We start from the raw sequence: 90032 nt of genomic DNA, 5'->3' as shown, positions 1-90032 counted from the left end.
CAAATCACACCAAAACGGAATCCCATACGATTCATTCATCGCGCCTGATGCTCTAGTGAATGGCAAGCGCCTGTTCGGTTTCGAGATCAAACAGGTGCATGCGGTTGAAGTTGAAGGAAAGCGGCACGGTGGTGCCGGCCCGCAGGCTTTCCTCGGGCTCGACGCTGGCGCAGATCTCCTGACCGGCGATGCTGAAATCGGCCACCGCGCCGGCCTGGCGATGCTGCGGCTGACCCGGAACGAGCCGGTCGACAAGGGCATCATCCGGCTTCCGTGTTCGCTTGTCCGACGCAAGAGCATTGCGAAGCCTGCGTAAAGAGAGGCCGCTTCAACCTCGGGCAATACTCAGGCAGAGCTGGGCGGGGATGGTGAGATCGCGCACGATCGCGGCAACGCGTTCCGGTGTGTAGTGATCCGTCTCGTGCAGCATGTTGACTGTCGCGACGAGCTCGCCGCCGAGAATCACCGGCAGGTTGACGACCGACTGGCAGCCGAGTGAATCGATCAACGCGTAATCCGGAAACACCTTGGCGATGTCCTCGATCGTGTTGGCGACGAAGGGGCGGCGTTCGATGTGGACGATGTCGAACCAGGCATCGCGGTGGATCGGCTTTGTGCCGGTCGCCGGATAGGATTTGGGGTCGCTGGTATAGGCGCGGCGCGCAAGGCCCGCCTCCATATCCACCGTCATCACCGTGAACAGCTTGATGCCGACGGTGGCCTCGGTCAGCGCCTGAAGCGCTTCGAAAGCGGCGTCGGCCGTGGTTACGGCCGCAATGTCGGTGGCAAAGCGGGCGAGCGCCGTTTCGGTGTTCATGTCAATGTCCTTCGGTATGTCCGCCGCTCGCCGCATAGAGCTCGCGGGCGTAGGGGTGGGTCAGCGTGCCGGTCTTGAGCTTGTCGACGCCGGCGATCTCGACGATCTGTCCGCGCCGCATCACCGCCAGCCGGTCGCAGAGAAACGAGACCACGGGCAGGTTGTGGGTGACGAGCAAAAAGGTGAGGTTCTGCTCGGCGCGCAGCCGTTTGAGCAGGTTGAGGATTTCGGCCTGCACCGAAACGTCGAGCGCCGAAGTCGGCTCGTCGAGGAGCAGAATTTTCGGCTCCAGCATCAGGGCGCGGGCGATTGCCACACGCTGGCGCTGGCCGCCGGAAAGCTGGTGCGGAAAACGGAACCGGAAGCGGCGGTCGAGGCCGACGGCCGCCAGCATCGCCTCCACCCGCTCGGCGCGATTGCCGATGCCGTGGACGGCGAGCGGTTCGGAGAGCGTGGCATCGATCGTCTTGCGCGGATGGATCGAGCCATAGGGGTCCTGAAACACCATCTGGCAGATGCGGGCGAAATCCTTGTCGAGTTTCTTGCCGCGCGGTTTGCCGAGAACGGAAATTTCGCCGCTCCAGTCCGGCGCGAGACCGGCGATCGCGCGCAGGATGGTCGATTTGCCCGAGCCGCTCTCGCCGACGAGAGCGAAGCTTTCGCCCTCGGCCACGTCGAGGCCGGCGCCGAAGACGACCTTGGTGTCGCCATAGGAAATATCGACATTGTTCAGGGAAAGCGCGGTCATCACGTGTCTCCCCGTTCCAGCACCGGCAGGAAATCGCGGTCCTCGTCCATGCGCGGCATCGCCGCCAGGAGCCCGCGCGTATAGGGATGGCTTGCTTTCGACAGTTCGGAGGCCACGCATGCCTCAACGATTTCGCCGGAGCGCATCACCAGAATGCGGTCGCAATAGCGCGAAACGAGATCGAGATCGTGGCTGATCAGGATCAGGCCCATACCCTTGTCGCGCACCAGCCGGTCCATGATGTCGAGCACCTGGCCCTGCACCGAAACGTCGAGGGCGGAGGTCGGCTCATCGGCGATCAAGAGGTCCGGTTCGGGGATCAGCATCATCGCGATCATCACCCGCTGGCCCATGCCGCCGGAAATCTCGTGCGGATAAAGGCCCATCACCCGCTCGGGGTCATCGATCCGGACGGATTCCAGCATGGCGATGCTGCGTTCGCGGATATCGCGGCGCGACAGCGAGAAATGCGCGGCCAGCGCCTCGCCGATCTGGGCGCCGATGGTCAGTACCGGATTGAGCGAGAATTTCGGGTCCTGCATCACCATCGAGATGCGCGCCCCGCGGATTTTCCGCATCTGGCGCGAGGACTGCGACAGAATGTCGATGCGGTCGAAATCGAGCCGGTCGGCGGTCACGCGACCCGGCGGGGCGATCAGTTTCAGGATCGAGCGGCCGGTCATCGACTTGCCGGAGCCGGATTCGCCGACGATGCCCAGACGTTCGCGGCCGAGCGTGAAGGACAGCCCCTTCACCACCTCGACGCGGCCCTTGTGGGTCGGGAAGGACACGCGAAGGTTCTGGATATCAAGGAGCGCAGTCATCGTCCGGCCCCCTGTTTCGGGTCGAGCACGTCGCGCAACCCGTCGCCGAGGAAGCAGAAGCCGAGGCTGACGACGAGGATTGCAAAGCCCGGCATGGTCGCTACCCACCACTGGTCGAGGATGAAGGCGCGCCCGCGCGAGATCATCGCGCCCCATTCCGGCAGCGGCGGCTGCGCGCCAAGGCCGATGAAGCCGAGGCCCGCCGCCGTCAGGATGATTCCGGCCATGTCGAGCGTGACGCGGATGATCATCGAGGATGTGCAGAGCGGCAGGATGTGACGGAAGATGATCCGCGCCGGAGATGCGCCCTGCATCCGGACGGCATCAATGAATTCGGAGTTGCGGAAGGTCATGGTTTCGGCGCGGGCGATACGGGCATAGGCCGGCCAGGCGGTGATCGCGATGGCGATGATCGCGTTCTCGATGCCGGGGCCAAGGGCGGCGACGAAGGCAAGCGCAAGGATCAGCTTCGGCATCGACAGGAACACATCGGTGATGCCCATCATGATCCGGTCGGTCCAGCCGCCGAAATAGGCCGAGACAGCGCCGGCGAGAAGGCCGATGGGCGCGGAGATGACGGCCACCAAAAGCACGATCATCAGCGTGATCCGCGCGCCGTAGATGACGCGGGAGAGAATGTCGCGGCCGAGTTCATCCGTGCCCATCCAGTGCTCCATGCTCGGCGGTTGCAGCCGTTCGCCAAGCGCCTGCCCGAAGGGCGAATAGGGCGCCAGCCACGGGGCGAAGATCGCCATGACAATCAGCAGCAGCACGATCGCAAGCCCGATTGCTGCAAGCGGATTGCCGAGCAGCGCAAGACCGGCGCGATAGGATGCGCCAAGCCGCGCCTGCATGAGCGATGTCGGGGAATCGGCGAGAAGCCAGTCGCGTGTGGTCATCGGCGGGCCCTCGGGTCGATGACGCGGTAGAGCACGTCTGAGAGTTTGTTGATCAGGATGAACACCGCGCCGACAACCAGCGTCGCGCCGAGCACGGCGTTCATGTCGGCGTTCAAAAGCGCGGTCGTCAGGTAATTGCCGATGCCGGGCCAGGAAAACACCGTCTCGATCATCACCGAGCCCTCGAGCAGACCGGCGAAGGAGAGGCCGATCACGGTGATCAGCGGCACCAGGATCGGTCGGAAGGCATGACGCCAGATCACCAGCCATTCGGCGACGCCCTTGACCCGGGCGGTGGTGACGAAATCCTGGCCGAGCTGGTCGAGCATGAAGGAGCGGGTCATGCGGGCGATATAGGCAAGGCTGAAGAAGCCCAGCACCGAGGCCGGCAGGATGATGTGGGAGACGGCGTTGAAGAAGATATCGGTATCGCCGGCAATCAGGCTGTCCACCAGAATAAGCCCGGTCACCGACGGCACCAACCCGTCATAGAAGATATCGAGCCGGCCTGGCCCGCCGACGAGGCCGAAGCGGGCATAAAACAGCGCAAGGCCGACAAGGCCGAGCCAGAAGGCGGGCACCGAATAGCCGAGCATGCCGATGACGCGGATGACCTGATCGAGCGGGCGGCCGCGATGGGCGGCCGCATAGACGCCCATCGGCACGCCGAGCACGACGCCGATGATGATGCCGATCGTCGCCATTTCCAGCGTCGCCGGAAAGAAGCGGGCGAGATCGTCGGAGACCAGCCGACCGGTGGAGACCGAGCGCCCGAAATCGCCCGACAGCACATTGACGACATAACGGAAGAACTGCACCGGCAGCGGCTGGTCGAGCCCCATCTGCACGCGGGCGGCCTCATAGACCTCCGGCGTCGCGCGATCGCCGACGACCGCAAGCACCGGATCGATCGGGATCACCCGGCCGATGAAGAAGGTGATGGCGAGGAGGCCGAGAAAGGTGAACGCGATGGTGACCAGCACAGAGGCGATCGCCCCCAGCATGCGTCCGCTGCGCCTGATGCGCGACGGTCCGGCCACGGGCATGGTTTCGTCTGTCGGGCCGGCTGGCTCAAAACTCAATTCGGGTCTTTCCCTTGTCTGGCGGGAGGCTCTGCCGCCGCAAGGCGCGGCGCGATGAATATTTTCGCTTGGATAATACAAGTATTTTTGCTTAGATCAAAAAAATTTTGATCGGGATGAAATATGCGCGAAACGCTCGCCGCCATGCGGGACATGTCACAACCCCGGGTCGGATCGATTATCCGGGCCCGCCGGCAGCAAATGCAGATGACGCTGACGGCGCTCAGCCAGGCATCGGGGGTCTCCGTCGGCTATCTGAGCCAGGTCGAACGCGATCAGGCCGTGCCCTCACTCGGTACGCTGGCGCAGATTGCCCGGGCGCTCGGCGTCGGCATCGATTATTTCATCGCCGCGCCGACGCCGCGCGACGCGCTGACAAGAGAGGGCGAACGCACCAAATTCTCGGTCGACGGCTCCTCGGTGATCTATGAGCGTCTCGGGTCCGATTTTCCCGGCAATACGCTCTCCTCCTTCGTGATGACGGTGCCGCCCGGTTACCGCTCGGAACTCGTCAGCCACGAGGGCGAGGAAATCATCTACGTGCTGGAGGGATCGATCACCCAGCGCGTCGATAATGAGGAAATGATCATGTCCGCGGGCGACAGCCTGCATTTTCGCGGCAGCCAGCCGCATGCATGGTCGAACCATACGGACAGGCCGGCAAAGCTTCTCTGGGCGGGAACGCTGGCGCTATTCCGTTCCAATGCCGCCCCGAAACCAGCCGCACAGACGGCGAAACCGAACCAGAAAGAGGAGAACTGACCATGAAACTCTTCAAAGCCGCATTGCTCGCGGCCGCGCTGACCCTGCCGATGAGCGCGGGCGCCGCCTTCGCCGACACGCCCGCAAACATGCTGGTCGTGGCGCAGAATATCGACGATATCGTCGCGATCGACTCCGCCCAGGCCTACGAATTCACCTCCGGCGAGCTCGTCACCAACACCTATGACCGGCTGGTGCAGTATGATGCCGAGGACCCGACCGTGCTTTCGGCCGGTCTTGCCAGCGAATGGACGGCCGATGACGAGGCCAAGACCATCACCTTCACGATGCGCGACGACGCCACCTTCTCCTCCGGCAATCCTGTCCGTGCCGAGGATGTGGCGTTTTCACTCGGCCGCGTCATCAAGCTGAACCTGACGCCCGCCTTCATCCTCGCCCAGCTCGGCTGGACGCCGGAAAATGTCGACGACATGGTGACCGTCGACGGCAACACCGTCACCATCAAATACGACGGCGATTTCTCCTCCGCCTTCGTGCTCAACGTGCTTGCCTCCCGTCCGGCCTCGATCGTCGACGAGAAGGAAGTGATGGCGCACGAGACCGACGGCGACATGGGCAATGCCTGGCTGAACTCCAATACCGCCGGCTCCGGCCCCTTCAGCCTTGCCGATTACCGTCCGGCCGAACTGATCCGGCTGACCGCCAACCCGGATTACTTCAAGGGCGCGCCGGCGATGGAATCGGTGATCATCCGCCATGTGGCCGAATCGGCGACGCAGCAATTGCTGCTGACCTCCGGCGATGTCGACCTCGCCCGCAACTTGACGCCGGACCAGATCGCCTCCATCGAAGGCGACGGCATCAAGGTCGAGACTTTCCCGCAGGCCGCCGTCCACTTCCTGTCCTTCAACCAGAAGACCGAGGCGTTGCAGCCCGAAGCCGTCTGGGAGGCCGCGCGCTACCTCGTCAATTACGAGGGCATGACCGACAGCTTCCTGAAGGGTCAGATGGAAATTCACCAGGCGTTCTGGCCGAAGGGCTTTCCGGGCTCCTATGACGAAACGCCCTTCACCTACGATCCGGAAAAAGCCAAGCAGATCCTCGCCGATGCCGGCGTCCAAACGCCGATCGACGTGACGCTCGACGTCATCAATGCGGCGCCGTTCACCGACATGGCGCAGTCGCTGCAGGCAAGCTTCGCCGAAGCCGGCATCAATTTCGACATCATCCCGGGCACCGGCGCGCAGGTCATCACCAAATACCGCGACCGCACCCATGAGGCGATGCTGCTTTATTGGGGGCCGGACTTCATGGACCCGCATTCGAACGCCAAGGCCTTCGCCTACAATTCCGACAATTCGGACGACAATTATCAGGCCACCACCACCTGGCGGAATGCCTGGGCCGTGCCGGACGAGATGAACAAGGAAACCATGGCCGCGCTTTCGGAATCCGATCCGGAAAAGCGCCTCGACATGTATGTCGACCTGCAGAAGAAGGTGCAGGAAACCTCGCCGATCATCATCATGTTCCAGGCCGCCTACGAGGTCGCCATGCAGGATGATGTCGATGGTTACGTCAACGGCGCGACCTCGGACTTCGTCTATTACCGGCTGGTGACGAAGTAGGTTCTTGGCACAAGATCTGCGACCACAACGAAACATTGAAGGCCGCTCCCGAAAACGCGGCGGCCTTCTGTCATTCCGTCTCGATGCCGCGACGGCGGCGCGGATCAGAGGATGATGCCGTTGCGGAAGGGGTCGTCGGGGTGGAACACCAGTTCGGCCACCGACATGACATAGGCCTTTCCGGTGATCGACGGAATCACGCCGCCGCGCTCGCCCGCCTTGTAGGATAGCGTATAGGTGGAACCGATGATGCTTTCCTGCACGATTTCCTGGTCTTCGCCCAACTGACCGGCGGCCGCAAGGCAGGCGAGCCGCGCCGAACAGCCGGTCCCGCAGGGGGAGCGGTCATAGGCATCGTCCGGGCAGAGCACGAAATTGCGGCTGTGCGCCACGGCATTGCCGGCGGGGCCGTAGAAGATCACATGGTCGACCGGCTCGCCATTCTCGCCGCCGATCTTGCCGGCGTTGAGCGCGGTCCGGGTCGCGACGGCGAGATCCGTCAGCGCGCGGATATTCTCCGGGACCACCGGGATCGGGCTCGGATCGACCAGGAAAAACCAGTTGCCGCCATAGGCGACATCGCCGGTGAGGACGCCGAAATCCGGTACCTCGACCATGACGCCCGCCGCAACCCGGCGGCTTTCGATATTGGTGACGGTGACCGTGCTCTCGTCCTCAACATCGACGGTGACGATGCCGGCCGGCGTTTCGATGCGATGCCGCCCCGTGCCGATCCGGCCCATGTGGTAGAGCGTGACGGCAAGGCCGATCGTGCCATGGCCGCACATGCCTAGAACCGCGCCGACATCGAAATAGATGACGCCGGTGACGCAGGTCGGGTCCACCGGCGGCACCAGCAGCGCGCCGACCATGGCGACCTGGCCGCGCGGCTCCAGCACCACGGCGCGGTAGTCGTCGTAATAGCGCGTCGCAAGCAGCGCCGCGCGTTCGGAAAGCGGGCCCGTGCCGAGATCGGGAAAGCCGTCGAGGATGACCCGCGTCGGCTCGCCCGCGGTATGGCTGTCAATCACATGCATTCGCTGCTCCCTGGCAAGGCCCGCTCCGCCGGTTTCAGGCCGCCCAGTTGGCGTACCAGGCCTTGAACTGCTTGTACTGTTCTTCGACGAAGGCCTTCTGCGGCGCGGTCAACGCATCGGTTTCGTTGAAGTGCAGGCTATATTCTTCGTCGCCGTTCAGCATCATCAGATATTTGTAGAACAGCACGAGATCGACGCCCTCGTCGAATTTCGACAGCACCATCAGGGCTTCCTCGAGTTCGCGCGCCTTGACGCGGGCCTCGCTGTCGCCCCTGGCTGCGGCCTTGCAGAGCGAAACGAGATGCAGAACCTCCTTCGGCAGCGCGTTGCCGATGCCGGTGATCGCGCCGGTGGCGCCGCATTTGACGAAACCGTGGAAGACCTGGGTATCGACGCCGACCATCAGGGTCAGATCGTCATTGCCGGAGGTGATGTGCTCGGCGGCGTAGGAGAGGGAGGCCGCGCCGCCGAATTCCTTGAAGCCGATCAGGTTGGGATAGTCGGCGCGCAGGGCGAAGAACAGGTCGGCGCGGGTTTCAAAGCCGTAATGCGGGCTGTTGTAGATTACGGCGGGCAGACCGTTCGCGGCTTCGAGAATGGCTGCGAAATGGGCCTTCTGCGCGGCCACAGAGCTGCCGCGCGAGAGAACGCGCGGAATGACCATCAGGCCGGCTGCGCCGACGCGGGCGGCGTGGGCCGTGATCGCGGCGGCGGATTTGGTGTTGATCGCGCCAGTGCCCACGATCACCGGAACGCCGGCCTCGACCAGCGCCTCGACGCCCTGCATGCGCTGCTCGTCGGTCAGAAGCGGCCAGTCGCCCATCGAACCGCAATAGACGACGGCCGACATACCGGCATCGACAAGCTCCCGGCCCTTGCGTGCAAGGGCTGCGAAATCCGGCGTGCGGTCAGCCTTGCAGGGGGTCATCAAAGCCGGAATGCAGCCGGTGAAAATGGTGTCGCTCATCTGGGGTCCTTTCATAGGCACAAGGAATCGGTCTCGGCGGGGCAATCTGCTGGCAATCTCTGGCGCTGCGGCCCGGAGCCGGTCGGTTGCAATTTCAGTAGCACCGATAATTTGTCTTGTCGACAAATAAAATACTTAAAAGCATGGCGCGCCTTTCCATCCCTCGGCAAACACGTGAAACCTAGAGCGCGATTGAGGAAACGCTGCGGGAATCCGCGGAGATATAAGCCCGGATCTGACGCACGATCTGGTCGGCATGCGCCGCGGCAAGCAGGTCGCATGCGTCTTGGTCGCGCGCGATCATGGCGCTGACGATATGCTCGTGCTCGGCCACATACTGGCGCGGGAGGTCGTCGTCATAGGAACGGTAGTAAAGGCGAAGAATCCGGCGTCCGTCATCAAGCAGGCGCCGGAACAGGTCGGTGTAGTATTTGTTGCGCCCGGCCTCGGCGATGGCGATGTGAAAATCGCGGTTGGCGGCGATCATGCCCAGCACGTCCCGGGCTTCGACCGCTTCGGCAAAACGGCTCTGGTGGGCGCGTATCCCGGCCAGATCGGCCTCATTGTAATGGATCGCCGCAAGCCGCGTGGTGACGCGGTACATCAGTGTCAGGGCGTCGAAAAATGCGCCGAGCTGCACGAAATCGATGTTGGAAACGATGGTGGTGCGGTTGGTCAGCGCGGTGATCAACCCTTCCGCCGCAAGCCGGACGAGCGCCTCCCGGATGGGCGTGCGCGACATTGCAAAGCGCTCGGAAAGCTCGGTCTCGTCGATCGGGCTGCCGGGCGCGAGCTTCAGCTCGATGATTTCGTTGCGCAGCGTTTCATAGACATGCGCCACGCCGCCGCCGCGCCTGACCTGCTGGCTCTGGAGCCCGCTGTTCTCCAACGATGTCTTCACCATGATGCTTCGTTCTCCGGTTGTTTTTACCAATATGCAACACTCCATGCACACAATCCATCACGCGCTTTAAATTTTTTTTGTCGACATAACAAATTTTCGGCATTAGTGTGACGATCTGTTCCAAGATGATTGCCACCTGAAACGGACAGCGCCAACATGAAACCCGCCCGCATGAAAACCGCTCTGATCGCGCTTGCAGCGTTCAAGTCATCGCGCGGCGGCAGCGGACAGGAGCGCTTTGGGCCCGCCATGAAGGGAGAAAGCTGATGCCGTGCGATACGGAGGAAGTCTTTCGCCTTGCGGGGCAGCCGGACGCGGCGCGGCGGGTTTTCGCCTATCTGCTCGACGGTCTGAACGAAGATGTCGGGGAGGGTCTGACCACCGCTTCGATCTACGATCTGCCGCGCATGCGTTCGCGCCGGGTATTTTCCGAGGATGTCGAGGCTTATGAGCCCGGCGGCTTCAAGCCGCTCGAGAAAAACCGTTATTTCGAGACGGTGATTGCCGGCAACCGGCATTTCAGCACGACCAGCATCGAAGAGATCGCCGAGGTTTTCTTCGACTGGGAAAAGATCCGCGATCTCGGCTTCGAATCCAACATGAACCTTCCGGCGGTCGCCGATGGGCGCGTGATCGGAACGGTCAACATGCTGGGCCCGAAGGGCCATTTCGCGCCGGAAACCGTCGCCCGGGCCCTCGCCTGGCAGCCGGCTGTCACCATGGCATTTCTTCTTTTGCATCTTGAAGACATCGAGACGGCCACATTTCATCCGACATGACGGAAACAACCCGACCAAGGATGTCCAAGGGACCGGAGAGTCCTGCGCAATGGCCCTCAAAGGGCCGCATAATCAAAATGAAAATATCTCAACCCGGAGAAACCGATCCATGAAAACAGCACTCACAGCAGCGATCCTTTCCTCGGCGCTTGCCGCGCCGCTGGCCGCTGAGGCCGAGGACTACAACATCGCCTTCCTCGCCGCCTCGTCGCAGAACGGCTTCAACCAGGCGATCTATGATGGCATAGAAGAAGCGGCCGCCAAATACGACAACGTCAAGACACAGATCTTCGACGGCGAGTTTTCGGCCCCCGCGCAGTTCTCGCAGGTCGAGGATATCGCCGCCGGCGGCAAGTTCGATGCGATCATCATAACGCCGAACGACACAGTGGGTATCGCGACCGCCCTTGAAGAAGCCATCAAGGCCGGCGTCAAGGTCGGCACGACGTTGTTCCCGGTCGGCCCCGAACTGTCGAACATGGAGCCGCAGGTGCCCGGCCTCACCGTCACCGTCGCCTCCGATCCGGTGGTCGGCGCAACCGCGCAGGCCGATGCCGTGGTCGATTACTGCGTCGACAAGGACCCCTGCAAGGTCGTGGTCCTGATCGGCCAGCTCATCTACCCCTTCGACAATCTGCGCAACGACACCTACAAGAAAATCCTCGGCGAGCACGACAATATCGAGATCGTCGCCACCGGCGAGGGCAACTACTCGCCCCAGACCTCGATGGTCGCCATGCAGGACATTCTGCAGGCCCATCCGGACATCGACGTCGTTCTCTCCAACGCCGACCAGCACCTGATGGGCGCGGAGATCGCGATTGAGGATGCAGGCCTCGACATGTCCGAGCTCTACACCATCGGCGGCGGGCTGAACCAGATCGCCGTCGACGCCATCAAGGCCGGCACCTGGAGCGGCACACTGGCGCAGTTCCCGAAATCCGAGGGCGAAGCCGCGCTCGACGCAATCGTCAAGGCGCTGAACGGCGAAACGGTCCCGACCTGGATTGACGAATACTCCCTTCGTCAGACCCCGAAGATCGTCACCAAGGAGTGGCTCGAGGCCAATCCCGATTTCGAGCCGGAATGGCAGGGCTGATACAGCCGCCCCCGGCGCACGGGTCTGACGCGCGCCGGAACCCCGCCTTGCTCGGCGCGTCCTTGCGGCGTTTTCGTTCGACACGCCGAAGATGGAAAGGAAAGCCATGACCGATATCGCCATCCGGCTTCGGGGCGTCGCCAAGAGCTTTGGCGGCATGCGCATCCTGAACGACATCAATATCGACATCGAGAAAGGCTCGGTGCACGCGCTCGTCGGCGAAAACGGCGCCGGCAAATCGTCGGTCGGCAAGATCATCGGCGGCTATTATTCGGCGGATGAAGGCACGGTCGAGGTGTTCGGCGACGCCGTCACCCGGTTTTCGCCGCGCGATGCCCTTGGCCGCGGCATCGCCATGATCCATCAGGAGCTCCAGCTCGTGCCCGAGCTCACCGTGCTGGAAAACGTGTTCCTGGGGCTGGAACGCAATACCGCGGGCTTCCTGCGCAAAGGCGATCTCGCCCGCTTCCACGCGCTGGAGGAGACCTGCGATTTCGGCCTCGACCCGCATACCCGGATCGCCGATATGCGGATCGCCGAGCGCCAGAAGGTCGAGATCATGCGCGCGATTGCCCGTGATGCGCGGGTGATCATCATGGACGAGCCGACCTCTTCGCTCACCGAGGACGAGGCCGAGCGCCTGCACCAGTTGATCGCGCGGCTGAGGGCGCGCGACGTCACCGTCATCTATGTCAGCCATTTTCTCGATCATATCCTCGCCAATTGCGACCGCGTGACCATCATGCGCGACGGCAAGGTGATCCGCACCGACGCCATCGCCGGCGAGACCAAGAACAGTCTCGTCGATTCCATGCTGGGCGAGGCCTCGGAGATCAGCTGGCCCACCCTGCCGCCGCGTCCCACTGCACAGGCGACGCCGGTCGTCGAGATGGAGAATGTCGTTACGAGCACCGGCCTTTCCGATATCACCCTGAAGATTTTTCCCGGCGAGATCGTCGGCCTGATCGGCCTTGTCGGCTCCGGTCGCTCGGAGGTCGCGCGCGCGCTCTTCGGCGCCGATCCGATCGTCTCCGGCCGCTATGCCATTCAGGGCGTCGCGCAAAACCGCCGGCTCAAGGTGCCGCGCGCCATCGCCCAGGGGATCGCCTTCGTGCCGGAAGACCGGCGCAAGCAGGGCCTTGTGCTCACCCAGACCACCCGTCCCAACATCTCGCTCGCCTCGCTCGGCAACATCTCGCGTCATGGCTTCATCAATCACGGGCTGGAACGCAGCCGGGCGCAAAGCATGATCGTCCATTTCGGCATCGTTCCCTCCGCCATCGACGGCAAGGTCGCCTTTTACTCCGGCGGCAACCAGCAGAAGGTGCTGTTGTCGAAATGGGCGGTGGAAAAGCCGCGCCTGCTGATCCTCGATGAGCCGAGCCGCGGCGTCGATATCGGCGCCAGGCAGAGCATCCACGAATTCATCATCGAAATGGCGGAAAACGGCGTGGCCGTGCTTCTGATCTCCTCGGAACTCGAGGAGGTCATCAATCTCTCCCATCGCGGCTATCTTATGAGCGACGGCCGCATCTTCGCGGAGACCGACTGCCGGGACACCACGGTCGATGAGGCACTGCACCGCATCTTTGAAGAACAAGGCGCCGTCTCCCGCGGCAAGGAGGTCACCCAACCATGAGCGACGTTCAGACACCTGCCCGCCGTTTTTCCATCACGCCCGGCGATTTCGCCCGCGAATACGGCGTTCTCACCATCATCGTCATTCTGATGGTCGGCCTCAGCCTGATTTCCGACAGTTTCCTGACGGCTCGTAACCTGCTCAACATCGTCAACCAGTCGGCGCCGCTCGCCATCATTGCCTGCGCGCTGACGCTGGTCATCATCGGCGGCGGGTTCGACCTGTCGACCGGCGCGATCTTCGGTGTCGCCTCGGTCGCCGCCGGCTGGATCGCCGTTCATGTTGATCCCTATACCGCCATCGTCGCCGGTCCGCTGATCGGGCTTGCGCTCGGCACGGTCAATGGCGCGATCATCACCGGCTTCGGTGTGCACTCCTTCCTGGTGACGCTTGCCACCAGTCTCGTCTATCGCGGCATCGCCATCCTGATCACCGGCGGCGCGCTGATCCCGGTCCGGATCGCCGAGTTTTCCTGGATCGGTCGCGGCCGCATCGGCATGGTCAACATCGCCGTGATCGTCCTGATCATCTTCATGGTAATCTTCATGGTGCTCTTGAACCGCACCACATTCGGCCGTCGCGTCTTCGCCGTCGGCGGCAATGAGGAGGCCGCGATCCTGTCGGGCATCCGCACCAATCTGATCAAGATCGTCACCTTCTCGCTCTCGGGCATGGCCGCCGGTCTCGCCGGCGTCATCGCGGTGTCGCGCATTTCCATGGCCTCGCCCCAGGCCGGCATCGGCATGGAGTTCGAGGCGATCGCCGCGGTAATCCTTGGCGGAACCTCGATCATGGGCGGTTCGGGCGCGATCTGGCGCTCGGTCGCGGGCGTGCTGCTGGTGGCGCTGATCGGCAACGGCTTCAACATCCTCAACGTGAACCCCTTCTTCAAGGACCTCACCACCGGCGTGATCATCGTCGTCGCGGTCGCGCTTGCCGCTTCGGGCCGGCGCAGCCGCTGACATCCTTCACGCATTGCACAGAGACTTCCCATGACTGACAAAATCACGCGCATCTCGACCGATGTCGGCGGCACCTTCACCGACCTCGTCTATTTCGAGACCGACCTTGAAACCGGCGTCCAGACCGTTCGCACGGAAAAATCCGACACCACGCCGCCGGATTTCGAAAAGGGCGTTCTCAACGTTCTGGAAAAGGCCAAGGTCGATGTCGGCTCGGTCGATTTCTTCGCCCACGGCACCACCGTCGTCATCAACGCACTGACCGAACGCAAGGGCGCCAAGGTCGGGCTGATCACCACCAAGGGTTTTCGCGATTCCATCGAGATCGGACGCGGCAACCGGCCGGACTTCTTCAATCTGAGATACAAGAAGCCCGCTCCCTTCGTCGAACGTTACCTCCGCCGCGAGATCGTCGAGCGGATGGATTATCACGGCAACGAGGTCACGCCGCTGGACCTCTCCTCGCTCGACGAGACGCTGGAGCTGTTCCGCGCCGAGGGCATTGAAGCGATCGCCATCAGCCTGCTGCATGCCTATGCCAATCCGGAACACGAAATCCGCCTGAAGGCCGAGGTCGAGGCGCGCTGGCCCGAGGTGACGGTCGTCGCCTCGCATCAGATTACCCGCGAATGGCGCGAATATGAGCGCACCAACACCGCCATCCTCTCGGCCTATGTCCAGCCGAAGGCCCAGCGCTATCTCGAGAAGCTGGAAAGCGGCCTCACCGGCAAGGGCTATGCCGGACAGCTTTTTATCATGCAGTCGAATTGCGGCGTCGATTCGCTCGACGCGATCAAGGCCGTGCCGATCACAATGGTCGAAAGCGGCCCGGCCTCCGGCTTCTGGGGGGCGGCCGAGCTTGGCCGGATCATCGGCGAACCCAATATTCTGGCGCTCGACATCGGCGGCACCACCGCCAAATGCTCGCTAATCGAAAACAACCAGGTCACAATCAAGACCGATTACTGGATCGAGCGCGACGGCAAGTCGGCCGGTTACCCGATCATGGTGCCGGTGGTCGATCTGGTCGAGATCGGCAATGGCGGCGGGTCGATCGCCTGGGTCGATGATTTTGGCAAGCTGCATGTCGGCCCGCATTCGGCCGGCTCCACCCCCGGCCCCGCCGCCTATGGCCGCGGCGGCGAGGACGCGACCACGACGGACGCCAATCTGGCGCTCGGGCGGATCAACAGGGACTATTTCTGCGGCGGTTCGGTGGAGGCGGATATCCCGGCGCTGGAAAACGCGCTTGGAAAACTGGCCGAAAGCATGGGCAATTCGCCCGAGGACGTCGCGCGCGGCATCATCCGCATTGCCAATTCAAACATGGTCAATGCGCTGAAGCTGGTTTCGGTCAATCGCGGCTATGACCCTCGCGATTTCACCCTGGTGGTCTTCGGCGGCGGCGGTCCGATGCATGGCGTGGCGCTTGGCCAGGAGCTGGGTGTGAAGAAGGTTGTCGTGCCGCGCGGCGCGCCGGTGTTCTCCGCCTGGGGGATGATGATGTCGGACCTGCGCCGCGACTATTTCGTCACCCGGCTGATGGACAGCGCCGACCGCGAGGGCCTGGATGCCCTGCTTTCCCACACCATGGAGCGGGCGCGCGCCGAATATGCCCGCGAAGGCTTCGGCCCCGATAAGGTTTCGCTGAAGCCGATGGTGCGCTGCCGCTACCAGAACCAGGAATTCGCCGTTGAGGTGCCGGTGCCCGCAAGCCCGGTGACCGAGGAAACCCTGACGAAGATGGTCTCGGAGTTCCACGAGATCTATGAGCGCGAATATACCTATCGCCTTGCAGCCGGCGTCGAAATCATCGGCCTGCATCTGGTCGCCGCCGCCGAGGTCGGCAAGCTCGAACTGGTGGCGCTGCCGAAGACCGGCGCGAAGCTGGAGGACGCGGTGAAGGGCCGGCGCATGGTCGACTACGCCACCGAAGGCCGGCACGAGGCCACCATCTATGACAGCACGAAATTCGAGCCTGGCATGCGCTTTACCGGACCGGCGGTGATCGAGGATCCGGGCACGACCATCGTCGTCCATCCCGGCAACCGCGTCTTCATCGACGATTTCGGCAACACGCATATCGAGACGAGGGGCTGAGCCATGACCGACAAGACCTTTGATCCCGTCACCTTCGACATCATCCAGAACGCCCTGGAAGCGATCGCCGACGAGATGTTCTACGCCCAGGTAAAGACCTCGATGAGCGCGATCATCTACGAGGTGCTCGACCTTTCCACCTCGATCTTGAACCCTGAGGGCCAGATCGCCGCCTCCGGCGCTGGCATTCCGGCCTTCATCGGCGTGCTGGACAAGGCAATCGCCGGCATTCTCGCCAAATTCCCGCTCGAAGACATCCGCGAGGGCGATGTGTTCGCCTCGAACGACCCCTATTTCGGCGGCGTCACCCATCTGAACGACATGGTGCTGGCAGCACCCGTGTTTCATGATGGCGTGATGGTCGCCTGGGTCGCCAATATCGCCCACTGGAACGATGTCGGCGGCAATGTGCCCGGTTCGATGTCCGCCGAGGCAACGGAAATCTTCCAGGAAGGCATCCGCATTCCGGCGGTGAAACTGTTTACCGCCGGCGTCGAGAATGCCGCCGTCTTTGATATCATGAAGATCAACTCCCGCCTGCCGGACTACCTGAACGGCGATCTGTGGGCCGCGATCGCGGGTCTGCGCATCGGCGAGCGCCGGGTGCTGGAACTGGTCGAAAAATACGGCGCGGACACCTTCGCCGCGGCCGTCACCGACTATATGGACCTCGGCGAACGCCGCGCCCGGGCAGCGCTCGCAAACATTCCGCAGGGCAGTTACAGCTTCGCCGAGGAGCAGGACAGCGGCGTGGTCCACAAGGTCACGCTGACGGTGACCGCCGACGAATTCATCGTCGACCTCACCGACAACCCGGCCCAGTCCGGCTCGCTCAACTGCTCGCGCGAGGGCACGGAGATTGCCGTGCAACTCGCCTTCAAGGACTTCACCGATGCCGATGCGCCCGGCAATGGCGGCTTCTTCCGCCCGCTCAGGGTCGTGACCAAACCCGGCACGATCTATCATGTCGAGGCTCCCGGCGCGCTCGGCTATTATGCCGAGGTCGAAATCCGCTTGTTCGACATGCTGCTGCGCGCCATGGCCGAGCACTTTCCGGGTTCGGTTCCGGCCGGCAATTTCGCCTCGATCTGCGGCACCAATATCGGCGGCCCGCATCCCGATACCGGACGCCACTACACCATCGTCGAGCCGCAGGTCGGCGGCTGGGGCGCGTGGGAAGGTTCCGACGGCGTGTCCGGTCAGTTCTCAGGCTTCCACGGCGAAACGTTCAACTGCCCGGCCGAGGTTGCCGAGGCCCGCTACGGGCTCGGGATCGAACAGGTGGCGCTGAATTCCGAACCCGGCGGCGAGGGCCAGTGGCGCGGCGGCAAGGGCATCGAGGTGCATTACCGCGTGCGAGCCGACAACAATTTCCTCTCGGTCGGCTACACCCGCTCGCGCATGCCGCCCTGGGGCGCCTCCGGCGGGCTCGACGGCTCGGTCAATTATGTCGAGGTGCTGCGCCGCGACGGCTCCCGCGACCGCCACGCCTTTACCACCAACCTCACGGTCAACGAAGGCGACATCATCCGCGTCGTCACCGGCAATGGCGGCGGCTACGGCGACCCAAGCCAGCGCAGCCGCGCCGATATCGAACGCGACCTGAAGAACGAATACCTCACGCCCGAACGCGCCAAGGAAATCTACGGCTACGAGGCCTGACCGAAGGGGCCCCGCCGCACTCCCAATCCCTTGCCATCGCGGCAAGGGCTGCTCTCCCTCGCGCAGTCGACGCCTCTCTTCAGACTGAAATGAGCGCCCTGCTGTCTACCCAACCGATCGTTCCGCGCGGGCGACCCTCGGGCAGCCTGCTTGCGTGAATGATCGCCCGGAACGGCATATGACATCTTGACTTCTGGTCTGGACCGGAAACAATGGTTCAAAAGCCGTTCGGGAGGAAAAGATGGCTCCAATCAAGCTCGACAGTGTTTCGAAGAGCTTCGGGAACGTCAATGTTATCAACGATATCTCGCTCGCCGTCGAATCCGGCGAACTGATGGTGTTTCTTGGACCGTCGGGTTCGGGGAAGTCGACGCTTTTGCGGATGATCGCGGGGCTTGAAACCATCGATGACGGGGCGTTGACGATCGACGGGGTTCGCAGTGAAAACCTGGCGCCCGGCCAGCGCAATGTCGCGATGGTGTTCCAGAACTACGCGCTCTATCCGCATATGACAGTGCACGACAACATGGCCTTCGGCCTGCGCAATATCCGCATGGGCGCGGATGAGATCGAGACCCGGGTCAAGGAAGCCGCCCGCATGCTGGAGATGGAGGAACTGCTGGAGCGCCGTCCCGCTCAGCTTTCCGGCGGTCAGCGCCAGCGCGTCGCGATCGGCCGGGCGATCGTCAAGGAACCCAAGGCCTTTCTGTTCGACGAACCGTTGTCGAACCTCGATGCGGCGCTCAGGGTCCGGACTCGCGTCGAACTTGCCCGCCTGCATAATCGCATGAAGGCGACGATGATCTATGTGACCCACGACCAGACCGAGGCGATGACGCTGGCCGACCGGATCGTGGTGCTCAACAATTGCCGGATCGAACAGATCGGCACCCCGATGGAGATCTATCTCAGGCCGGCCTCGCGCTTCGTGGCCGGTTTTGTCGGCTCGCCCGGCATGAATTTCCTCGATGTTGATCTTTCAGCTGACGACCGCACGGCGCGTCTCGAGGACGGCTCCACGGTTGAGATCGACATTCCCGAAATGAAAGCCGGACGCTACGAGATGGGCATACGCCCGGAAGCCGTGCGGGTGGCGGAGGAAGGCGAAGCGGCCACCACGAAGGCGACGGTCGGCGTGGTCGAGCGGCTCGGCGAAAGGACGCTGCTTTACTGCACCCTTGCCGACGGCACGGAACTGATCGCCACCGACACCGGGCGCTCCGAAGCCAGGACCGGCGATCAGGTGCAACTTGCCTTCGATGCAACGGCGCTTCACCTCTTCGATGAGGCCGGCAACGCCTATCACGTTCATTGACGATATCGGGAGCGCTTCGGCCCCTCACGAAAACGCCGCGGACAGGATGCCGCGGCGTTTTCGTTCGAGCGAAGGCTCCTTGCACGGGCTATCCCTTGATGCCTGCGGAAAGCGTGATGGCCTGGGTCACCCTGCGCTGGAAGATCAGATAGGCGACCGCGACCGGCAGGCCGGCGAGCACGGCGGCGGAGAGTTCGCGGGCGTAATAGACGCCGAAGGCGTCGTTGACCTGGGTGATGCCGACGGTGATCGTCATCATCTCCGTCTGGGTGACCGCCAGGAACGGCCACAGAAACGCATTCCACGACCAGATGAAGGTGACGATCGCAAGCGCGGTGGTGACGCCCCAGTTCATCGGCATGTAGATGCGCGTGAGAATGCGCCATTCGGAGGCGTTGTCCATCGCCGCCGCCTCGCGGAAATCCTTCGGCACATTGTCGAAGAACTGCTTGTAGACGATGATCACCACCGGGTGGATCAGTTGCGGCAGAACGATCCCGGCCCAGGTGTTGATCAGGCCGAAGCGGGCCATCAGCTCGAAATGGTTCACGATCAGCACCTGCATCGGCACCATGAAGCTCGCCAGGATCAGCCACCACAGAACCCGCCGGAACGGGAATTGAAGCTGCGAGATCGCATAGCCGCAGAACATCGAGGAGCCGACGGTCAGCACCGTGATCGCAAGCGCGGTGACGATCGAATTCAGATACCAGATGCCGATCTGGGTCTGGGTCAGCGCGAAATAATAATGCGAGAAGGTCAGGGTTTCCGGCCATAATTCGATATAGCGCCGCACCACCTCGTCTTCCGGCTTCAGCGACGAGATAACCCCCCAATAGAGCGGAAACGCCCATATGACGGCGATCACGACCGTCAGCAGCGTAATCAGGAGGCCGGCGACATTCAGGCGTTTTGCGGTTGTTGCGTTCATCATTCACGCCCCTTCGAAAGCCTGGTCAGCTGGAAGTTCAGCACCGACACCACGATGACGATGATGAACAGGACGACGGCGGCGGCGGCGGCCCGGCCGCCCTGGTCATACTGGAAGGCTCGCTGGAACACGTAATAGACAAGCACAAGATTGTCGTTCGGCCGGCCGCCGACCGAAAACAGGTAGACCTGGTCGAAGATCTTCAATTGCAGGATCAGCTGGATCGTCAGCACCAGCGCCGTGACCGGCCACATCAGCGGCCAGGTCAGCTGCCGGAAGGTTGTCAGGCGCGATGCGTTATCGAGCGCCGCAGCCTCGTAGATCTCGGCCGGGATGGCGCGCAGTCCCGACAGGAAAAGCAAGATCGAGAAGCCGGCGGTCCACCATATCGTGATGAGACCAACGGCCGGCATGAACCAGACCGTGGATTTGAACACCGGCACCCGATCGATTCCGAGAATATCGAAGATATACATGGCGATGCCGAACTGGAAGTTCAGCGTCCAGTCCCAGATCAGATAGACCACCGATACCGGCAGGATATAGGGCAGGAAGAACATCGCCAGCACCAGCGCCTGCAGCCTGCCCTTCAGCCGGTTGATGCCGAGTGCGATGGCGAAGGCGACCAATGTTCCGGGAATGACGGTGATGGCAACGAAATAGGCGGTGTTCCAGAATGCCGTGTTGAAGCGCCGGTCACCCCAGAGCCGGGTATAATTGTCGAGGCCGACAAATTCGCCGCTGCCGATCAGCGGCGCATCCTGAAACGAGATGATGAGCAGCCGGATGGTCGGATAGATGAAGATCAATCCGTAAATGGCCACGAACGGGGCGACCAGAAGCAGGGCGACAATCGCTTCGTTTCGTTTGTTGCGGAGCATTGTGAGGCCTCAAATCGTAGAACTGCCATGCGAAACGGCCGCCGGCGTTGATGCCGGCGGCCCGCAGCGATCATTGCAGATCGTTCAGCTCGTATTTGATTTCCTCCACGGCCTCGGCCGGCTCCATTTCGCCGTTGAGCGTCGGCACGAAATAGGTGGACATGACGTCATAGATCGGCCCGGCCACGCCGGCGAGCGGCGATTTGGGATCGAAGATCATGTTTTCCGTCACGCTCGAATAGGTGGCGTTCGGCTGCATGCCCTGGTAGTCCGCCGACTCCGTGACCGGACCGTAGGCCGGGATGTGGCCCGCCGTCGCCCAGAACAGCGAGTTCTTCGCCATCCATGACATGACTTCCAGGACGGCCGCCTTCTTCTCCGCGCTCATCTCCTTGCCGGAATTGGCGGGGATGGCGAATGAATGGCTGTCGGCATAGGTGGCGGGGTGGTCGAAGATCACCGGAAGCTCGACAGCGCCCCATTCGAACAGCTTGCCCTCGTCCTTGAGGTCGATCATGGTCGGGACTTCCCACACGCCGTTGATCATCAGCGGCGATTCGCCGGAGGTGAACAGCGCCACGGTCGCGGGATAGTCGGTATAGGTGGTCTGAAGCCCATCATTGGTCCAGCCCTGCAGCACGGCCAGCGCGTTTTGCAGCTTCTCGGCGTTGTCGCCGGCGAGGAATTCGCCGTCGGACATCAGCTCGCCGTCCTGCTGGCCCATGAGGGAGTAGATCGTGCGGAACATGAAGGTGCCGTCCGCGGTGGTCGAGGCGAGCGGAAACTCCGCGCCCGCTTCCTTCAGACCCTTCAAGGTAGCCTCGAAGCCTTCGCGCGAATCAAGCCCCATCGGCTTGCCGTCCTCGGTCAGGAGACCGGCTTCGGCGAGCGCGTCCTTGTTGTAGTAGAGCACGATCGGATGGGTATCGAAGGGCACGGCGTACTGCTTGCCGTCCACCGTCACCGCGTCCCAGGTCGCCGGCGCATAATCGGCCTCGGAAAGGCCCATCGTCTCCCAGTCCGCCGGCGTGATCTCCTGCAAAATGCCCTGGCTGACGGCAAGCGGAATGCGGCTTGCGTGATAGGTCATGATATCGGGGCCTTCGCCGATCGCGGCGGAGGTTCGCACCTTCGAGTAGAACGGCGTGCCCCATTCCAGCGTGGTCGCGTCGATGGTGATCTCGCCTTCATGCTCGGCATTGAAATCGGAGATCAGCTGCTTCATGCGAACGCCGTCGCCGCCGCTGAGAAAGTCCCACCAGGTGACCGTTTCCTGAGCCTGGGCGGCGGTGGCGAATACCCCCGCGGCGATGATCGCGCCCATGGCCGCACCTAACATTCTAGCCATCGTCTTCTCCTCTCTTTGCAATACGGCCTCCCGCCGTATGGTTGGCATTTTCGCCGCGCCGGCCCCCGGTTCAGGAGGCATGCGGCGCGCCGTTTTGCTTGATTGCGCGCAGCGGCGGTCCGGCTGACGCTAGAGCGTCACCCGGATCATCGAGTAGGAATAGGCAGGCACCGTAATCGAAACCTTGCCGCCAGACACGCTCGCGCCGTCCTGCTTCACAGGGCTGACATTGTCCGGATTTTCCTGCGTATTCACCGCTTCGAGATCGTCATGCTTGATCAGCGTGTGCTCGACCGACCTGATTTCGCCGAAGCGCTCCAGCGCCAGATCAATCGTCATCGGCTCCTCTCCGTGACGGTTGATGGCGAAGAAGGTCAGCGTGCCCGCATCCGCGTCGTGGACGCCGGAAATGTCGAGATAGGACACATTTGCCGCGATATCGGCGTTATAGGTCGCGCAGTCGACGTCGAGCGCCAGCGCCGTGCCGCGACCGTAGCGCGAGGCGAGCTGGAAGGGATGATAGATCGTCTGCTTCCAGGCCGCGCCGCCGGGCGCCGTCATGATCGGCGCGATCACGTTCACGAGCTGGGCGATACAGGCGATGCTCACCACATTCGAACGGCGGATGAAGGTGTTGATGATGCAGCCGACCTGCAGCACATCCTCGAAATTGTAGATATCCTCGAGCAGCACCGGCGCGTGCGGCCAGTCCCACTCCTTCATGCGCTTTTCGTCCGCCTCGCGCTCGTGATACCAGACGTTCCACTCGTCGAAGGAGATCTTGACGTTCTTCTTCGAGCGCTTCTTGGCCTTGATGTAGTCGATCACGCCGCTGACCGTGCCGATATAGCGGTCGAGCTTTTCCGGCAGCGCCAGATATTCGCGCGTGTTCTTCTCGTAGTTCATGAAATACATGTGCAGCGAGATATAGTCGACCTGATCATAGGTTTCGTCCAGAACCGTGGCCTCCCATTGCGGGAAAGTCGGCATGTCTGAGTGGGACGAGCCGCAGACCACCAGCTCAAGCTTGTCGTCGAAGGCGCGGATCGCCTTGGCGGTCTCGTTGGCGAGATGGCCGTATTCGGCAGCCGACTTGTGGCCGACCTGCCAGGGGCCGTCCATCTCGTTGCCGAGGCACCAGAGCTTGACGTTCCACGGATCTGCCTGGCCGTTCTTGCGGCGCAGGTCGGACCAGTAGCTCCCACCTGGATGATTGACATATTCGACGAAATTGCGTGCCGCATCGAGCCCGCGCGAGCCGAGATTGACGGCCAGCATCATCTCGGTATTGGCGGCTTCGGCCCAGCGGGCGAATTCGTGGATGCCGACCTGGTTGGATTCCGCCGTCCGCCACGCAAGGTCGAGGCGGGTGGGGCGCTCGCTCTGCGGGCCGATGCCGTCTTCCCAGTTATAGGCCGAGACGAAATTGCCGCCGGGATAGCGGCAGATCGGGGTGTCCAGTTCACGCACGAGATCGATGACATCGCGGCGCATGCCATTCTCATCCGCGGTGGGATGGTCAGGCTCATAGATGCCGGTGTATACTGCCCGTCCGAGATGCTCGAGAAACGAGCCGTAGAGCCTCGGATCGATCGTGGATATGGTGAAATTCTTGTGCGCGGTGACGCGGGCCTGCATGCTACCTCCCCGAAATTTTGTTTTTTGGTGCAAACCAATATTTATGGATAATAAAGACCCGATCGATCCTTTCGTCAAGCGGTTTTCCGGAGTTGTGCGGGCAGGTTTTTATCCCGACGGGGCTATCTCGTCGTCAGGCGCAGGACAATATCCTGATCGTAATTGCCGAAGCCCTTGCCGAAGATATTGATGCCGCCAGGGTGGCGGGCGTCGTCGCGCACGCTCAGACAGAGGCGGATCGAATGCTTCTTCTCGAGCCCGAGATCGGCAAGGCAGACATCCGACATCCGGACGCCGTCGACAAAGGAGCCGGCGTCGGTCACGCGGAAGCGCTTCAGCATGCCGTATTGCGAGCCCTTCAGCTTCCACCAATCGGGCGTAAAGACGCCGCGGCGGTCGCCGAAATCGCCGGGCGAGGTCCACAGGCCGATATCGACGCCATTGACGGTGATCGTTATGTCGGAGGGCCAGTCGGGATTGGTGCCGGGCATCTCCGAGGAAAGCTCCACGGAGAATTCGATCTCGGCGACGTCGCGATTGTCGAGCCGGGCATTATTGGGAAACTGGTATTCCACCGAACCGCGCGTGAACCAGATCAGCCCCGCCTTCATGCGCGCCGGGTCGAGGAAGGAATCGGGCACATCCAGAAGCCCGATGATCCCCTCGTCGGTGCACAGCCCGCAGGGCGCGCTGACATCGCAGGCAGTATAGAGGCCGACCGGCATCGCCACCTCGATCGCGTCATTGCGGCGTTCTTCGGCGGCGTCGCCGAACATGATGACGACCTCGTCATAAATGCTGGTGCAGAGCTTCTGATTGCCCTTGCGCGCCCGCTGGCTTTCGGTGCGGATCAGCCCGGCCTCCTCCAGCAGTTGCACGCTCAGCGACACCGTCGACTGCGGCAGGTCCAGAAGCTCGCCGATCTCCTTGACATTGAGCGCGCCCTTGCGCCGCAACAGCTTGAGGACCGAAATGCGCGCGGGCGCTGCAAGGCCCTTGATGACATGCATGTCCTTTTCAGGATCAACGACAAGAAAGTTACGTGGCATGGATGTGGTTCGCTGCTGGCAGGCGTTCGTCAAAAAACGTTCATATCAGGATTCTTGGCGCGGTCAAATTTCCCGACAAGCGGAATGGCAAATTCCCCCTCGCGGGACTGCCCGTCCCGCATGGCCCCAAAAAGCAGCGATGCCGGCAGCTAGCCGCCGGCCTCGAAATTCTCAACGGCCGCCTTCGATCTTGCGGAAGCGCTGCGCCGCCCCGGCCTCTCCATAGGGATAATCCGGCATCGGCTGGTGGGAAACGTCCGACAGGCGCTTGATCTCGTCCGTGGAAAGCTGAAGCTCAGCCGCGCCGAGATTGTCGGCAAGCTGGGCCTCTGTGCGCGCGCCCAAAATGACGGAGGTGACGGCGGGCTGCGCCGCAAGCCAGGCGAGTGCCACCTGCGCCATGCTGGCATTGTGCGCGCCAGCAATGTCCTCCAGCGCGCCGAGCACCTCCCAGGTCACCGATTTGGCATTGTGCTTGTCATAGGCTTCCATCCCGCGCGCCGGATTTTCGCCGAGCCTTGTGGCGCCGGTTGGCATCTGGTCGCGCTTGTACTTGCCCGAGAGCCATCCGCCGGCGAGCGGAGACCACGGCAAAAGCCCCATGCCCGCATCCTGGCAGGCCGGGACGATCTCGTGCTCGATGCCCCGCGCCAGAAGGTTATACTGCGGCTGAAGGGTGACCGGGGCGGAAAAGCTGCTCGACTTTGCTATCCAGACCGCCTTGGTCAATTGCCAGCCAAGGAAGTTGGAGAAGCCGTAATAGGCGATCTTGCCGCTGGAGACGGCATCGTCGAGGAAGCGCAGCGATTCTTCCAGCGGCGTCAGCGCGTCAAAGGCGTGAAGCTGGTAGAGGTCGATCTGCTCGACGCCGAGGCGGACCAGCGAGGCATCGAGCGCTTCGGCGAGGTTCTTGCGTGAGAGGCCGATGCGGTTCGGCCCGTCGCCCATCGGAAACCGCGCCTTGGTGGCGATCACCAGCTCCTTGGTGATGCCGGGCTTCTGCTTCAGCCAGCGTCCGACGATCTCCTCGGAAAGGCCGGTCGAGTAGACGTTGGCGGTATCGATGAAGTTCCCGCCGGCCTCGACATAGGCGTCCATCAGCCGGAACGAGGTCGCCTCGTCGGCCTCGTCGCCGAAGGTCATGGTGCCGAGGCAGAGACTGGTCACCACGGCGCCGCTGTTTCCAAGTCTGCGATAATCCATGAGCGTTTCCTTTCTGTTGACTGATGGCAGAGGCAGTCGCGCGGCTCAGCGCGCCGCCCAGTTGGCGCCGCGGCGGAAGATGGTCGCCATTTCCGGAACCTGGAACTCGCTGGCGATGTGGCCGAGCGAGGAATAGAACACACGGCCCTTGCCGTGGCGGCGCTTCCACGCCACCGGCATGACCACGCCGTCGATCCATTCCGCATGGTCGCCTCTGAAGGTGGTGGTGGCCAGCACCTCGTTGGAGGGATCGACATGCATGTAATATTGCTCCGAATGGTAGGGGAAATCGGAAATCCCCTCCATGATCGGATCATCCGGCTTCGTCACATTGACCGTGTAGTCGATGATATTGCCGGGATGGGCGACCCACTGGCCGCCGATGATGAACTGATAGTCGACCGAATCGCGGAAGGCATCGCCCGCCCCGCCGTGATAGCCGGCAATGCCGACGCCGTCCTCCACGGCCGCGGACAGGTTCTTGACCTCTTCCTTCTCAATCTTCGACATGGTCATGATCGGAACGATCAGGCTCAGATCCTTGATCTGCGGATCGGCGAAGGCCTCGGTGGAATGTTCCAGATAGACCTTGAACCCGTCCTCCTGCAGCATGTCGCGGATGATGTGGGCGCATTCCTCCGGCTCGTGGCCGCTCCAGCCGCCCCAGACAATGAGTGCTTCGCGCATAATATCTCTCCTCTCGCGTCAGCCGGCATGTTACCGGCCGGGTTGATGGTTTCTCGCCGTTCGGCCTATTTGCCGAGCGCGCCGTCGATCAGCGAATCCGACAGCGGCGCCGGCCGCGCGACGGTGGTGGTGATCCCGACGGTCTTTTCGGTTTCGGCGGCGGTGGTGAAAGCCTCCATCACCTCCAGCACATGCAGCGCCAGATCGCCGTTCGCCCGGTGCGGCCTGTCGTTGCGGATCGCATAGGCCATGTCGGCAAGCCCGATCGAGCGGTAATTGCCGTCAGCATAGGGCTGGTCCACCGGATGATCCTCGAAGTCGCCGCCCTTCTTCAACAGCGAGACGGGGCCGGCGAAGAAGTTGGGGTCGGGAACCAGCAGCGTACCCTCGGTGCCGTAGATCTCGATCGGCAGATGCTTGTGGCCGGCCACGTCAAAGCTCATCGTCACCTGCACCACCGCGCCGTTTTCGAAGAACAGCGTGCCTGCGATGTGGGTCGGCACCTTGACCGAAATCGTTTCGCCCCGGCGCGGTTCGCTGGTGATCTCGCGTTCCCGGCGCAGCATGGTCGCAAAACCGGCGACCTTCTTCACCGGGCCGAACAGGTTGACCAAGTCGGTGATGTAATACGGCCCCATGTCGAGCATCGGGCCGCCGCCGATATCGTAGTAGAAATCGGGATTGGGGTGCCAGGATTCATGGCCCGGCCGCATGAAGCTCGCCGTGCCGCCGACCGCAAGGCCGAGCGCGCCGCTATCGACCAGCGCACGCGCCGTCTGGTGGCCGCCGCCGAGAAACGTGTCAGGGGCCGCGCCGATCCTCAGCCCCGCCTTTTCCGCCGCCTCGGCAAGTTTTTTACCTTCCGCGAAATTAATGCCGAGCGGCTTTTCCGAATAGGTGTGTTTGCCGGCCTCCAGTGCCCTCAGCCCTACCGCGACATGGGCGCGCGGGATGGTGAGGTTCAGGATGATCTCGACCTTGGGGTCGGCCAGAAGCGCATCGATCGTGCTGGCGGGCACGTTGAACTCGGCGGCTTTCGCTTCGGCCGCCGCCTGATTGAGATCGGCGACGCCGCGAATGTCGAGAACGTCGAATCCGGCCATCGCCTTCAGATAGGCGGCCGAAATATTGCCGCATCCGATGATGCCGATACCTACTTTTTCCATTTCTCACTCCTCCCAAAGCGCGAAGCCCGGCGTTCAAAGCGCGGGGCCGGTTGTGCTCCATGGCGATTCATACAGTTCGTAAAGTGCTACGGCTGCCGCTCCCCGCGCCCAGAAGAAATCCTCTGCGTCGTCAAAGACCAGTTCGCTGACATCGGCGAGCGATGGCGGGATCGCGCTGTTGAAGGCCTTTGTCAGCCGGTCGATGAAGGGTTTGCCGAGCGCGAGGCTGGAACCCACGAGAATAACGCGCGGCGGGGCGAAAAGGGTGACGATGTTGGCGACCGTTACGCCGATGGCATCGCCGGCGCGCTCCGCCGCCGACATGATTTGCGCGTCCTTGGCCTTGATCAACGTCTGGGCGTGGGAAATGCCGCGCCCGAGCCGCACGGCATCGGCATAAAGCCCCTCGCGCGGACCGTCGCCGAGGATCGCGCTTTCGCCGGCAAGGCTTGCCAGCCGCGACATGCCGTCGGCGCTGCTGCCGAGCACGAGATCGCCGAGATTGTGGCTGAGCCCGCCCGCGCCGCGAAAAAGCTGGCTGTTGTGCAGCACGCCGAGGCCGAGCGTGCGCTCCAGCGAGACCAGCACCATATCCTCGAGATGGCGCGCCTTGCCGAACCAGTGATGGGCAAGCGTGACGGCGTGGACATCGCTCTCGATGATCGTACGGATGCCGAAGCGCGGCGACATGACGGCGGCGAAATCCACATTCTCGTCGCTGAAGATCGGGCTGGAACGCACTACGCCGGTGCGGTGCTCGACCACGCCGGGAATGCCGAGACAGATCATGTCGATTTCGGCAAGCGTCAGCCCGCTATCCATCACGCAGGCGCGCACGCCGTCCTCCACCAGATCGGCGATGACGTCTATCGGCATCCGGTCAATGCGCACCGGCAGGGAAAACTCGGACAGCACCTCGCCGCAGAAATCCGCCACCACGAAGGTCATCCGCGTCGCCGCGATCTTGGCGCCGACAACCCGCGAAGCGTCCGGGTTGAGTTCGAGCATCACACGCGGGCGGCCACGGGCGGCGGCATTGCGCAGGTCGCCCTCGTGCCGCGACAGGATCAGCCCATCGTCTATCAGCGAGCCGGTGATCGCCGAAACCGTGCTGGTCGACAGTTCTGTGCGCTTGCTGATCTCGATGCGCGAGATCGGGCCGTTGCGCCGGATCGTGTCCAGCACGCTCAACCGGTTGATTGCTCGCATCAATTCAGGATCGGCGGTCTTCATGGGGCTCGTCGGGCAGGTTCAGGGCAGGGGCTTAATTTTTCCGCATCACGAAATAATTTATGCCTGTTCTTAGTCCCGGCCCGACGCGCCATGCAAGCAATTTTTGCACGGCATGGCTATTTTAAAGGCAGTTTGCTCGATTGACGGCAGTTACGGGTTGACAAAATTCAGGGCGCGCCATTTATTTAATCCGGAGTGTGCAAAAAGTACTTTGGGAGGAGTGCAACATGTCAATCACTGCCAATTGGCTTCGTTATGGCGCTGCAGCCGCGGGTTTTGCCGCCCTTGCGGCGACGGCGAATACGGCATCGGCCGAAACCGTCATCAAATGGCTCCATCTGGAAAATCAGGAGCCGGTCGTGGAAGTCTGGCGCCAGGTCGCCGACGAGTTCGAAGAGGCCAATCCGGGCGTCACGATCGAGATGCAGTTCCTGGAAAACCAGGCCTTCAAGGCGAAGCTGCCGACCCTGCTGCAATCGTCCGAGATCCCGAGCCTGTTCTACACCTGGGGCGGCGGCGTTCTGAAGGCGCAGGCCGAAACCGGCGTCCTCAGGGACATTACGCCGGCGCTCGACGCCGACAACAACAAATGGCGCGACACGCTGAAGCCGTCTTCGATTGCAGGCATGACGTTTGACGACCAGGTCTGGGCCGCGCCGGTGCTGAACGGCGTCGTCTCGTTCTTCTACAACAAGGAATTGTTCGACAAGGCCGGGGTGGACGGCACATCGATCGAAACCTGGGACGACTTCATGGGGGCGGTACAGACCCTGAAGGAGGCCGGGATCACCCCGATTGCCGGCGGCGGCGGCGACAAGTGGCCGATCCACTTCTACTGGGGCTATCTTGCCATGCGCGAGGCGGGCCATGACGGCTTCATGGCGGCCAAGGCCGGCGAGAATGGCGGCTTTGCCGGCGAGCCCTTCGTTGCGGCCGGCGAGAAGCTTGCGGCGCTTGGCGCGCTTGAACCCTTCCAGAACGGCTATCTCGGCGCGACCTGGAACGATGCGCTCGCAGCCTTCGGCGACGGTCGCGCGGCGATGATCCTGTCGTTTGAAAACACCGGCCGGACCCAGATCAGCAATTCCACCGACGGCAAGGGGCTTGCTGAAGACAATATCGGCCGCTTCGCCTTTCCGGTCATCGAGGGCGCGCCGGGCCTCGTCACCGACAATATGGGCGGGCTGACGGGCTGGGCCGTGACCAAGGACGCGCCGCCCGAGACCGAGAAATTCCTCGAATACTATACAAGCCCGGATGTCGCCCGCAGGATTTCCGAGGTTCAGAAGGTCATACCGGTCACGATCGGCGTCGCCGATTCGATCACCGATCCGCTTCTGAAGAGCAGCGCCGAGGCGCTGGCCGATGAAACCTGGCACCAGAACTATCTCGACCAGGATCTCGGCCCCAATGTCGGCGCCGTCGTCAACGACATGAGCGTGGCGATCGTCTCCGGCGCGACCTCGCCGGAAGATGCCGCCCAGCAGATCCAGGACACCTACGAACTGGAAAACATGTAACGCGCTGATCCCGGACGCCGCGCGCCGGCGTCCGGGATCCAGGCCCATGGCCGCCGTCCCCGGCGGCGGGGCAAGGCGGCATACCGCCGCCGCATTGCATGCGGGAAAATGCCAATGACGACCACCGACTCCATCCTGCCCGCGCCGGTCGGGCCTGCTCCGGGCAGGTCCAGAAGACGGCGCTCGCTGGCCCACACCAAATGGCCGGTGCTGATCATCTTCCTGCCGCCGGCGCTGGTGCTGTTCACGCTGCTCGTCATTCTGCCGATCGGCGAGGCGGCCTGGTACTCCTTCTTCAGCTGGAACGGTTACGGCGAGCCGAGCAAATGGGTCGATTTCCGCAATTACCAGCTCATTTTCCGCAACAGCGCCTTCACCAAGGCGCTGATCAATAACGGCCTCATCATCGCCGTGTCGATCGTCATCCAACTGCCGCTTGCGCTGTGGCTCGCCTCGATGGTGACCAAGCGGATCAAGGGTGCGCTGTTCTTCCGGCTGATCTTCTTCCTGCCCTATGTGCTCGCCGATGTCGCCGCCGGCATGATCTGGCGCTTCGTCTATGACGGCGATTTCGGTCTCGTCGCCGGCATCTGGCACTTTTTCGGCGCGGAGCCGCCGTTTGTGCTCGCCAACCCCGATACCGCCATGTCGGCCATCCTTGCCGTCGTGGTCTGGAAATATTTTGGCTTCCACATGATGCTGTTCATCGCCGGCCTGCAGGCGATCGATCGCAGCATTCTGGAGGCGGCCGACATTGACGGTGCGACCGGCTGGCAGAAATTCCGGCTGGTGACGCTGCCGATGCTGGGCTCCACCGTGCGGCTCTCGGTATTCTTCGCCGTCATCGGCTCGCTGCAGCTTTTCGATCTCGTCATGCCGCTCACCGGCGGCGGTCCGGCCAATTCGACCCAGACCATGGTGACCTTCCTCTACAATTTCGGCGTCACCCGCATGCAGGTCGGTTTCGGCAGCGCCGTCGGCGTCATTCTGTTCATCATCTGCGTCACGCTGGCCTTCAGCTACAAACGGATATTCATGAAAAATGACTGAGATTTCCGAAAGCGCGCCGATCGATGCGGCAAAATCTGGCGGGGAAGGCCGCAGGCTGAATGTCAGTACGCAGACCTATCTCTATGTCTCGCTGCTGCTCGTTGCCGGCATTGTCATCATCCCGCTCATCACCACCGCGCTTGGCGGGTTCAAGACGCTGCCGGATCTGCGCGGCAGCCCGTTCGGCCTGCCCGATCAATGGCAGTGGAGCAATTACACCGATATCCTGATGTCGAAGCGCTACTGGCTGCAGATGGGCAATTCACTGCTGATCGCGGTGCTGACCGTATTTCTCACCATCGTGTTCGCCGCCTGCGCGGCCTTCTGCTTCGCCCATATCCGCTTCTTCGGTTCGGACTATCTGCTCAACTATTTCCTGATCGGGCTGATGTTTCCGGCGGCGACCGCCATTCTGCCGCTCTACATCCGCATCCGTGATCTCGGTCTGCTCGATACATACTGGGGCGTGATCCTGCCGCAGGTGGCCTTTGGGCTCGGCATGAGCATCCTCTTGTTCCGCAATTATTTCCGCAACCTTCCCGAAGAGCTGTTCGATGCCGCCTTCGTCGATGGCTGCGGCTATATTGGCTTCTTCTGGCACGTGACCATGCCGTTGTCGCGGCCGATCATCGCCACGGTCGGCATCATCGCCTTCGTGCAGAGCTGGAACAGCTACATCATTCCGCTGATCATGCTGAACACGGAGAGCCGCTATCCCTGGCCGCTCGGCATCATGGTCTACAAGGGCGAATTCGCGACCGAATGGCAGCTTGTGCTCGCCTTCATCACGCTGACCATCCTGCCGACGATCATCGCCTTCTTTATCGCCCAGAAACACATCATCGCCGGGCTCACCGCCGGCGCCGTGAAATCGTGAACCCTCCGGGAGCTTGTCGAAAATGGCATCCGTCGAACTCAGCAATATCAGAAAGTCCTACGGCGCTCTCGAGGTCATCCACGGCGTTTCGCTGACCATCAAGGATGGCGAGTTCGTCGCCCTTGTCGGGCCGTCGGGCTGTGGGAAATCCACGCTGTTGCGCATGATCGCCGGTCTTGAGGAAATCACCGGCGGCGAAATTGCCATCGGCGGTGAGATCGTCAACGACCTGACGCCGCGCGAGCGCAACATCGCCATGGTGTTCCAGTCCTACGCGCTCTATCCGCATATGACGGTGGCCGAAAACATGGGCTTCAACCTGCGCCTCGCCAAACGACCCAAGGCCGAGATCGAGGAACGCGTTGGCGAGGCGGCGCGGATGCTGGACCTGACGGCGTTGCTCGACCGCAAGCCCTCGCAGCTTTCCGGCGGCCAGCGCCAGCGCGTCGCCATGGGCCGGGCGGTGGTGCGCGATCCGGCGGTGTTCCTGTTCGATGAGCCGCTGTCGAACCTCGATGCCAAGCTGCGCGTGCAGATGCGCGCGGAGATCAAGACGCTGCATCAGCGCGTGGAGACCACCTCGGTCTATGTGACCCATGACCAGATCGAGGCGATGACGCTTGCCGACCGGGTGGTGGTGCTCAACCAGGGCCGCATCGAGCAGCAGGGCACGCCGATCGAGCTTTACCGCAAGCCGGCCAACCTGTTCGTTGCGGCCTTCATCGGCTCGCCGGCGATGAACCTTCTGCCCGGCACGATCGTCGCCGCGGACGGCGCGCCGGCGGTGCGCTTTACCGATGGCACGGTGCTGGCAATCTCCGGCGACCATGCCGGTCTCACGCCCGACCGCAAGGTCACGGTCGGCCTGCGCCCCGAACACCTCAATCCCGATATCGGAACCGGTTCGGTGATCAACGGCACGGCGCTGCTGGTGGAGCCGACCGGCGCGCAGAGCCATGTCGTGTTCGAACTCGGCGGCCAGCATGTGACGGCGATCGTCGACGGCGAACGCGAGGTCCGCCACGGCCAGCCCTTCGAGGCCAAGATTGACCCCGAACGCGTCCACATCTTCGACAGCGAGACGGGCGAGGCGCTGTAGCCGAACTGGAAGCGGGCGCTGACGACCGGCGGGCGGTCAGGCCTGTCCCCTTCGCGGTTGACGGCGCTCCGCCAGTGGCTGGAACAATTCGCTGACGGCAGATGCGATCTCGGGGCCGCAGGCGCGCACCGGCCCGCCCTGGCGGAGCAGGTCGGCGAGCGCGGGGCGTTCGACAACGGCGCCTGCCTCTTCCGCGATCAAAATGCCGGCCAGAACGTCCCAGCAATTCAGGTGCGCCTCGTAATAGAGCTCGGCCTTGCCCTCAGCCACGCGCAAGAGTCCGAGAGCCGCGGCCCCGATGCGGCGGTGATCGAAGCCTTGCTCGTGCAGCTTCAGGAGCAGGTCGAGATAAGGGCCGATCGCGGTGCGGCGGGAATGGCCGGTGAGCGCCAACGCGGCTTGCGGGTCATTGATTGTCGAAGCGGCAAGGCGGTTGTCGCCGTTGAACGCGCCATGGCCACGGCGGGCGTGGAACACGGTTTGCGTGGTTGCGTCGAAGATCGCGCCAAGCATGATTTCGCCATCGGCAACCAGCGCGATCGATACGCCCCAGTCGGGCAGGCGGCGCATGTAATTGTTGGTGCCGTCGATTGGGTCGATTACCCAGACAGGGCCGTCGCCGCCCGTCCGGCCGGTCTCCTCGCCCACAAAGCCGTCATCGGGAAAGTCGCGTGCGATCGCCGCACGGATCAGCGCCTCGCATTCCCGGTCGGCATTGGTGACGAAATCCTGAAGCCCCTTGTTTGCGACCGAAATCGCGGCGTCGTCTCGCTGAAGCTGAAGCGCCCGTTCGCCGGCGCTTTGAGCGAGCGCCCGCGCGAACGCATAGCGCGCTTCAATCTCATGTTCGGACAGGCTGGTCATGCGGCCGACTTTCGTTCCACCAGCCGCACGGGCGTAGTCTCCAGCCGCGCCGGAAGGTCGGGATCGGCGATGCGGCTTTCGAGAAAATCGATCGCCGCCTCGGTCTGCAGGTCGCAGGCCTGGGCGAAGGTGGTCAGCCGGTAGGCGTCCCAGCCTGCCTGGGGAATATCGTCATGGCCGATGATCCTGAGGCCGGGATGGTCACGGTCGCGCCCAAGGCGGGCCAGCGCGTCGATCACGCCGCAGGCCATGTAGTCGTTGACGGAGAACAGCGCCTCGGCGGCGCTTTCGGCGAGTGCTGCGCCCTGTTCGAAGCCCGATTTGTAGTCGTTGACCGGCACGTCGATCACCTCGAGCGCCGCGCCCAGTTCCTCAGCGCGCGCGATAAAGGCCTGTCTGCGGCTGCGGCCGGTGAAGGACAGGTGCGGCGAGGCCATGACGGCCAGCCGCCGGCAGCCGGCATCGAAGAAATAATCGGCCGCCGCCCGGGCGGCGACATCGTCGTCGTTGACCACGCGGTCGACCAGGGGAATGTTCTCGCCCTTGTTGATCAGGACGATCGGAATGCCGTTGCCGGCGCATTCCTCGCAAAGTTCCGTTGGCGGAGCATCCGACGTGACGATGACGCCGGAGACCGAATATTGCAGCAATTGCCGGATAAAGGTCGCCACATCCTCCGACCGCGAGGTCGGCAGCAGAATGGGGCGCAGGTCGCGCGCCAGCAGGCCGCGCGTCAGATGGTCGATCTGCATGGTGCGGAACGGATTGTCGAGGCCGGCGGCGACGACGCCAACCAGATCGGAGCGCTTGTTGATCAGGCTGCGGGCCAGATAGTTGACGCGATAGCCGAGCTCATTGGCGGCCTTGATGACCTTCTGCCGGGTTTCCTCGGAGACGGAGGCATTGGGCGTGAAGGTGCGCGACACGGCGGCGCGGGAAACGCCGGCGTGCCGGGCGACATCATGGGACGTCACGGCCCGTTTCGGAGATACTGGATCGCTCATGTAAAGTCGCTGGATGCCTCGCCGGTCTGCATCATCTCCGGCCGGTTGGTGCAGATGCCCAGAACCGGAAGGTCGATCATGTCTTTCAGGATATCCGCCCGCTCCTCATGCCAGAGAACAATCTGCCGTTGTGAGCGGAAGATACGGTCGCAGAGCTCCGCTGTCACCTTGTCCTGCGGGCGCGGCCCGTCTTTTTCCCAGCATAGATGGACGAGATCGGCCCGGGCCTCTTCGGCCAGCGCCATCGGGTCCTTGCCCATGCCGACCAGCACGGCCAGCGGAAGGTCGCAGCCGGCGTCGCGCAATTCGCGCACCTGCGCCGTGTCGAAGGAGCCGAGTGCGGCGAAGCGCTGGTCGTGGTCCTTGAGCTCCTGCCAGCATTTCAGCCCGGTGCCCGGCGCCTTGAGTTCGACATAGAGACCGGTGCCAAGTTCGCGCCCGAGCGCGGCCACTTCAGAGAAGGTCGGAACGTCGACGCCATCGAGGGCGGCCAGCTCAGCCGCCGTGATCTCGGAAATCCGGGCATCGACGCCGAAGACCCTCTCAAGATGGTCGTCATGGGAGACGACCACGACGCCGTCGCGGGTGAGTTGCGTATCCAACTCCCACATATCGGCGCCGAGTTCGGAGGCAAGGCGAAAGGCGGCGAGCGTGTTTTCGACGGCATGGTCGCTCGCCCCGCGATGGGCGACGCAGAGCGGGGCGGATGCCGCCGGCCAGCCATGCTGCGCGGTGAAATTCGCAAGTCCGGGCGCGCTGCTCATAGGCGCGTCCCGTCCTGCTGAAACACCAGCAGGTCATCGGGTCGAACGCCCCAGCGCACCTCGTCGCCGATCGCAATGTCGTGCCGCACCGGCTGGATGGAGCGGAGCACCGCGCCCGACGGCAGGGCGACGTCGTAGAGGTTCTCGCGGCCCTGTGTTTCCACGAAGCTGACGCGGCCGCCGACCGGGCTACCATCATTGCTGCCGAAGATTTCCGGGCGGATGCCGACGATGATCGGCGCGCCGTCCTCGGCCTTTTTCGCGTTGGCGGGCATCGGCAGGATGACGTCGTCTTCCTCAAGCCGGATCACGCCGGCTTCCGCCCGGCCATTGACGAAGGCGATCGGCGGATTGCCCAGAAAGCCCGCGACGAACTGGGTCTTCGGATTGCGGTACATGTCGGTCGGGGTGTCGATCTGGATGATCTGACCTTCGTTCATGATCGCGATCCGGTCGCACATAGACATCGCTTCCACCTGGTCATGGGTGACGAGAATGGCGGTGATGCCGGTTTCCATCTGGATGCGGCGGATTTCCGAACGCATTTCGAGGCGGAGCTTGGCGTCGAGGTTTGCGAGCGGTTCGTCGAACAGCAGAACGGCAGGCTTGCGCACCAGCGCGCGGGCCAGCGCCACGCGCTGCTGCTGGCCGCCGGAAAGCTGGCCGGGGCGGCGGTCGAGATAGCGGTCGATATGCGTAAGTTCGGCGATCTGGCGAACCTCGCGGTCGATCTCCGCGCGGCTTGCATTGCGCACCTCCAGCGGGAAGGCGATGTTTTCGAACGCCGTCATATGCGGATAGAGCGCATAGTTCTGGAACACCACGCCGACATTGCGCTTCTGGCTCGCCACATTCGACACGTCCTTGTCGCCGAACAGTATCCGCCCGCCATTGATGCGGTGGATGCCGGAAATGGCAAGCAGCGTCGTCGACTTGCCGCAGCCGGAAGGGCCGAGCAGGGCCAGCATTTCGCCGTCGTTCACCTCAAGGTTCATGCGGTCGATGACCGTGGTGTGGTCGAAGGTCTTGGTGAAATTTTCGAGCTTGATACGCATCAGCCTTTGGTGCCTCCGCTGAAGATGTTCATCAGCCGGTTCTGGAAGATGATGAAAAGGATAATCACGGGCAGGGTGTAATAAAGCCCGACCGCCTTGAAGAGGTTGAAGTCATAGGTGATCGAATCCTTCTGCGAGACCCGCTCGAGATAGACCGAGAGCACCCGGTAATCCGCCGTCGGCGCCAGAATGCGCGGCAGCACATATTCGCCCCAGGCATCGAGGAAGGAGAACACGACGAGGGCGATGAGGCCGGGCTTGACCTGCGGCAGGATAAGCCGCCGCCAGACGGTAAAGCGCGAGGCGCCATCCTGAACGCCGGCCATCTCGATCTCCCAGGGCACGGTGTCGTAGAACCCCTTCATGATCCAGATGCCGAAGGGCAGCATCAGCGATGCCTTGACGAAGACCACGCCGATCAGCGTGTCGTAGAGGCCGATGAACTGCAGCACCAGAAACACCCCGATGATCAGCGTCACCGACGGAAAGGCGTGCATCACCATGATGCCGGCAAGAAAGAACTGCCGGAACGGCATGTTGAGGCGCGAAAGCGCATAGCCGCCCATGGAAGAAAGCGACACAACGATCGCCCCGATCGAGCAGGCGAAGATCAGTGTGTTCAGCGTTGCCGACCAGACATTGCCGGCAATCGACGGGTCGATCAGGAACTGCCAGTGTTCCAGCGTGAACTCGTCGGGGATCATCGATCCCGGCGGCGCGTTGGTGAAGCTGTCGATGAACACGAAGGCATACATGATCACCAGCGGCAGGCTGAGCAGCCCCAGCACCAGAATGAGCGGCCAGGCGGCGAAATTGCGTGACATTGTCCGACCTCCCTTAAAATTCGATCTTCGGCTTTTCCAGCATTTCCCCGAACTTGAAGAGCCGGAGGAAGATGATGGAAAGCGTGAGGCCGACGACGACCAGCACCAGCGCCATGGCGGCGCCGAGGCCATATTCGAGATTGCCGGTGAAGTTCGACAGCGCAATGCGGAAGGCTTCGAGCGCCCACACGTTGGTGGTGTTGCCCGGCCCGCCATTGGTCGTCAGCCAGATCTCCTGGTAGGACGACAGAAGCGACAGCGACTGATAGCAGGTCACGAACAGGATCGGCCACTTCAACTGCGGCAGGATGATCTTGCGGACCTGCTGAAAGCGGCTTGCGCCATCGACCTCGCTTGCCCAGAGCTGCTGGACGGGGATTGCCCGGAGCGCGCCGCTGAACAGGATCATGCCGAAGGACGCGCCGATGAAGCCGTTGAGGGTGATGATCGTTGCCCAGGCCGTCGGCACGGAGCCTTTCATGTAGTTGAATGAGGGCAGGCCGAACTGTGCGGCAATGGTGGGCAGAAATCCGTCATCCCAAGTGAACCATCGCCACATGACGGCATAAAGCACGACCGGGGTGATACGCGGCAGAAGCCAGAGCACGCTGAACACGGAACCGCTGGCCTTGGGCATGTAGAAGATCGCGATCGCGAGAAAGAGGCCGAGCCCGACATTGAAGATCGAGAGCGTCAGGCCGACATAGAGCGCGGTATTGGTCAGAAGCCGGCCGGTTGCCGGCGTCGTCGCCAGCCGTTTGAAATTGTCCGTGGTCCAGACCCAGCCGGTATAGGCTTCGCTCAGAACCGCGTCGCGCTGATCTTCGCTAAGGTCCGGTGCAACCGCGTCGATCGCCCTCACGGCCTGATCGCGCGTCGCAAAGCGGGTGTTGAGGATCGACTGGCCGAAGGGCTCGGCGGCAAGCTTGAGGTCGCGTATGCGGCGCGGACGGTTCGGCAGCGTTTTCAGCTCGCGTTCGAAGCTGCGGGCATCCTCGAAATGCGCGCCCATCAGGCGGTCTTCGATATCTTCGAGGAAATCCGGGTCGACGCCGGCCGCAGCGGCGCGGGCAAGACCCGCCTCGTCAACGGTGATCGATGTGCCGCTCAGGCTCTCGGTCACGGCCTTGTCCATGCCCTGCCATTCAAGATTGCGCAGCGCGTTGGGGCTGACCACGTAAGCGCCGCCGGTAATGCCGGTCGCGCTGGTCATGTTGGTGAAGGAAAAGACCGCCGTCAGCACCACGGGTGCGAAGAAGAAGGCGAGCAGAAAAAGAAGCGCCGGCGACAGCATCAGGATGCCGAACGGACTGATGCGGGGGCCGCCCTTGCGGGCGGCCTTGCCGGTCTCGGCATCGCCCGGGCGCGTTGCCACGCCCGGGTTGATACCTCTTTCGACGGAGGTGTTCTCGGTCATCTTCGCTCCGTTCAGCGAATGATGATCTGGTCGCCGAGGCCGTTCTCGACCGTCGCCTGAGCCTGGTTCACCGCGTCCTCGACGGAGGTCGTGCCGGCCCATGCCGATTCCAGCCCCTTGAACATCGCTTCCCAGTAGATGCCGAAATCGGCATTGTTCGGGATCGAGTTCGCGTAGGGGAGCAGTTTTTCGGTAGCTTCGCTGGCCCAACGGTCATTGGCGTAGAACGGGATGGTCGTCTCGGCTTCGCCGATGGCGAGATGGCCGGACTGGACCGCATGCAGCGCGTTGATGCGCGGCTCGGACGCAACGGCGACAAGCTCGGCGGAGATTGCCGCGTCATCGTCTGTGCCCTCAGTCGATATCAAGTAGACCAGCGGATGGGTGATGGTGTTCGCCCTGCCGTTTTCATTGCCAGCCGGGATCAGCGAGAACGAAACGGTGTCGAAGAAATCCGGAAGGCCGTACTGGTTCTCCCACTGCAGCTTGTGCCAGGTGCCGCCATGCCAGGCGCCGTATTTGCCGGTCGCGACATTGGTGTGCCAGCTGTCCCACTCGCCGCCGAGATAAGTCTTCGGCGTCACGCCCATCTCCACCGCGTCGGCGAAGAACTGGTACATGTCGGTCATGGCCTGCTTGTCGAACACCAGCTTGCCGGTCTCGGGATCAACCATTTCGCCGCCGAAGGACTGATAGAACTGCCAGTAATCCGTGCCGTTGTTGACGCGCGGCGCAAAGCCGTAGCCGGGTTCGACAACGCCTTCATCCTGCATCTTCTTGGCGTCATCCAGCATGTCGTAAAGCGTGTATTCGCCGCTTTCGATCTTGCCGGGCAGGGCATCGATATCGGCGTCGCTGTAGCCGATCGCCTTCAGGTCCGGCTTGGACATGAAGAACGGACGGGCTTCGGCGTCCTGCGGAATGCCCCAGATCATGCCGTCATAGCTCGATACGTCGATGAGGTTGTCATAGAGCTGGTTGAGCGGCCAGGCGTCGAAATCGACATAGTCCTCGATCGGGCGCAGAATGCCGGCCTGCGACCACGGGCCGATGTCTTCATGGCCGGTGACGATGATGTTAGGGGCGGTGCCGGATTCGGCGGCCAGCGTCACGGCCTGCTTGAAATCGTCCCAGCTCGACCAGACCTGCTTTTCTACGGTGATGTTGAGATCGTCGCCGCGAATGGCGGCCTGGCGCTCGAGATAGTCGGCGGCCATTTCAATTGCGTCGACGCGGTAGAGCGAGTTGTCGTCGGTGCCGCCCGACCAGACGGTGATGGTGTAGTCCTCGGCATGCGCCGCACCTGACGTGGCGGCCGCGATCGCAATGGCCGCCGTGCCGATAAATGCCTTGATATTCATGCGGGTCTCTCCAGGTCCCTGAGCATGAGGCCCCCCGAAATTGTCACGGAAGCCCCCGCCCGTGTTGTCATATCGCATCGGCCGTTTCTTGTTTCCGGGCCTGCCGGAACAGCACGATGCCGGTGAAGCGAAAACTACCCGCGCACGTCCTCCAAACCGCGGAATGTAGCTTTCGCCGATCGGACGCACGATATGACCTATGTCCTCCTCATGACGCCCACGTGACATTTTGTACACGTGTACATGACAAATGTACACGTGTACAAAAAAATTACCGGTATGGACCTTTCTTGAACGGAAACCGCCTCAGCCTTGAGCGGGAGCAGCGTGCCCTGCCGCGCGCCACGCGGCTTCGAGCAGCGGCGCCTCATCGGTGGTGATCTGGTCGGCGCCGAGTTCGAGCAGGCGCCTTACGGTTTCAAGCTCCTCGGCCGTCAGCCCGTCGTCGGGCCGGGCGGGATTGAAGGTCCAGGCGTCGACCAGAAGGCCGGCCTCGTGGCTGGCGGCGATCATGTCGAGACCATGGTCGGCCGCTTTCAGGACAAGAGGATAGTGCAGGTAGATGGTGCCGGCAGCGGTCGGCCCGGCAAGCGCCGCATCGAGCACATCGGCGGCGGCCGAAAGCCCGTCCTTCTCCCAGGCTTCCCAGATGTCCTCGGAGGGGTCGATGCCGCGCGCGACCTCGGGCATGGTCTCGCGCATCGCCGCGATCAGCGCGAGATCGGTCGCCGAGACGATGATCTTGCCGGCATTGGCGCCGATGATCTGGTGCAGATGGGCAAGCCCGGCATTGCCGATCACGCCGAGGTCCGATTTCATATCGAATTGCACCAGAGCGTCGGGATGCGCGCCGGAGAGCAGCCGGGCGAGGTCTTCGGAAAGGATAAGCGGCTCGCCGCCGACGGCGTAGCGCACGCCTTCAAGGTCCTTGCGGCGCGATGCGGAGACGAGGCCCCGGCCATCCGTCTCGCTTTCCAGCGTGTCGTCGTGCACGACGGCAAAACCGCCATCGGCGCGCACCCTGAGATCAAGCTCCATCGAGGCCCCGAGCTCGAAGCCTTCCGCCATCACCGCAAGGGAAAAGACGGGATCGGCGAGGCGCTTGCGCAACTGGTGCCATTTCAGCCGCGTTTTGCGGCCGTTCAGTTCAAGATGGAGTCCGCTGTTATGCGACATGGTCTGGCTTCGCTTTCATCTGCTTCGTGGTTCTGCCGAAATGGCCCGCCGCCTCTATCCGGCGCTCATGAACATTGCATGAAGCCGCTTTACCGACGTAAGCGTTGGGACGCGTTCCGTTCCGGTGCAAGCGAACCTCAGATCGGGCACATGTCCTGCAGTAACGCCTGAGTCGCCTCGATATCCTTGACCATGAGTGCGGCGGCCGCCTCGGCATCGCCGCGCCGGAAGGCCTCGATCATTTCGTAGTGATAAGTCGAATAGGGGTGGATCGTGCCCTCGTTGATCTGATGGATCACGAGATCGGAGAGCATGCGCATATAGGGGCCGAAGCGCAGCCACAATGTCTCGATCATCTGCGGCAGGATTTCCGAGCCGGAAAGCTCGTAGATCGCGAAGTGGAATTCCTGGTTCTTGCGCAGCATCTCGTGGACATGGCCATCGCGGCCGAGCGCCTCATGTTCGCGCGCCAGTGCGAGGCAATGCGCGATCTCGGCCGTCTTCATGCGCGGCGTCGCAAGCTTGGTCGCAAGTCCCTCCAGCGCGGTCCGGGCGCGGCAGAGATCATCGAGCCTTTGGCGGGAAACTGCGGGAACCCGGGCCGAACCGTTGCGGCTGATCTCGAGGCCTTTTTCGGCGGCAAGCCGGCGCAGCGCCTCGCGCACCGGCATATGGCTGGTGCCGAATTCGGCGGCGAGCGAGGAGATCGTCGTCACCTGTTCGGGTTCGAACTGGCCCCACATCAAGGCTTGGCGCAATTGCTCGTACACCCCGTCCTGGACGGTCATCCGCGATGAAATCCTGGAAAGTCCCGTATTGTTCATTGCGCCTCTCTCCCCGGTGGTGGTGCGAGCCTTTCACCGTCTGTCGGGGCAAGAGGCGTCAAAGTCAAGCGCGCGGGGGCGCTTAGCGGGTTTTCGCCCGGCGGAACCGCTGTTCCAGAACGGCCACGAGGCGCACCAGCGGCAGCAGGAACACCAGATAGATAATCGCCGCGCCGATCAGCGGCGTCGGATTGGCGTAAAACGCCTGGGCGTCCTGCGCCTCCTTGAGGAGTTCGGGCATCGCAACGGTGGAGGCGAGCGCGGTATCCTTGAACATCGAAACGCAATTGCTGGTGGTCGGCGGGATCACGATCCTTATCGCCTGTGGCAGGATGACCTTCCACAGGGTGACCGGAAAGGAAAGGCCAAGGGCCGAGGCTGCCTCGAACTGCCCGTTCGGGACGCTTTCGATGCCGGAGCGGAACACTTCCGCCGAATAGGCGGCCATCACCATCGAGAACGACAGGATCGCGGACGTCCAGGCGGAAAAGCGGATGCCGACGAAGGGCAGGGCGTAATAGACCAGGATCAGCACCACCAGCACCGGCATGGCGCGGAACACGTCGATATAGGCGACTGTCAGAAAGCGGATCGGCTTCGGCGCGTAGAGACGCAATACGCAGATCAAAAGCCCGGCGCTGACGCCGATCACGATGGCGAGAACGCCGAGGATCAGCGTGTTCATCAGTCCGCGCAAGAGGAGCGGCATGGCCGCGACGAGCACGTCGGTATTGAAAAAGGTTTCGACTAGGGTCATCGGCGGCAGCTTTCGGTGATCGCGACACGCGTTTTGGCCGCGCCTTTGGCGCGACGCATTCTGATATTCTTTTGATGCGGAGAAGCGACGGAGGGCGTCGAGACGCCCTCCGTCATGCATGATCACGGGATGGCGAAGACCGTGACGGTGGAGGAATTGGCCGGCGCCGCCGAGCCAAACCACTTTTCGTGAATCTCGGCCATGGTGCCGTCTTCCTTCATCGTGGTGATCGCCTCGTTGATGGCGTCGAGCTGCGGATGATCCTTGCCCATCATCATGCCGTATTGCTCGCCTGTCTTGATCCGGGCTGCGACCTCGAAGCCCTTCATCTTGGTGAACAGGTATTCCATGCCCGGAATGTCGGAAACGACGGCATCGACGCGGCCCGCGCCGAGATCGAGGAACATGTCCTGCTGGGCGTTGTAGCCCTTGACCGACTTGATGCCGAGGCTCTCCTTGTTTTCATCGACCCATTTCGCGCCGGTGGAACCGGAAAGCACGCCGACGGTCTTGTCCTTCAGCTCTTCGGTGCCGGCAAGCGTCATGCCTTCCTTGACGGCGATGCCCATGTCGGAATCGTAATAGGGCTGGGTGAAGGACTGCGATTCCAGGCGTTCCGGGGTGATCGTGATCGAGGAGATCGCGCCATCGATACGGCCCGATGTGGTGGCGGCGAACAGCGCCTGGAAACCGTAATCGGCGATTTCCGGCTCGAGGCCGGCGCGCTTGGCGGCTTCGGTGGCGATATCCACCTCGAAGCCCTCGAAAGCGCCGCTGGCGTTCTTGTATTCGAACGGCGGGTTGCTGGGATAGGCGCCGATCCGGAAGGGCTCGGCGGCGGCTGCCGAAAGGCTTCCGGCGGCAAGTCCGATGGCCGTTGCAAGCATGATGGCGTGGCGGCGGGTAAGCATCATTTTTTCATTCTCCCTCTGGTGGTGACCGCATGCGGTTTGTGGCGACGCGTTCTCGCGCCGCCGGCATCGTGACGCTTCAGCTTTTGTGCGCGGCGATGATCTCGCCAAGCACTGTGTCGAAGCGTTCGATTTCTTCAAGCTTGTTGTAATGCAGCAGCGAGACGCGCACCGCGCCGCTGTCCATCGCAAGGCCGAGGCGGGCCATCAGACGCGGCGCGAACATGTGCCCGTCGCGAATGCCGATGCGCCGCTTGCCCATCTCGACCGAAAGCGTCTTCGGCGCAAGGCCCGGTATGTTGAAGCAGATCGTCGGCACCCGTTGCCCGAGCCTGTCATTGTCGGAAATGCCGTAGATCACCGCGCCGTGGCGCTTCAACACGGAGAGCATTTCCTTCGCCAGGATCATCTCGTAATCGCGGATCGCGCCCATCGCGGCGGCAATCGCCTCCCGGCGGCTGTGTTCGCCGGACGGCAGAAACCGCTCGCCGACGCTTTCGAGATAACGTACGGCGGCATCCATGCCCGCAACATTCTCATAGGGAAAGGTGCCAACCTCGATCTTGTAGGGCGGCACGTCGGGGATGAAGTCTTCCTTGAAGGTCGGAAGCTTGCAAAGCGCGTCATAGCGCCCCCACAGAAAGCCCATATGCGGTGAAAAGTTCTTGTAGCCCGAGCAGACCAGATAGTCGCAATCCCACGCTTGAACGTCGATCAGCCCGTGCGGGCCGAAATGAACGCTGTCGAGAAAAACTTCAGCGCCCGCCGCATGGGCGATGCGGCCGACGGCTGCGACATCGACCACGGTGCCGATCGCATGCGAGGTCGCCGTGCAGGCGACCAGCCGGGTCCGTTCATTGACCAGCGGCTTCAGGTCTTCCGGGTTGAGCGTTCCGTCCTCACGCATCCGCCACCAGACGATCTTCGCGCCGTTTTCCTGAAGCGCCAGCCATGTGGCGATATTGGCGTCATGGTCCATATCGGTGACCACGATCTCGTTGCGCTCATCCAGCATTCTGGCGATGCCGAGGCTCACGAGGCGGATGAAGGAGGTGGCGTTGAGGCCGAAGGAAATCTCCTCCGGGCGATAGGCATTGATCAGCACGGCGACGCTTTCGCGCGCGGCCTCCAGACCGGCGTCGACGCGGGCGCTGTGCTCGTAGCTCGCCATGCGCTGGACGTTGGCGTCGATGAGGTGATTGGTGACCGCATCCACCACGCTCTGCGGCACCTGCGCGCCGCCGGCATTTTCGAGGAAGACGAAATCGCCGGCGTTGGCGATCGCCGGGAACAGGGACCGGATCTCGTCAACCGGAAAGCTGTTGCTGAGCGGGGCGGATTCGGTCTGCATATTCATCGGGTTATCCTGCGTCGTTCCCGGCGGACGGCAATCGCCGCCCGCCTGAATATTGTTGTTTTGATTATTTGATCACAAGATATTTCAGATTTCAACTATCTCTCTTGTTATTCTTGATGCGCCCCTTTCTTCAGGCCGCCTTGGGCTTGGCGAAAATATCGAGGCCGCGTCCGGTTTCGAGATAGGATTTCATGCTGGACAGCACCACCGGCCAGCCCTTGGTTACGCCGTTCGCCATACCGCTGCCGACCACCAGGTCATCATGCGTCACGGTGAGTCGCACCATGTCGTCATAGGGTTCGATGTCGAAGGTTACCCGGCTGTAGGCTAGCGGGTCTGCGGCCTCCGACTCGTTTGCCCAGCTTATCACCAAGCGTGTGGGCGGCGTGTTTTCGATCACCTCGCCGACGAGATTGACAGTACGCTGCTCGTTGTCGCGGACATGCTGCCAGCGCGAGCCCGGACGCCAGTCGGACACGTTATCGTGGCCCCAATAGCGGCGCGTCACCTCCGGCTTGATGATGGCCTCGAACACTTTCTCAGGCGTCGAGGCGATGTAGGTCACGTAGACGAATGTGGTTGTCTGCCGGGTCGTTTGATCTGTCATTTGCTGTCTCCTTCGAGCTCTGACTTGAGGTCGTGCAGCAGGCCGAGCCGCTGGTGCTCGAACTTGCGCACCCACCGCTCGTAGACTTCGTAGAGCGGCACCGGGTTGATGAAATGCAGCCGCTCCCGTCCGCGCCGGACACTGGTGACGAGATTGGCCTTTTCCAGAAGGCCGAGATGCTGGGTGGCCGACTGGCGGGTCATGTCGAGATTTTCGCAGAGCTGGCCGAGGGTCTGCCCGTTCCGCTCGCACAGAAGATCGAGCAGTTTTCGACGCGTCGGATCGGCCAGCGCCTTGAAAACGGTATCGGTATCCATGGTTCTCACTTTCAACATTTGTCATTATGCAGGTATTTGCCTGCATGTAAAGCGCAGTTTTTTGCCTGCCTTTTAGGGTAGCAAAAAGGGCGCCGGAAATCCGACGCCCTTCAAAGCGAGGCGGCCTGACGCTGTTGCGCAGCGGCAAGGCGGCGCCGACGGTCAGGCCGGGGTTTGAGGTCAGGTTTCCGAACGCGCCTGTTTCAACCCGGCGGCGAGGCCGGCGGAAAGCATCATCGCGTCCGAGCCGATGATATAAAAGCTGATCCCGGCCTTTTCCCACGCCGCGACATCGGAGCCGTCCGGCCGGAACAGGCCGACCGCCTTGCCGGCGGCGCGCGCGGCATCGGTGATCCGCCGTATCGCCGTATTGAGCTTGTCTGCGTTTTCCGGTCCCATGGCATTGATCGAAACCGACAGGTCGCCGGGGCCGATGAAGATCACGTCGATCCCCTCGACCGCCGCGATGTCCTCGATATCGGCAAGCCCTTCGGCCGTTTCGATCTGGATGGCGAGCACGACGGTCTCGTTTGCGGATTTCAGGGTCTCGGCAATGCGGTAGCCATAGCCGGCCGCCCGACCTGGCCCGACCCCGCGCCGGCCCAAAGGCGGAAACCGGGTTGCGGAAACGGCGGCGCGGGCCTCGTCGGCGCTGGAGACGCGCGGCACCAGCACGCCGGCCGCCCCGGCATCAAGCGCGCTGGCGATCGCCTCCGGCGCATGGCCCGGCACCCGCACCATGGCGGGAACCCGGTGAAGATCGGCGGCGCGGATCATGTCTTCCACCCGCTCGCGGCCGATCTGGGCATGCTCGCAGTCGATGCAGATGAAATCCGGTCCCGCGGCGGCGGTGATTTCCACGGCGACCGGGTGCGGGATCGCCGCGAAGGTTCCGATCACGCGTTCAAACGCTATGCAGGTCTGGCGAAAGCCGCTCATGAGTCCTCCGGAATCTGGTGTGCTCGGGCCTTATGCCTCGTCAACGGCCACCCGGTCCAGCCAGTCCAGGTCGATTTCCGGCAGCGGAATGGCGTCGAGAAGGGTGCGGGTATAGGCCGATTGCGGATTGTCGAACACTTGCGCGCAGGGGCCATGCTCGACGATCTTGCCGAACTGCATGACATAGACGCGGTCGCAGACAGCGCGGATGACCGAGAGGTCATGGCTGATGAAGGCCATGGCAAGCCCCATCTCATGGCTGAGAGCCTTCAGAAGGTTCAGCACCTGTGCCTGGGTGGAGACGTCGAGGCCGGAGACGATCTCGTCGGCAAGCACGAAGTCCGGTCGCAGCAGCGCTGCCCGGGCAATGCCGATGCGCTGGCGCTGGCCGCCGGATAGCTCGTGCGGGCTGCGCGCCAGCACCTCTTCCGGCAGCGACACGCGCTCCAGCATGGCGGCTGCCTGATCGCGCGCCGCTTTCCGGTTTTCGGCCAGCCCATGCAGGATCAGCGGTTCGCCGAGAATCCGGCCGATCGAGTGGCGCGGATTGAGCGAGGCCATCGGGTCCTGGAAGATCATCTGCATGCGCCGTCGAAGCGGCCGCATCGCGCCATCATCCAGCCTTGTGATGTCCTGGCCGTCGAAACGGATTTCGCCGTCGGCGACATCCACCAGCCTGAGCAGCGCGCGGCCAAGCGTGGTCTTGCCCGACCCGCTCTCGCCGACAATGCCGACGGTCTCGCCGGCCGCGACTTCGATATCGACGCCATGCAACACGGTATTGCCGGGCTTCTTGCCGAACAGCGACGCGCTAGCGCCATAGGTGACCTTGATGCCGGTGGCGGAAAGCAGGGGCTCACTCATCGCGATGCCTCCCCGATCTCGGCGCGCAATTCAGCAAACACGGCATCGGGCACCGGCTCCAGCCCGGCATCCGGCCGGTCGTAGCGCGGCCCGGCGGCGATCAGCGCGCGGGTGTAATTATGGGCGGGATTTGCGAGCACCTCGGCCGTCCGGCCCTGTTCGATCACCCGCCCGGCATAAAGCAGGGTCACGCTGTCGCAGATCTGCGCCACCACCCCGAGATCATGGGTGACGAACAGCACGGCGGTGCCGTGGGCCTTCTGCATCTGCCGGATCAGGCGGAGGATCTGCTTCTGCACGGTCACGTCAAGCGCCGTGGTCGGCTCGTCGGCGACCACCAGTTTCGGCCGCATGGCAAAGGCCGCGGCAATCAGCACGCGCTGGCGCATGCCGCCGGAAAGCTCGTGCGGGTAGGAGCGCATCACCCGCTCGGGATCGCGGATATAGACCTCCTCCAGCATGGATAGCGCCACCTGCCGCGCCTCCTTGCCGCTCATCCCGCGTTTCAGCCGCAGCCCGTCGGTGAGCTGCGCCTCGATCCGGCGGCCGGGGTTCAGCGCGGTCTGCGGGTCCTGCGGGATCAGGGTGATCTCGTTGCCCATGATCTCGCGCAGCGCCCGGCCCGGCAGCGTCAGCAGGTCCCGGCCCTCGAAGCGGATATGGCCGCCGGTGACCTTTACAGTGGCGGGCAGCATGGCCAGCAGCGCCTTGGCGATGGTGGATTTGCCGGCCCCGCTCTCGCCCACCAGCCCGCGCACCTCGCCGGGGGCAAGGGTGAGCGAGACGTCGGAAAGGACGGGGCGGTTGCCGTCGCGCAGCGAAACGGCGCTGAGCGCATCTATGGTCAGAAGGGTCATCGGCGCATCACCGGATCGAGCGCCCGGCGCAGGCCGTTGCCGAGCTGGTTGAAGGAAAGCACGGTGACGAGCAGCATGCCAAGCGGCGCGATCAGCACCCAGGGCGTATGGTGGATGGTCTGGCGGCCAGCCGCGATCATGCCGCCCCATGTCGGCGTGTCGGAGGAGACCGAAAGACCGACGAAGGAAAGGATCGCCTCGACCACCACGGCAATGCCCATTTCGAGGCTCAGCAGCGCCACGAACACCGGCATGATATTGGGCACGATCTCCTTGACAAGGATCTGCATGCGCGCAAACCCGACCGTGCGCGCGGCGGTTACGTAATCCATGCTGGCCTGCGCGATGGTTTCGGCGCGCACCACGCGACAGAAACGGGTCCAGTCGATGATGACGATCGCCGCGATCACCGAATGCAGGCCAGCGCCCAGCACCGCCACCAGCAGCACCGACAGCAGCACCGGCGGAAACGCCATCCAGATATCGACGAGGCGCGAGATCACCCGGTCGGTCCAGCCGCCGTACCAGCCGGCGAGCAGGCCGAGCAGCGAACCGAGGATCGCCGCAAGGCCTGCGGCAACGACGGCGACCGTCAGCGCGATCCGAGTGCCGTAGATCAGTCTTGAGAGCACATCGCGGCCGAGATCGTCGGTGCCGAGATAATAGCCGGGCTCCGCGCCGGGCCACGTCACGGGCGGAATGCGGGACAGCATCAGGTCCTGCGCCAGCGGATCATGCGGGGCGATCAGCGGTGCGAAAATCGCGATCAGGAACAGGAGGGCAATGATGCCGCCGCCCCACAGCACGCGCTGCTCGCCGAGAAGGGCGGACAGCATGGGATGCCGTTTTCTGGGCGGGGCGCCGGCAAGTGTTGTGTCAGCCATGTTTGAGCCTCGGATTGAAGAAGTTGCCGGCAAGGTCGATGGCGATGTTGATCAGCACAAAGATCAGGCCGAACATCAAGACGATGCCCTGGATCAGCGGCAGGTCGCGGTTGATGACCGCGTCGATCGCCATGTTGCCGATGCCGGGATAGGAAAATATTCTCTCCACGATCACGGTGCCGCCGATCATGAAGGTGAACTGCACGCCGGTCAGGGTCAGCGTCGGGCCGATCGCGTTCCTCAGCGTCTCCTGAACCACCAGCCGCGTTTCGGACATGCCCTTCAGCCGCGCCAGCAGCACATAATCCTGCAGCATCGCCTCGTTCAGCGCTTCCTTCAGCGTGCGGATGATGACGGCGGCAAGCGGCAGGCCGAGCGCGAGCACCGGCATGACCATGTGGGAGAGCACATTGAAAAACAGCGAAAACCGCAGGGTGAGGAGGCTTTCGAGCAGATAGAAATTGGTGGCGAAATCGCCCGAAAGCGATGGATCGACGCGGCCCGATGTCGGAAACACCGGAAAGGCGACGCCGAGCACCAGCACCAGAAGCAGCGCCCAGACGAAATCCGGCACGGCGAGAAACAGCCCGTTCAGCACGTCGATGAGCGATTCCAGCGGGGTGCGGCGGGCAAGGGTGGCGAGGATCGCGATCAAGCCGCCGCCGATGACGCCGAAGACGAGGGCTGCGAAGGCCAGTTCCAGCGTGGCCGGCAGTCGCTCCATCAGGAGCGACAGGACCGGGCGCTTGAGCGAGATCGAGGTGCCGAAATCACCCGTCAGCATTTCCCGTATCCAGACCCCGAACTGGACGGGAATGCTGGAATCGAGCCCGTATTTGACCCGGAGCGCCAGGATATCGTCAGCCGAGGCGCCTGGCGAGATCATCATCGCGATCGGATCGCCCGGAACGATCCTGAGCAGACAGAAGACGATCACCGCGACGCCGAACAGCGTCACGGCCGCCATCACGGCCCGGTTGAGAATTCCGGTGACAGACATGAAAACTCCGCCGCATTTCTTCAAGTTTGAAGGAGGAGAGCGGTGCTCTGCTCCAGCCTTGTTCTAAAGCCCACTCCTCCCTCTCCGCGTCACCCTCGGGCTTGACCCGAGGGTCCAGGCAGCGTTTTCCGTGTCGCCTGGATGCTCGGGTCAAGCCCGAGCATGACTCATGAGAAGCTGGCGGGCTTTCCTGTAGCGTCGAGGAGGAGGGGCTCGTCCGTCCTCCCGTCCCACGCCCTTACTTCGGTGCGACCAGCGTCGGCTGCAGCGCGCCTGAAAGGTTCGGGGCCACCGTCAGCGTGTCCTTGAACACGATCGGCTGGACATATTGCAGCAGCGGTATCACATAGCCCTGTTCGGCAATGTATTTGCTGACCGCCTTCCAGCCCTCGATGCGCTTTTCCTCGTCCATCTCGCCCCAGAGCGGGCCGATCATGCTGTCGAGGTCATCGGTGTTCCAGACCGAGTGCGGCGATGGGCCGAACATGGCAAAGCCGGTCGAGGTGGTCGGATCGCCGATCGCATTGCCCCAGTTGTAGAAGGCGGCGGGCGCCAACTGGTCGGCCGCGCGCAACTCGTAATGCTTGGCGATCTCGTAGACCTCGATATCGGCCTCGATGCCGACCTTGCGCCACATGCCGACGATCGCCTGGATCATCTCGTAGTCCTTGGGCTTCAGCCCGCGGGTGGTCTGGATCGTGAACTTCACCGGATTATCGACGGAATAGCCGGATTCGGCCAGCAGCTTGACGGCGAGATCGGGATCGTAGGGCACCTTGATATCGGGATCGAAGGCCGAATATTCCGGCGCTTCCAGCGTGTCGAGGGGTACGCCGTAGCCCGACAGCAGCCTGTCGATGATCGCCTGCTTGTTGATCGCGTAATTGGCGGCAAGACGCACATTCTTGTCGTTCATCACGTCGATATTGTTGAGGAAGATCATTCCGATATCGGAGACCGGCTCGGCCACGCCCGAAAGGCCGGGCTTGGCGATCAGGCGGTCATACTCCTCGTAGGGGATTTCCAGCGTGACGTCGGAGGAGCCGGATTCGATCTCGGCGACGCGGCTCGTCGTGTCCGGCACGAACTTGAAGATGACCGTGTCGAAGGCGGGCTTTTCGCCGTAATAACCCGGATAGGCCTTGAGCTTGAGGAAGGCGTTGCCCTCATATTCCTCGACCATATAGGGGCCGGAGCCGATCGGGGCTTCCTCGAAGCCCGCCGCGCCGACCTTTTCATAGTAGGCCTTGGGCATGACATAGCCGGTCAGGAACGCCATCCACATGAACAGCGTCGGCTCGAAGCGCAGCACGTCGGCGGTGATCTTGTTGCCCTCGACCGAGAAATTGCCGATCGTCGACCAGACGAACTGGATCGGGTTGCCGGTCTCCGGGTTGGCGGCACGTTCCAGCGACCAGACCACGTCTTCCGGTGTCAGCGGCGAGCCGTCATGCCAGGTCACGCCTTCGCGCACATCCATCCACACCTTGGTCTTGTCCTCGTTCCAGCCCCAGTCGGTCAGGATGCCGGGCTCGAAGGAAAGGTCGGTCTTCTGGCCGACATACTGGCTGAAGATAGACCGGTAGATCGCCTGGATCGTCGGATTGACGGCGGATGCGCCCACGGTCGGGTCGAAGGATGGCAGGTTGACGTTGAATGCGATGGTAAGCGTATCGATCTCGGCCGCGTTGACCGGCAAGCGGCCCGCGAGAATGCCCGAGACGAGTGCGGCTGCGCCAAGGCCAAGTGTCTGGCGACGGGTAAAGGTCGTCATGGTGATGCTCCAGTTGTTCCCCACCCCCGTCGGATGATTTCCGCGGGGTCATGCTTGTTGTCTGTTCCAAGTCTAAGAGCAAATCGGGCCGCACGGCAAGGCAAATATTTGAGGTTTAAAGTTTTGGGCGCAGATTTTTGCAACTGTGATGCTTAAATATGCAATTGCATGCCTTTTGACACGGGGGTTTCTTGGTCATGGCTGAATTTCGCGTAAAATTGCTAATTCAGTTGACATTTCAAGAAACCCAAAAATATGCTAATGCATGTTAATTCAGATTTCCGGGCAACGGAAAAGGGGAATTCGAGATGGCAGAACGGTCGTTCGCACGCGAGGTCGAGGACCTGAAACTGGGCGAGGGCGATACCTTCCGGGGCGAGGGTATTCTGGCCATCACCAAGGCGCTGCTGCAGTCCGGCGTGTCCTATGTCGGGGGTTATCAGGGCTCGCCGATTTCGCATCTGATGGATGTGCTGGCCGATGCCAAGGATGTGATGGCCGATCTCGGCGTCCACTTCGAATCCTCGGCCTCGGAGGCCGCCGCCGCCGCCATGCTCTCGGCCTCGGTGATGTATCCGGTGCGTGGTGCTGTGACATGGAAATCGACTGCCGGCACCAATGTCGCCTCCGATGCGCTTTCCAATCTCTCCTCCGGCGGCGTCACCGGCGGCGCGCTGGTGATCATCGGCGAGGATTTCGGCGAGGGCTCATCGATCATGCAAGAGCGCAGCCACGCCTTCGCGATGAAATCGCAGATGTGGCTTTTGACCCCGCGCCCCAACCTGCCCTCGATCGTCGATGCTGTCGAAAAGGGCTTCGAGCTGTCGGAAGGCTCCAACACGCCGGTCATGCTGCAGGTCGGCATCCGCTCCTGTCATGTCCACGGCCAGTTCGCCGCCAAGGACAACAAGCGCCCGGCCTTCACGCTGCGCGAGGCGCTGGAAAATCCCAAGCGCGATGTCAGCCGCATTGTGCTGCCGCCGGCAAGTTTCCAGCATGAAAAGGAAAAGCTTGAGAAGCGCTGGCCGGCCGCGATCGAGTTCGTGAAGCAAAACCGGCTCAACGAATATTTCGGCCCTTCCGAGGGCGATGTCGGCATCATCATGCAGGGCGGGCTCTACAACAATGCCATGCGCGCCCTGCAGCAGCTCGGCCTTGCCGATGTCTACGGCAATGCCCGGGTGCCGATCTATTGCATGAATGTCGCCTATCCGATGATCGACGAGGAAGTCGTGGACTTCTGCGCCGGCAAGAAGGCGGTGGTCATGCTGGAGGAAGGCGCGCCGGAATATATCGAGCAGGCGCTGCACACGCTGATGCGCCGCCGCGATCTCCAGACCAAGATTTCCGGCAAGGACATCCTGCCGCTTGGCGGCGAATATACCACGCCGGTGCTGGTCAACGGGCTTTCGGCCTTTTTCGAGGCCTATGCCCCGCAGATCCTCGGCAACCGCCCGCCGGTGCCGGATGCAGGCCCGGTGCTTGCCGATCCCAAGGTCAAGGCGCTGGCGGAGGTCGTGCCGCCGCGCCCGGCCGGTTTCTGCACGGGCTGTCCCGAACGGCCGATCTTCGCGGCGATGAAGCTCGTCGAGAAAGAACTGGGCGAGCATCACGTTTCGGCCGATATCGGCTGTCACCTGTTTTCGATTCTGCCGCCCTTCAATATCGGCGGCACCACCATGGGCTACGGCCTCGGCCCGGCCTCTGCCTCGGCCTTCAATGTCGAATCCGACAAGCGCTCGATCTCGGTGATGGGCGATGGCGGGTTCTGGCATAACGGGCTTGCCACCTCCGTCGGCAATGCCGTGTTCAACAAGCAGGACGGCGTCATCCTGGTGGTCGACAACTATTATTCGGCGGCCACTGGCGGGCAGGACATTCTCTCCTCCCGCGCCAACAATGCCCGCCGCAAGACCAACAATTCGATCGTCGATGCGGTCAAGGGGGTCGGGGCCAAATGGGTGCGCCAGATCGACCGCACCTATGATGTCGCGAAGATGCGCGACACGCTGCGCGAGGCGCTGACGACCAAGGAGGAGGGGCCGAAGATCATCGTCGCCTCGTCCGAATGCATGCTCAACAAGCAGCGCCGGGTGAAGCCGCAATTTAATAAGGCGGTGAAGGATGGCAAGCGCATGGTCAAGGAACGCTTCGGCGTTGACGAGGATGTCTGCACCGGCGATCACGCCTGCATCCGGCTGTCGGGCTGTCCGTCGCTTTCGGTCAAGCACACCGACGATCCGCTGAAGGATGATCCGGTTGCGGCGATCGACAATTCCTGCGTCGGCTGCGGCAATTGCGGCGAGGTGTCGGAGGCGGCCGTCCTCTGTCCTTCCTTCTACCGCGCCGATGTCATTTCCAATCCGACCGGCTGGGACCGCTTCGTCCACCGCGTCCGCACCGCCGTGATCGGCTGGCTGCAGAACCGCCGCCAGTCCCGCCGCATCGTTTTTGCCGAGTAGACCCATGATGATGACCGACACCGCGGCGCTTGCCGCCGACAAGCCGCTTTCGATCGCGATCCTCGCCATGGGCGGGCAGGGCGGCGGCGTCCTCGCCGACTGGATCGTGCATCTTGCCGAAAGCCAGGGCTGGGTGGCCCAGACCACCTCCGTGCCGGGCGTTGCCCAGCGCACGGGCGCCACGATCTATTACCTGGAACTGCTCAAGCCGCGCGAGGGCGCGATGCCGATCCTGTCGCTGATGCCAACGCCGGGCGATGTCGACGTCGTGATCGCGGCGGAACTGATGGAGGCCGGCCGCTCGGTGATGCGCGGTCTTGTGACGCCGGAAAAGACGCTGCTGATCGCCTCCACCCATCGCTCCTTCGCCGTCGGCGAGAAGGAAAAACCGGGCGATGGCATCGGCAATCCCGAAACCGTTGTCGATGCCACCGATTTCGCCGCCCGCAAGACCATCGCCTTCGACATGGATACGCTGGCGGTGAAAAACGGCAGCGTGATCTCCTCATCCATGTTCGGCGCCTTCGCAGCCTCGAAGGCGCTGCCGTTTCCCAAGGAAGCCTATGAGGAAACCATCAAGGCCGGCGGGCGCGGCGTCGCCGCAAGCCTCAAGGCCTTCGAGGCAGCCTACAATCGTGCGCTTCAGGGCGAAAACGACAAGGTTTCGGCAACGCCCGCCAAGCGGCTCGACGCCCTGCCTGAAACGGCAGGCCATCCCGCGCTCGACAGGCTTGTGAACCGCATCCGCGCCGAATTCCCGGAGGTCGCCCATGCCATGCTCTTTGCCGGCGTGAAGAAGCTCACCGATTTCCAGGACCCGGCCTATGCCGACGAATATCTGACCCGCATGGCCACGCTCCTTGCCGCCGACCGCGCAAACGGCGGCGAGGCCAAGGGCTTCGCCTTCACCGTTTCGGCGGCCAAATATGTCGCCGTGGCCATGGCCTATGACGATGTCGTGCGGGTCGCCGATCTGAAGGTGCGCGGCACCCGCTTCAAGCGCGTCCATGACGAGGTCGGCGTCAAGCAGGATCAGATCCTCTACATGACGGAATACATGCATCCGCGCATGGAGGAGGTCTGCGGCACGCTGCCGAAGAGGCTGGGGCTCTGGATCGAGGCGCGGCCGAAGCTGTTTGCCTTTCTCGATCGGCGCGTCAACAAGGGCAGGCGGGTGAAGACCGGCACGCTGTTCTGGTTCTCCTCGCTCTATGTCCTGTCGTCCATGCGCCGCATCCGCCGCGGCAGCCTGCGCCATTTCCGCGAAGAGGAACACCGCGAGGCCTGGCTTCGCCAAGCGCTATCCGTGCTGCCCACAAACTACGATCTCGCCGTGGAAGTGATCGCCACGCGCCGCCTGGTCAAGGGCTACTCCGACACCCATGCCCGCGGCCTGTCGAAATTCGACCGCGTCCTCTCCGCCTTGCCGCTTCTTCAACAGCGCGACGACGGCGCCGACTGGCTCCGCCGCCTCCGCCAGGCCGCCCTGATCGATGAGAGCGGCATTGCGCTGGACGGCGCGCTGAAGACGGTGGCGACGCTGTAGGGCGCAATGGGCGCTGCGCCCGTCTGCGCTCCATGGCTCTGAAGAAGGTTTGCTCTACAGCAAAACCCGCTCGCCCGTCCGGCTGCTTGCGATCACCGCTTCCAGCAGCGCCGCGGTGTTGATCATCTCGGCGGTGGTGATCGGGTAGGGAGCCTCGCCGCGGATCGCGCGGGCGAAGGCAACGATGTTGTCTCGCACCGGTTCGGCGGGGCCGATTTCCTCAACCGCGATCTTGCTGCCGGTCGAGGCGCTGGTGACGATCCAGCCGTCCGGGGCTTCGACATGGGCCTTGTCGCGGATATCCACCCAAGCCTTCGAGCCGAACAGCGAGCAGCGCGACACGAACGGCATGGCGAGATTTGCCGAGATCGTGGCGGTGCCGCCGCCCGCAAAGCAGATGAAGGTCGAGATCGTGTCGCCCTGCGGCAGGCTGGAGGCAAGCGTCTCGCAGGAAGCTACCACGCTTTTGGCCGGCCCCATCAGCCGGACGGCGAGGTCGAGGAGATGGATGCCTGTCGCGGTCATGCCGGCCGCCGGCGCGTCCTCTGCGCCCAGCCGCCAGTTGGTCGGATCGAGCGCCAGGAACTTGTCGTGGCTGAAGGTCGCGTCGAACTGCATCAGCCGGCCAAAGTCTCCGGCATCGGCGGCCTTGATCATGGCGGCGATCGGCGGCTCGTAGCGCCGCTCGTGGCCGGTCGCAAGGATAAGACCTGCGGCCTCGACGGCGCTGACGGCGCGCTCCGCGCCGGCCCGGGTCATCGCAACCGGCTTTTCGCAGAACACGTGCTTGCCGGCGGCGGCCGAAGCTGCGATCTGTTCTGCGTGCAGCTTGTGGGGCGTGACCAGCAGCACGGCCTCCACCGCCGGATCGGCAAGCGCGGTCTCGAGATCGGCGCTGACGGGCACGTCGTGGGCGGCGGAAAAGGCCGCGGCGATCTCGCTATTCGGCTCCACGGCGCGAACGATCGTGACGTCGTCGGGCGCGGCCTTCAGCACGGCGGTAATTTTCTGGCCCCACCAGCCAAGGCCGACAAGCGCGATACGGACCGGGGCGCTCATGAGCGGTTGTCCACGCGCTTGTTGAACGGACGAATCGAGACCTTCTCCCAGAGGCCAGCGGCGTGGAAGGGATCGCTTTCATGAAATTTCATCACCGCGTTCATGCTATCGGCCTCCACCAGGAAGCAGGAGCCGATCATGGTTTCCTCGTCATCGGCCAGCAGCGGTCCGGAGATCAGCGTCTTGATCGGATTGGTGGCGAGATAGGCCTTGTGGGCCTCGTAGTGATCCAGCCGTTTCTGGACGTTGCCTTCGTAATCGAGGCAATGGACGATGTAATGCATGAAGATCACTCCTTGTGATGGATTTGCGCCGCGCCGAGACGGGCGGCGAAGGCTTCGATCGCAGGCGCCGCGGGCGCGCGTGCGATGACCACGATCCGGCTGACGCCGCCGCCAATGTCCGGCGCAAGCCGCACCGGACGGTAGATCTGGTCGCGCACCATCTGGATGGCGAGCGGGCGCGGATCGTCGCGATCGACAACGATCCCCTTGAGCCGCAGGAGCGCCGACCCGGCCGCCCGGCTCATGCGCGCGATCTGTTCGGTCAGCACGGTCCAGCGCTGCGGGGCAAACTCGATCACCCAGGACCGGATGGCGTCCTTGTCGTGGACATGCACGGTTCCGGTGGCCCGCAGCCAGCGGTTCGGCTGCACGGCCCCGGTTGCGCTGTCGATCAGCCCGGCATTGAACAATTCATCCGGGCCGGGCAGGGCGGCCGCATCGAAAAGCGGCGCGGTCGGGTTCATGCCGGCAAGATTTCGGCGAATTTCCCCGGCGCGCGAGGTCGGGACGAGATCGGTCTTGGTGAGAACGATCCGGTCGGCGGCGGCGAGATGCTCCGGTCGGGCGTCATCCGGCGCGGTCGTGTCTACGACGGCCACCGCCGCGTCGAGGCGCACCAGCGCGCGCAGACCATGATCGGCGCCGATGCGGGCTATGACGGCGGAAAGATCGGCGACGCCGGAGGTTTCCACCAGAATGCGCCGGAGCGGCGTCTCGGCCGCCGTTATCATGTTGCGGACGACCTCCGACAGGTCGTTTCCGGGACGGCAGCAGATGCAGCCGTTCTGCAGCAGCGCCAGACTGGTCCTCGGCGCGGCGGCGGAAAGCAGCAGGTCGTCGACGCCGAAGGCGCCGAATTCGTTCACCACCACGCCGGTTTTCGCCATGTCGGGCTGCGCCAGCAGGCCGGCGATCAGCGTCGACTTGCCGGCGCCAAGCCCGCCGCCGATCACGGAAAGCGTGGGTCGGTCACGTGTCATGGCCTAGAACTCGCTGTCGGCGGCGGCTTCGAACGGGCGCGGCAACCACGAGCCGTCGGCGGGCACGCCGGCGCGTTCGAACAGCCGGTCGCGCGCTGTCTCTACCTTCGACTTGAAGCCGGCATGGTCGAAATCGACCAGTTTGAAATCGCGCTTGCGCACCGTGCCGCCGACGATCACCGTTTCGACATTGCCGGTATGGGCGGCTTCGACCACGATGCCATAGGCGTTGTTCATCGGCATGGTGTTGAGCGCGTTGCAGTTGACGAGGACAATGTCTGCCTCCTTGCCGACGGTCAGCGAGCCGGTCCGGTCGCCAAGCCCGCAGGCGATCGCGCCCTGAAGCGTTGCGAATTCGAGCACATCGGTCGCCATCAGCGGCAGCGGGTCGACGATCACCTTGTCGATCAGCGCCTGGTTGTTGACCACGGCGCGCGTGCTGGAAAGCAGCGCCCGCATGGCGGAGAACATGTCGTCCGGCACCGTGGTCACAACGTCGATCGAGATCGAGGGACGCACGCCGACGGAAAGAAGGGCAAGCGTTGCGGGGAAGCCGTGGCCCATGTGGAGTTCGAGTTCGGGCGAGATCGAGGCGGTGCCGCCGGTATCGCCGATGACCCGGAAATCCTCGTCATGAAGGGAGTTGCAATGCACATAGGTGACGTCCGGTCCGGCAAGGCCCTCGCCGTGCAGTTCCACCACCGGCTTGTTCATGCCCCAGAGCCCGTCGCCCACATGGACGCTGATCCTGAGGCCGAGATCGCGCGCCTTGACGAAATCCTCGCGGGTCACGCGCAGTGTGGCGAACTGGTTGCCGCGGGCGGCAAAGCCCATGGTCACGAGCTGGTCGTCGGAGGAAAAATACTCGCGCCGAACGCGGGCGACGTCCTCGAAATTGGTGGGCTTGTCGCTGACCGGCACCCATTCGGCGTTGGAATTGCCGTAGCCGAACACGGCGCGCATGCCGGCCGCCTTCAGTCCTTCCACGGCGGCGGAGGCGTGGTCCGGCGTGTTGTTGTTGTGCGACCAGTCGTAAAGCGTGGTGATGCCGGCATCGAGCGCGGCGATCGCGCCCAGATGGTTGCCGATCTTCATGTCGTCGGGCGTGTAGAGATCGCCCATCACGCCGCGCACGCCGGCGAAATACTGCGCCAGCGTCCAGTCCGCGCCGGTGGCGCGCAGCAGCGCCTGCCAGGTGTGGCGGTGGGTATCGACGAAGCCGGGAATGGCGATCCGGCCCTCCCCCTCGATCACCTCTGCGTCGCCGGCATCGATGTTGGGGCCAATCGCTGCGATCTTCGAACCCTCGATCAGAATATCACCGCGCGGCACGACGCCGATTTCGGGATCGATCGAGATAATATACGCGTTCCTGATGACCTTGCGTGACATGCTGGCCTCCTCCATAGCCGAATTGTTCTTGCGGCCGGCGGCGTCCTCTCCGCCAATGCCGGCCTTGCTCTCTCCATCAATGGCCGTTCGGGACACGATACTGCCCGAAAAAATTCCCGAAATGAAAAAATGGGTGCGCGAAACGCTCTGGTCGCACAAAAAGAAAGAGCCGCCGGAATGGCGGCTCGGCTGGGACCTGGGGTGGAAAGGCCGGTGGCTTACTCGGCTTCGCGCGCGCGGATGGCGAAGATGTCGAGCGGTGCGCCGGCGCCGTTGAGGTCGCTTAAAATCATCAGCCGGCTCGGCAGCACGCCCTGGCTCGGATCGAGCCGGATGACCAGGCTGTCGCGATGGGCGGTGGCGGTGAAACGGTGGCGCTGGCAGCCCTCGATCGTGCCGTCGGCGCAATAAATGCCGACCGGCTGACCGCCGCCATCAGGCGCGACGGCACTGATTTCAATCAGCACCGGTCCGCTTTCCAGCATGCCGCGCACGGCAACCGGCAGCGCGATTGTCACCGCGCCGGCATCGCCGGTCGCGTTGGAGGCGATCTCCACGGCAGGCGCATCGTCGAAGGTAACGGTCTCAAGACTTGCCTGCGAACCGGGCGTCAGCACATTCGCCGTGCCCGGCTGGAAGATCGTGGTCCAGCCCGAAGCGCCCTCGAAATCCTCGGCCTCGATGCGCGGGGCAGGGTTGGGAACGGCGGTATCGAGGCGTTCGGGATTGAGCGCAAAATTGGAATCGACCACCCACCATCCGCCGAGCAGAAGGAAGGCGATCACGATCACGCCGATCGTCATCGTGGTGAGGGTGCGCCGCCGCCTGACCGGCTTCTGGTTCCCCTCGGCCTTTGCTGCCGCCTTGCGCTGTTTGCGCGTCATGCGGCGCGGGCGCGGATCGGCCTTCACGCTGCCGGCAAGCGGCGCGCGGTCTTCGTCCGTCACCGCGATATCGCCCATCGGCGACAGCGCCTCGCGGTCCAGATGACCGCTTTCCACCTGCGGCGCCATGGTGAAGCCGGCCTCGGTGAAATCCACATTGTCCGCCTCCTCCGAGGCGATCACCGGGCTTTCGGGATAGGCGAAATGCGCGTCCGGCTCGTCATCGAAAGCCGGTTCGGCGGTAAAGCTCTCGCCGGGCGTGATCGCGCCGATCTCGTCTTCGAGCGAGGGGGCGGGCTTTTCCGGCGCGCGGCCGACGGCGAAGGGATCGTCGAACACGGGCCGGGCAGGGGCCTTTTCGGCCTCGCGCGCCTTGCGGGCGGCGGCGGCCTCTTCCTGTTCGATCGCGGTGATGATGTCATCAAGCCTGCGGCGCTGGCGGGCAACCGCGCCGGGCTCGGTTATGTTCTGGTTGGCAAGGCCCTTTTCCAGCGCCTGCCGTGCGGATTGATAGACCCGGGCGCGCTGGTTGGCGTCCCGCCGGTCCGTGTTTTCCAGCGCTGTCCTGATGGCTGTTTCAAGTCCGCTCACTTTATCTTCCCGTCCGTTGAAGCTGGCTTATCGCTTTTGACAGTGTTTCAGCCGCACGATCAAGGCAAAATACCGTCAGTCGCATCGTTCAACGCATAACCGGTTCAAACCGTTGCAAATCGCGGCGAAAAATGCCTCTTTTGCGGATGAGAGTGAACGCGCCGTGGAAGATCACGGCCAAACCGGGGAAGGCCGTGTCGCAAACGTTCCGCCTTGACGATCTGATGCAGATGGCGCGCGAAGAGGGCCGGATTGTGGCCGAGGATGCCGCAAGACGCCTCGGCGTGACCGTGCAAACCATCCGCCGCGACCTGCTGACGCTCGCCGAAAGGGGCAAGCTCACCCGCGTTCACGGCGGCGCGGTGCTGCCGTCGGGAACCGCCAATATCGGCTATGATGACCGCCGGGCGCTCTTTGCCGCCGAAAAGGCGGCGATTGCCGAGGCCTGCGCCGCGGCGATCCCGGAAAACGCGGCGATCTTCATGAATATCGGCACCACGATGGAGGCGGTGGCTGAAAGGTTGCTCGGCCACAAGAACCTCGTCGTCGTTACCAATAACATCAATGTCGCCAATATCCTAGTCGCCAATCCGGGTTGCGAGATCGTGGTGGCCGGGGGGCAGTTGCGTCGGGCCGATGGCGGGCTGGTGGGCCCGCTCGCCAACCGCATCGTCGAGCAGTTCAAGTTCGATCTCGCCGTGATCGGTTGTTCGGCGCTCGACGGCGACGGCGATCTTCTCGATTTCGACATGATGGAGGTCGGCGTCAGCCAGACGGCGATCCGTCGGGCCCGCAAAACCGTTCTCGTCGCCGACCATTCCAAATTCGCCCGCACCGCGCCGGCGCGCATAGCAGGCCTTGCCGATATAGCAACATTCTTCACCGACCAGCCGCTTTCCGCCCCGCTTGCCGAACGCTGCCGGGAGTGGGGGACCGAAGTGGTGGTGTCGGGCGGGCGGCTGGTGGCCGCTTCAGGCTAGTCCCCGGGCGACCAGCGAGCGGCCCATATCGCCGATCATGGTTGCGGCGGAACGGGGCGGGCGCCCGAGAAGCGCCGCGCCGCGGCTTGAATCGAGCGCGGGCGCGTAGCCGAGTTCGTTGACATTGGCTCTGATATCGCCATCGAACAGTGCCAACAGGCGCACGAGAAAGTCGGGCGCCTTTCGTGTGGGTATCCTGCCGGCGCGTTCGGGCACTTCGCGGGCGAGCGTCTCGGCAAGCGCGGCGATTTCCATCTCGAAAAAGGCGGCGGGATTGCGTTTGCCGAGTGCATCCGGCGCCGTCAGCGCCGCGACATGAATGCGGGCGAGATCGCGGACGTCGACCATATGCAGGTGAAGGCGCGGGAGCATCGGCACCTCGCCCTTCAACAGCCTGACGAACAGAGCGCCGGATGTGCCCGGGTCGTCGTCCAGCAGCGGTCCCAGGATAAAGCCGGGATTGATGACGGCAAGGGCAAGGCCATCATGTTCGGCGATTTCCCAGGCCTTACGCTCGGCCAGCACCTTGGAAAGCTGATAGGCGTTGAGCCGACCCTCATCCGGGTCCGGCCAGTCGTCGGGGCCGAGCGCGCTTTTCCTGCTCGCCGGTCCCCGGCCATTGACGATCGCGACGGAGGAACTCGTCAGCACCGCCCGCTCGACGCCCGCCCGTCTGGCAGCGCCCAGGGCCCGTTCCGTTCCGCCTACGGCGGGGCCGACCAGTTCATTGGGGTCTTTCGGCATGGTGGTCACGAAGGGCGAGGCGCTGTGGATCACGAAACGGGCGCCGCGCGCGGCATCACCCCAGCCCTCGTCCTCGGTCAGGTCGAGCGTCACGAATTCAAGTCGCGATGTGTCGGCGCGGGCCTCTTCCAGAGCCTTGCGGGTCGCCTCCGCCCGCTCCCCGTTTGCGCCCGGATTGCGCAGGCTTCCGCGCACGCTATAACCGGCATTGAGAAGTTCGACGGCGATATGGCCGCCCAGAAAGCCGGTAATGCCGGTCAGAAGGACAGTGTCGTTCATTTCGGACTCCGTAATTGAACGTTTTGAACTATATATGTTCATATCGTTCAATTTACGTGATATGCAAGAGGAAAAACAGTGCCGGCTCCAAAATCAGAAGCGCGAACGAAGAAAATACTGGCGGCGGCCCAGGCCGAGTTTCTGGCAAATGGCCTGCGCGCCACCACAATGCAGGGCATCGCCAAACGCGCCGGCGTCGCCAAGCCCACGCTCTATGCCTATTTCCCGGACAAGGAAGCGGTGTTTCAGGCGACGCTCGCCGCCGTTCTGGACGACATGAAGGCGGAAGCCGAAAGAACGCTGGACGGTCCCGGCAGCGCTGTCGAGCGCGCGGCGGCGGCGCTGGAGAACAAATTTTCCCGCATGGCGGCGCTGCTGAGCAACTCCCCGCATGCCGGCGAGCTCCTCGACAATACCGAGGCCTTTGCCGAACAGGCGCTGGCGGAAATCAATGCCTGGCTTTCCGCAAGGCTCGCCGAATTGCTCGCCGGCGAAGGGTGGCCGCGCGATCTGGCCGACCGCCGCGCGGATCTGGTGCTTGCCTGCGTCGACGGTCTGTTTGGGGCCTATGCCGGCAGCCGCATCGATCCCGCCGATGTCGGCTTCGTCGTGCGGCGGCTGCTTGCTGCACCCTGACGTGGCCGACCGGCTTGGCCTATAATTCGGGCCCTGTGGAACATTCCGCCCGGGTCCGGCTTTCTTCTGCAGTTGGCAAATTTCGGAAAATGAACTTGTTGCAGGATCGCGCCCGCCGGTGCGGCGCTGGATTGGAGCTTGACTGTATGACGACCTTGAAGGGCATGACCTGGACCCATCCGCGCGGCTTCGAGCCGCTGGCGGCGAGCGCGGACGAATGGCGGCAGAAGACCGGCGTCGAGGTCAAGTGGGAGAAGCCCAGTCTCGAGGAACTGGAAGATTTGACGCCGGTGGATATTGCCCGCGACTATGACCTGATCGTCATCGATCACCCCCATCTCGGACAGATCACCGCCGACAATTGTCTCGCGCCTCTCGATGTCGAGGGCCGGGAGGATGAGCGCGAGGCGATGAAAGAGGGGTCGGTTGGCGGCGCCTTCGAAGCCTTTCATTACAAGGCGCATCAATGGGCGTTTCCGATCGATGTCGACGCGCAGGTCATGGCCTACCGCCCCGATCGTGCCCCCAGCCTGCCGGAAAACTGGGATGACCTCGTCGAACTTGCCGAAGACGGCCATGTGCTGTTGCCGCTCAGGCCGCCGCACAACCTGCTGACATTCTTCACGCTCGCCGCCAATGCCGGCACGCCCTGCCGCAATGACAGCGCCGGGAACCTGATCGACGAAGACGACGGCATTGCCGCCTATGAACGTCTCGTCGAACTCGCACGGCTCGTGCCCGAGGACAATCAGGCGATGGACCCGGTCGCGGTGCTAGAGGCGCTCTCGGCGCCCGATACCAAGGCGAGCATCTCGCCCTATGTCGCCGGCTATGCGCTTTATGCGAGCGAGGGGTTTCGCCACCACCGGCTCGGCTTCGCCAATATTCCGGGTCTTGGCGAGCGGGGACCTGCGGGATCGGTGCTCGGCGGGACGGGTATCGCCGTCTCCGCCTTCAGCGAAAACCGTGATGCTGCGATCGACTATGCCTACTGGATTGCAAGCGGCCCGGTGCAGGCCTCGCTCTATGCAGGAGCCGGCGGTCAGCCCGGCCATGCCGACGCATGGAAAAGCCTTGAGGTGAACAGCGCCGTCAACGGTTTCTATCGCAATATCGCCGATACCGTGGCCCACGCCTATATGCGGCCGCGCCACAATGGCTATATCCGTTTCCAGCGCGAGGCTTCCGATGTGCTCAATGAGGCGTTGCGCACCGATGCGCCCGCCATCGCCGTCATAGGCCGGCTCAACAAGCTTTTCGAGGACAGTTTCTGATGTGAATTCCCGCGCCAGAAATCTGCCACGGGAATTTTTGATTTACGTACATCAAACGGCGCGCTATAAGGGAGGCATAACAAGGTCCGGGCCGCGGACCGCGGAGGAAATTGCCAGGCGGGGGGAGACATGCGCCCGACAGTGCATGACATAGCCATCAAGGCAGGCGTCAGTCTGGCGACCGTGGACCGCGTCATGAACGGCCGGCCCGGCGTGCGCGAAAAGACGAAGGCAAAGGTCGAGGAGGCGATCCGCTCGCTCGGTTATGTCCGCGATGTCGCCGCCGCCAATCTCGCCAAGGGCCGGGTCTATCCCTTCACCTTCATTCTGCCGCTCAACGACAACGCCTTCATGGCGGAGTTGCGCGCGGCCGTCGAACAGGCCGGCGAACGCGGGCGGATCGAACGGACCGAGATCAGCATCATCGACGTGCCGGCTTTTGACGGCGATGCGCTGGCGAAAGCGCTGATCGCGGCGGGCGAGGAAGAGCCCGCCGGCATCGCGCTGGTCGCGGTCGATGCCGATCCGGTGCGCGCGGCCGTTGGCGCGCTGAAGAAGAAGGGCATCCCGGTCGTCACCCTGGTCTCCGATCTGGAGGATAGCGGCCGTGACCATTATGCCGGCGTCGACAACCAGGCGGCCGGCCGCACCGCCGCGACCCTGCTTGGCCGGTTCATCGGTCAGCGCGCCGGGCGCATCGCCATTCTGGTCGGCTCGCTTTCGGTGCGTGACCACCAGAACCGGCTTTCCGGGTTTTCGGAGGGCATGGCGCTCGATTTTCCGAACCTCGAACTGACCCGCCCCATGGAAGGCCGCGACGATGCGGCGGTTGCCGAACGGCTGGTGGACGAGGCGCTCGCCCGCGACCCGGATATCATCGGCATTTACAGCCTTGGCGCGGGCAATCGCGGCCTGATCGCCGCACTGGAAAAGGCGCGCGGGAATGGCCGCGAAATCGTCACGATCGCGCACGAGCTTTCCGACCATTCGCGCACAGCGCTCGAAAACGGCCTGTTCGACGCGGTGCTGAACCAGGATGCCGGCCATGAGGTCAGAAGCGCGATCCGGGTGCTGAAGGCCGAGGCCGACGGCCTGGCGGTGATTGCCGCGCAGGAGCGCATCCGCATCGACATTTTCATCAAGGACAATCTGCCCTGACGGGCGGGAAAGGGAAGAACGCCATGTATCTCGGGCTCGATCTCGGAACCTCCAGCCTGAAGGCCATGCTGATCGATGACGGCCAGAAGGTGATCGCCAGCGCCGATGCGCCGCTCTCGGTCGCGCGGCCCCATCACGGCTGGTCGGAGCAGAACCCGGCGGACTGGATCGACGCCTGCCGGATCGCCGTCGGCCGTCTCGCCGAACGCCATCCGGGCGAACTTGCCGCAGTCAAGGGCATCGGCCTGTCCGGCCACATGCACGGCGCGACGATCCTTGATGATGCGGGCGAAGTGCTGCGGCCCTGCATTTTGTGGAACGACACCCGTTCCTATGTCGAAGCCGCCCAGCTCGACGACGACCCGCGCTTCCGCGCCATTACCGGCAATATCGTGTTTCCCGGCTTCACCGCGCCGAAACTGGTGTGGGTGAAGAAGAACGAGCCCGAGATTTTCGCCAGGGTGGGCAAGGTGCTGCTGCCGAAGGATTATCTGCGCTACTGGCTGACCGGCGAATACATTTCCGAAATGTCGGATTCGGCCGGCACCTCATGGCTCGACACGGAAAAGCGCGACTGGTCGGACGAGCTTCTCGCCGCCACCGATCTCTCCCGGTCGCAGATGCCGGCGCTGGTCGAGGGCTCCGAGGTTGGCGGTACGCTGAAATCCGCGCTCGCCGCCGAATGGGGCATGACCGGGCCGGTCGTGGTGGCCGGCGGGGCCGGCGACAATGCGGCGTCCGCCTGCGGCATGGGTACGGTTGCCGATGGCGCGGCCTTCGTCTCGCTTGGCACGTCCGGCGTGCTGTTCGCGGCGAACGACCGCTACCGGCCGAAGCCCGAAAGCGCGGTCCACGCCTTCTGCCACGCGCTGCCCGGCACCTGGCACCAGATGGGCGTGATCCTGTCGGCGACGGATACGCTGAACTGGTACGCCAAAATCACCGACAAGAGCCCGGCGGAGCTTTCCACCGAGGTTGGAAACACGCTGCAAGCACCTGGCGACGTCACCTTCCTGCCCTATCTTTCCGGCGAGCGCACGCCCCACAATGACGCAGCAATCCGCGGCGCTTTCATCGGCCTCGCCCATGAGAGCGACCGCCCGGCCATGACCCGCGCGGTGATGGAAGGCGTCGCCTTTGCGCTGCGCGACAATCTCGAGGCGCTTCGCTCTGCCGGAACCGAGCTTTCAAGAATCACCGCGATCGGCGGCGGCTCGCGCTCGCGCTACTGGCTGAAGGCGGTGGCGACCGCGCTGAACCTGCCGATCGACATCCCCGCCGACGGCGACTTCGGCGCTGCCTTCGGTGCCGCCCGGCTCGGCATGCTGGCGGCAACCGGCGGCGATCCGCTTGCCGTCTGCACCCCGCCGAAGACGGCGGAAACGGTGGAGCCGGAAACCGCGCACAAGGCCGCCTTCGAGGAGGCCTATCAGCGCTACCGTGCGCTCTATCCGGCGATCAAAACGCTGAGCGTCCAATCATGAGGCCATTAGACCTCGCTCCCGTTAGGACAGTGCTACCGGACGGTTTTGAAAGCCTTCGTGAGCAGGCTCGGAGCGAGGGGTATCGGCATATGGACCGACTGGCCGGCGAGTGGAACGAAGACTTTCGTTACGACCGGAACGGCGAATGCCTGATGGCCGTCTGGTATGACAGTCGGCTGCAGGCCATCGGCGGCGTGAGCAGGGATCCAGTGGTGGCCGAAGCGACCCGGATGCGCCGTTTCTATGTTCACCCAGCTTTTCGTCGCCATGGCGCTGGTCGGGCGCTTGCAAATGCGCTCGTCGCCCATGCTGGCGCGACGAGCCGCTTGATCTTTGTGAATGCGGGAACGGAGCTTGCCGCAGCCTTCTGGGAAGCCGTTGGCTTTGAGAGTCATAACGAAAATGGCCACACGCATGTGATGGCCCACAAACGCAACGATATGGCCGCGAATTGTCATGAGGCAATCGGCCGGATTTGAGAATAACCGAATGGGAGAATTGATATGAGCACCGGTTTTTTCGGCGATATTGCCAAGATCAAGTATGAAGGCCCGGACAGCGACAATCCGTTGGCCTTCCGGCATTACAACCCCGACGAGGTCGTCCTCGGCAAGCCGCTGAAGGAGCATCTGCGCTTCGCGGTCGCCTATTGGCACTCGCTGGCATGGGAGGGCGGCGATCCCTTTGGCGGGCGCACCTTCGACAGGCCTTGGTATGACGGCGGCATGGACAAGGCCAAACTCAAGGCCGATGTCGCGTTTGAGCTGTTCTCGCTGCTCGGCGCGCCCTATTACTGCTTCCACGATGCAGATGTGCGCCCGGAAGGCGGCAATTTCGCCGAGAGCACTAGGAACCTAAACGAGATCGTCGATTACTTCGCCAGGAAGCAGGAAGAGACCGGCGTCAAGCTTCTGTGGGGCACGGCCAACCTGTTCTCCCACCGCCGCTTCATGTCCGGCGCTTCGACCAACCCCGATCCGGAGGTCTTTGCTTACTCCGCCGCCACCATCAAGACCTGCATGGATGCCACCATGAAGCTCGGCGGCGAGAACTATGTGCTGTGGGGCGGCCGCGAGGGCTATGAGACCCTGCTCAACACCGATATGGGCCGCGAATTCGACCAGATGGCCCGCATGCTGTCGATGGTGATCGAGTACAAGCACAAGATCGGCTTCAAGGGGCAGATCCTGGTCGAGCCGAAGCCGCAGGAGCCGACCAAGCACCAGTATGATTACGACGTCGCCACGGTGTACGGCTTCCTGCAGAAATACGGGCTTGAGAAGGAAGTGAAGCTCAATATCGAGCAGGGTCACGCCATTCTCGCCGGCCACACCTTCGAGCATGAGCTGGCGCTTGTCCGCACGCTCGGCGTGCTCGGCTCGATCGACATGAACCGCAACGACTACCAGTCCGGCTGGGACACCGACCAGTTCCCCAACAATGTGCCGGAAATGGCGCTCGCCTATTATCAGGTTCTGCTGGCGGGCGGTTTCACCTCCGGCGGCACCAATTTTGACGCCAAGCTGCGCCGCCAGTCGATCGATCCGGCGGACCTGCTTTACGGCCATATCGGCGGCATGGATTGCTGCGCGCGCGGGCTGAAGGCCGCCGCGCGGATGATCGAGGACGGCGCGCTGTCGAAGCCGCTCGACGAGCGCTACGCCGGCTGGAACGGCGACACTGCCAAGAAGATGCTCTCCGGCGAAATGACGCTGGAAGACATCGCCGCCATGGTGGAGAAGGACGATATCAACCCCGAACCGAAATCGGGCCGCCAGGAATATCTGGAAAATATCGTCAACAAATATGTGTGAGGTTTGATCCGGCGAAAGCCGGATGAGGCGACCTCATGTCAAAATCGCCCGGGTCAAGTTGCCCGGGCGGTGCCGGGCCCGCACCGAAATGGGCTCCATCAAGCCGGAGGGGACGCCGGCTCTCAGATCTCGTTCACCCGCACATTGCGCAGCATCTTCTGCAGCGTGGTCACGAAGGCGCGCTGTTCGTCCTCGTCGATGCCGTCGAACATCTGTTGCACGAAGCTGTGCATGGTCGGCCAGGCGGCGTCGAAGGCGAGGCGGCCTTCCTCGGTGATCGAGACGTCGCGCACCCGCATGTCCTCGTTGCGCGACTGGCGGCGGATATAGCCCTGCTCCTCCAGCGAATCGAGCGTGCGGCTCATCGTCGATTGCTCGATCACGGCGAGAACCGACAGCTCGTTGATCGTGGCCGAGGGAATGACCGAGAGCACGGCGAGCGTGCGCACCTTGGCGGTGGACATGCCGAGATGCTTCAGCTCCTCGGCGAGATTGGCGTTGTAGCGCGCCATCACCCGGTTCATCAGATAGGGCGAAAATGCGTTGAGCCCGATTTCGCCGAGGCTGCGGACGGCCTCGCCCGTCTCTCCGTCACCGTTCGGACCCGAAAAACGCTCACCCATAAACCCACTCCATTACGTCAACGAGGATGCCAGCAGAAAGCCCGAGCCGCCGCCAAGGCCCGGACCCGGATGGGTCGAGGCGCCGATATGGTAGAGGCCGGGCACGTGCGTCTTGTGGTTAACGGCGGTTTTGAACGGACGCCAGAGGAAAAACTGGTCGAGGCCGCAAAAACCGCCATAGGGATCGCCGCCGACGAGGTTCATGTTCATCGTCTCGAGATCGGCCGGCGATGACACGCTGCGGGCAATCACATTGTCAGCAAAACCCTCGATATGGGCCGCAAGCATGGCCTCGACGCGGTCGGCGAAGGCCTCGCGCAGCGCTTCCGTCCAGCGCCCGTCTTCCGGGCAATCGAGAAGGCCCGCCGCATCGCCCTTGATCTGGCGCGGCGTATCGGGAAGCTGGAGCCACAGGATCGCGCCGCCCTCCGGCGCGCGGCTTGGGTCCAGCGCCGTCGGCTGGCCGATGCAGACGGTGGGTTCCGCCGGCAGCAGTCCGCGCTCGGCCTCGTTCGCCGAACGCGACACCGCATCGAGACCGTCTGTAAGGTGCAGCAGGGCGACCTTGCCGAGTTCGTCGCCCGCCTTCCATTTCGGCGGCGCTTTCAGCGCGTAATGGATCTGCATGTTGCCCTTGCCGTAGCGATAGGATTTCAGTCCTTTTTCGACATCGGCGGGCATGGGTTTGCCGGTCTCGCCGAGCAGGCGCTTGTAAAGCTGGTCGGGCGTGACGGAGGCGATCACGCCGCGCCGGGCCTCTATCTCCGTACCATCGGCGAGCCGGACGCCCTTCGCCTTGCCGTCCTTGCCAAGCGTAATGCCGGCGACATCGCATCCGGTGCGGATATCGCCGCCATTGTCGCGGATCAGGCGCTCGAAGGCGCGCGTCAGGTTGACCGCGCCGCCCTTGACGATCGGGCAGCCGGCAAGCTCGATCGCAAAGCCGATCACCTTCAGCATTTCCGCCGAATAGCTTGCCTCGGGCGACAGGCCGCAATGCAGCACCCAGGGCGCCCACAGCGCTTTCGCCTCGTCAGAAGCGTAGGTGGTTTCCAGATAGCCGCGCGCGGGCGTCAGCGCCTCGCCGAACCATGCGGCTAGGCCGCGCGGGCCGCGCTTCCAGGCTTCCTTCAGCATTTTCTTCGCGGTCGCGCCCGACCAGAGATTGCCGCCGAGCAGCGAGAACACGAAATCGGCGTCGCCCGCCATCGCCGCCATCTCGGCGTCGAAGGTCTGGCCGTCGCCTTCGGCCTTTGCGTTGAACGCATCGATATTGCGTTTGCGGTCCATGGCATAGATCAGGTGGCTGCCGTCTGGCCGCAAGACCCCTGTCGGGGTGTCGGTGTGGCAGAACTCCGCGCCGCGGGCGGCGAGATCGTCGCCAAGTGCCGCGAAGGCCGGCGAGGTGAGGAATAGCACCATGGTGGTCGCCATCACATCGTGCAGGTAACCGGGCGCAGTCACCTCCGCGGTTAGCAGGCAGCCGCCGATGGTGTCGTTGCGCTCCAGCACCAGCACGCGCTTGCCGGCCTTGCCGAGGAGCGAGGCGGCGACCAGCGCATTGATGCCGCTGCCGATGATGATGTGATCGAAATCCGCCAATGTGATCCCCCGTTCCAAAAAGCCGATAAGCGCCCCGACGCGGCACAACATTGTCGCGTCGGGGTTTATATCAGAGCGTCAGCGCGCCTCAGGCGATCAGCGCCAGCGCCCGCACCGGCGAGCCGGTGCCCTTCACGAACTTCAGCGGCGCCGCGATCAGGATCGCGCCCTTGGCGGGAAGCTGGTCGAGGTTGGAGAGGCTGGCAAGGCCGTATTTGTTGTGCTTGTGCATGAGGTTATGCGCCGGGAAGGGCGGCTCCATGCCGCCGGCGGAACCGGCATCGGTGCCGACGGTTTCCTGGCCCCAGCCGATAATCCCCTTCGAGAGCAGGTACTCGATCGCCTCGGCCGTCGGGCCGGGGGAATGCGGGCCGTTCTCGTCGGCGTTGAGGAAGGTTTCGGTGGAGCCGTTGCGCTTGTACCAGTCGGTGCGCATCACCACCCAGCTACCGGCCTCGATCTCGCCGTGCTCGGCTTCCCATTCCTTGATGCTGTCGACGGTCAGGAGATAGTCGTGATCGGCCTCGGCTTCCTTCGAACGGTCGATGACGTTGACCGGGGCGACGAAATTCTGCGGCTTGATCGTGTCGGTGGTGTTGTCGGGATTGTCCTTGCCGGTGATCCAGTGACAGGGCGCGTCGAAATGGGTGCCGGTATGCTCGCCAAGCTCGATCCAGTTCCATGCCCAGAACGGCCCGTTCTCGTCATACTGGGAAATCTTGTGCACCTTCACATTCGGCGTGTTCTGGCCGAATTCCGGCGGCAGGTAGAGCACCGGCGTTTCCGGGCCGAGCGGCGCGGTAATGTCGACAACCTTGACCGACCCCGACAGCAGGGCGGAGGCGAGGCTTCCAAGCACGGACATGTCATTCATGATAATCTTCCCCTTTGTCGCCCGGAACCGGTGCCGGCGCTTCGCGCGGTCTTGATCGACCGGTCTTGTAGCGGACGTTGCCGGAGAGCCTATGAAAGAAAATATGATAATGCAAGGATCATGGTGACGCGGATGCATTTCTTGCGGGCGCGCGGCGCGGCCTGTCGCAATCGGAGGCAAATGCCGAAATCATTGGCAGATTGGCAATTCTGCCAGCGGCTATTGCGCTTGCCGCCGAAAAAATGTTCTTCTGCTGCGTGTGAATTATGTATGCATATAGGTATATTGGTTCGGGGGAACGCGGATGGCGACGACGATGGATTATGATGCGGTGATCATTGGGGCGGGCCACAACGGCCTTGCGGCGGCCGTCCATCTGACGGCGAAAGGCTGGAAGGTCTGTGTGGTCGAGGCGGCCGAGGAGGCTGGCGGCGCGGTGAAGACCGCGGAGTACACCGAGCCCGGTTTCCGGCATGATTTCGGCGCGATGAACCTCTCGATGTTCGCAGGCTCCGCCTTCTTTGCCGCCCATCGCGAGACGCTTTCGGCGGCGGGGCTGGAACTGGTGCCGGCGCCCCATTGCTTTGCCAGCGTCTTCCGCGATGCGACGGCGCTTGGCGTCGGCACGGATGTCGCCGCGACAAAGGCCGGCATTGCGGCGCTGTCGCAACAGGACGCCGAAGCCTGGGAGCGGATGCTTGCCGATTTCTCCCGCGACGCGCCCCATATCTTCGCGCTGATGGGCGCGCCGATCCCCTCCTTCCAGACGGCAAAGGCGGTGTGGAAGGCCTGGCGGGCACTCGGCACGGCAGGGCTCTACCGGTTGGCGCGGCTGCTGCTGGCGACCCCGCGCGATTTCCTTGACCGGCATTTCGAGAATGAAAAGCTCAAGGTGATGATGGCCGCCTGGGGCCTGCATCTCGATTTCGCGCCGGATGTCGCCGGCGGCGCGCTGTTTCCCTATCTGGAATCGATGGCCAACCAGGCCTTCGGCATGGTGATCGGCAAGGGCGGCGCCGACACGATCATCCGCGCGATGTCGCGGGTGGTGGAGGATGCCGGCAGCGATATCCTGCTCGGCGAGCGGGTCGTGGGCGTGGAACTCGATGAGGCCGGCAAGGCGAGAGGCGTGTCGCTCGCCAACGGCCGGACGATTTCCGCCCGCAAGGCGGTGATTGCCAATGTCCACCCCAAGCTGCTGTTCGGCGACCTCGTGCCGAAAAACAGCCCGCTCGGTGATCTTGGCGACACGTTCGACAAATTCCGCGCCGGCCCCGGCACGATGATGATCCATCTGGCGATGGACGATCTGCCAGCGTGGTCGGCAGGCGCCGAACTCAGCGACTATGCCTATATCCACATCGCGCCCGACATGCGGATGATGTCGCGGCTTTATGCCGAGGCGATGGACGGGCTGTTGCCCGCCGAGCCGGCGCTTGTGGTCGGCCAGCCCTCGGCGGTCGACCCCTCGCGCGCGCCGAAGGGCAAGCATGTGCTGTGGGTGCAAGTGCGGGTGCTGCCGGCCGAGATCAAGGGCGATGCGGCGGGTGAAATCAGCGAGACCGACTGGGATACGGTGAAACATGCCTATGCCGAGCGGGTGCTCGATATCATCGAGACCCATGCGCCGGGAACACGGGCGAAGATCCGCGCAAGCGCCGTCTTCTCGCCGCTTGATCTGGAGCGGGAAAACCCCAACCTGATTGGCGGCGACAGCTTGTCCGGCTCGCACCATCTCGACCAGAATTTCCTGTTCCGTCCGCTCGCCGGATACTCGCGCTACAAGACGCCGGTGCCCGCGCTCTACATGTGCGGCGCGGCGACATGGCCGGGGGCCGGCACGGGCGCCGGCTCCGGCTACATGCTGGCGAAGATGCTGGCGGGATAGCGGCGGCATCCTTCGGATGCGGCAACGATCAGGCGTAGCTCTCGGCGGCCGTCTGGCGGGTCGAGAGCAGGCCGTCGATGGCGCGCTGGGCGCGTTCCAGCGCCGCGCGGTCGGTGATTTCGCCGCGCAATGCGGCGTGGATTTCGCGGCCGAGAACGGCCTCGATCCCATGATATTCCGGTACGGCCGGGCGCGACCAGGTGCACACCGAATTGGACTTCAGCAGCCGCGCGACCACGCCCATGACCGGCGAACTCGCGGCGGCCTCGGGGTCGGCGGCGACCGAGAAGCGGGGCGCGACCGGAAAGCCTTCCGAGACATGCTCCTTCATGACCTCCGGCGAGCACATCCAGCTTATCGCGTCGAAGGCGAGGGCCACCCGGTCCTCGTCGAGATTGGTCGGTATCATCAGATGGAATCCGCCGACCGGATTGGCATGCATCCCGGCCTTGCCCTTGGGCTGTTCCAGGTAACGCATGCGGCGCGAGACCACGGATTTGACGTGATACTCCATCAGGGCTGCATGCATCGACCAGCAATAGCCCATCACCGCCTTGCCGGTCAGCAACGCCTCCACCCGGCGGTCCCAGTCCATCTCCAGAATGTTCGGTTCCGATACGTCGACGAGGCGGTGCATATAGTCCAGCACCTCGAAGGCCTGGTCGGTCAGCACCTGGCCGCGTAGCTTGTCGGAGACGAGATCATGCATCGGCATGTGGATGCGTCGGCGCGGCAGGTTGAGGCAGGCGGCGTTGCAGGAGCCGAGCAGCACCATGAAGGTGCTGGCGATCGGCATGCCTTCCGCAGCGTTCCACGCAACCCCGTAAAGACCTTCGGAGGGCCGCTGCAGGGCGCGGGCGGCATCGATCACCTGATCGAAGGTGCGCGGATAGGGATGGCCGGCGCGCTCGAAAATGTCCTGCCGGGCGAGGAACAGCTCGACCGTGGTGTAGATCGGCACGCCGTATTGCGTGCCCTGCCAGGCGCCGGAATCCCAGACCATCGGCGAGAAGTCGAGCGGCTGGATCCGGCTGCCGGCGATCAACTCGTCGAGCGGGCGCACCAGACCGCGATCGACAAGATCGCCGACCCAGGGCTTGTTGACGCAGATGACATCGAATTCGGAACTCTTGCGCTGGCCGTTCTCGATGATCCGGTCGTAGAGCTGCGGCAGCGGCAGGAGGTCGACATTCTGGATCGAGCCGATATTGGCCCTGAGATCGGCCCAGGTGTTGCGCAGCGCCTCGAAGTAATTGTCCCTGCGGAACAGGAAGCGCAGTTCCTTGCCCCCGGAAACGTGGTGGCTCTGCAGGCGCGGCGGCGGGATGACGACGCGGGAGAAATTGGAGCCGCCGAAATAGAAGCCGTCGACATCCTCATCGGAATTGATGGTGCCGAAGGTGCGGCCGATTACGGCCTTGACGCTGCGGCAATAGGCCATGAATCGCTCCTGCAGCTTCTCGCTCGGGCGGACATAGAAGCTGCGTCCGGTGGCGGTGCGCGGATCGAGCACGATATTGCCATCCTCGATCATCTGGCTGACATGGCGCATGGCGGTGACGAAGGGCACGCCGCCGCTTTCGGCGAGCGCGCTCTTGGTGATATCGCGGCCGGTCAGATGGGCCTGCATCAGCGACAGGGTCAGCGCGAAGACCGGGTCGCCCCGGCTTTCGGCCACGACAGCGCTGAACGGCCCGTTGAGGTCGTTCAGGAAATCGATGATGCGCAGCATCTCATATTCGGTCATCGGCGGCTCCCTCCCAAGGACCCTTCCATGCGCCGGCGCTCTAGCCGCCGCGCGGCGCGTGGTCCCTGATCCAGTCCACCAGCGCGAAGAAATCGCGCCCCTCCATGCCGTCTTGCGCCGCCGCTTCATACTGTTTCAGGATCAGGGCGCTCACATCCATGTCTATATGCTCGCTTTTCGCTGCAGCAAGAATAAGCGAGAAATCCTTCACCATCTGGTCGAGCCGAAAGGCGGGCTCGGAGGCATCGACCACCACGGTCTCGCGCTTGTAGCCCAGCAAGGGCGAGTTGACCGCGCTTTTGAGGATGACATCCATCATCTGCGCGCGATTGAGACCGCCATGCTCGCCAAGCAGGATCGCCTCGCCGAGAACCGACGCGGATGCTCCGACAAGCGTGTTCAGCACCAGCTTCATGAATCGCGCCTCGTCGGCGGGGCCGAGGTAGAAGCGTTCGCTCGAAAACAGCTTCACCAGCGGCTCGACTTCCGCCCAGGCGCTCTCGTCGCCGGAGGCGAGCACGGTGAGGTTTGCGGCGGCGGCGATCGTGGTGCTGCCGGAAACAGGTGCGCGCAGATAGCGCATGCCATGCTCGGCAAGCACGCGCGCGGCGTCTGCCGAAGCCTGCGGGCTGACCGTGCTGGTGTCGATCAGGATGGCGTTCTGCGCCATCGCCGGCGCAAGCGCGGAGACCACGCTTGCAAGTGCTGCATCATCCGGGATGGAGGTGAAAACCACATTGCAGGCGCCGCCAACCGCCGCGATGCTCCCGGCCGCCCGTGCTCCCTGCGCTTCCATGGCCGCGCTGTTTTCCGGCCGGGCGTCGAAAACGGTCACGTCGATGCCGCCCTTCAGAAGATGGCCCGCCATCGGCGCGCCCATTTTTCCGACGCCGATCCAGCCGACCGCATTTGTGGCAGACATGCCTTTCCTCCTCGATTCCGTTTTTCGTGAAACTACGGCCTCTCTTGCGGCGCCGGGCTGGCAGTTTCGACCAAACTGGAAAAATTTCATCGCGGGCGCTTCGAAACTTGCGCTGAACTCTTCCGGATCGGGGCTTCCGCGTCGTATCATAATACGGTATTACACGAATATGGTGCTTGGAGGCACTCATTTTTATCGGGAGGAAAATTCATGCGGCTTGAAGGAAAAGTGGCGCTGGTAACCGGTGCGTCGCGCGGGATCGGTCTCGGCGTGGTCGAGCGTTTCAGCGAGGAGGGCGCGATCGTCTACGCCGGCAGCAGCAGCAATCCGCCGGGGATCTATCCGGAAGGCGTGACCGGGCTGAAACTCGACGTCGCGAACGAGGATGACTGGGCGAGCGCCATCGAACGGATCATCGCCGAGCAGGGCCGGATCGACTGCCTCGTCAACAATGCCGGGATCGCGGTCTATGACGGCGTGGCGGATGGCTCCACGGAGAACTGGCGCAAGGTTCTGGGCGTCAACCAGGATGGCGTGTTCTTCGGCATGCGCGCGGTGATCCCGCACATGCAGTCGAAGAAAACTGGATCGATCATCAATATTTCCTCGATCTGGGGCAAGGGCGCTGTGCCGGGCGCGCACGCCTATCACGCCTCCAAGGGCGCGGTGGTGATGATGACCAAGAACGCGGCGATTACCCATGTCGGCGACGGCATCCGGGTGAACTCGGTGCATCCGGGCTTCATCGATACGCCGCTGACCCAGGCTCAGGACCCTGAAATCAACAAGTTCGTCATCGGCATGACGCCGATGGGCCGTGCCGGCACCCCGCGCGAGATCGCCAATGGCTGCCTGTTCCTGGCCTCCGACGAGGCGAGTTTCGTCACCGGCGCGGAACTTGTCATCGATGGCGGCTATCTGGCGCAGTAGCTGGACGCGGCAAAAATTTCCGGAATGGGAATCTTGCGCCGCCGCAATGCCGGCGGCGTTGGCACATTCAGGGGACGCGATCGGCGGGAGGGTTTTATTCATATTGACGTATGACCGTAATACCGTAATATAGTATGCATGATTGACGGCGGCCATTCGAGGAGGATGGCCGCGCGGTCGTCGCTCCCGCCAAGCCAAGGAGGCAGGGCGGGCGGCGATCCGGCCGGCCGGAATGGACCGGCCTCCAAACCAGGGAGAGGAACTGCCATGACCTATCTTAACGGCCTGAAGAGGCCTGTCCGCGCGACAGCGCTCGCGCTGCTCGCCCTCGGCCTGCCGGCGGCGGCAAGCGCCCAGTCGGCCGAGGAGCTGCTGCAATCGCGTCTCGGCACCACCGATGTCGGCCCGATCTTCACCGAGACCTTCGACAGGGCCGCGCTTCCGGTGAGCGACGAGATGCGCGCCAAGGCCATTGAATGCTGGAAGAACAACCAGTGCGACACCGGGACCGGTGGCGAGTTGACAGTCGCCTATGCCGACGGCTTCGGCGAGAACGTGTGGCGCGAAGTCACCAAGATGGAATTCATCATGCAGGCGCTGACCTATCCGGAGGTCGGCCACATCGTCTACACCTCGGCGCGCGGCGACGCCGCCAAGGCGCTGTCCGATTTCCGCGCTTATATCGCGCAGGGCGTCGACGTGATCGTCACCTTCGCCGACCATGGCGAGGCGCTCGCCCCTTCGATCCGGGAAGCGACCGAATCCGGCATCACCGTCGTGCTGCATAACGGCACGGTCGCCGGCACGCCGGGCGAGGACTACGTCACCAATATCTCCGAAAACATTTGCGATCTCGGCAAGGAATTCGTCAAGGCGATCCGCACCGGCAATCCCGATGCCGCCAATATAGCTGCCCTCGGCGGCACGCCCGGCAATCCGCTGTCTTCCACCTGGCAGGGCTGCGCCAAGGAAGAGGCGGCCGCGATCGGCGGCCTCGAGATCGTCGCCACCGAGGATACCAACTGGACCCAGGAGGGCACGTTCTCGGCCGTCTCCGCGATCCTGTCGCGCTTCGATGACATCGACGGCTATATCTACGACTATGCCGACGGCTTCCGCGGCGGCGTGCGCGCCTACCAGTCGGCGGGCAAGCCGCTCGATATCGTGGTGGCGCTGCGCACCGACGAGCAGGGCCTGTTCTGCGACATGAAGGCTGCGGAAAACCCGAACTTCAAGATCTTCTATTCCTCCGGCCAGAACTATCAGGCGCGCCTCGCGCTGACGGCGGCGATGATGTCGCTTGCCGGCGAGGAGATCCCGGCAAATCTCGACGTGCCGTTCTCCATGAAGCAGGCCTCTGCCGACCAGTGCGACCCGAGCCTGCCCGATGAGGTTTCGGTTTCGACCATGGTCGATCCCGATACGCTTAGGGCCATGTTCAACTGATTATCGCATTCGGCATGGCGGGCGGTTTCCGTCCGCCATGCGTCTTGTTCATGAGGGGAGGGTAACCCATGTCCGAAATCGTCCTGTCGATGCGCGATGTTTCGAAAACCTATCCGGGCGTGAAGGCGCTGGATGGTTTCAGCTTTGATTGTCGCGCCGGCGAGGTGCACGCCATTCTCGGCGAAAACGGCTCGGGCAAGTCCACCCTGATGAAGATCGCCTCCGGGGCGATCGCGCCGAATGGGGGCACGGTCGAGATCGCGGGACAGACGCTGGAACGCGCCGATCCGCGCAAGGCTCTCTCCTTCGGGCTTTCCACCGTCTATCAGGATGACAGTCTTGTGCGCGAACTGACGGTTGCCCAGAACCTTTATCTCGCCACCGCCCCCGGCGAAGTGCCCAATCGCGCCATGACCGCCTGGGCGGAGGAGAAACTCGCCCCTTACGGCCTCGGCATCTCCGCCAAAAGCCTGGTTGGCGATCTCACGCCCGCCCATCGCCAGTTCGTCGAGATCGTCAAGGCGCTCCTGTCCGAGCCGCGCGTTCTGCTGCTCGACGAGCCGACCTCGACGCTGGACCATGACGGCGTGGCCCATCTCAGCCGGATCGTGCGCGAGCTCGCGGCGCAGGGAACCGGCATCGTCTATGTCAGCCACCGCCTGCCGGAAATCCTCGATCTCGCCGACCGCGTCACCATTTTGCGGGACGGCGTCCATGAGGGGACGTTCGAGGTGACCAGCGAAACCTCCGAGCATGAGCTGGTCTCGCGCATGATCGGCCGCGATGTCGAAAGCGAATATCCGGCAAAACCCGGCACAATCGTGCATGATCCGGTGCTGGTGGTGGAAGGTCTCAACGGCGGCGGCTTTGATGACATTTCCCTTGTCGCCCATCGCGGCGAGATCGTCGGTTTCGCCGGCGCCGAGGGCAACGGTCAGCGCGAGGCGCTGCGCGCCATTGCCGGCCTTCACCCGAGCCATGCCGGGACTGTGACCTGCCTGGGTCGCACCGTGGACGTGACCGAGCCGCGCCACGCGCTGCGCTCCGGCGTGCTCTGCCTTTCTGCCGACCGGGCAGGCGAATCGATCTTCCCCGATCTCGGGGTGCGTAAGAACATGACGCTGCCGCGGCTTCGCGATTTCGTCCGGCGCGGTCTGGTCTCGTCGCGCGACGAGCAGCGCCGCGCCGAGGAAATGCGCGACGAGTTCGGGGTCGTCGCCGCCACGCTGGAGACGCCCGTCAGCGGGCTTTCCGGCGGCAACCAGCAGAAGGCGGTGCTGGCGCGCTCGTTCCGCGCCGATGCCGATGCCGTGTTGATCGACGAGCCGACGCAAGGGGTCGATGCCGGGGCGCGCCACGATATCTATCAGGCGATCCGCGCCAATCTCGGCGAAAGCGGCACGCTGGTGATCAATTCCTCCGATGCGCAGGAGCTTGCCGGCATCTGCGACCGGGTGCTGGTGTTTTCGCGCGGGCGGATCGTCGCCGAGCTCACCGGCAAGGAGGTGACCGAGGAGAATATCGTTTCCGGCTTCCTGCGCGCCCGCGATGCCAAGCAGGCAAGCGAGGAGGCTCCAGGTGCGCTGTCGCAGGTGTTCCGCACGCTGATTTCGGGCTCGAATATCTGGTGGGTGCCGCTGGTCTTCCTCGCACTGCTGACGCTGATCGTCGGCGGCTATGCGGCAATCGAGAGCAAGGTGTTCCTGCGCACGGTCAACATCCGCTACATCCTGCTGGCGACCGCGCCGGCGGCGCTCGCGGCCATGGCGCAGCTCCATGTGCTGCTCGTCAGGGGGCTCGACGTCTCGGTCGGCTCGATGATGAGCCTCACCGTGGTCGCCGCCTCCTACATGATCGCCTTCCAGATGCCGATCCCGATGCAGATCCTCGGCGTTCTCGCTTGCCTCGGCATCGGTCTGCTCGTGGGTCTCATCAACGGCTCCCTGATCCGCTTTGCCAATATCAACGCGGTGATCACCACCATCGCCATGCTCTCCGTTCTTCAGGGCGCGGCGCTCTTGGCGCGTCCAATCCCGGGCGGCATGATCTCGCAGGAATTCACCGGGCTGATGAAGGAACGGATCGGTTTCCTGCCGGCCTCGATCTTCGTGCTCGTCGCCGTTGCCATAGCGCTCGATTTCTGGCTGCACCGGACCCGGTCCGGCCTTGAGGCAAAGGCTGTGGGTTTCCGCGAGGTCGCGGCCCAGCGCAACGGCGTGCGCGTCGATCTCGTGCATGTCCGCGCCTATGTGTTCGCCGCGCTGATGGCGACCGTCGCTGGCTTCTTCCTTGGCTCCGAGGTCGGCGTCGGCGCGCCGACGGTCGGCGCCAATTACGCGCTCACCTCGATCGCGGCCGCGGTTCTTGGCGGCGCGGCGCTGTCGGGTGGTCGCGGCTCGTTTGTCGGTGCGCTGTTCGGCGCGCTGTTCTTCGCGCTCATGGTCAACGTCATCACGCTTCTCGGGCTTTCCACCGCGTTCGGCATCATCGCCGGCGGCGTCATGACCCTGCTTGCGATCTTCCTTTATTCCGGGCTCGGCGAGTTTGAGGCGCTGCTGCTTTCGGCCATGCGACGACGCAGGGTGATTGCGCCGGCAGAAAAGCGAGCGGCGTGATGCCGGCCGGGGTTTCCAACAATGATGAGGGTAAAATGACCGAAACAGGCGTGATATCATCATATCGGCCCACGTCGCGGGCCGGGCGCGGCGGCAAGGGACGGGTGCCCGTGATCCAGATGCAGTTTGCGGCGATCTGGATCGCGCTTGCCATATTGGTCGCGCTCTGTGCGTTGTTTCTGCCACGCAGCATTTCCGGCACATCGGTCACCAGCATCCTGCCGTTCGCGAGTTTCCTCGCCATTGCCGCCATGGGGCAGGCGCTGGTGCTGATGGCGCGCGGCATTGATCTCTCCGTGCCGGCGATCGTGACGCTGTCGAGCACGGTGCTGCTTGGAACGTCCGGTGGCGCGGATGGCTCAGCCGTCATCGGTACGGCGCTGGCGCTGGCCTTTGCCATGATGGTCGGCCTCGTCAACGGCGTGCTGGTCGCGTGGCTGAAGCTGAACGCGCTGATCGTCACGCTCGCCACCGGCGCGATCGTCGCCGGCCTCACGCTCTGGTATCGCGGCTCGCTTCCGGCCGAAGCCGGGGTGCCGACCGTGCTTGCCGAATTCGGCGAGGCCCGTTTTCTGGGCCTCAACACCACGATCTGGATCACGATCGCGCTGACGGTGGTGCTGACCGTTCTCCTGCGCCGCACCCAGCTTGGCCGAAGGTTCGAGGCCGTCGGCGCCAATCCGCGCGCGGCCTATGCCACCGGCGTCGAAATCCGCCGCTACCAGGCGGGCGCCTTCGTCGCCGCCTCGCTGCTTTACGGCATTGTCGGCGTGCTGCTCTCCGCCTTCATCCGTAACCCGACGCTCGATGTCGGCAATCCCTATCTGCTGGCGCCGATCGCCGCGGCGGTGCTCGGCGGCACGGCGATCTCCGGCGGCATCGGCTCGATGATCGCGGTGGCGGGCGCGGCCCTGTTTCTCACCCAGCTCGGCCAGGCGCTGAAGGTCCTGGGGCTTGAGACCTCCTGGCAGATGATGTTCCAGGGCGTCGCGATCGCGCTCGGCATGTTCCTCTCGGAAGTGCAGACCCGCAAGCGCCGGGGCGGGTAGAGCCCGGACAGACCATCGATTTTCCCCGGCGGGTTTTCCCGCCGGTTCCGCCGGATGCCTCGGCGCGGCTTCAAAAGCCGGGTGACCGGGATTGCGGGCCATGGACCTTTGCCGCCCGAGCGGCTATGGATTCGCCATGAAAAAAGACGATCACCTTTTCCTGATTGACGGCTCGGGCTTCATCTTCCGCGCCTTCCACGCGCTGCCGCCGCTGACGCGCAAATCCGATGGCCTGCCGGTGGGCGCGGTTTCCGGCTTCTGCAACATGCTGTGGAAGCTTCTGACCCAGGCGCGCGACACCTCCGTTGGCGTCACGCCGACGCATCTGGCCGTGATCTTCGACTATTCCTCGAAGACCTTCCGAAAGGACATCTATCCCGATTACAAGGCCCATCGCCCGCCGCCGCCGGAGGATCTGGTGCCGCAATTCGCGCTGATTCGCGAGGCGACCCGCGCCTTCAACCTGCCCTGCATCGAGATGGAGGGCTATGAGGCCGACGATATCATCGCCACTTATGCGCGGATGGCGGTGGAGGCGGGCGGCGACGCCACCATCATCTCCTCCGACAAGGATCTGATGCAGCTCGTCGGCCCCAAGGTCCACATGTATGACGGCATGAAGGACCGCCAGATCGGCGTGCCGGAAGTGATCGACAAATGGGGCGTGCCGCCGGAAAAGATGATCGACCTGCAGGCGCTGACGGGCGATTCGGTCGATAATGTGCCGGGCGTTCCGGGCATCGGCCCGAAGACGGCGGCAACGCTCTTGGAGGAATTCGGCGATCTCGACAATCTGCTCGCCAATGCCGAGCAGATCAAGCAGAACAAGCGCCGCGAAAACATCATCGCCAACCGCGATCTGGTTCTGGTGTCGCGGCAACTTGTGACGCTGAAGCAGGATTGCCCGATTGATGTGCCGCTCGACGCGCTGTCGCTGGAGCCGCAGGACGGGCCGAAGCTGGTCTCCTTTCTGAAGGCGATGGAATTCAACTCGCTGACAAGACGCGTGGCGGAAGCGACCGGCGCAGAGGCGCAGGCGATCGAGGCCGCGCCCGTCAATGTCGAATGGGGTGCCGAGGCGCACGGGCCGGATCTCGATCCGGGCGATGGCACGGCTCCGGCCGCAGCGCCCGCGCCCGGCGCGACCGACGGCAAGCGTCCGGCCGATCTTGCCGCGGCGAGGGCCGCGCGCTTTGCTTCGCTGCCGATCAAGCACGAAAATTACGAGACGATCCGCGATCTCGTCACGCTGGAAGGCTGGCTGGAGACGGCCCGCGAGCGCGGGCTCGTCGCCTTCGACACCGAGACCACCTCGCTCGACGCGATGCAGGCCGAACTTGTCGGCTTCTCGCTGGCGCTTTACGACGAGGATGCTCCTGATGACGGCGCGGTGATCCGCGCGGCCTATGTGCCGCTCACCCACAAGGCCGGCCAGGACGATCTGCTCGGCGGCGGGCTTGCCGAGGGGCAGATCCCGTTCGACGCAGCACTTGCGGCGCTGAAGGGCCTGCTTGAGGACGAGGCGGTTCTGAAGATCGCCCAGAACCTCAAATATGATTATCTCGTGATGCTGCGCCACGGTATCACGGTGAAGAATTTCGACGACACCATGTTGCTCTCCTATGTGCTCGATTCCGGCATGGGCGCGCATGGCATGGACGCGCTGTCTGAAAAATGGCTCGGCCACCAGCCGATCCCCTACAAGGAGGTCGCCGGTTCCGGCCGCAACATGGTCACCTTCGATCATGTCGATATCGACCGCGCCACGGCCTATGCTGCGGAAGATGCCGATGTGACGCTCAGGCTCTGGCTGGTGCTGAAGCCCCGGCTTGCCGCCGAACGGGTGATGACCGTCTACGAGCGGCTGGAACGGCCGCTGCTGCCGGTGCTTGCGCGCATGGAAGAACGCGGCATCTCGGTCGACCGGCAGATTCTGTCCCGCCTTTCCGGCGAACTGGCGCAGAAGGCGGCAGCGCTGGAAGACGAAATCTACGAACTTGCCGGCGAGAAGTTCAATATCGGCTCGCCCAAGCAGCTTGGCGACATCCTGTTCGGCAAGATGGGGCTTCCCGGCGGCAAGAAGACCAAGAGCGGGCAATGGTCGACCGCCGTGCAGGTGCTGGACGATCTGGCGGCTCAGGGCCTGCCGCTGCCGAGCCGCATTGTTGACTGGCGGCAGATGACCAAGCTGAAATCGACCTATACCGATGCGCTGCCGGGCTATATCCACCCTCAGACCAGGCGCGTCCATACCTCCTATTCGCTGGCTTCCACCACGACCGGGCGGTTGTCCTCGTCGGAGCCGAACCTGCAGAACATTCCGGTGCGCACCGCGGAGGGCCGCAAGATCCGCACCGCCTTCATCGCCAATCCGGGCCACAAGCTGCTGTCGGCGGACTACAGCCAGATCGAGCTTCGGGTGCTCGCCCATGTCGCCGATATACCGCAGCTCAAGCAGGCTTTCGCCGATGGCATCGACATTCACGCGATGACGGCCTCGGAAATGTTCGGCGTGCCGGTGGAAGGCATGCCGGGCGATGTGCGCCGGCGCGCCAAGGCGATCAATTTCGGCATCATCTACGGCATTTCCGCCTTCGGCCTTTCCAACCAGCTCGGCATCGAGCGCTCCGAGGCGAGCGACTATATCAAGCGCTATTTTGAACGCTTCCCCGGCATCCGCGACTATATGGACGCCACCAAGGAGCGGGCGCGCGATGTCGGCTATGTCGAGACGATTTTCGGCCGCAAGATCCATTATCCGGAGATCAAATCCTCCAACCATCAGGTCAGAAGCTTCAACGAGCGCGCCGCCATCAACGCGCCGATCCAGGGCTCGGCGGCCGATATCATCCGCCGCGCCATGACCCGGATCGAGCCGGAACTTGCCGAGCAGGGCCTTGCCGACCGGGCGAAGATGCTGCTTCAGGTTCATGACGAACTGATTTTCGAGGTGGAAGACGACGCGGTGGACAAGGCTCGCGCCGTGATCGTCGACATCATGGAAAACGCCGCCATGCCCGCCGTTTCGATGGCGGTTCCGCTCAAGGTCGATGCCCGCGCCGCCCACAACTGGGACGAGGCGCACTGAGTTTTTGAAGAAGGAACGGACATGAACCCTGCACTCGCGGCCTATGGCGCGCTCGGTATCGCGATCGTCTGCGAGGTGATCGGCTCGACGCTTCTGCAGAAATCCTACGGCTTTACCCGGCTTTTGCCGACGATCGGCGTCGCGGTGTTCTACATCATCGCCTTCTTCTGCCTGTCCCAGGCGCTGAAGACGATCCCGCTCGGCGTCGCATATGCGATCTGGGCGGGGCTCGGCATCGTGCTGACGGCGGCCGTCAGCGTCATCGTCCTGCGCCAGAACCTCGATCTCGCCGCCTGGGTCGGCATCGCCATGATCGTCGGCGGGGTGCTGGTGATGAACCTGTTCTCCAACGCCGCCGGCCATTGACAGCGCAATCGTCGAAATTTTGCTTCAGATTACTGATTTGTAACGAAACTCGGCTGCCGCTTCCCTTGAATCGACACATTTCAAGGTACATTTACTAACCAACGGCGCTTGATCACGCCGCTGTTCGAAGAAGGCCCGTCCCCCGCCTCTTCGGACAAAAGGACAAAGGCTCCATCCCCCTCTCCGGCCTTTGTCCAAAAAAGCAGCCGCCATGGTCAGTCCCCCCCTCCAGGCCATGGCGGCTTTTTCTTTGCCCGCTTCCCACCCTGATCGAGGTTTTCATTCGCTGCTTGCTGGCCTATGGTCCGTCCATGATTTGCCCGCCTATCGGAGGTTCCCCATGGCCCAGCTAGACGCGATTTTGAAGCGCGCCGACGACAACCTGCCCTCAAGCCTCGACAAGCTGTTCGCCCTGCTGCGAATTCCGTCGATCTCCACCGATCCGGCCTACAAGGAAAAATGCACCGAGGCCGCCGACTGGCTGGTCGCGGAATTGAAGACGCTCGGCTTTCTGGCCGAGGCCCACAAGACCAAGGGCCATCCGATGGTGGTGGCGACCAGCGAGAATGCGCCGGAAGGCGCGCCGCATGTGCTGTTCTACGGCCATTACGACGTTCAGCCCGTCGATCCGCTGTCGCTGTGGGAAGACGATCCCTTCGACCCCAAGGTCAAGGACAGTGCGGCCGGCACCAAGGTGATCACCGGACGCGGCACCAGCGATGACAAGGGACAGTTGATGACCTTCCTCCAGGCCTGCCGGGCCTATCGCGAGGAAAATGCCGAACTGCCGGTGAAGATCACGATCATGTTCGAGGGCGAGGAGGAATCCGGTTCGCCCTCGCTGCCGGCCTTCATCGAGGAGCACGGCGACCTGATCAAGGCCGATTTCGCGCTGGTCTGCGATACCGGCATGTGGGACCGCGAGACGCCGGCGATCGCCGCCACGCTACGCGGTCTGGTGGGCGACGAGGTGGTGATCAAGGCCGCCGACCGCGATCTGCATTCCGGCTTCTTCGGCGGCGCTGCCGCCAACCCGATCCATATCCTCGCCGACATCCTCGCCGGCCTCCACGACGAGAGTGGCCGGGTGACGCTGCCCGGCTTCTATGACGGCGTCGAGGAAACGCCTGAGGACGTGAAAAAGGGCTGGGAGCAGCTCGGCGAGACCGACGAGCGCTTTCTGGGCGAAATCGGCCTTTCCAAGCCGGCCGGCGAAAAGGGCCGCTCGGTGCTGGAGCTGACCTGGACCCGCCCAACGGCTGAAGTCAACGGCATTACCGGCGGCTATACCGGCGAGGGCTTCAAGACCGTGATCGCGGCACAGGCCTCCGCCAAGGTCTCGTTCCGCCTCGTCGGCACACAGGACCCGGTGAAGATCCGCGAAAGCTTCCGCGCCTATGTGCGCTCGAAACTGCCAGCAGATTGCAGCGCGGAATTCCATCCCCATGGCGGTTCGCCGGCAATCCAGCTCGATTACAACGCGCCCTTCCTGAAGAAAGCGCAGGCAGCCCTTTCGGAAGAATGGCCGAAACCGGCCGTGGTGATCGGCATGGGCGGCTCGATCCCGATCGTTGGCGATTTTCAGCGCAAGCTCGGCATGGATTCGCTTCTGGTCGGCTTCGGCCTCAACGACGACCGCATCCATTCGCCCAACGAGAAGTACGAACTGACCTCGTTCCACAAGGGCATCCGCTCCTGGATCCGGATCCTCGACGCGCTTTCGCGCTGAGGGGAGCGCAGTTCATAATCTCTCCCCTTGAGGGAGAGATGCCTCGACAGGCTCGGAATTTGCGGTTTCTGCCCTTTCTATCGCTTTCGCGACATCTCCCCCCTTGAGGGCAGGGGAATCGCGTATGGCTTTTAAGCTATTGAATATTTGACGCAAATCGATT

At 63.3% G+C, this 90032-nt stretch carries 78 protein-coding genes and 1 pseudogene; 31 read left to right on the top strand and 48 right to left on the bottom strand.

Annotated elements, in window-relative coordinates; genetic code table 11:
• A pseudogene (locus V6766_RS17760) lies at positions 1 to 316 on the top strand (hypothetical protein); the annotation flags it as partial.
• Positions 317 to 328: 12 nt separating this feature from the next.
• Here V6766_RS17760 and V6766_RS17755 read toward each other — a convergent pair.
• Genes V6766_RS17755 through V6766_RS17735 form a run of 5 tightly spaced genes read right to left on the bottom strand, consistent with a single transcriptional unit; the run spans position 329 to position 4370 of the window.
• On the bottom strand, positions 329 to 817 hold the full coding sequence (locus V6766_RS17755) for a GAF domain-containing protein (protein ID WP_448468746.1): 489 nt from the start codon (positions 815 to 817) through the stop codon (positions 329 to 331).
• A 1-nt stretch (position 818) separates the two neighbouring features.
• Complete coding sequence (locus V6766_RS17750) at positions 819 to 1565, bottom strand: ABC transporter ATP-binding protein (protein ID WP_448468744.1); 747 nt, start codon at positions 1563 to 1565, stop codon at positions 819 to 821.
• A complete protein-coding gene (locus tag V6766_RS17745; RefSeq protein ID WP_448468742.1) occupies positions 1565 to 2389 on the bottom strand; it encodes an ABC transporter ATP-binding protein in 825 nt (274 codons plus the stop codon). The genes V6766_RS17750 and V6766_RS17745 overlap by 1 nt, the downstream gene beginning before the upstream one ends.
• Complete coding sequence (locus V6766_RS17740) at positions 2386 to 3288, bottom strand: ABC transporter permease (protein WP_448468740.1); 903 nt, start codon at positions 3286 to 3288, stop codon at positions 2386 to 2388. The genes V6766_RS17745 and V6766_RS17740 overlap by 4 nt, the downstream gene beginning before the upstream one ends.
• Positions 3285 to 4370, bottom strand: a complete 1086-nt coding sequence (locus V6766_RS17735; RefSeq protein ID WP_448468738.1) for an ABC transporter permease — start codon at positions 4368 to 4370, stop codon at positions 3285 to 3287. The genes V6766_RS17740 and V6766_RS17735 overlap by 4 nt, the downstream gene beginning before the upstream one ends.
• 123 nt (positions 4371 to 4493) lie before the next feature.
• Between V6766_RS17735 and V6766_RS17730 the strand changes: the two genes are divergently transcribed.
• Together V6766_RS17730 and V6766_RS17725 are read left to right on the top strand one after the other, a co-directional pair.
• Complete coding sequence (locus V6766_RS17730; RefSeq protein ID WP_448468736.1) at positions 4494 to 5132, top strand: helix-turn-helix domain-containing protein; 639 nt, start codon at positions 4494 to 4496, stop codon at positions 5130 to 5132.
• A gap of 2 nt (positions 5133 to 5134) precedes the next feature.
• Positions 5135 to 6721: an ABC transporter substrate-binding protein gene (locus V6766_RS17725; RefSeq protein ID WP_448468734.1), complete on the top strand. Its 1587-nt coding sequence runs from the start codon at positions 5135 to 5137 to the stop codon at positions 6719 to 6721.
• Between the two features lie 104 nt (positions 6722 to 6825).
• Here the strand turns inward: V6766_RS17725 and V6766_RS17720 are convergent, their stop codons facing one another.
• The 3 genes from V6766_RS17720 to V6766_RS17710 form a co-directional block, all read right to left on the bottom strand.
• The gene (locus V6766_RS17720; protein WP_448468732.1) at positions 6826 to 7758 is read right to left on the bottom strand and encodes a 4-hydroxyproline epimerase; all 933 of its coding nucleotides are present in this window, start codon (positions 7756 to 7758) and stop codon (positions 6826 to 6828) included.
• A gap of 34 nt (positions 7759 to 7792) precedes the next feature.
• Positions 7793 to 8725, bottom strand: coding sequence for a dihydrodipicolinate synthase family protein (locus V6766_RS17715; protein WP_448468730.1), 933 nt, complete (start codon positions 8723 to 8725; stop codon positions 7793 to 7795).
• Between the two features lie 181 nt (positions 8726 to 8906).
• Positions 8907 to 9629, bottom strand: coding sequence for a GntR family transcriptional regulator (locus V6766_RS17710; RefSeq protein ID WP_448468728.1), 723 nt, complete (start codon positions 9627 to 9629; stop codon positions 8907 to 8909).
• A gap of 266 nt (positions 9630 to 9895) precedes the next feature.
• On the opposite strand from V6766_RS17710, the gene V6766_RS17705 reads away from it, so the two are divergent.
• The 7 genes from V6766_RS17705 to V6766_RS17675 all read left to right on the top strand — a co-directional run bounded on the left by V6766_RS17705 (position 9896) and on the right by V6766_RS17675 (position 19185).
• Positions 9896 to 10408 (top strand): hypothetical protein, encoded by a 513-nt coding sequence (locus tag V6766_RS17705; RefSeq protein WP_448468726.1) that lies wholly within the window; start codon positions 9896 to 9898, stop codon positions 10406 to 10408.
• Positions 10409 to 10517: 109 nt separating this feature from the next.
• On the top strand, positions 10518 to 11507 hold the full coding sequence (locus tag V6766_RS17700) for a sugar ABC transporter substrate-binding protein (RefSeq protein ID WP_448468724.1): 990 nt from the start codon (positions 10518 to 10520) through the stop codon (positions 11505 to 11507).
• Positions 11508 to 11613: 106 nt separating this feature from the next.
• A complete protein-coding gene (locus V6766_RS17695) occupies positions 11614 to 13146 on the top strand; it encodes a sugar ABC transporter ATP-binding protein (RefSeq protein WP_448468722.1) in 1533 nt (510 codons plus the stop codon).
• Positions 13143 to 14108, top strand: a complete 966-nt coding sequence (locus tag V6766_RS17690) for an ABC transporter permease (RefSeq protein WP_448468720.1) — start codon at positions 13143 to 13145, stop codon at positions 14106 to 14108. Before V6766_RS17695 ends, V6766_RS17690 begins: the two co-directional genes overlap by 4 nt.
• A gap of 30 nt (positions 14109 to 14138) precedes the next feature.
• Positions 14139 to 16208, top strand: coding sequence for a hydantoinase/oxoprolinase family protein (locus V6766_RS17685; RefSeq protein WP_448468718.1), 2070 nt, complete (start codon positions 14139 to 14141; stop codon positions 16206 to 16208).
• Between the two features lie 3 nt (positions 16209 to 16211).
• Positions 16212 to 17870: a hydantoinase B/oxoprolinase family protein gene (locus V6766_RS17680; protein ID WP_448468716.1), complete on the top strand. Its 1659-nt coding sequence runs from the start codon at positions 16212 to 16214 to the stop codon at positions 17868 to 17870.
• 241 nt (positions 17871 to 18111) lie between these two features.
• Positions 18112 to 19185, top strand: a complete 1074-nt coding sequence (locus tag V6766_RS17675; RefSeq protein ID WP_448468714.1) for an ABC transporter ATP-binding protein — start codon at positions 18112 to 18114, stop codon at positions 19183 to 19185.
• 88 nt (positions 19186 to 19273) lie between these two features.
• On the opposite strand, the gene V6766_RS17670 is transcribed toward V6766_RS17675, so the two are convergent.
• From V6766_RS17670 to V6766_RS17630, 9 genes are all read right to left on the bottom strand, one after another.
• Positions 19274 to 20116, bottom strand: a complete 843-nt coding sequence (locus V6766_RS17670) for a carbohydrate ABC transporter permease (protein WP_448432470.1) — start codon at positions 20114 to 20116, stop codon at positions 19274 to 19276.
• Positions 20116 to 20997 carry a carbohydrate ABC transporter permease gene (locus V6766_RS17665; RefSeq protein WP_448432356.1) on the bottom strand — a complete coding sequence of 294 codons (882 nt, stop codon included), beginning with the start codon at positions 20995 to 20997 and terminating at the stop codon, positions 20116 to 20118. Before V6766_RS17665 ends, V6766_RS17670 begins: the two co-directional genes overlap by 1 nt.
• A gap of 70 nt (positions 20998 to 21067) precedes the next feature.
• A complete protein-coding gene (locus tag V6766_RS17660) occupies positions 21068 to 22345 on the bottom strand; it encodes an extracellular solute-binding protein (RefSeq protein ID WP_448468712.1) in 1278 nt (425 codons plus the stop codon).
• A 129-nt stretch (positions 22346 to 22474) separates the two neighbouring features.
• Positions 22475 to 23983, bottom strand: a complete 1509-nt coding sequence (gene arfA / locus V6766_RS17655) for an arabinosylfuranosidase ArfA (protein WP_448468710.1) — start codon at positions 23981 to 23983, stop codon at positions 22475 to 22477.
• 122 nt (positions 23984 to 24105) lie between these two features.
• Complete coding sequence (locus V6766_RS17650) at positions 24106 to 25032, bottom strand: ArsR/SmtB family transcription factor (RefSeq protein ID WP_448468708.1); 927 nt, start codon at positions 25030 to 25032, stop codon at positions 24106 to 24108.
• A 171-nt stretch (positions 25033 to 25203) separates the two neighbouring features.
• A complete protein-coding gene (locus V6766_RS17645) occupies positions 25204 to 26235 on the bottom strand; it encodes an aldo/keto reductase (RefSeq protein WP_448468706.1) in 1032 nt (343 codons plus the stop codon).
• Positions 26236 to 26280: 45 nt separating this feature from the next.
• On the bottom strand, positions 26281 to 26922 hold the full coding sequence (locus tag V6766_RS17640; protein ID WP_448468704.1) for a ThuA domain-containing protein: 642 nt from the start codon (positions 26920 to 26922) through the stop codon (positions 26281 to 26283).
• 65 nt (positions 26923 to 26987) lie between these two features.
• Complete coding sequence (locus tag V6766_RS17635; protein ID WP_448468702.1) at positions 26988 to 28088, bottom strand: Gfo/Idh/MocA family protein; 1101 nt, start codon at positions 28086 to 28088, stop codon at positions 26988 to 26990.
• A 33-nt stretch (positions 28089 to 28121) separates the two neighbouring features.
• A complete protein-coding gene (locus V6766_RS17630) occupies positions 28122 to 29321 on the bottom strand; it encodes an ROK family protein (RefSeq protein WP_448468700.1) in 1200 nt (399 codons plus the stop codon).
• A 227-nt stretch (positions 29322 to 29548) separates the two neighbouring features.
• On the opposite strand from V6766_RS17630, the gene V6766_RS17625 reads away from it, so the two are divergent.
• From V6766_RS17625 to V6766_RS17610, 4 genes are all read left to right on the top strand, one after another.
• On the top strand, positions 29549 to 30841 hold the full coding sequence (locus V6766_RS17625) for an extracellular solute-binding protein (protein ID WP_448468698.1): 1293 nt from the start codon (positions 29549 to 29551) through the stop codon (positions 30839 to 30841).
• Between the two features lie 114 nt (positions 30842 to 30955).
• Complete coding sequence (locus V6766_RS17620; protein ID WP_448432340.1) at positions 30956 to 31891, top strand: carbohydrate ABC transporter permease; 936 nt, start codon at positions 30956 to 30958, stop codon at positions 31889 to 31891.
• On the top strand, positions 31884 to 32768 hold the full coding sequence (locus tag V6766_RS17615; RefSeq protein ID WP_448468696.1) for a carbohydrate ABC transporter permease: 885 nt from the start codon (positions 31884 to 31886) through the stop codon (positions 32766 to 32768). The genes V6766_RS17620 and V6766_RS17615 overlap by 8 nt, the downstream gene beginning before the upstream one ends.
• 22 nt (positions 32769 to 32790) lie before the next feature.
• Complete coding sequence (locus V6766_RS17610; RefSeq protein WP_448468694.1) at positions 32791 to 33867, top strand: ABC transporter ATP-binding protein; 1077 nt, start codon at positions 32791 to 32793, stop codon at positions 33865 to 33867.
• 36 nt (positions 33868 to 33903) lie between these two features.
• Here the strand turns inward: V6766_RS17610 and V6766_RS17605 are convergent, their stop codons facing one another.
• The 20 genes from V6766_RS17605 to V6766_RS17510 all read right to left on the bottom strand — a co-directional run bounded on the left by V6766_RS17605 (position 33904) and on the right by V6766_RS17510 (position 53423).
• Entirely contained in the window at positions 33904 to 34731 is an 828-nt protein-coding gene (locus V6766_RS17605; protein ID WP_448468692.1) for an inositol monophosphatase family protein, read from the bottom strand.
• Positions 34728 to 35735, bottom strand: coding sequence for a LacI family DNA-binding transcriptional regulator (locus V6766_RS17600; RefSeq protein WP_448468690.1), 1008 nt, complete (start codon positions 35733 to 35735; stop codon positions 34728 to 34730). Before V6766_RS17600 ends, V6766_RS17605 begins: the two co-directional genes overlap by 4 nt.
• Positions 35732 to 36499, bottom strand: coding sequence for a glycerophosphodiester phosphodiesterase (locus tag V6766_RS17595; RefSeq protein ID WP_448468688.1), 768 nt, complete (start codon positions 36497 to 36499; stop codon positions 35732 to 35734). Before V6766_RS17595 ends, V6766_RS17600 begins: the two co-directional genes overlap by 4 nt.
• On the bottom strand, positions 36496 to 37554 hold the full coding sequence (locus tag V6766_RS17590; protein WP_448468686.1) for an ABC transporter ATP-binding protein: 1059 nt from the start codon (positions 37552 to 37554) through the stop codon (positions 36496 to 36498). Before V6766_RS17590 ends, V6766_RS17595 begins: the two co-directional genes overlap by 4 nt.
• Positions 37554 to 38378 (bottom strand): carbohydrate ABC transporter permease, encoded by an 825-nt coding sequence (locus V6766_RS17585; RefSeq protein ID WP_448468684.1) that lies wholly within the window; start codon positions 38376 to 38378, stop codon positions 37554 to 37556. Before V6766_RS17585 ends, V6766_RS17590 begins: the two co-directional genes overlap by 1 nt.
• A gap of 13 nt (positions 38379 to 38391) precedes the next feature.
• Entirely contained in the window at positions 38392 to 39672 is a 1281-nt protein-coding gene (locus V6766_RS17580; protein ID WP_448468748.1) for a carbohydrate ABC transporter permease, read from the bottom strand.
• A 134-nt stretch (positions 39673 to 39806) separates the two neighbouring features.
• The gene (locus V6766_RS17575) at positions 39807 to 41156 is read right to left on the bottom strand and encodes an extracellular solute-binding protein (protein ID WP_448468682.1); all 1350 of its coding nucleotides are present in this window, start codon (positions 41154 to 41156) and stop codon (positions 39807 to 39809) included.
• A 306-nt stretch (positions 41157 to 41462) separates the two neighbouring features.
• On the bottom strand, positions 41463 to 42332 hold the full coding sequence (locus tag V6766_RS17570) for a glycerophosphodiester phosphodiesterase (protein WP_448468680.1): 870 nt from the start codon (positions 42330 to 42332) through the stop codon (positions 41463 to 41465).
• A 137-nt stretch (positions 42333 to 42469) separates the two neighbouring features.
• The gene (locus tag V6766_RS17565) at positions 42470 to 43156 is read right to left on the bottom strand and encodes a GntR family transcriptional regulator (RefSeq protein WP_448468678.1); all 687 of its coding nucleotides are present in this window, start codon (positions 43154 to 43156) and stop codon (positions 42470 to 42472) included.
• An 82-nt stretch (positions 43157 to 43238) separates the two neighbouring features.
• Positions 43239 to 43913 (bottom strand): amino acid ABC transporter permease, encoded by a 675-nt coding sequence (locus tag V6766_RS17560; RefSeq protein WP_448468676.1) that lies wholly within the window; start codon positions 43911 to 43913, stop codon positions 43239 to 43241.
• Positions 43914 to 44035: 122 nt separating this feature from the next.
• Complete coding sequence (locus V6766_RS17555; RefSeq protein WP_448468674.1) at positions 44036 to 44827, bottom strand: ABC transporter substrate-binding protein; 792 nt, start codon at positions 44825 to 44827, stop codon at positions 44036 to 44038.
• Positions 44828 to 44903: 76 nt separating this feature from the next.
• Complete coding sequence (locus tag V6766_RS17550) at positions 44904 to 46181, bottom strand: cysteine desulfurase-like protein (RefSeq protein WP_448468672.1); 1278 nt, start codon at positions 46179 to 46181, stop codon at positions 44904 to 44906.
• A gap of 130 nt (positions 46182 to 46311) precedes the next feature.
• Positions 46312 to 46788 (bottom strand): SRPBCC family protein, encoded by a 477-nt coding sequence (locus tag V6766_RS17545; RefSeq protein WP_448468670.1) that lies wholly within the window; start codon positions 46786 to 46788, stop codon positions 46312 to 46314.
• A complete protein-coding gene (locus V6766_RS17540; protein WP_448468668.1) occupies positions 46785 to 47105 on the bottom strand; it encodes an ArsR/SmtB family transcription factor in 321 nt (106 codons plus the stop codon). Before V6766_RS17540 ends, V6766_RS17545 begins: the two co-directional genes overlap by 4 nt.
• Before the next feature lie 180 nt (positions 47106 to 47285).
• Positions 47286 to 48044 (bottom strand): HpcH/HpaI aldolase family protein, encoded by a 759-nt coding sequence (locus V6766_RS17535; protein WP_448468666.1) that lies wholly within the window; start codon positions 48042 to 48044, stop codon positions 47286 to 47288.
• Between the two features lie 30 nt (positions 48045 to 48074).
• Positions 48075 to 48908, bottom strand: coding sequence for an ATP-binding cassette domain-containing protein (locus V6766_RS17530; protein WP_448468664.1), 834 nt, complete (start codon positions 48906 to 48908; stop codon positions 48075 to 48077).
• Positions 48905 to 49765, bottom strand: coding sequence for an ABC transporter ATP-binding protein (locus tag V6766_RS17525; RefSeq protein WP_448468662.1), 861 nt, complete (start codon positions 49763 to 49765; stop codon positions 48905 to 48907). The genes V6766_RS17530 and V6766_RS17525 overlap by 4 nt, the downstream gene beginning before the upstream one ends.
• Positions 49762 to 50649: an ABC transporter permease gene (locus tag V6766_RS17520; protein ID WP_448468660.1), complete on the bottom strand. Its 888-nt coding sequence runs from the start codon at positions 50647 to 50649 to the stop codon at positions 49762 to 49764. Before V6766_RS17520 ends, V6766_RS17525 begins: the two co-directional genes overlap by 4 nt.
• Positions 50642 to 51649, bottom strand: a complete 1008-nt coding sequence (locus tag V6766_RS17515; RefSeq protein ID WP_448468658.1) for an ABC transporter permease — start codon at positions 51647 to 51649, stop codon at positions 50642 to 50644. Before V6766_RS17515 ends, V6766_RS17520 begins: the two co-directional genes overlap by 8 nt.
• A 238-nt stretch (positions 51650 to 51887) precedes the next feature.
• Positions 51888 to 53423 (bottom strand): ABC transporter substrate-binding protein, encoded by a 1536-nt coding sequence (locus V6766_RS17510; protein ID WP_448468656.1) that lies wholly within the window; start codon positions 53421 to 53423, stop codon positions 51888 to 51890.
• A 308-nt stretch (positions 53424 to 53731) separates the two neighbouring features.
• Between V6766_RS17510 and V6766_RS17505 the strand changes: the two genes are divergently transcribed.
• Entirely contained in the window at positions 53732 to 55885 is a 2154-nt protein-coding gene (locus V6766_RS17505; RefSeq protein ID WP_448468654.1) for a thiamine pyrophosphate-dependent enzyme, read from the top strand.
• Positions 55886 to 55889: 4 nt separating this feature from the next.
• On the top strand, positions 55890 to 57431 hold the full coding sequence (locus tag V6766_RS17500; protein ID WP_448468652.1) for an indolepyruvate oxidoreductase subunit beta family protein: 1542 nt from the start codon (positions 55890 to 55892) through the stop codon (positions 57429 to 57431).
• Positions 57432 to 57485: 54 nt separating this feature from the next.
• Here the strand turns inward: V6766_RS17500 and V6766_RS17495 are convergent, their stop codons facing one another.
• From V6766_RS17495 to V6766_RS17475, 5 genes are all read right to left on the bottom strand, one after another.
• On the bottom strand, positions 57486 to 58490 hold the full coding sequence (locus V6766_RS17495) for a Gfo/Idh/MocA family protein (protein WP_448468650.1): 1005 nt from the start codon (positions 58488 to 58490) through the stop codon (positions 57486 to 57488).
• A complete protein-coding gene (locus tag V6766_RS17490) occupies positions 58487 to 58774 on the bottom strand; it encodes a YciI family protein (protein WP_448468648.1) in 288 nt (95 codons plus the stop codon). Before V6766_RS17490 ends, V6766_RS17495 begins: the two co-directional genes overlap by 4 nt.
• 5 nt (positions 58775 to 58779) lie before the next feature.
• Complete coding sequence (locus V6766_RS17485) at positions 58780 to 59754, bottom strand: CobW family GTP-binding protein (RefSeq protein ID WP_448468646.1); 975 nt, start codon at positions 59752 to 59754, stop codon at positions 58780 to 58782.
• 3 nt (positions 59755 to 59757) lie between these two features.
• Positions 59758 to 61146, bottom strand: a complete 1389-nt coding sequence (locus tag V6766_RS17480) for an amidohydrolase family protein (protein WP_448468644.1) — start codon at positions 61144 to 61146, stop codon at positions 59758 to 59760.
• Between the two features lie 218 nt (positions 61147 to 61364).
• Positions 61365 to 62621: a hypothetical protein gene (locus V6766_RS17475; RefSeq protein ID WP_448468642.1), complete on the bottom strand. Its 1257-nt coding sequence runs from the start codon at positions 62619 to 62621 to the stop codon at positions 61365 to 61367.
• 194 nt (positions 62622 to 62815) lie between these two features.
• Between V6766_RS17475 and V6766_RS17470 the strand changes: the two genes are divergently transcribed.
• Entirely contained in the window at positions 62816 to 63601 is a 786-nt protein-coding gene (locus V6766_RS17470; protein WP_448468640.1) for a DeoR/GlpR family DNA-binding transcription regulator, read from the top strand.
• Here V6766_RS17470 and V6766_RS17465 read toward each other — a convergent pair.
• Complete coding sequence (locus V6766_RS17465; RefSeq protein WP_448468638.1) at positions 63593 to 64624, bottom strand: NAD-dependent epimerase/dehydratase family protein; 1032 nt, start codon at positions 64622 to 64624, stop codon at positions 63593 to 63595. The genes V6766_RS17470 and V6766_RS17465 overlap by 9 nt on opposite strands.
• A gap of 78 nt (positions 64625 to 64702) precedes the next feature.
• On the opposite strand from V6766_RS17465, the gene V6766_RS17460 reads away from it, so the two are divergent.
• The 6 genes from V6766_RS17460 (at position 64703) to xylA (ending at position 70990) form a co-directional block, all read left to right on the top strand.
• Positions 64703 to 65260 (top strand): TetR/AcrR family transcriptional regulator, encoded by a 558-nt coding sequence (locus tag V6766_RS17460; protein ID WP_448468636.1) that lies wholly within the window; start codon positions 64703 to 64705, stop codon positions 65258 to 65260.
• A 146-nt stretch (positions 65261 to 65406) separates the two neighbouring features.
• Positions 65407 to 66534, top strand: a complete 1128-nt coding sequence (locus V6766_RS17455) for an extracellular solute-binding protein (RefSeq protein WP_448468634.1) — start codon at positions 65407 to 65409, stop codon at positions 66532 to 66534.
• 129 nt (positions 66535 to 66663) lie between these two features.
• Complete coding sequence (locus V6766_RS17450) at positions 66664 to 67692, top strand: LacI family DNA-binding transcriptional regulator (protein WP_448468632.1); 1029 nt, start codon at positions 66664 to 66666, stop codon at positions 67690 to 67692.
• Positions 67693 to 67715: 23 nt separating this feature from the next.
• Complete coding sequence (gene xylB, locus V6766_RS17445) at positions 67716 to 69176, top strand: xylulokinase (protein WP_448468630.1); 1461 nt, start codon at positions 67716 to 67718, stop codon at positions 69174 to 69176.
• Positions 69177 to 69265: 89 nt separating this feature from the next.
• Positions 69266 to 69655 (top strand): GNAT family N-acetyltransferase, encoded by a 390-nt coding sequence (locus tag V6766_RS17440; RefSeq protein WP_448468628.1) that lies wholly within the window; start codon positions 69266 to 69268, stop codon positions 69653 to 69655.
• Between the two features lie 24 nt (positions 69656 to 69679).
• Positions 69680 to 70990: a xylose isomerase gene (xylA, locus tag V6766_RS17435; RefSeq protein WP_448468626.1), complete on the top strand. Its 1311-nt coding sequence runs from the start codon at positions 69680 to 69682 to the stop codon at positions 70988 to 70990.
• A 122-nt stretch (positions 70991 to 71112) separates the two neighbouring features.
• On the opposite strand, the gene V6766_RS17430 is transcribed toward xylA, so the two are convergent.
• The 3 genes from V6766_RS17430 to V6766_RS17420 form a co-directional block, all read right to left on the bottom strand.
• Positions 71113 to 71613 carry a MarR family winged helix-turn-helix transcriptional regulator gene (locus V6766_RS17430; protein ID WP_018064739.1) on the bottom strand — a complete coding sequence of 167 codons (501 nt, stop codon included), beginning with the start codon at positions 71611 to 71613 and terminating at the stop codon, positions 71113 to 71115.
• A gap of 12 nt (positions 71614 to 71625) precedes the next feature.
• Positions 71626 to 73215 carry a phytoene desaturase family protein gene (locus V6766_RS17425; protein WP_448468624.1) on the bottom strand — a complete coding sequence of 530 codons (1590 nt, stop codon included), beginning with the start codon at positions 73213 to 73215 and terminating at the stop codon, positions 71626 to 71628.
• 88 nt (positions 73216 to 73303) lie between these two features.
• Positions 73304 to 74089, bottom strand: coding sequence for a cyclase family protein (locus V6766_RS17420; RefSeq protein WP_448468622.1), 786 nt, complete (start codon positions 74087 to 74089; stop codon positions 73304 to 73306).
• 304 nt (positions 74090 to 74393) lie between these two features.
• Between V6766_RS17420 and V6766_RS17415 the strand changes: the two genes are divergently transcribed.
• Positions 74394 to 75977, top strand: coding sequence for a phytoene desaturase family protein (locus V6766_RS17415; protein ID WP_448468620.1), 1584 nt, complete (start codon positions 74394 to 74396; stop codon positions 75975 to 75977).
• A gap of 28 nt (positions 75978 to 76005) precedes the next feature.
• Here V6766_RS17415 and V6766_RS17410 read toward each other — a convergent pair whose 3' ends face one another.
• The gene (locus tag V6766_RS17410; RefSeq protein WP_448468618.1) at positions 76006 to 77724 is read right to left on the bottom strand and encodes an extracellular solute-binding protein; all 1719 of its coding nucleotides are present in this window, start codon (positions 77722 to 77724) and stop codon (positions 76006 to 76008) included.
• Positions 77725 to 77764: 40 nt separating this feature from the next.
• Positions 77765 to 78646, bottom strand: coding sequence for an NAD(P)-dependent oxidoreductase (locus V6766_RS17405; protein ID WP_448468616.1), 882 nt, complete (start codon positions 78644 to 78646; stop codon positions 77765 to 77767).
• 210 nt (positions 78647 to 78856) lie between these two features.
• Between V6766_RS17405 and V6766_RS17400 the strand changes: the two genes are divergently transcribed.
• The 7 genes from V6766_RS17400 (at position 78857) to V6766_RS17370 (ending at position 89869) form a co-directional block, all read left to right on the top strand.
• Positions 78857 to 79576 carry an SDR family NAD(P)-dependent oxidoreductase gene (locus tag V6766_RS17400; protein ID WP_448468614.1) on the top strand — a complete coding sequence of 240 codons (720 nt, stop codon included), beginning with the start codon at positions 78857 to 78859 and terminating at the stop codon, positions 79574 to 79576.
• A gap of 267 nt (positions 79577 to 79843) precedes the next feature.
• On the top strand, positions 79844 to 81022 hold the full coding sequence (locus V6766_RS17395; RefSeq protein WP_448468612.1) for a substrate-binding domain-containing protein: 1179 nt from the start codon (positions 79844 to 79846) through the stop codon (positions 81020 to 81022).
• A gap of 68 nt (positions 81023 to 81090) precedes the next feature.
• Positions 81091 to 83637, top strand: coding sequence for an ATP-binding cassette domain-containing protein (locus V6766_RS17390; protein ID WP_448468610.1), 2547 nt, complete (start codon positions 81091 to 81093; stop codon positions 83635 to 83637).
• Positions 83638 to 83672: 35 nt separating this feature from the next.
• The gene (locus V6766_RS17385; protein WP_448468608.1) at positions 83673 to 84686 is read left to right on the top strand and encodes an ABC transporter permease; all 1014 of its coding nucleotides are present in this window, start codon (positions 83673 to 83675) and stop codon (positions 84684 to 84686) included.
• 136 nt (positions 84687 to 84822) lie between these two features.
• Positions 84823 to 87774 carry a DNA polymerase I gene (gene polA / locus V6766_RS17380; protein WP_448468606.1) on the top strand — a complete coding sequence of 984 codons (2952 nt, stop codon included), beginning with the start codon at positions 84823 to 84825 and terminating at the stop codon, positions 87772 to 87774.
• A gap of 21 nt (positions 87775 to 87795) precedes the next feature.
• On the top strand, positions 87796 to 88140 hold the full coding sequence (locus tag V6766_RS17375; RefSeq protein WP_230719126.1) for a DMT family transporter: 345 nt from the start codon (positions 87796 to 87798) through the stop codon (positions 88138 to 88140).
• Positions 88141 to 88480: 340 nt separating this feature from the next.
• Positions 88481 to 89869 (top strand): dipeptidase, encoded by a 1389-nt coding sequence (locus tag V6766_RS17370; RefSeq protein ID WP_448468604.1) that lies wholly within the window; start codon positions 88481 to 88483, stop codon positions 89867 to 89869.
• The last annotated feature ends 163 nt before the right edge of the window (positions 89870 to 90032 follow it).

The sequence above is a fragment of the Martelella sp. AMO21009 genome (assembly GCF_053484295.1).
Note: the sequence above shows the minus strand (reverse complement) of the source record. Positions and strands in the feature narration are given on the sequence as shown.

What these genes read in the sequence shown, in the direction of transcription:
- V6766_RS17660 (WP_448468712.1), bottom strand. Translation starts at nt 22,345, where the DNA reads ATGGCTAGAATGTTAGGTGCGGCCATGGGCGCGATCATCGCCGCGGGG.
- V6766_RS17500 (WP_448468652.1), top strand. Translation starts at nt 55,890, where the DNA reads ATGATGATGACCGACACCGCGGCGCTTGCCGCCGACAAGCCGCTTTCG.
- V6766_RS17640 (WP_448468704.1), bottom strand. Translation starts at nt 26,922, where the DNA reads ATGCGCGAAGCACTCATTGTCTGGGGCGGCTGGAGCGGCCACGAGCCG.
- xylA (WP_448468626.1), top strand. Translation starts at nt 69,680, where the DNA reads ATGAGCACCGGTTTTTTCGGCGATATTGCCAAGATCAAGTATGAAGGC.
- V6766_RS17575 (WP_448468682.1), bottom strand. Translation starts at nt 41,156, where the DNA reads ATGAATATCAAGGCATTTATCGGCACGGCGGCCATTGCGATCGCGGCC.
- V6766_RS17625 (WP_448468698.1), top strand. Translation starts at nt 29,549, where the DNA reads ATGTCAATCACTGCCAATTGGCTTCGTTATGGCGCTGCAGCCGCGGGT.
- V6766_RS17440 (WP_448468628.1), top strand. Translation starts at nt 69,266, where the DNA reads ATGGACCGACTGGCCGGCGAGTGGAACGAAGACTTTCGTTACGACCGG.
- V6766_RS17390 (WP_448468610.1), top strand. Translation starts at nt 81,091, where the DNA reads ATGTCCGAAATCGTCCTGTCGATGCGCGATGTTTCGAAAACCTATCCG.
- V6766_RS17615 (WP_448468696.1), top strand. Translation starts at nt 31,884, where the DNA reads ATGACTGAGATTTCCGAAAGCGCGCCGATCGATGCGGCAAAATCTGGC.
- V6766_RS17530 (WP_448468664.1), bottom strand. Translation starts at nt 48,908, where the DNA reads ATGAGTGAGCCCCTGCTTTCCGCCACCGGCATCAAGGTCACCTATGGC.
- V6766_RS17520 (WP_448468660.1), bottom strand. Translation starts at nt 50,649, where the DNA reads ATGGCTGACACAACACTTGCCGGCGCCCCGCCCAGAAAACGGCATCCC.
- V6766_RS17540 (WP_448468668.1), bottom strand. Translation starts at nt 47,105, where the DNA reads ATGGATACCGATACCGTTTTCAAGGCGCTGGCCGATCCGACGCGTCGA.
- V6766_RS17740 (WP_448468740.1), bottom strand. Translation starts at nt 3,288, where the DNA reads ATGACCACACGCGACTGGCTTCTCGCCGATTCCCCGACATCGCTCATG.
- V6766_RS17415 (WP_448468620.1), top strand. Translation starts at nt 74,394, where the DNA reads ATGGCGACGACGATGGATTATGATGCGGTGATCATTGGGGCGGGCCAC.
- V6766_RS17495 (WP_448468650.1), bottom strand. Translation starts at nt 58,490, where the DNA reads ATGAGCGCCCCGGTCCGTATCGCGCTTGTCGGCCTTGGCTGGTGGGGC.
- V6766_RS17755 (WP_448468746.1), bottom strand. Translation starts at nt 817, where the DNA reads ATGAACACCGAAACGGCGCTCGCCCGCTTTGCCACCGACATTGCGGCC.
- V6766_RS17595 (WP_448468688.1), bottom strand. Translation starts at nt 36,499, where the DNA reads ATGAGCAGCGCGCCCGGACTTGCGAATTTCACCGCGCAGCATGGCTGG.
- V6766_RS17450 (WP_448468632.1), top strand. Translation starts at nt 66,664, where the DNA reads ATGCGCCCGACAGTGCATGACATAGCCATCAAGGCAGGCGTCAGTCTG.
- V6766_RS17480 (WP_448468644.1), bottom strand. Translation starts at nt 61,146, where the DNA reads ATGTCACGCAAGGTCATCAGGAACGCGTATATTATCTCGATCGATCCC.
- V6766_RS17715 (WP_448468730.1), bottom strand. Translation starts at nt 8,725, where the DNA reads ATGAGCGACACCATTTTCACCGGCTGCATTCCGGCTTTGATGACCCCC.
- V6766_RS17545 (WP_448468670.1), bottom strand. Translation starts at nt 46,788, where the DNA reads ATGACAGATCAAACGACCCGGCAGACAACCACATTCGTCTACGTGACC.
- V6766_RS17455 (WP_448468634.1), top strand. Translation starts at nt 65,407, where the DNA reads ATGACGACCTTGAAGGGCATGACCTGGACCCATCCGCGCGGCTTCGAG.
- V6766_RS17725 (WP_448468734.1), top strand. Translation starts at nt 5,135, where the DNA reads ATGAAACTCTTCAAAGCCGCATTGCTCGCGGCCGCGCTGACCCTGCCG.
- V6766_RS17485 (WP_448468646.1), bottom strand. Translation starts at nt 59,754, where the DNA reads ATGACACGTGACCGACCCACGCTTTCCGTGATCGGCGGCGGGCTTGGC.
- xylB (WP_448468630.1), top strand. Translation starts at nt 67,716, where the DNA reads ATGTATCTCGGGCTCGATCTCGGAACCTCCAGCCTGAAGGCCATGCTG.
- V6766_RS17680 (WP_448468716.1), top strand. Translation starts at nt 16,212, where the DNA reads ATGACCGACAAGACCTTTGATCCCGTCACCTTCGACATCATCCAGAAC.
- V6766_RS17515 (WP_448468658.1), bottom strand. Translation starts at nt 51,649, where the DNA reads ATGTCTGTCACCGGAATTCTCAACCGGGCCGTGATGGCGGCCGTGACG.
- V6766_RS17525 (WP_448468662.1), bottom strand. Translation starts at nt 49,765, where the DNA reads ATGACCCTTCTGACCATAGATGCGCTCAGCGCCGTTTCGCTGCGCGAC.
- V6766_RS17630 (WP_448468700.1), bottom strand. Translation starts at nt 29,321, where the DNA reads ATGAAGACCGCCGATCCTGAATTGATGCGAGCAATCAACCGGTTGAGC.
- polA (WP_448468606.1), top strand. Translation starts at nt 84,823, where the DNA reads ATGAAAAAAGACGATCACCTTTTCCTGATTGACGGCTCGGGCTTCATC.
- V6766_RS17505 (WP_448468654.1), top strand. Translation starts at nt 53,732, where the DNA reads ATGGCAGAACGGTCGTTCGCACGCGAGGTCGAGGACCTGAAACTGGGC.
- V6766_RS17370 (WP_448468604.1), top strand. Translation starts at nt 88,481, where the DNA reads ATGGCCCAGCTAGACGCGATTTTGAAGCGCGCCGACGACAACCTGCCC.
- V6766_RS17400 (WP_448468614.1), top strand. Translation starts at nt 78,857, where the DNA reads ATGCGGCTTGAAGGAAAAGTGGCGCTGGTAACCGGTGCGTCGCGCGGG.
- V6766_RS17565 (WP_448468678.1), bottom strand. Translation starts at nt 43,156, where the DNA reads ATGAACAATACGGGACTTTCCAGGATTTCATCGCGGATGACCGTCCAG.
- V6766_RS17610 (WP_448468694.1), top strand. Translation starts at nt 32,791, where the DNA reads ATGGCATCCGTCGAACTCAGCAATATCAGAAAGTCCTACGGCGCTCTC.
- V6766_RS17605 (WP_448468692.1), bottom strand. Translation starts at nt 34,731, where the DNA reads ATGACCAGCCTGTCCGAACATGAGATTGAAGCGCGCTATGCGTTCGCG.
- V6766_RS17490 (WP_448468648.1), bottom strand. Translation starts at nt 58,774, where the DNA reads ATGCATTACATCGTCCATTGCCTCGATTACGAAGGCAACGTCCAGAAA.
- V6766_RS17585 (WP_448468684.1), bottom strand. Translation starts at nt 38,378, where the DNA reads ATGTCACGCAATTTCGCCGCCTGGCCGCTCATTCTGGTGCTGGGGCTG.
- V6766_RS17550 (WP_448468672.1), bottom strand. Translation starts at nt 46,181, where the DNA reads ATGAATATGCAGACCGAATCCGCCCCGCTCAGCAACAGCTTTCCGGTT.
- V6766_RS17675 (WP_448468714.1), top strand. Translation starts at nt 18,112, where the DNA reads ATGGCTCCAATCAAGCTCGACAGTGTTTCGAAGAGCTTCGGGAACGTC.
- V6766_RS17685 (WP_448468718.1), top strand. Translation starts at nt 14,139, where the DNA reads ATGACTGACAAAATCACGCGCATCTCGACCGATGTCGGCGGCACCTTC.
- V6766_RS17650 (WP_448468708.1), bottom strand. Translation starts at nt 25,032, where the DNA reads ATGCCACGTAACTTTCTTGTCGTTGATCCTGAAAAGGACATGCATGTC.
- V6766_RS17560 (WP_448468676.1), bottom strand. Translation starts at nt 43,913, where the DNA reads ATGACCCTAGTCGAAACCTTTTTCAATACCGACGTGCTCGTCGCGGCC.
- arfA (WP_448468710.1), bottom strand. Translation starts at nt 23,983, where the DNA reads ATGCAGGCCCGCGTCACCGCGCACAAGAATTTCACCATATCCACGATC.
- V6766_RS17750 (WP_448468744.1), bottom strand. Translation starts at nt 1,565, where the DNA reads ATGACCGCGCTTTCCCTGAACAATGTCGATATTTCCTATGGCGACACC.
- V6766_RS17705 (WP_448468726.1), top strand. Translation starts at nt 9,896, where the DNA reads ATGCCGTGCGATACGGAGGAAGTCTTTCGCCTTGCGGGGCAGCCGGAC.
- V6766_RS17405 (WP_448468616.1), bottom strand. Translation starts at nt 78,646, where the DNA reads ATGTCTGCCACAAATGCGGTCGGCTGGATCGGCGTCGGAAAAATGGGC.
- V6766_RS17665 (WP_448432356.1), bottom strand. Translation starts at nt 20,997, where the DNA reads ATGCTCCGCAACAAACGAAACGAAGCGATTGTCGCCCTGCTTCTGGTC.
- V6766_RS17510 (WP_448468656.1), bottom strand. Translation starts at nt 53,423, where the DNA reads ATGACGACCTTTACCCGTCGCCAGACACTTGGCCTTGGCGCAGCCGCA.
- V6766_RS17730 (WP_448468736.1), top strand. Translation starts at nt 4,494, where the DNA reads ATGCGCGAAACGCTCGCCGCCATGCGGGACATGTCACAACCCCGGGTC.
- V6766_RS17430 (WP_018064739.1), bottom strand. Translation starts at nt 71,613, where the DNA reads ATGGGTGAGCGTTTTTCGGGTCCGAACGGTGACGGAGAGACGGGCGAG.
- V6766_RS17395 (WP_448468612.1), top strand. Translation starts at nt 79,844, where the DNA reads ATGACCTATCTTAACGGCCTGAAGAGGCCTGTCCGCGCGACAGCGCTC.
- V6766_RS17620 (WP_448432340.1), top strand. Translation starts at nt 30,956, where the DNA reads ATGACGACCACCGACTCCATCCTGCCCGCGCCGGTCGGGCCTGCTCCG.
- V6766_RS17410 (WP_448468618.1), bottom strand. Translation starts at nt 77,724, where the DNA reads ATGACCGAATATGAGATGCTGCGCATCATCGATTTCCTGAACGACCTC.
- V6766_RS17465 (WP_448468638.1), bottom strand. Translation starts at nt 64,624, where the DNA reads ATGAACGACACTGTCCTTCTGACCGGCATTACCGGCTTTCTGGGCGGC.
- V6766_RS17720 (WP_448468732.1), bottom strand. Translation starts at nt 7,758, where the DNA reads ATGCATGTGATTGACAGCCATACCGCGGGCGAGCCGACGCGGGTCATC.
- V6766_RS17690 (WP_448468720.1), top strand. Translation starts at nt 13,143, where the DNA reads ATGAGCGACGTTCAGACACCTGCCCGCCGTTTTTCCATCACGCCCGGC.
- V6766_RS17645 (WP_448468706.1), bottom strand. Translation starts at nt 26,235, where the DNA reads ATGGATTATCGCAGACTTGGAAACAGCGGCGCCGTGGTGACCAGTCTC.
- V6766_RS17580 (WP_448468748.1), bottom strand. Translation starts at nt 39,672, where the DNA reads ATGCTGTCGCCGGCGCTTCTTTTTCTGCTCGCCTTCTTCTTCGCACCC.
- V6766_RS17375 (WP_230719126.1), top strand. Translation starts at nt 87,796, where the DNA reads ATGAACCCTGCACTCGCGGCCTATGGCGCGCTCGGTATCGCGATCGTC.
- V6766_RS17590 (WP_448468686.1), bottom strand. Translation starts at nt 37,554, where the DNA reads ATGCGTATCAAGCTCGAAAATTTCACCAAGACCTTCGACCACACCACG.
- V6766_RS17710 (WP_448468728.1), bottom strand. Translation starts at nt 9,629, where the DNA reads ATGGTGAAGACATCGTTGGAGAACAGCGGGCTCCAGAGCCAGCAGGTC.
- V6766_RS17695 (WP_448468722.1), top strand. Translation starts at nt 11,614, where the DNA reads ATGACCGATATCGCCATCCGGCTTCGGGGCGTCGCCAAGAGCTTTGGC.
- V6766_RS17570 (WP_448468680.1), bottom strand. Translation starts at nt 42,332, where the DNA reads ATGTCGCATAACAGCGGACTCCATCTTGAACTGAACGGCCGCAAAACG.
- V6766_RS17745 (WP_448468742.1), bottom strand. Translation starts at nt 2,389, where the DNA reads ATGACTGCGCTCCTTGATATCCAGAACCTTCGCGTGTCCTTCCCGACC.
- V6766_RS17670 (WP_448432470.1), bottom strand. Translation starts at nt 20,116, where the DNA reads ATGAACGCAACAACCGCAAAACGCCTGAATGTCGCCGGCCTCCTGATT.
- V6766_RS17635 (WP_448468702.1), bottom strand. Translation starts at nt 28,088, where the DNA reads ATGGAAAAAGTAGGTATCGGCATCATCGGATGCGGCAATATTTCGGCC.
- V6766_RS17555 (WP_448468674.1), bottom strand. Translation starts at nt 44,827, where the DNA reads ATGATGCTTACCCGCCGCCACGCCATCATGCTTGCAACGGCCATCGGA.
- V6766_RS17600 (WP_448468690.1), bottom strand. Translation starts at nt 35,735, where the DNA reads ATGAGCGATCCAGTATCTCCGAAACGGGCCGTGACGTCCCATGATGTC.
- V6766_RS17420 (WP_448468622.1), bottom strand. Translation starts at nt 74,089, where the DNA reads ATGAATGACATGTCCGTGCTTGGAAGCCTCGCCTCCGCCCTGCTGTCG.
- V6766_RS17700 (WP_448468724.1), top strand. Translation starts at nt 10,518, where the DNA reads ATGAAAACAGCACTCACAGCAGCGATCCTTTCCTCGGCGCTTGCCGCG.
- V6766_RS17385 (WP_448468608.1), top strand. Translation starts at nt 83,673, where the DNA reads ATGACCGAAACAGGCGTGATATCATCATATCGGCCCACGTCGCGGGCC.
- V6766_RS17535 (WP_448468666.1), bottom strand. Translation starts at nt 48,044, where the DNA reads ATGAGCGGCTTTCGCCAGACCTGCATAGCGTTTGAACGCGTGATCGGA.